This window comes from uncultured Campylobacter sp., from assembly GCF_947255105.1.
Classification (GTDB): domain Bacteria; phylum Campylobacterota; class Campylobacteria; order Campylobacterales; family Campylobacteraceae; genus Campylobacter_B.
In genome coordinates this window covers 1-115,343 of the sequence record NZ_CAMYFP010000002.1, presented here as the reverse complement: position 1 = coordinate 115,343, position 115,343 = coordinate 1, and the positions used below count along the sequence as shown (strand labels likewise).

The 115,343-nt window shown below is 33.5% G+C and carries 118 protein-coding genes and 3 tRNA genes (1 of these 121 running past the window's edge); 53 read left to right on the top strand and 68 right to left on the bottom strand.

What is annotated here, in order from left to right; all coding sequences use genetic code 11:
* The 6 genes in view from Q0X52_RS02215 to pstS are tightly spaced (at most 58 nt apart) and all read right to left on the bottom strand, a layout consistent with a single transcriptional unit that may run on beyond the window.
* Positions 1-562, bottom strand: partial view of a substrate-binding domain-containing protein gene (locus Q0X52_RS02215; RefSeq protein ID WP_297574291.1) — the 5' portion only. Its footprint begins 260 nt before the window's first position; 562 of the gene's 822 nt are visible here — the first part of the coding sequence; the start codon lies at positions 560-562; the stop codon falls past the left edge of the window.
* Complete coding sequence (locus tag Q0X52_RS02210) at positions 543-1,016, bottom strand: nucleotidyltransferase family protein (protein WP_114675346.1); 474 nt, start codon at positions 1,014-1,016, stop codon at positions 543-545. Before Q0X52_RS02210 ends, Q0X52_RS02215 begins: the two co-directional genes overlap by 20 nt.
* Positions 1,000-1,785, bottom strand: coding sequence for a phosphate ABC transporter ATP-binding protein PstB (pstB, locus tag Q0X52_RS02205; RefSeq protein WP_297574280.1), 786 nt, complete (start codon positions 1,783-1,785; stop codon positions 1,000-1,002). The genes Q0X52_RS02210 and pstB overlap by 17 nt, the downstream gene beginning before the upstream one ends.
* Before the next feature lie 3 nt (positions 1,786-1,788).
* The gene (gene pstA, locus Q0X52_RS02200; protein ID WP_297574277.1) at positions 1,789-2,646 is read right to left on the bottom strand and encodes a phosphate ABC transporter permease PstA; all 858 of its coding nucleotides are present in this window, start codon (positions 2,644-2,646) and stop codon (positions 1,789-1,791) included.
* Positions 2,647-2,659: 13 nt separating this feature from the next.
* Positions 2,660-3,541, bottom strand: a complete 882-nt coding sequence (gene pstC, locus Q0X52_RS02195) for a phosphate ABC transporter permease subunit PstC (RefSeq protein ID WP_297574274.1) — start codon at positions 3,539-3,541, stop codon at positions 2,660-2,662.
* A 58-nt stretch (positions 3,542-3,599) separates the two neighbouring features.
* The gene (gene pstS, locus Q0X52_RS02190) at positions 3,600-4,625 is read right to left on the bottom strand and encodes a phosphate ABC transporter substrate-binding protein PstS (RefSeq protein ID WP_297574271.1); all 1,026 of its coding nucleotides are present in this window, start codon (positions 4,623-4,625) and stop codon (positions 3,600-3,602) included.
* Between the two features lie 256 nt (positions 4,626-4,881).
* Between pstS and Q0X52_RS02185 the strand changes: the two genes are divergently transcribed.
* Complete coding sequence (locus tag Q0X52_RS02185; RefSeq protein WP_297574268.1) at positions 4,882-5,547, top strand: response regulator transcription factor; 666 nt, start codon at positions 4,882-4,884, stop codon at positions 5,545-5,547.
* Positions 5,541-6,881 carry a HAMP domain-containing sensor histidine kinase gene (locus Q0X52_RS02180; RefSeq protein ID WP_297574261.1) on the top strand — a complete coding sequence of 447 codons (1,341 nt, stop codon included), beginning with the start codon at positions 5,541-5,543 and terminating at the stop codon, positions 6,879-6,881. Before Q0X52_RS02185 ends, Q0X52_RS02180 begins: the two co-directional genes overlap by 7 nt.
* Before the next feature lie 142 nt (positions 6,882-7,023).
* On the opposite strand, the gene Q0X52_RS02175 is transcribed toward Q0X52_RS02180, so the two are convergent.
* Both Q0X52_RS02175 and Q0X52_RS02170 read right to left on the bottom strand, forming a co-directional pair.
* A complete protein-coding gene (locus Q0X52_RS02175) occupies positions 7,024-7,308 on the bottom strand; it encodes a hypothetical protein (RefSeq protein ID WP_297574257.1) in 285 nt (94 codons plus the stop codon).
* A gap of 12 nt (positions 7,309-7,320) precedes the next feature.
* Positions 7,321-7,719: a hypothetical protein gene (locus Q0X52_RS02170; RefSeq protein WP_297574255.1), complete on the bottom strand. Its 399-nt coding sequence runs from the start codon at positions 7,717-7,719 to the stop codon at positions 7,321-7,323.
* Positions 7,720-8,060: 341 nt separating this feature from the next.
* Here Q0X52_RS02170 and Q0X52_RS02165 point away from each other — a divergent pair, with 341 nt between their 5' ends.
* The 11 genes from Q0X52_RS02165 (at position 8,061) to Q0X52_RS02115 (ending at position 12,623) form a co-directional block, all read left to right on the top strand.
* The gene (locus Q0X52_RS02165) at positions 8,061-8,678 is read left to right on the top strand and encodes a hypothetical protein (protein WP_297574252.1); all 618 of its coding nucleotides are present in this window, start codon (positions 8,061-8,063) and stop codon (positions 8,676-8,678) included.
* Between the two features lie 40 nt (positions 8,679-8,718).
* Complete coding sequence (locus Q0X52_RS02160) at positions 8,719-8,907, top strand: hypothetical protein (RefSeq protein ID WP_297574249.1); 189 nt, start codon at positions 8,719-8,721, stop codon at positions 8,905-8,907.
* Positions 8,908-8,917: 10 nt separating this feature from the next.
* The gene (locus Q0X52_RS02155; RefSeq protein ID WP_154571424.1) at positions 8,918-9,283 is read left to right on the top strand and encodes a hypothetical protein; all 366 of its coding nucleotides are present in this window, start codon (positions 8,918-8,920) and stop codon (positions 9,281-9,283) included.
* A 1-nt stretch (position 9,284) separates the two neighbouring features.
* The gene (locus Q0X52_RS02150; protein WP_297574242.1) at positions 9,285-9,584 is read left to right on the top strand and encodes a hypothetical protein; all 300 of its coding nucleotides are present in this window, start codon (positions 9,285-9,287) and stop codon (positions 9,582-9,584) included.
* A gap of 9 nt (positions 9,585-9,593) precedes the next feature.
* Positions 9,594-9,974 (top strand): hypothetical protein, encoded by a 381-nt coding sequence (locus Q0X52_RS02145; RefSeq protein ID WP_297574240.1) that lies wholly within the window; start codon positions 9,594-9,596, stop codon positions 9,972-9,974.
* Between the two features lie 121 nt (positions 9,975-10,095).
* Positions 10,096-10,776, top strand: a complete 681-nt coding sequence (locus tag Q0X52_RS02140) for a hypothetical protein (RefSeq protein ID WP_297574238.1) — start codon at positions 10,096-10,098, stop codon at positions 10,774-10,776.
* A gap of 40 nt (positions 10,777-10,816) precedes the next feature.
* The gene (locus Q0X52_RS02135) at positions 10,817-10,969 is read left to right on the top strand and encodes a hypothetical protein (RefSeq protein WP_297574235.1); all 153 of its coding nucleotides are present in this window, start codon (positions 10,817-10,819) and stop codon (positions 10,967-10,969) included.
* A gap of 10 nt (positions 10,970-10,979) precedes the next feature.
* Positions 10,980-11,357 (top strand): hypothetical protein, encoded by a 378-nt coding sequence (locus Q0X52_RS02130; protein WP_297574225.1) that lies wholly within the window; start codon positions 10,980-10,982, stop codon positions 11,355-11,357.
* Positions 11,358-11,360: 3 nt separating this feature from the next.
* Complete coding sequence (locus Q0X52_RS02125; protein WP_297574222.1) at positions 11,361-11,567, top strand: hypothetical protein; 207 nt, start codon at positions 11,361-11,363, stop codon at positions 11,565-11,567.
* A gap of 199 nt (positions 11,568-11,766) precedes the next feature.
* Complete coding sequence (locus Q0X52_RS02120) at positions 11,767-12,042, top strand: hypothetical protein (RefSeq protein ID WP_297574220.1); 276 nt, start codon at positions 11,767-11,769, stop codon at positions 12,040-12,042.
* Between the two features lie 134 nt (positions 12,043-12,176).
* Positions 12,177-12,623 carry a hypothetical protein gene (locus tag Q0X52_RS02115; RefSeq protein WP_297574216.1) on the top strand — a complete coding sequence of 149 codons (447 nt, stop codon included), beginning with the start codon at positions 12,177-12,179 and terminating at the stop codon, positions 12,621-12,623.
* Between the two features lie 189 nt (positions 12,624-12,812).
* Here the strand turns inward: Q0X52_RS02115 and Q0X52_RS02110 are convergent.
* A tRNA-Glu gene (locus tag Q0X52_RS02110) sits at positions 12,813-12,887 on the bottom strand.
* A 117-nt stretch (positions 12,888-13,004) separates the two neighbouring features.
* The gene (locus Q0X52_RS02105; protein WP_297574213.1) at positions 13,005-15,032 is read right to left on the bottom strand and encodes an ATP-dependent helicase; all 2,028 of its coding nucleotides are present in this window, start codon (positions 15,030-15,032) and stop codon (positions 13,005-13,007) included.
* Between the two features lie 117 nt (positions 15,033-15,149).
* Here Q0X52_RS02105 and pbpC point away from each other — a divergent pair, with 117 nt between their 5' ends.
* The 13 genes from pbpC (at position 15,150) to gmhA (ending at position 32,092) form a co-directional block, all read left to right on the top strand.
* Positions 15,150-17,300, top strand: a complete 2,151-nt coding sequence (gene pbpC, locus Q0X52_RS02100; protein WP_297574210.1) for a penicillin-binding protein 1C — start codon at positions 15,150-15,152, stop codon at positions 17,298-17,300.
* Positions 17,301-22,397, top strand: coding sequence for an alpha-2-macroglobulin family protein (locus Q0X52_RS02095; RefSeq protein ID WP_297574207.1), 5,097 nt, complete (start codon positions 17,301-17,303; stop codon positions 22,395-22,397).
* Positions 22,398-22,458: 61 nt separating this feature from the next.
* Positions 22,459-25,074 carry a valine--tRNA ligase gene (locus Q0X52_RS02090; RefSeq protein ID WP_297574204.1) on the top strand — a complete coding sequence of 872 codons (2,616 nt, stop codon included), beginning with the start codon at positions 22,459-22,461 and terminating at the stop codon, positions 25,072-25,074.
* A gap of 2 nt (positions 25,075-25,076) precedes the next feature.
* The gene (locus tag Q0X52_RS02085) at positions 25,077-25,898 is read left to right on the top strand and encodes a type II restriction endonuclease (RefSeq protein WP_297574202.1); all 822 of its coding nucleotides are present in this window, start codon (positions 25,077-25,079) and stop codon (positions 25,896-25,898) included.
* Entirely contained in the window at positions 25,891-26,706 is an 816-nt protein-coding gene (locus Q0X52_RS02080; RefSeq protein ID WP_297574200.1) for a DNA methyltransferase, read from the top strand. The genes Q0X52_RS02085 and Q0X52_RS02080 overlap by 8 nt, the downstream gene beginning before the upstream one ends.
* Complete coding sequence (locus tag Q0X52_RS02075; RefSeq protein WP_297574197.1) at positions 26,703-27,071, top strand: DMT family protein; 369 nt, start codon at positions 26,703-26,705, stop codon at positions 27,069-27,071. Before Q0X52_RS02080 ends, Q0X52_RS02075 begins: the two co-directional genes overlap by 4 nt.
* A gap of 37 nt (positions 27,072-27,108) precedes the next feature.
* Positions 27,109-27,945, top strand: a complete 837-nt coding sequence (locus tag Q0X52_RS02070; protein WP_297574194.1) for a tetratricopeptide repeat protein — start codon at positions 27,109-27,111, stop codon at positions 27,943-27,945.
* A 109-nt stretch (positions 27,946-28,054) separates the two neighbouring features.
* The gene (locus Q0X52_RS02065; protein WP_297574192.1) at positions 28,055-28,192 is read left to right on the top strand and encodes a hypothetical protein; all 138 of its coding nucleotides are present in this window, start codon (positions 28,055-28,057) and stop codon (positions 28,190-28,192) included.
* Positions 28,193-28,247: 55 nt separating this feature from the next.
* A complete protein-coding gene (locus Q0X52_RS02060) occupies positions 28,248-28,571 on the top strand; it encodes a tetratricopeptide repeat protein (protein ID WP_297574190.1) in 324 nt (107 codons plus the stop codon).
* Positions 28,572-28,626: 55 nt separating this feature from the next.
* Positions 28,627-29,160, top strand: coding sequence for an HAD family hydrolase (locus Q0X52_RS02055; protein WP_297574187.1), 534 nt, complete (start codon positions 28,627-28,629; stop codon positions 29,158-29,160).
* Positions 29,150-30,130: an ADP-glyceromanno-heptose 6-epimerase gene (rfaD, locus tag Q0X52_RS02050; RefSeq protein ID WP_297574184.1), complete on the top strand. Its 981-nt coding sequence runs from the start codon at positions 29,150-29,152 to the stop codon at positions 30,128-30,130. The genes Q0X52_RS02055 and rfaD overlap by 11 nt, the downstream gene beginning before the upstream one ends.
* On the top strand, positions 30,120-31,517 hold the full coding sequence (gene rfaE1, locus Q0X52_RS02045) for a D-glycero-beta-D-manno-heptose-7-phosphate kinase (protein WP_297574180.1): 1,398 nt from the start codon (positions 30,120-30,122) through the stop codon (positions 31,515-31,517). The genes rfaD and rfaE1 overlap by 11 nt, the downstream gene beginning before the upstream one ends.
* 2 nt (positions 31,518-31,519) lie before the next feature.
* Positions 31,520-32,092, top strand: a complete 573-nt coding sequence (gmhA, locus tag Q0X52_RS02040; protein ID WP_297574178.1) for a D-sedoheptulose 7-phosphate isomerase — start codon at positions 31,520-31,522, stop codon at positions 32,090-32,092.
* Here the strand turns inward: gmhA and Q0X52_RS02035 are convergent.
* The 14 genes from Q0X52_RS02035 to Q0X52_RS01970 all read right to left on the bottom strand — a co-directional run bounded on the left by Q0X52_RS02035 (position 32,078) and on the right by Q0X52_RS01970 (position 45,231).
* Entirely contained in the window at positions 32,078-33,343 is a 1,266-nt protein-coding gene (locus Q0X52_RS02035) for an O-antigen ligase family protein (protein WP_297574175.1), read from the bottom strand. The two genes, gmhA and Q0X52_RS02035, sit on opposite strands and share 15 nt — an antisense overlap.
* Before the next feature lie 45 nt (positions 33,344-33,388).
* Positions 33,389-34,288, bottom strand: a complete 900-nt coding sequence (locus tag Q0X52_RS02030) for a lipid A biosynthesis acyltransferase (RefSeq protein ID WP_297574173.1) — start codon at positions 34,286-34,288, stop codon at positions 33,389-33,391.
* Positions 34,281-35,222, bottom strand: a complete 942-nt coding sequence (gene waaF / locus Q0X52_RS02025; protein ID WP_297574170.1) for a lipopolysaccharide heptosyltransferase II — start codon at positions 35,220-35,222, stop codon at positions 34,281-34,283. Before waaF ends, Q0X52_RS02030 begins: the two co-directional genes overlap by 8 nt.
* Complete coding sequence (locus Q0X52_RS02020; RefSeq protein ID WP_297574168.1) at positions 35,206-36,252, bottom strand: hypothetical protein; 1,047 nt, start codon at positions 36,250-36,252, stop codon at positions 35,206-35,208. The genes waaF and Q0X52_RS02020 overlap by 17 nt, the downstream gene beginning before the upstream one ends.
* On the bottom strand, positions 36,242-37,198 hold the full coding sequence (locus tag Q0X52_RS02015) for a glycosyltransferase family 9 protein (protein WP_297574166.1): 957 nt from the start codon (positions 37,196-37,198) through the stop codon (positions 36,242-36,244). Before Q0X52_RS02015 ends, Q0X52_RS02020 begins: the two co-directional genes overlap by 11 nt.
* Positions 37,179-37,928 (bottom strand): glycosyltransferase family 2 protein, encoded by a 750-nt coding sequence (locus Q0X52_RS02010; RefSeq protein WP_297574164.1) that lies wholly within the window; start codon positions 37,926-37,928, stop codon positions 37,179-37,181. Before Q0X52_RS02010 ends, Q0X52_RS02015 begins: the two co-directional genes overlap by 20 nt.
* On the bottom strand, positions 37,925-38,653 hold the full coding sequence (locus tag Q0X52_RS02005; protein ID WP_297574162.1) for a polysaccharide deacetylase family protein: 729 nt from the start codon (positions 38,651-38,653) through the stop codon (positions 37,925-37,927). The genes Q0X52_RS02010 and Q0X52_RS02005 overlap by 4 nt, the downstream gene beginning before the upstream one ends.
* The gene (locus Q0X52_RS02000; protein WP_297574160.1) at positions 38,644-39,390 is read right to left on the bottom strand and encodes a lipopolysaccharide kinase InaA family protein; all 747 of its coding nucleotides are present in this window, start codon (positions 39,388-39,390) and stop codon (positions 38,644-38,646) included. Before Q0X52_RS02000 ends, Q0X52_RS02005 begins: the two co-directional genes overlap by 10 nt.
* A gap of 314 nt (positions 39,391-39,704) precedes the next feature.
* Positions 39,705-40,466, bottom strand: a complete 762-nt coding sequence (locus tag Q0X52_RS01995) for a glycosyltransferase family 25 protein (protein WP_297574159.1) — start codon at positions 40,464-40,466, stop codon at positions 39,705-39,707.
* Between the two features lie 24 nt (positions 40,467-40,490).
* The gene (locus Q0X52_RS01990) at positions 40,491-40,901 is read right to left on the bottom strand and encodes a glycosyltransferase family 9 protein (RefSeq protein WP_297574157.1); all 411 of its coding nucleotides are present in this window, start codon (positions 40,899-40,901) and stop codon (positions 40,491-40,493) included.
* Positions 40,902-41,001: 100 nt separating this feature from the next.
* Positions 41,002-41,493: a glycosyltransferase family 9 protein gene (locus Q0X52_RS01985; RefSeq protein ID WP_297574156.1), complete on the bottom strand. Its 492-nt coding sequence runs from the start codon at positions 41,491-41,493 to the stop codon at positions 41,002-41,004.
* A complete protein-coding gene (gene waaC, locus Q0X52_RS01980; protein ID WP_297574154.1) occupies positions 41,483-42,448 on the bottom strand; it encodes a lipopolysaccharide heptosyltransferase I in 966 nt (321 codons plus the stop codon). Before waaC ends, Q0X52_RS01985 begins: the two co-directional genes overlap by 11 nt.
* A gap of 66 nt (positions 42,449-42,514) precedes the next feature.
* Entirely contained in the window at positions 42,515-44,461 is a 1,947-nt protein-coding gene (locus Q0X52_RS01975; protein WP_297574152.1) for a BCCT family transporter, read from the bottom strand.
* A 122-nt stretch (positions 44,462-44,583) separates the two neighbouring features.
* Complete coding sequence (locus tag Q0X52_RS01970; RefSeq protein WP_297574149.1) at positions 44,584-45,231, bottom strand: class I SAM-dependent methyltransferase; 648 nt, start codon at positions 45,229-45,231, stop codon at positions 44,584-44,586.
* A 132-nt stretch (positions 45,232-45,363) separates the two neighbouring features.
* Here Q0X52_RS01970 and Q0X52_RS01965 point away from each other — a divergent pair, with 132 nt between their 5' ends.
* The 4 genes from Q0X52_RS01965 (at position 45,364) to Q0X52_RS01950 (ending at position 48,606) form a co-directional block, all read left to right on the top strand.
* Positions 45,364-46,323, top strand: a complete 960-nt coding sequence (locus tag Q0X52_RS01965) for a methionine ABC transporter ATP-binding protein (RefSeq protein WP_297574146.1) — start codon at positions 45,364-45,366, stop codon at positions 46,321-46,323.
* Positions 46,320-46,991 carry a methionine ABC transporter permease gene (locus Q0X52_RS01960; RefSeq protein WP_297574144.1) on the top strand — a complete coding sequence of 224 codons (672 nt, stop codon included), beginning with the start codon at positions 46,320-46,322 and terminating at the stop codon, positions 46,989-46,991. The genes Q0X52_RS01965 and Q0X52_RS01960 overlap by 4 nt, the downstream gene beginning before the upstream one ends.
* Positions 46,992-47,209: 218 nt before the next feature.
* The gene (locus Q0X52_RS01955; RefSeq protein WP_297574143.1) at positions 47,210-47,980 is read left to right on the top strand and encodes a MetQ/NlpA family ABC transporter substrate-binding protein; all 771 of its coding nucleotides are present in this window, start codon (positions 47,210-47,212) and stop codon (positions 47,978-47,980) included.
* A 5-nt stretch (positions 47,981-47,985) separates the two neighbouring features.
* Positions 47,986-48,606 (top strand): DedA family protein, encoded by a 621-nt coding sequence (locus Q0X52_RS01950; protein WP_297574142.1) that lies wholly within the window; start codon positions 47,986-47,988, stop codon positions 48,604-48,606.
* A 526-nt stretch (positions 48,607-49,132) separates the two neighbouring features.
* Here the strand turns inward: Q0X52_RS01950 and Q0X52_RS01945 are convergent.
* Positions 49,133-49,306: a hypothetical protein gene (locus Q0X52_RS01945; protein ID WP_297574140.1), complete on the bottom strand. Its 174-nt coding sequence runs from the start codon at positions 49,304-49,306 to the stop codon at positions 49,133-49,135.
* Positions 49,299-50,762, bottom strand: a complete 1,464-nt coding sequence (locus tag Q0X52_RS01940) for an acetyl-CoA carboxylase subunit A (protein ID WP_297574139.1) — start codon at positions 50,760-50,762, stop codon at positions 49,299-49,301. The genes Q0X52_RS01945 and Q0X52_RS01940 overlap by 8 nt, the downstream gene beginning before the upstream one ends.
* Before the next feature lie 133 nt (positions 50,763-50,895).
* Between Q0X52_RS01940 and Q0X52_RS01935 the strand changes: the two genes are divergently transcribed.
* The 3 genes from Q0X52_RS01935 (at position 50,896) to Q0X52_RS01925 (ending at position 51,512) form a co-directional block, all read left to right on the top strand.
* Positions 50,896-50,972, top strand: a tRNA-Arg gene (locus tag Q0X52_RS01935).
* 133 nt (positions 50,973-51,105) lie between these two features.
* Positions 51,106-51,390, top strand: coding sequence for an HU family DNA-binding protein (locus tag Q0X52_RS01930; RefSeq protein WP_297574138.1), 285 nt, complete (start codon positions 51,106-51,108; stop codon positions 51,388-51,390).
* A 35-nt stretch (positions 51,391-51,425) separates the two neighbouring features.
* Positions 51,426-51,512 (top strand) — tRNA-Leu (locus Q0X52_RS01925).
* Between the two features lie 328 nt (positions 51,513-51,840).
* On the opposite strand, the gene Q0X52_RS01920 is transcribed toward Q0X52_RS01925, so the two are convergent.
* Genes Q0X52_RS01920 through Q0X52_RS01890 form a run of 7 tightly spaced genes read right to left on the bottom strand, consistent with a single transcriptional unit; the run spans position 51,841 to position 58,593 of the window.
* Entirely contained in the window at positions 51,841-52,863 is a 1,023-nt protein-coding gene (locus Q0X52_RS01920; protein ID WP_297574137.1) for an NnrS family protein, read from the bottom strand.
* Positions 52,856-53,554, bottom strand: a complete 699-nt coding sequence (locus Q0X52_RS01915) for an ATP-binding cassette domain-containing protein (RefSeq protein WP_297574135.1) — start codon at positions 53,552-53,554, stop codon at positions 52,856-52,858. The genes Q0X52_RS01920 and Q0X52_RS01915 overlap by 8 nt, the downstream gene beginning before the upstream one ends.
* Positions 53,551-54,357, bottom strand: a complete 807-nt coding sequence (locus Q0X52_RS01910; protein ID WP_297574133.1) for an ABC transporter permease — start codon at positions 54,355-54,357, stop codon at positions 53,551-53,553. Before Q0X52_RS01910 ends, Q0X52_RS01915 begins: the two co-directional genes overlap by 4 nt.
* Positions 54,354-55,316, bottom strand: a complete 963-nt coding sequence (locus tag Q0X52_RS01905; RefSeq protein WP_297574131.1) for an ABC transporter substrate-binding protein — start codon at positions 55,314-55,316, stop codon at positions 54,354-54,356. Before Q0X52_RS01905 ends, Q0X52_RS01910 begins: the two co-directional genes overlap by 4 nt.
* Positions 55,317-55,326: 10 nt before the next feature.
* Positions 55,327-57,192 (bottom strand): TonB-dependent receptor, encoded by a 1,866-nt coding sequence (locus Q0X52_RS01900; protein WP_297574129.1) that lies wholly within the window; start codon positions 57,190-57,192, stop codon positions 55,327-55,329.
* Between the two features lie 15 nt (positions 57,193-57,207).
* A complete protein-coding gene (locus Q0X52_RS01895) occupies positions 57,208-57,846 on the bottom strand; it encodes a cupin domain-containing protein (protein ID WP_297574127.1) in 639 nt (212 codons plus the stop codon).
* A 3-nt stretch (positions 57,847-57,849) separates the two neighbouring features.
* Positions 57,850-58,593: a class I SAM-dependent methyltransferase gene (locus Q0X52_RS01890; RefSeq protein ID WP_297574125.1), complete on the bottom strand. Its 744-nt coding sequence runs from the start codon at positions 58,591-58,593 to the stop codon at positions 57,850-57,852.
* Between the two features lie 84 nt (positions 58,594-58,677).
* Here Q0X52_RS01890 and Q0X52_RS01885 point away from each other — a divergent pair, with 84 nt between their 5' ends.
* Positions 58,678-59,313: a Crp/Fnr family transcriptional regulator gene (locus tag Q0X52_RS01885; RefSeq protein ID WP_297574123.1), complete on the top strand. Its 636-nt coding sequence runs from the start codon at positions 58,678-58,680 to the stop codon at positions 59,311-59,313.
* A 9-nt stretch (positions 59,314-59,322) separates the two neighbouring features.
* Here Q0X52_RS01885 and Q0X52_RS01880 read toward each other — a convergent pair whose 3' ends face one another.
* Entirely contained in the window at positions 59,323-60,513 is a 1,191-nt protein-coding gene (locus tag Q0X52_RS01880; protein ID WP_297574120.1) for an ABC transporter permease, read from the bottom strand.
* Complete coding sequence (gene secA, locus Q0X52_RS01875) at positions 60,510-63,152, bottom strand: preprotein translocase subunit SecA (RefSeq protein ID WP_297574118.1); 2,643 nt, start codon at positions 63,150-63,152, stop codon at positions 60,510-60,512. The genes Q0X52_RS01880 and secA overlap by 4 nt, the downstream gene beginning before the upstream one ends.
* A gap of 79 nt (positions 63,153-63,231) precedes the next feature.
* Between secA and lolA the strand changes: the two genes are divergently transcribed.
* Entirely contained in the window at positions 63,232-63,750 is a 519-nt protein-coding gene (gene lolA / locus Q0X52_RS01870) for a LolA-like outer membrane lipoprotein chaperone (RefSeq protein ID WP_297574116.1), read from the top strand.
* A gap of 21 nt (positions 63,751-63,771) precedes the next feature.
* Here lolA and Q0X52_RS01865 read toward each other — a convergent pair whose 3' ends face one another.
* Positions 63,772-64,641, bottom strand: coding sequence for a D-amino acid aminotransferase (locus Q0X52_RS01865; RefSeq protein ID WP_297574114.1), 870 nt, complete (start codon positions 64,639-64,641; stop codon positions 63,772-63,774).
* A gap of 103 nt (positions 64,642-64,744) precedes the next feature.
* Here Q0X52_RS01865 and Q0X52_RS01860 point away from each other — a divergent pair, with 103 nt between their 5' ends.
* A complete protein-coding gene (locus Q0X52_RS01860; protein ID WP_297574112.1) occupies positions 64,745-65,242 on the top strand; it encodes a hypothetical protein in 498 nt (165 codons plus the stop codon).
* Here Q0X52_RS01860 and rmuC read toward each other — a convergent pair.
* From rmuC to rsmH, 3 genes are read right to left on the bottom strand one after another with little or no spacing between them, the layout of a single operon-like run.
* Complete coding sequence (gene rmuC / locus Q0X52_RS01855) at positions 65,239-66,240, bottom strand: DNA recombination protein RmuC (RefSeq protein ID WP_297574110.1); 1,002 nt, start codon at positions 66,238-66,240, stop codon at positions 65,239-65,241. The genes Q0X52_RS01860 and rmuC overlap by 4 nt on opposite strands.
* Entirely contained in the window at positions 66,233-66,478 is a 246-nt protein-coding gene (locus tag Q0X52_RS01850) for a hypothetical protein (protein ID WP_297574107.1), read from the bottom strand. The genes rmuC and Q0X52_RS01850 overlap by 8 nt, the downstream gene beginning before the upstream one ends.
* 1 nt (position 66,479) lies before the next feature.
* Complete coding sequence (gene rsmH, locus Q0X52_RS01845; protein ID WP_297574105.1) at positions 66,480-67,400, bottom strand: 16S rRNA (cytosine(1402)-N(4))-methyltransferase RsmH; 921 nt, start codon at positions 67,398-67,400, stop codon at positions 66,480-66,482.
* Between the two features lie 72 nt (positions 67,401-67,472).
* Between rsmH and Q0X52_RS01840 the strand changes: the two genes are divergently transcribed.
* From Q0X52_RS01840 to ftsZ, 4 genes are all read left to right on the top strand, one after another.
* Positions 67,473-68,063 carry a class II aldolase and adducin N-terminal domain-containing protein gene (locus tag Q0X52_RS01840; RefSeq protein WP_297574103.1) on the top strand — a complete coding sequence of 197 codons (591 nt, stop codon included), beginning with the start codon at positions 67,473-67,475 and terminating at the stop codon, positions 68,061-68,063.
* Positions 68,064-68,165: 102 nt separating this feature from the next.
* Complete coding sequence (locus Q0X52_RS01835; protein WP_297574101.1) at positions 68,166-69,638, top strand: peptidylprolyl isomerase; 1,473 nt, start codon at positions 68,166-68,168, stop codon at positions 69,636-69,638.
* Entirely contained in the window at positions 69,631-70,980 is a 1,350-nt protein-coding gene (ftsA, locus tag Q0X52_RS01830; protein WP_297574099.1) for a cell division protein FtsA, read from the top strand. The genes Q0X52_RS01835 and ftsA overlap by 8 nt, the downstream gene beginning before the upstream one ends.
* An 11-nt stretch (positions 70,981-70,991) precedes the next feature.
* The gene (gene ftsZ / locus Q0X52_RS01825) at positions 70,992-72,128 is read left to right on the top strand and encodes a cell division protein FtsZ (protein WP_297574097.1); all 1,137 of its coding nucleotides are present in this window, start codon (positions 70,992-70,994) and stop codon (positions 72,126-72,128) included.
* 125 nt (positions 72,129-72,253) lie between these two features.
* On the opposite strand, the gene purH is transcribed toward ftsZ, so the two are convergent.
* From purH to rpmH, 8 genes are all read right to left on the bottom strand, one after another.
* Positions 72,254-73,786, bottom strand: a complete 1,533-nt coding sequence (gene purH, locus Q0X52_RS01820; RefSeq protein WP_297574095.1) for a bifunctional phosphoribosylaminoimidazolecarboxamide formyltransferase/IMP cyclohydrolase — start codon at positions 73,784-73,786, stop codon at positions 72,254-72,256.
* A 27-nt stretch (positions 73,787-73,813) separates the two neighbouring features.
* Complete coding sequence (gene purL, locus Q0X52_RS01815) at positions 73,814-75,991, bottom strand: phosphoribosylformylglycinamidine synthase subunit PurL (protein ID WP_297574093.1); 2,178 nt, start codon at positions 75,989-75,991, stop codon at positions 73,814-73,816.
* A 92-nt stretch (positions 75,992-76,083) separates the two neighbouring features.
* Positions 76,084-77,406, bottom strand: a complete 1,323-nt coding sequence (gene mnmE, locus Q0X52_RS01810; protein WP_297574092.1) for a tRNA uridine-5-carboxymethylaminomethyl(34) synthesis GTPase MnmE — start codon at positions 77,404-77,406, stop codon at positions 76,084-76,086.
* Positions 77,403-78,110: a Jag N-terminal domain-containing protein gene (locus Q0X52_RS01805; RefSeq protein WP_297574090.1), complete on the bottom strand. Its 708-nt coding sequence runs from the start codon at positions 78,108-78,110 to the stop codon at positions 77,403-77,405. Before Q0X52_RS01805 ends, mnmE begins: the two co-directional genes overlap by 4 nt.
* On the bottom strand, positions 78,107-79,750 hold the full coding sequence (gene yidC / locus Q0X52_RS01800; protein WP_297574088.1) for a membrane protein insertase YidC: 1,644 nt from the start codon (positions 79,748-79,750) through the stop codon (positions 78,107-78,109). The genes Q0X52_RS01805 and yidC overlap by 4 nt, the downstream gene beginning before the upstream one ends.
* Entirely contained in the window at positions 79,751-80,080 is a 330-nt protein-coding gene (gene yidD / locus Q0X52_RS01795; protein ID WP_297574417.1) for a membrane protein insertion efficiency factor YidD, read from the bottom strand.
* Positions 80,080-80,409, bottom strand: coding sequence for a ribonuclease P protein component (gene rnpA, locus Q0X52_RS01790; protein ID WP_297574086.1), 330 nt, complete (start codon positions 80,407-80,409; stop codon positions 80,080-80,082). Before rnpA ends, yidD begins: the two co-directional genes overlap by 1 nt.
* 4 nt (positions 80,410-80,413) lie before the next feature.
* Positions 80,414-80,548 (bottom strand): 50S ribosomal protein L34, encoded by a 135-nt coding sequence (gene rpmH, locus Q0X52_RS01785; protein ID WP_297574084.1) that lies wholly within the window; start codon positions 80,546-80,548, stop codon positions 80,414-80,416.
* Between the two features lie 145 nt (positions 80,549-80,693).
* Between rpmH and Q0X52_RS01780 the strand changes: the two genes are divergently transcribed.
* Entirely contained in the window at positions 80,694-81,191 is a 498-nt protein-coding gene (locus Q0X52_RS01780; protein WP_297574082.1) for a DUF4149 domain-containing protein, read from the top strand.
* On the top strand, positions 81,181-81,570 hold the full coding sequence (locus Q0X52_RS01775; RefSeq protein WP_297574080.1) for a YbgC/FadM family acyl-CoA thioesterase: 390 nt from the start codon (positions 81,181-81,183) through the stop codon (positions 81,568-81,570). Before Q0X52_RS01780 ends, Q0X52_RS01775 begins: the two co-directional genes overlap by 11 nt.
* Here the strand turns inward: Q0X52_RS01775 and Q0X52_RS01770 are convergent.
* The 14 genes from Q0X52_RS01770 to Q0X52_RS01705 all read right to left on the bottom strand — a co-directional run bounded on the left by Q0X52_RS01770 (position 81,556) and on the right by Q0X52_RS01705 (position 96,760).
* Positions 81,556-82,188: a uracil-DNA glycosylase family protein gene (locus Q0X52_RS01770; RefSeq protein WP_297574078.1), complete on the bottom strand. Its 633-nt coding sequence runs from the start codon at positions 82,186-82,188 to the stop codon at positions 81,556-81,558. The genes Q0X52_RS01775 and Q0X52_RS01770 overlap by 15 nt on opposite strands.
* Complete coding sequence (gene prmC / locus Q0X52_RS01765; protein ID WP_297574077.1) at positions 82,178-82,975, bottom strand: peptide chain release factor N(5)-glutamine methyltransferase; 798 nt, start codon at positions 82,973-82,975, stop codon at positions 82,178-82,180. Before prmC ends, Q0X52_RS01770 begins: the two co-directional genes overlap by 11 nt.
* Entirely contained in the window at positions 82,962-84,143 is a 1,182-nt protein-coding gene (locus Q0X52_RS01760; protein ID WP_297574075.1) for a M48 family metallopeptidase, read from the bottom strand. Before Q0X52_RS01760 ends, prmC begins: the two co-directional genes overlap by 14 nt.
* A gap of 6 nt (positions 84,144-84,149) precedes the next feature.
* Entirely contained in the window at positions 84,150-85,502 is a 1,353-nt protein-coding gene (locus Q0X52_RS01755) for a sodium-dependent transporter (RefSeq protein ID WP_297574074.1), read from the bottom strand.
* A 10-nt stretch (positions 85,503-85,512) separates the two neighbouring features.
* A complete protein-coding gene (locus Q0X52_RS01750; RefSeq protein WP_297574072.1) occupies positions 85,513-87,444 on the bottom strand; it encodes an ABC-F family ATP-binding cassette domain-containing protein in 1,932 nt (643 codons plus the stop codon).
* 106 nt (positions 87,445-87,550) lie between these two features.
* Positions 87,551-88,372, bottom strand: coding sequence for a transporter substrate-binding domain-containing protein (locus tag Q0X52_RS01745; protein ID WP_297574070.1), 822 nt, complete (start codon positions 88,370-88,372; stop codon positions 87,551-87,553).
* 76 nt (positions 88,373-88,448) lie between these two features.
* The gene (locus Q0X52_RS01740; RefSeq protein WP_297574068.1) at positions 88,449-89,273 is read right to left on the bottom strand and encodes a transporter substrate-binding domain-containing protein; all 825 of its coding nucleotides are present in this window, start codon (positions 89,271-89,273) and stop codon (positions 88,449-88,451) included.
* Between the two features lie 29 nt (positions 89,274-89,302).
* Positions 89,303-90,148: a transporter substrate-binding domain-containing protein gene (locus tag Q0X52_RS01735; protein ID WP_297574066.1), complete on the bottom strand. Its 846-nt coding sequence runs from the start codon at positions 90,146-90,148 to the stop codon at positions 89,303-89,305.
* A gap of 242 nt (positions 90,149-90,390) precedes the next feature.
* Complete coding sequence (gene hisD / locus Q0X52_RS01730) at positions 90,391-91,674, bottom strand: histidinol dehydrogenase (RefSeq protein ID WP_297574064.1); 1,284 nt, start codon at positions 91,672-91,674, stop codon at positions 90,391-90,393.
* Positions 91,671-92,528, bottom strand: a complete 858-nt coding sequence (locus tag Q0X52_RS01725) for a 1-aminocyclopropane-1-carboxylate deaminase (RefSeq protein WP_297574062.1) — start codon at positions 92,526-92,528, stop codon at positions 91,671-91,673. The genes hisD and Q0X52_RS01725 overlap by 4 nt, the downstream gene beginning before the upstream one ends.
* Positions 92,529-92,530: 2 nt before the next feature.
* On the bottom strand, positions 92,531-93,541 hold the full coding sequence (locus Q0X52_RS01720) for an OmpA family protein (protein WP_297574060.1): 1,011 nt from the start codon (positions 93,539-93,541) through the stop codon (positions 92,531-92,533).
* A gap of 1 nt (position 93,542) precedes the next feature.
* Entirely contained in the window at positions 93,543-94,814 is a 1,272-nt protein-coding gene (locus Q0X52_RS01715) for a MotA/TolQ/ExbB proton channel family protein (RefSeq protein ID WP_297574058.1), read from the bottom strand.
* Positions 94,815-94,824: 10 nt separating this feature from the next.
* Positions 94,825-95,889, bottom strand: a complete 1,065-nt coding sequence (fbaA, locus tag Q0X52_RS01710; protein WP_297574056.1) for a class II fructose-bisphosphate aldolase — start codon at positions 95,887-95,889, stop codon at positions 94,825-94,827.
* A gap of 16 nt (positions 95,890-95,905) precedes the next feature.
* Positions 95,906-96,760, bottom strand: a complete 855-nt coding sequence (locus Q0X52_RS01705; protein ID WP_297574054.1) for a peptidylprolyl isomerase — start codon at positions 96,758-96,760, stop codon at positions 95,906-95,908.
* A gap of 79 nt (positions 96,761-96,839) precedes the next feature.
* Between Q0X52_RS01705 and nth the strand changes: the two genes are divergently transcribed.
* On the top strand, positions 96,840-97,478 hold the full coding sequence (gene nth, locus Q0X52_RS01700; protein WP_297574052.1) for an endonuclease III: 639 nt from the start codon (positions 96,840-96,842) through the stop codon (positions 97,476-97,478).
* Here the strand turns inward: nth and Q0X52_RS01695 are convergent.
* Positions 97,465-98,739: a M20/M25/M40 family metallo-hydrolase gene (locus tag Q0X52_RS01695; protein WP_297574051.1), complete on the bottom strand. Its 1,275-nt coding sequence runs from the start codon at positions 98,737-98,739 to the stop codon at positions 97,465-97,467. The two genes, nth and Q0X52_RS01695, sit on opposite strands and share 14 nt — an antisense overlap.
* 59 nt (positions 98,740-98,798) lie before the next feature.
* On the opposite strand from Q0X52_RS01695, the gene cmoB reads away from it, so the two are divergent.
* A complete protein-coding gene (gene cmoB, locus Q0X52_RS01690) occupies positions 98,799-99,683 on the top strand; it encodes a tRNA 5-methoxyuridine(34)/uridine 5-oxyacetic acid(34) synthase CmoB (RefSeq protein WP_297574050.1) in 885 nt (294 codons plus the stop codon).
* Here cmoB and Q0X52_RS01685 read toward each other — a convergent pair.
* Genes Q0X52_RS01685 through Q0X52_RS01675 form a run of 3 tightly spaced genes read right to left on the bottom strand, consistent with a single transcriptional unit; the run spans position 99,680 to position 104,105 of the window.
* Positions 99,680-100,999: a TolC family protein gene (locus Q0X52_RS01685; RefSeq protein ID WP_297574047.1), complete on the bottom strand. Its 1,320-nt coding sequence runs from the start codon at positions 100,997-100,999 to the stop codon at positions 99,680-99,682. The two genes, cmoB and Q0X52_RS01685, sit on opposite strands and share 4 nt — an antisense overlap.
* 2 nt (positions 101,000-101,001) lie before the next feature.
* The gene (locus Q0X52_RS01680) at positions 101,002-102,954 is read right to left on the bottom strand and encodes an ABC transporter permease (protein ID WP_297574044.1); all 1,953 of its coding nucleotides are present in this window, start codon (positions 102,952-102,954) and stop codon (positions 101,002-101,004) included.
* Complete coding sequence (locus Q0X52_RS01675; RefSeq protein WP_297574041.1) at positions 102,954-104,105, bottom strand: efflux RND transporter periplasmic adaptor subunit; 1,152 nt, start codon at positions 104,103-104,105, stop codon at positions 102,954-102,956. The genes Q0X52_RS01680 and Q0X52_RS01675 overlap by 1 nt, the downstream gene beginning before the upstream one ends.
* Positions 104,106-104,249: 144 nt before the next feature.
* Here Q0X52_RS01675 and Q0X52_RS01670 point away from each other — a divergent pair, with 144 nt between their 5' ends.
* From Q0X52_RS01670 to truA, 9 genes are all read left to right on the top strand, one after another.
* Entirely contained in the window at positions 104,250-105,710 is a 1,461-nt protein-coding gene (locus Q0X52_RS01670) for an aldehyde dehydrogenase family protein (protein ID WP_297574038.1), read from the top strand.
* Between the two features lie 30 nt (positions 105,711-105,740).
* Complete coding sequence (locus Q0X52_RS01665) at positions 105,741-106,565, top strand: thiamine-phosphate kinase (protein WP_297574036.1); 825 nt, start codon at positions 105,741-105,743, stop codon at positions 106,563-106,565.
* 60 nt (positions 106,566-106,625) lie between these two features.
* On the top strand, positions 106,626-107,468 hold the full coding sequence (locus Q0X52_RS01660) for a DMT family transporter (RefSeq protein ID WP_297574033.1): 843 nt from the start codon (positions 106,626-106,628) through the stop codon (positions 107,466-107,468).
* 67 nt (positions 107,469-107,535) lie between these two features.
* Positions 107,536-108,840, top strand: a complete 1,305-nt coding sequence (glmU, locus tag Q0X52_RS01655; RefSeq protein ID WP_297574030.1) for a bifunctional UDP-N-acetylglucosamine diphosphorylase/glucosamine-1-phosphate N-acetyltransferase GlmU — start codon at positions 107,536-107,538, stop codon at positions 108,838-108,840.
* Entirely contained in the window at positions 108,834-110,006 is a 1,173-nt protein-coding gene (gene coaBC / locus Q0X52_RS01650) for a bifunctional phosphopantothenoylcysteine decarboxylase/phosphopantothenate--cysteine ligase CoaBC (protein WP_297574026.1), read from the top strand. Before glmU ends, coaBC begins: the two co-directional genes overlap by 7 nt.
* Positions 110,007-110,681: a polyprenyl diphosphate synthase gene (gene uppS / locus Q0X52_RS01645; RefSeq protein WP_297574023.1), complete on the top strand. Its 675-nt coding sequence runs from the start codon at positions 110,007-110,009 to the stop codon at positions 110,679-110,681.
* Positions 110,682-110,701: 20 nt separating this feature from the next.
* Positions 110,702-111,445 carry an A24 family peptidase gene (locus tag Q0X52_RS01640; RefSeq protein ID WP_297574020.1) on the top strand — a complete coding sequence of 248 codons (744 nt, stop codon included), beginning with the start codon at positions 110,702-110,704 and terminating at the stop codon, positions 111,443-111,445.
* Positions 111,438-112,457, top strand: coding sequence for an LptF/LptG family permease (locus tag Q0X52_RS01635; protein WP_297574017.1), 1,020 nt, complete (start codon positions 111,438-111,440; stop codon positions 112,455-112,457). Before Q0X52_RS01640 ends, Q0X52_RS01635 begins: the two co-directional genes overlap by 8 nt.
* Positions 112,454-113,173 carry a tRNA pseudouridine(38-40) synthase TruA gene (truA, locus tag Q0X52_RS01630; RefSeq protein ID WP_297574014.1) on the top strand — a complete coding sequence of 240 codons (720 nt, stop codon included), beginning with the start codon at positions 112,454-112,456 and terminating at the stop codon, positions 113,171-113,173. Before Q0X52_RS01635 ends, truA begins: the two co-directional genes overlap by 4 nt.
* Here truA and Q0X52_RS01625 read toward each other — a convergent pair.
* From Q0X52_RS01625 to Q0X52_RS01615, 3 genes are read right to left on the bottom strand one after another with little or no spacing between them, the layout of a single operon-like run.
* Positions 113,170-113,667, bottom strand: a complete 498-nt coding sequence (locus Q0X52_RS01625) for a hypothetical protein (RefSeq protein WP_297574011.1) — start codon at positions 113,665-113,667, stop codon at positions 113,170-113,172. The two genes, truA and Q0X52_RS01625, sit on opposite strands and share 4 nt — an antisense overlap.
* Entirely contained in the window at positions 113,668-114,879 is a 1,212-nt protein-coding gene (gene ilvA, locus Q0X52_RS01620; RefSeq protein WP_297574008.1) for a threonine ammonia-lyase, read from the bottom strand.
* 56 nt (positions 114,880-114,935) lie between these two features.
* Positions 114,936-115,253 carry a DUF4298 domain-containing protein gene (locus tag Q0X52_RS01615; RefSeq protein WP_297574005.1) on the bottom strand — a complete coding sequence of 106 codons (318 nt, stop codon included), beginning with the start codon at positions 115,251-115,253 and terminating at the stop codon, positions 114,936-114,938.
* Between the last annotated feature and the right edge of the window lie 90 nt (positions 115,254-115,343).

Genomic DNA, 115,343 nt, shown 5'->3' with positions numbered 1-115,343 from the left:
TATTTCCCCTTTTTCCAATTCCTAGCTTAAAATTTATAAACTCACTGTTTTCTAAATTCCAAAAATCACTATTGTTTTTTAAAAAAGATGATATTGTAAATGTAGTACCAGATCCATCATATCTATGAAAAAAGATTATTTTTTCATTCGGTAGATTTAAATTTGGGTTTAAAAGAGCTATTTCTTTATCATTCCAAAACTTAATTTTTCCTATAAAAATTTTAGATATCAAATTTGGAGTTAAAACTAAATTTGATATATTTGGCAAATTATAACTTATGGAAATTGGACTTTTTATAAATGGTATAAACTCTAAACTGTCGTCTTTAAAAGCTATATCAACTATTGCGAAATCAGCTTTATTAAGCAAAACTTGTTTTATTCCGCCACTTGATCCAATTGGAAAATATAAAATTTCATTTTTAGTTTTTAATTTATATAAATTTGAAAGTTCAACCACTTTATCGCCTGCAAATGTTGCACCATATCCTTTAAGCTCATAAGCATTTAATAAATTTATGCATAAAAAAATAAAACTAAATTTAACTATTTTTCGCAGCATTGCTATCCTTAATTCCAAAAAATTTCATAAAAATAATTTTAACTTTTTGCATAATTTTATCAAACCAACTCTTTTTTTGAAGTAAAATCGAAATATTTATCCCATCTTTTTTTGTATAAATTCTACTAGCCCCATCAAAAACAGAAGTATAAAACTCATCTTCATCTAAAAGTTTTTCTTCAACTAAATCTTTTGTATCTATAAAAAGATCTATATCAATACCATATTTTTCTCCTAGCTTATTTAGCTCATTTCTTAAATTTACAATATCTTCGTGAAAATCTTTTTTTATCTTTTTTTTAATCACAAAAAGATCTATATCGCTACTTGGCTTTTGAGTTCCTTTGGCATAGCTTCCAAAAATCCAAATTTCTCTTGGGTTTAAAGATTTTAATTTTTTAATTAACTTATCTTGAATGCCCTTTGGCAAATGAGTATTATCCAAATTTTCCACCTACATACTCTTGTAAAAGTTTTTCTCTTGGGTTTTTAAATATTTGCTCAGTTTTGCCAAATTCTATTAAATCTCCTAAATACATAAATGCTGTATAATCACTAACTCTTAGAGCTTGTTGCATGTTGTGAGTTACAATGACAATTGTGTAGTTTTCTTTTAGTCTATATATAAGCTCTTCAATAGCTATTGTAGAGATTGGATCAAGTGCTGAAGTTGGCTCATCAAAAAGCAAAATATCAGGACTTACTGCAATGGCTCTTGCTATACAAAGTCTTTGTCTTTGACCGCCTGAAAGTCCTGCGGCATCATCATTTAATCTATCCTTTACCTCATCCCAGATATTTGCACCTTTTAAGGCACTTTCAGTGATTTGAGACAGTGTTTTTTTATCTTTTATGCCTTGAAGCTTTAAGCCATATTCAACATTATCTTTTATACTCATTGGAAAAGCAGTAGGTTGTTGAAAAATCATACCGATTTTTATCCTTAAATTTATCAAATCAATATTGCTGTTTAAAATATTTTCATCACAAAAAGAAATTTCACCCTCATAGCGATTTCCTGGATAAAGATCGTGAATTCTGTTAATTGACCTTAAAAGAGTTGATTTACCACATCCTGATGGACCGATTAATGCAGTTACTTTTTTATCAGCCACTGGCATGTTAATTTTATTTAAATTTGGTTTCTTGCTTCCTTGATACCAAAATGAGAAATCTTTTATGTTTAAAGCAAGATTTTCTTTAACTTCTGTTATTGTTGCCATAAATTATCCTTTATTTTTCTTTGTTTTTATTAAAATTCTTCCAATTATATTTACACCCAAAACTACAACCGCTAACAAAAATGCTCCCGCCCATGCAACTGAGTTTAAGTCTGCATCAGGACTTTGGGTAAATTCATAAATTGTATTTGTCAAACTTGGCATTGGAGCAAATGGATTTAAAGTTAAAAAATCCCACGCACCTGAAGTAAATAAAAGCGGCGCAGTTTCACCTGAAACTCTTGCTACAGCCAAAATAACTCCAGTCAAAACTCCATTTTTGGCCGCACGAAATACAATTTGCATTGTAACTTTATATTTTGGTGCACCCAAAGCAAACGCCGCTTCTCTTAGGCTTTGTGGAACCAAAGTTAGCATATCATCAGTTGTTTTTAATACAACTGGTATCATCATAACGGCCAAAGCCAAAGCTCCAGCAAATCCATTATAAGAACCAAATGGCGATACTACAACAGCATAAATAAATGCACCAATTACAATTGATGGCGTACTCATCATAATATCACTCATATTTCTTATAAAGTTTGATTTTCTATCATTAGCTCCGCCATATTCACTTAGATATGTTCCAGCCATTAGTCCAATTGGAATTCCTATAATTGAGGCAATTCCTACTAAAATAGTATGTCCAATAAGAGCATTTCTAAGCCCGCCAAAAACAGTATCATCTATAAAAATAGAACTACTAAATCCAGCTATTCCTTTAACTATCAAAGTTACCATTATCCACACTAAAAAAAACAGTCCCAAAACTGCAAAGAAAATAGAGACATAATTTACTATTTTATTAGTTTTTACTCTTTTTGCAGCGGCTTTTTCTCTTATGGCTATAAATTTTTTCATTTTGATGCCTTTTTCATTTTACTACCCTTTTCTTTCTAAGTAGCGCAAACTTTGCAACTGCAATCGTAATAAAGCTAATTACAAATAAAATAAGCGCTAAATAATACATTGAACTTTCATAAACAGGCATTCCCATTGCCTCGCCAAATTGTAAAGCAAGTGTTACTGGGATACTTGTTGCTGGATCTGAAATATTGCCAGGAATAACAGAAATTCCACCAAGCAAAAACGCAACAGCCATAGTCTCACCAAAAGCTCTACCTAAAGCTAAAATAATTGAACCAATAATTCCTGCTTTTGCATATGGAAAAATAACATTTTTTATAACATCGAATTTAGTAGCACCTAAGGCATAAGCTGATTCTTTTAAAATGGATGGAGTTGTTTCCATACTATCTCTTGTAACTGAGGCAATAAATGGCAGAATCATAATTGATAAAACAAGTCCACCAGTTAAAAGCCCAAGCCCAGTTCCTCCAAAAAGCTTTTGAACAAAAGGAACAAAATATAAAAAACCCCACATTCCATAAACAATAGAGGGAATTGCCGCTAGTAATTCAATATTTACACTAAAAAAAGTCCTAACTCTAAATGGAGCAATTTCTGTTAAAAATATAGCTATACCAATAGCAACAGGCATAGCTAAAAGCATAGCTATAAATGTTGAAACTATCGTTCCAAATATAGCAGCTGCACCACCGAGACGCTTATTTGCCACATCCCAAGTAGAATCAAATAAAAACCCTAACCTAAATTCATTTATAGCAGGGAGTGCTCTATAAAAAAGTGTTAGAAAAATAATAAGTAAAATAATTAAAACTAAAATTGAAGACAATTTTGCAAAAAATGAGAATATTTTTTCATTTCTTAAAGCATGGCGCTGAAAACCTGTCATTATAAACCTTTTTGTGAGCTTATAGCTCTCTGCGAGAATTCACAGAGAGTTTTTAAATTTAGTTATTTGGTTGAATGTTGTATTTTTTCCAATACTCTTCAATCATCTTAACGGTATCATCAGGAAGTGGTAAATATCCTAAATCAGTAGCTGCTTTTTTAGCTTTTTGGCTTGTAAATGCCCATTTAAAAAATTTAGTTACTTTTTTACCATCTTTGGCATTATCACTTGGTAAAACGATAAATGTTGCTGCAACTATCGGATATGATTTCTCACCAGCACTATATGCTAAAACATCATAAAAATGCTCATCAATGCTGAAATTTGAATTTAATGCAGCACGATCAAAGTTTTCTTTTGTTGGCTGGGCCCAGTCACCATTTTTTGTTTTTAGAGTTGCTGCAGCTAAGTTTTCTTGAACTTTATAAGCGTATTCAATATATCCAATTGAGTTTGAAGTTTGTTTTATTGTTTTTGCTACAAGTGGATTTCCTTGAGCTGGAGTTACTTTTGCACCCCAATTAATTGTTTTTGCAGCACCGTAATTTTTAGCCCACTCTTCATCTGCTCTTGCTAAATAGCTCGTAAAGTTAAATGTCGTTCCACTTGATTCACTTCTTACAACTGGGACTATGTCTGCAGCAGGAAGTTTTAAATTTGGATTAAGCTCTTTTAGGTATGCATCATCCCATTTTGTGATTTTTCCGCTAAATATTCCTGCAACTGCTTTGCCATCAAGCTTTAATTCATGATCTTTTATACCATTTATGTTATAAGCTAACACAACACTTCCTGTAACTCCTGGGAATTGTAAAAGTTTTTTCTCTTTTAATTCTTCTTTTGTTAAAGCTGCGTCAGTTCCACCAAAATTTCCATTTCTATCAGTTATAGCACTTACTCCTTTTCCACTTCCACCACCACTATAAGTTACTTGATTTTTTGTATCTTTGTAGTATAGTTTTGCCCACTCTTTATAAACGGGCATTGGAAAAGTTGCACCTTGACCTGAAATTTTGTCATTTGCACTCAAATTTGAAAAAACAAATGCCGAAGCGACTGCTAAAATAGCTAATTTTTTTACCATTTTTTATCCTTTTTCTAAAATTTGAAGCAATTGTAAAAAAACTTTATAACTTTTTGGAAACTTTAATTAAATATCGCTTTTAGCTTAATTTGATGAAATTTAGCTATAATTTGTCTATGAATAATCTTAAGCATTTGGCTTCTTTTAAATTTAAAAATTTTAAAATTTACTGGATTGGTATGAATGTCTCGCTAATTGGCTCTTGGATGCAAAGTATCGCTCAACCTTGACTAGCTACATTTAAAAAGGTTTTGTTTTGGAAAGTTTAATTGTAGTAATTGATGATGAAGAGGATATGCTAGATCTTCTTGAGTATAATCTTACAAAAGCAGGCTATGAAGTACTTGGTTTTTTAAACACTTCTAAAATTGAGCAACTTTTAAATGAAGAAAATGTTGATTTGTTAATAGTAGATAGAAACTTACCAGGCATCGAGGGAAGTGAGTTTATTAAGAATTTAAGACTTAAAGGATACAATAATTCAGTAATTTTTTTAAGTGCTAAAACTTCTATGAATGAGCAGCTTGAGGGTTTTGAAGCAGGAGGCGATGACTATATAACAAAGCCTTTTGAAATGGATAATCTACTTGCAAGAATCAAAGCCGTTCTAAAAAGAACAAATAAAAAAGCAGATATTTATAAATTTAAAGATATTTTTATAAATTTAACAAATGCTGAAGTTTTAATTGGCAACACAAATGTTGAGCTAACTAAATTAGAGACAAATTTACTTGTTGAGTTTATAAAAAATAAAAATATTTTACTCACAAGAGACTATCTTTTAAGTGCGATTTGGAATGATGAAAACTCAAGCGAAAAAACAGTAAATATTGCTATAAAAAGACTTCGTGAAAAAATTGATCCAACAAAAGAAAAAAAATATATAAAATCAATTAGAGGTGAAGGATATATGCTTTGTTAAAAATCTATCAAATTTTTTTTATAAATTTCATAACTATTTTTTTGATTATGTTTTTTAGCTTTTCTTTTTTTACCTATAAGGCTGATAAAGAAAGAAACTATGAAAAAGCAGTAAATAAACTTAATACTATAAAAGAAATTTTAAGCATAACTCCAGGAAATTTATCAGACGATTTTATAAAAGGTCTGGCACTAAAAACAGATACCTATATTGCAGTTTTTGATGAAGATTTAGGTAAATTTACACTAAGCAACAATGAAATAATAAAGCTTGATATTTTTTTAGGACTTAAAAACGTGATAAATAAAACCGATTTTGACTATATAAATAAACAACCAATAATATATGAAGCAAGTAGCGTTAAAATATCAAATAAATCATATGTAATAGTTGTTGCTACAAACCTAGAAAATAGCTATATAAATTTAAAAAATCTTTTTTTAAAACTATTTTTAATTTTCATTATTTTTTTAATTTTAACATATTTAATAAATAGAACTTTTAGCAAAATTATAGGAAAAGAGATAGTAAAGATAAATTTCTTTTTAGATAAAATTTCTAAAAAAGATTACTCCTTTAATATTTCAAATTCATTTATAAAAGAGATTGACTTAATATATAAAAAACTCAATCAAGTTAAAATTGATATAATAAAACTTGATAAAAAATTAAATCAAAAAGCTGCTAAAATTCGTCTTAAAAATACTCAGCTTGAAGGGATATTAAGTGCTATTTCGCATGAGTTTAAAAACCCGGTTGCCATTATAAAAGCTTCATCTGATACTTTAAAAAATGATTCCTTAATGAGTGAAGAGTTTAAAAATAAATTTATAGAAAAAATCATAAAAAACTCACAAAAAATAGTAAATTTAGTTGATAAGATAAAACTCTCCTTCACCCAAAAAGAAATTACTTTAAATATCAATGAGTTTAACTTAAAAGAAATTGTAAAAGATGTTAAAAACGAGCTTTTAGAAAAGTATAAAGATAGAAATATTTTAATAAGCGGCAACGATACTTTAATAAAAGCTGATAAAATTTTAATAAAACAAGTTATATTAAATCTAAGTGAAAATGCTTTGAAATATTCAAATGATGAAGTTATTTTACAGATAAATGAACACTCTTTTTTTGTAAAAGATAGAGGAATAGGAATAGAAGAAGAAAACTTAAATTTAATAACAAAAAGATATTTTAGAGTAAGTAAAAATAACTGGGATAACTCTTTTGGATTGGGACTTTACATAGTAAAGCAAATTTTAAAAATACATAATTTTAATTTTATAATTAAAAGTGAATTTAATAAAGGCTCAAATTTTGGTTTTGAGTTTTAAATTTTTTTATAACAGAGGATACAAATCTAGCTTTAAATTTAGTGGAAAAGTCCTGAGCCATCAAATATGTAGTGCTTCTTTTCCACATAATCAAAAAATACTATCAATTTAATGCCTTATTTTAGAGATAGAGAAAAAAGGCTTAAAGGTTAATAACAATAACTATCGCCACTTGCTTTGCAGTTAAATTTTTTATGACTTCATTTTGCTCTTCTATGGCTTTCTTTATATCATCTTCTGCTTCATCTGTAATACACTTTACATATCTTTGCACATCTTCCAAATAGTTTTCAACCTCACTTTTACAAATATCAAAATTACTATTTGAGTTAAAGCCACCATAATTATCAACACAATTCGGTACCCATGGCTTATAACAACCAAAACTAAAGCTAGTCATAAACATAAGCAAAACCAATTTTTTCACAACAACTTCACTTTAATAACAATCACTTTTTTCTATTTCGATTTTCATAAAAAAAGTTCCATTTTCTAAATAATAATTAAAAACAACTTTGTCCAAAGTATTAAACATTTTTAATGTTTCTGGAGTAGAGCAATAGCTATTTACAATCTGCTCATACATTGATTTATTTAATTCTCCTTTTTCATAGTTGTTCAGTTCACTAAATTTTATACCGTTAGCATCATGAATAGTATATCTATAGTAAAAAGTATTATTGATGCAAGTCAAATTTAAAAGTGTAGTGAGCATATCTATGCCCATTGGCGTTTGCCTATTTATAGTATTGACTACATCTCTCATAGTCTTTTCTTCGCAAACATCATAACTAAAGCCAAAAGTTAAAAACGCCAAAAACAAAACTAACTTTTTCATAGTGATTTCCCTTTAATACTAAAAAATTAAAACTAGTGCTATAACCACAACTATAATAATAGCAAATATTAAAAATCACAACAACCATATAAATTCCAATATCTCAAATAATAACCTAAATTTAAATAGTACTTTAAACAATCAGTCAAATAACTCCAGTATTCCAAATGACAACAAAGCTACTCTTATATCTCGTTTTAAAAGAGATGATAACACTACTTCATTAGTAGCTGATATACTTAAAAGCTGATACTATAAAAAAGATAATAAAGCTTAACCAAATAATAACTAAAAAGATTTATAATTTTAAAAGTTATAAATTTGTAGCGTAAAGGAAAAAGATGCTAAATGAAAAATCTCAAATATCGCTAAATAACAAAAGAATTTTTTTAGTTAAAATACAGGTTATGATATATTTCTTGTGTATTGTTGCTGTTATATTTGGTGCATATTATTTTGGTGATGATTTGGTAATAAAATTTCAATTTTTCAAGATATATTTTTTATTTTTTGCATTGATTTTATTTTGTAAGGCATTTTATTTTGAAAATTATCAAATTTTCAATAGATATCTTTTTATTGTATTTTTAAACATAACATCTACATATGAAATGTATTCAATAGATGATAGCATAAGTCCTAGTTTTATATTTTTTATTATTTGCATTTTATGTTTTTGTTTATCATTATATTTTATTTATATTTTTTTAAATAAACTGCAAGAGCAACATCTGTTTAAAACATTTATATATATAAATGTTACTTCATTTTGCATGTTTGTGCTATATGGACTAAGATTACTAGATGAAGTTAAATTTCCGCATAACTTTGTTATGGGTCTAATGCCTTTATTGATAATTTTTTCAATATTTACATTTTTTGTATTTTTATTATCAATACCACTAAATTTAATAAGTGAATATAGATATTTTAAAAAAGAACTAAAACAAAAAAATTAACTAAATCAATAAAACTAAAATTTAAAACAAAGGATAAATAATGGATTTTCTATCTAAAAAACCAATGGATATGTCACTAGGCAAAGTTAAGGAACAAGCTGCACTATCTGCTAATAGTTACAAAGAACATTATGTAGGCGAAAGAGTTACCATAAATGGAAATACCTATGTGGTAGAAAAATTTGCTATTAATTACGTTTTTAAAAGTATAAAATTGAATTTGTTTTAAGGATTTGGTAATGAAAAAAAATATTATATTGATACTTTTCTCTTTGTTTTTATATGGATGTGAAGGCAGAGAGTGTAGAAATGAGTACAATAAAAAAGCTAATGAAATTATTTTTGAAAAGCTACGGAATTTTGAACATTTAGGTGGAACTTGGAGTTGTGGCACTATTGATAAACATGTTAGTATATCAAATATATATGGTGCTACCGATAATGATATAGAAATTTTATTAAATAATCTCACTAAAGCATCAAAATTAAAAAATGTAAAGAAAGAAATTAATGTATATAAAAATATAAATCATATAGACAAAAATTTAAAACCAAAAGGAAGCCCTGTGCTTGTTTTAAAATTAGATACAACAAAAGGAAAGTAATATGGCAAAGGTTACAATTTATACAGATACTTGGGGAGTGCCCCATACATTTTTAGGAGTCACAGACAATAGTGGAAATACTAGATATTGGGGATTTTCTCCGGATAAAAGAGGTTTGTATGGCAAGGGAAGCGTCAAAGACGAGTATGATTATGATGAAAATAAATTACATGATTATCAAAATGCTTATGAAATAGAAATAAGTGATAAACAACTAGATAAATTACAAAAATCTATAGAGAAAAGCATAGAAGAGAAGCCATACTATGATTTGCCTAGAGGCTCTCAATGCACTGTTTAGGCAATGGATATGCTAAATAGTGCTGACATAATAGATCAAGTAGTGAAACCAAACTATAATGCCAATAAAAATGGCTTCTATGGAATATTGTATGGCTTTTTTCAGACAGTCATATATAACCCTTATATTCAAGTGGATTTATTTTTATTGTTAGATTTTATAAATAATATTAAAAACTTCTTTAACCCAACAGCCGATGCTGAACTTTACGACCCCCTAACCCTTGACCTTAATAATGATGGTAAAATCTCAACTCTAAATTTAAGCAATGGAGTATATTTTGATCACAACAAAGATGGTGTAGCTTTTAAAACAAGTTGGATAGGAAAAGATGATGGTATCAAATCCATATCTTTAAATTTACTAAACCAACAAATAATGTTATCTTAAAAGATAGCTCTAATAGCGTTAAAAGATATAAATTTAAAAAAGATAATAAAACTTAACCAAATAATAACTAAAAAGATTTATAATTTTAGAAGTTGTGAATTTGTGGCGTGAAAGAATAAAAATGATAAATAAAAATCAGATAAATTTAATTAATAAGAGAATATTTTTAGTTAAAGTTCAGGCTGTTATATTTGTGATTGGTATGATTTTGGCTTTATATTTTAGTTGGCTAAAATTTGATTATTTTAGTTATGGTGTAGTACAAATTCTTGCAATTCCGGTAGGGGCTTTAGCTGAACCTATTTTTTACAAAATATATGTCTTGCTTTTATCTTTGATTATATTTTGTAAAATATTTTATTTTACAAATTTTTACAATAAAAAACGGCTTTTTTTACCATACATTTTTAATATTTTTCCACTATACATAGTTTTTTTAGATGCAAACGAAAACAATTTGCAATTTGTATATATTTTATATTTTATCTTTATTTTGATTTATATTGTTTCTATATATCAAATCAAAAAATTTTATAAATTACTGAATGAAAAAATACTATATAAGGCGTTTTATTTTGTAATTTTCCCAGCAATTAGTATGTTTATATATTATAAATATGATTTAATGCATAATGCTAATTACTCTGATAATATGACAGAAGATAATCCTTTTCATATATTTTATGTATTTTTTGCACTTGGCTTTGTTGTATATTTACCATTATCAGTTTGGTTATCAATACCACTAAATTTAATAAGTGAATATAGATATTTTAAAAAAGAACTAAAACAAAAAAATTAACTAAATCAATAAAACTAAAATTTAAAACAAAGGATAAATAATGGATTTTCTATCTAAAAAACCAATGGATATGTCACTAGGCAAAGTTAAAAAACAAGCTGCACTATCTGCTAATAGCTATAAAGAACACTATGTAGGAGAAAAAGTTACTATAAATTATATTTTTAAAAATATAAAATTGAATTTGTTTTAAGGATTTGGTAATGAAAAAAAATATTATATTGATACTTTTTTCTTTGTTTTTATATGGTTGTGAAGGCAGGGAGTGCTTAAGTGCTAGTAATAAAAATGCTATTGCCTTAATGTTAAAAAATTTAGATAAAAATATAACACACTCTTGGGCATGTTTTTTTAATAGATGCGATATAAATATTTATGGGTTAAGTAGAGAAAATGACACTGAATTGTTTTTAAAAAATATTGATAATGTTAAAAAATTAGAAAACATAAATGTAAAAGTAAATGTTTATAAACAAAATCCAAAAACTATATGTAAAAAAAACAATGAAATAAAAAGTTGCAAGATTGAGTTTAAAGAAAAACCTTTTTTAAAAATTACAATTGATAATACAAAGAGATAGGCTATGCCAAAAGTTACAATATATTTTGATGTGGTTGGAATTCCACATACATTTTTAGGAGTCACAGACAAAAATGAAGTAGAGATAAAAAGAGGCTTTGGGCTAGAAAAACTGGAGTTTGGGGTAATGATAAAGTTTTTGATGATGAATCGCACAATTATCAATATTCTTATGAGATGGATATTTCCCAAAAACAATATGACGATTTAATAAATAATATCAATAAATCGTCTCAAAATCCAAATGGATATAATTTATTAAGGGGCTCACAATGTACTATTTGGGCAATGGATATGCTATGTGATTCAGGAATAATTGAACCTTTTGCTAATACTTTTAAGCCTGATGTTAATATGGTTATTGCAATATACCAGCTGGTTTTACACAAACTTTAATATTAAACCCTTATATGCAAACGATTGAAATATTTTTTAAAGATTTATTAAACGACATAATTAATTATTGGAAAAACTTCTTTAGTCCAACAGCTGATGCTGAACTCTACGACCCCCTTACCCTTGACCTTAATAACGATGGTAAAATCTCAACTCTAAATTTAAGTGATGGAGTATATTTTGACCACAACAAAGATGGTGTAGCATTTAAAACAAGTTGGATAGGTAAAGAACACGGCATCAAATCCATGTCTTTAAATTTACTAAACCAACAAATAGTGTTATCTTAAAAGATAGCTCTAATAGTGTTAAAAGATACAAATTTATACAAAATTTAAAAATATTAAAAATAAGTAACCAAAATATAACTAAAAATGTTTATAATTTTAAAAGTTATAAATTTGTGGCGTAAAGGTTGAATGAAATGGAAAATAACACAAATATAAAAGTTACTGAGTTTGTGCTTAAAAAGAAAAATATTTTAGGTGGCTCTAAAATGTTTATTTCGGTGTTGTTTGCAACTTGTTTTTGTTATATTCTGCTTTTTGAAAGTAACAAAAGCTATGCAAAAATAATTGGAATTTTATTTTTTTTACTATTATTTTATGTCTATTATTTATCTTATTTTTTAAGAAAGATAATCCTATACAAAAATAGTTTAACTTTAGATTATTTTATATTTAAAGTTAATATAAAGTTGGAAAATATAAAAGCACTTATAAAGTATAATAATTTATTAAATAATGAAGTTATGTTTATTTTATCAACGAAAAACCTTATAAATTTAACTTTTCATCAAAGCTTCTATAACAAAAATGACATAGATAATTTTATATATAAATTAAAAGAAAAAGGAATAAAATATGAATAATATTACTATTAAAGATATTGCATTATCAAGTTTTAGTGGCTATATGGCTTTTAATGGTGGTTTGTGAAGGAATGAAAACTGTTACAGAAACTGCTAAAGGTGCGGCAAAAGCAACTATTATTGGTAAAGTGTTTTCAATAGTGGATGGAGTTATATCTGGTGTTTTTGATAAACAAGGAAAAATTCGGATGGTGACCCCTACGAGAATCGAACTCGTGTTGCCGGCGTGAGAGGCCGACGTCCTAACCGCTAGACGAAGGGGCCAATTGAAAATATAAGTTGTAATTTTAGCTAGAAAATTATAAAATTTAGCTGAAATTTAAATACTTTTATAAATTTAGCCACAAAAAAGCTGTTTTATATCTGTTTTGGCTAAATTTGCTAAAAACCCTCCTTTATAAAGCCAGCCTCTTGCAAAAAGATGCTTGGCTTATACTCTATCTTTCTAATTTTGTCATTTTTTGCATAGCTCATAACAAGCTCATCCATCGCCCTAGTAACTGCAACATAAAAAAGTCTTCTCTCCTCTTCCAAACTTCCGCCCATTCCCATAAGCTTGATGTTTGGGAAGCGATTTTGTGCAAGATCTACTATGAAAACTTGCCTAAACTCTAGCCCTTTACTTGCATGAACACTTAGCAAATTTACCCCACTGCCCTCTTCTAACTCAGCTCTTGAGATGGTTAAAAAGTTATAAAAATCATAAAGCTCTGAGTGCTTTTTGGCTATCTCAAAAAGAATTTTTGACTTATTGTTTATGCGAATGAGCGCCTCTTTTTGAAGCTCACTATCTATGGTGCCGTTTTTTCTAGTGGCTCTTTTTCTAGCGATATCAAGGGAGATTAGCTGATATAGTTGGGAGTTTAGGATTTGCTCAATAGTTGAGTTGGAGGAACTATTTTTTTTGACATTTTTAGCCAAAAGATAGAGTGAGTTTAGAAATTTAGCGCCATCTTTTGTTAGTTTTTGATATGAAAGCACGGGATTGTTGCTAAACCCACTCTCTAGCCCATCAAATCTATCGGCACTTTCAAGTAGATCTATCTCATCAAAAAGCCCAAGTTGATAGTTGCGCTGTTTTTGCTCAAAGATCCTAGCCTCTCTGTTTGGACTCAAAAGTCCTTTTATGATACTTCCATCGCCAAGTGTTAAAAGTGCCTCATAAAGCTCTTTTGCAGCAGCATTTCCAACACCTGCGGCATATGAGATGGTCGAGATAAAGCCCATTATATCCTTTGGATTGATAAGAATGGAGATGATATCAATTACCGCCTTGATCTCCACACTATCAAAAAAGCTAACTCCGCCTCTTCTTTTGCTTGCAATTCCAAGCTCTCTAAGGCTAGCCTCCATTCCATCGGCACTTGAGTTGTTTCTAAAGATGACTGCGATATCCTCTTTTTTATATTTTGAAGCCTCGATACTCTTTGCGATATTTTTGTATTGTGAAAAAAGTTCATCAAAAACCAAGAGTTTTGGTGCTGAAAAGTTGCCATCTCTATGGACAACTAGCTCTTTTGGATAGAGGCGTGGATTGTTTGCGATGACTCTATTTGCAAGTTTTAAAATGGACGGCGTTGAGCGGTAGTTGATGTTTAGGTTATAGACTCTAGCATCTTTGTATCTATCCTTGAAACTGCCGATAATATCGATGTTTGCACCATTAAAAGCATAAATACTTTGATCAAAATCCCCAACACAAAAAAGACTATTTGTAGTAAAAGCGTCGATAAGTGCCCCTTGCAATGTGTTGGTATCTTGATATTCATCAACCAAAATCTCATCAAAGTAGATAGGTGCGCCCTTTTTTAGCTCTCTTTTCATCCGTATCAAAAGATCGTTAAAATCCACATATCCAAAGCGCTCTTTCTCTCTTTCAAACTCATCAATAACATCACTGTAAATTTCAGCATAGAGTGCCTGTTCATCATAATTTTGACAAAACCACTCATAAAAATTTTTATCTAACTCCTTGTTTTGAAAAAGCGAATAGATATCGTAAAGATAAGCACCTCCATATGGTCTTTGATCACCAAGATGATAAAACTTGCGCCTTTCTAGGAGCGATTTTAAAAGTATTTTAAGCTCACGCGGCGGCTTTAAAGCGATATTTTTATTTAACTTTTTTAATAGCTTGAAACTAACTGAGTGAAAAGTTCCAGCCATAATTGCACTTGTAATATCTTTGTCAAAGTAGCGCTCCAGCCTAGCTATCATCTGTGCAGAAGCTTTGTTTGTAAAGGTAAGCAGCAAAATTTTCCGAGCCTCAACTCCGCTATTTAGAAGATGAGCGATCCTTGCTACTATAGTTGAAGTTTTGCCAGTCCCTGCACTTGCTATAACCAAATTTTTACCAAGTGGCGCAGTAGCCGCTGTTAGCTGTTCTTTGTTTAGTTTTGTTAGTGGCAATTTTTCTCCTTTGAAAAGTAGTTATCATATCAAACTCTGCTTGATGAGAGATTAATTTTCTAAATTTATGGTGGATTTGAAACTTATAAAAGAGATAAATTTTGCTACAATTTTGCCATGAAAAAATTTATCGTTGCCCTACTTCTCATCGTATTTTTTTTATCTTTTTTATTTTTTATCTTAAATTTGGCATTTCCACTTGATAAAACAGAGCTCTTTTTAAAAGAGTCTTACATTTTATATGATAAAAATGGCAAAATAGTCTCACAAAGGGTAAATGATGATGGTCTTTGGTTTTATAAAACAGATGAAATTCCACCTATTTTAAAAAAAAGTATCATAAGCTTTGAAGATAGATACTTCTACTATCATTTTGGTGTAAATCCATTTTCTATCATAAGAGCATTTTCTCACAACCTAACAAGCCCAAACAAAATCGGCGCTTCAACCATAACAATGCAAATTGCAAGGATGATAGAGCCAAAAAAAAGAAGCTATAAAAATAAATTGATAGAAATTTTTAGAGCCCTGCAGATCGAGCTAAACTACACAAAAGATGAAATTTTAACACTCTATTTTAATCTAGCCCCATACGGTGGAAACATCACAGGCATAAAAGCGGCAAGTTATTTTTATTTTAATAAAAACTTAGATGAGTTAAGCATCTCTCAAATAGCACTTTTAACAACAATCCCTAAAAACCCAAACCAAAATCGCCTAGATAAAAACAAAAACCTAACAACCATTAAAAATAGAGTTTTAAAAAATCTTTTAAAAGATAAAATTATAGATGAAAACTCCTACAAAAGAGCTTTAAAAGAGAGTTTTTCGCCCAAAAGATTTAGCGCAAAAAATAGCGCCTTTCACTATTGTAATTTAGCTTTTAAAAACAACTTGAAAAACTCAAATTTGGATTTAAATTTGCAAAATTATATAGAACAAAGTGCTAAAAATCTAATTTTAAATTTACAAAATCACAATATAAACAACGCTTCTATTGTTGTTATTGACAATATTTTGATGGAGGTAGTTGCTTATGTAGGAAGTCATGACCTAAAGGCTCAAAACGGCTTTAATGACGGTGTTTTAGCCAAAAGAAATGTCGGCTCAACACTTAAACCCTTTATCTATGCTCTGTCTTTTGATAGCGGACTGATCACCCCAAAACAGCGTTTAATTGATAGTGAAATTTATATAAATGAGTACAGGCCTACAAATTTCTATGAAGATTACTTAGGTGTTGTTCCTGCTGATTTGGCACTTAATTTTTCTATAAACACAATATCTGTTTTTTTAAATGATAAGCTAGAAAAAAACTCACTTTATGAGCTACTTTTAAAGGCAAATTTAGTTAAAAATAACAAAAACTTTTATGGCTCATCAATCGCACTTGGAGGGCTATCTTTAAGTCTTTTAGACCTAGCTCATCTCTACACCTCTTTTGCAAATGGCGGTGAACTAAAACCACTTAAATTTGCTGGTTTTTTGATAGATAAAAATGAAAAGCTTTTCTCAAAACAGAGCGCTTATTTAGTAAGTGAGATTTTAAGCAATTCACCAAGAAGCTATTTAAATTCGGTTTGGCAAAATACTTTGGATATGCCAAAAATATCCTTTAAAACTGGCACTAGTGCAAACGGTGTTGATCTTTTAGTAGTTGGCTATGATAAAAATTATACCATTGGAATTTGGCTTGGAAACTTTAGTGGCTTGCCAACCAAAAATATGAGTGCCACACAAAGTTCGGCTAAACTTTTATTTGAAATTTATAGCTTCCTAAACAAAAGAGAAAAGCTGGAGTTTTTAAAAGAGCCAAGCGGGATAATAAAAGAAAAAAGATGTGTTGATGAGTTTAAATTTCAAGAGTGCAAAAACTATAAAGATGACTTTTTGATAGAAAATGTTGCTCTTAAAGACATCTGCCAACTCCTTACAAATGAGCAGTTAAATCACCTTTTAATCAACAAAATAATAGATGAAAAAGAGATCTTAAATAGTCCTTGCAAAGAGCTTTTTACAAACAAACCCCCGCTCATAGCCACTCCTTATAACAATGCCGTGATTATGGGAGATATAAGCAAAATTAGTGTAAAATGTATGAGCTTTTTAGGTAAAAGTGTTTTTATAAAAGTTGATGATGAGGATTATAAAAAAGTTGATAGTGCAAGTGATAATTTCGTTGAGCTTAAAAGTGGCAAGCATACCATTTATTGCCTAGATGAAAACTCAAATTTATCCACTTCAAATATAGAGATAAAAGGATTTTAGATGAGATTTGTAGCTGTTTTTTTACTGGTTTTAAATTTTATTTTTGCTAATGCCATAGATGAGATAAAAGTTTATAAAGATAGAGTTGAGTTTTATAGTAAAACGTTTGATAACTCCAAAATTGGTAAAGTTTTTAGGGATGATTTTATAACTTGTGAGCCTAAAATTGATGGTATTTTTCATCAAGAAAGTAATGAGCTTATAACCTTTTACTCAAAAACAATACTGCCAACATCGACTACTTTTAACTGCTCATACAATGACGAAAAAATTAGTTTTAAAAGCGATAAATTTCAAATAGAAAAATTTCAACAAATGGATAAAAATAGATATTTTATCTCTTTTAATGATGAAGTTACAAATTTAAAAGAAAATATAAAAGCTATAACTCTAGATGAAAAAATAGTGCCTTTTAAACTGCATATTTTAAGCTCATCTGAGGCAATAATAGAAGTTTTAAGTAGCAATTCTTACACCTTAAAAATCTCTAAAAATGTAAAAAATCCTAAAAATAGTTCCTTAGAAAATGACGCTATTTTAAATAGTTTTAGCCAAAGTGATGATGAACTTAAAAGCTCTAAAACTTTAGAACTTGATACCACTCTTATCAAGCCACTCTCATATCCAGATAAAATGCTTGGTTTTAGGCTCTATATGGATGATTATCTATGGTTAAATAGCGTTTTGGTAAGTTGCGATGATACGCAAAATTTCAAAGTCATAAATAGTGGATATGAAAACTCCAAAAGTTATTTTGATATCGTAAGTAGCGATTTAAAGGACAATAGCGAGTATGAGATAACTCTTAAAAAAGGTTTTGGCGAGAAAAACTATAAAGTTTTAAAAAAAGATCTGAAATTTAGGCTAAAAACAGCTGATTTTGCCCCTGAAATTTGGTTTTTAGATGACAAACCATATATCTCAAGCAAGGGAAAAATCGCCCTAAAAAGTATAAATTTAAAAGAGATAAAAACTGTTTTAACAAAAATAAGTGATGAAAATTTAAGATATTTTTTAAATTTCGATGATGGCAAAACTACTTTTAGCGATGAAAAAAGTCAAAATTTCCATCTTGATTTTGAGCCAAACAAAGAGATAAAAACTCTTTTGGAGTTTGATTTTGACAAAGATGGAATTTATAATCTTGAGATTTTCTATAAAGACAAAGATGAGAGATTAAAAAGTATAAATAAATTTATCTACTATAGTGATTTAGCACTTCATACAAAGATTTTTAAAGATGAAATTTTTGTTTTTGTAAACAGGCTTTCAAACAATGAAGTGGTAAAAAACGCCAAAATCACCATTTTTTCAAATAAAAATAAAATCATTGCCAAAGGAATAACCGATGAAAAAGGTGTCTTTAAGTTTAGTCAAAAAAACATAATTGATAAAAAACCAAAGTCTATTTTGGCAAATTTAAATAATGAGAGAAATTTCCTTATATTAGATGAGTTTCAAAATACAAATACTACTCAAGAACCAGTAGAAAGCACTTCAAAGGGTGCAGATGTTTTGTTTCAAAATCTAAAGTCTACTCAAAAACCAAAAGCTTATGTCTATTTAACAAGTGATATTATAAGACCTAATAGCGAAATTTCAGGCATCATCGTCCTTAAAGAAAACTTTAAATCTCTTAAAAATTTGCCGATAAAAGTTAGGGTTTATGACGCACAAAACTCTAAAATCTATGAAAAATCTTTTATATTAGATGAGTTTGGAAGCCTAGATTTTAAAATAGAAAAAGGCTTTAAAACAAGTGGAAAACAAAGGCTTGAAGTTATCTTTGAAAATAAAATCTTAGCAAGAAAAGATTTTTTTATCGAGTCTTTTATCCCACAAAATTTAAAAGTAAATGTGAAATTTAGCAAAGAATTTTATACAAAAGATGAAAAACCACTTTTGAATTTGAGTGCAAATTATCTCTTTGGTCAAAATGCCTCAAATTTAAGCGGCGATTTAAGCGTATCTTTTTTAAATAGCACCTTTAAAAATGATAAATTCAAAGATTATACTTTTGATGACAACTCTTTAAATGAAAAAGATTTATATTTTGATGAAAAAACTATATTATTAGATGAAAATGCAAGTTCTAAAATTCTCATCCTACCAACTTTTAACGCCCCGCTAAACTCAGTTATAAACATCAAAGCAAGTTTTTTACTAAATGACAGTGGCAAAAATGTAGCTGGATATTCGCAAAGTAAGCTTTATCCATTTAAAAGCATTGTTGGCATAAATTTAGAGAAAAATATCCTAGATCAAAACCAAGATCTAAAAGCTAGTTTTATAACTATCGACCCTGTAACTCTAAATGAGACAAAAAGCTCTTTAAAAGCTAGCCTATACAAAGAGGAGTGGATTTACACACTCAATGAAAAGGGCTTTTTATCATGGTTTAAAAAAGATAGCAAACTTAAAGATTTTGATATAAAAGATAATTTTTTAACTATAAAAAATCCCGGTTTTGGAAACTATAAACTTGAAGTTTTGGATCTAAACAGCTCTCATAAAAGCGTGGTAAGTTTTGAAGTAAGTGGCTTTGGAAGTGACGAGCTAGTACCTACAAAAAGACTTAGCAAAGCCTCAATAAAAACCGATAAACTCATCTATAATGATGATGAAAATATATCCGTAACTATTAGCTCAGCCCTAAAAGATCCTTTAATGTTAGTAAGCTTTGAGAGTGATAAATTAATCGATTATAAGATAGTAAAACTATCTGGCAAAGCGACAAATTTAAGCTTTAAAGTGCCGCTAAATTTCAAAGGTGGATATATAAAGGCCAAACTTTTAAGACTTAGTGATACTCCTTCAACTTTCTTGCCATTTAAAGCATGGGAACAAATTTACATAGAAAACAACAGCTCCGAATTTAATCTCAGACCACAAATTTTAGCTCCAAATTTAGTAAAATCTGCTCAAAATTTAGAAGTTGAAGTTCGCACCAAACCAAATACCAAAATCGCCCTATTTGGAGTTGAAGAGGGAATTTTAAATCTACTTAATCAAAAAAGTCCAAAAAGCTATGAGTTTTTTAAGACAAAATTAGCAGTTTTAGGAAGTGATTTTGACATTTATGACAAGCTTACAAACTTTATAAATGATGGAAAAGTGCTTAAATTTGGAAGTGGCGAGATGTTAAAAAGTGCTGCTATGAAAAAATATCTAGATCCATTGGAAAATAAAAAAATCGATACTTTTATCTTTATGCAAACAGCAATTGCTGATGAAAATGGCACCGCTAAATTTAGCAAATTTATCCCAGCCAATCTCAACACAAAGATCCGCCTTGACGCCATTGCCATTGATGAAAATCAAATCGGCGAAGAGAGCACTTTTGTAGTGATAAAAGATGATATTTTAGTTAAAGTCCCACTCATTGCCTATCTTTTAAATGGCGATGAAGTAAATTTAGTCTTTAAAATTTTTAACAACACAGACAAAGAGTTAAAACCAAAAATTACTCTATCAAAAAGCCTAAATTTAGAGCTTTCTTATGATAAAAATTTAAGCATTGCACAAAATAGTTTTAAAGATCTTATTGTAAAAACAAAGGCTTTAAGCCTAGGAAAAGGAGATATAAATATCACAATAGATGATAAAACTACAAATTTAAATTTTGAAATTTTAGAGCCAAGCTCATTAAATACCGAGATAAAAAGCGGCATACTTAAAGGTAAAAAAGAGTTTATGCTTGATAAATTAGATAAAGTAAAAGTTCAAATTTCATCAAATTTGCAAACACTTTTTATAGATGAGATGGATAAACTCATAAACTATCCGTATGGCTGCAGCGAACAAAAAAGCTCACAACTTCTAGCACTTATGTTTTTAAACCCAGCAAACAAAGCAGGCAAAACAGACAGAGAAAATTTCATAAATTTGGGCATAAGAGATCTTTTGGCTTTACAAAATGAAAATGGCGACTTTGGATATTGGAGGGCCAACTCAAATGTAGATGAGTTTTCTAGTACCTATGCAACTCACGCGCTTTTACTTCTAAAAGAAAATGGCTTTGAAGTGCCGCAAATTTCACTTAACAAAGCTCTAAAATCCCTAAAACAAAAGGGCATAAACTCAAGTTTAACTAGTATTTACGCCTTGTATATTTTAAGCCAAAATTCAAAAAACAACTTAGATGAAAAGATAAATCTACTTTTAGACAATAAATTTTATAAAGATGACTTGCTTAAGCTTTTCTTAACAGCTGCTATTTTGAAAAATGCTGGACTAAACAAAGAGTTAGAAAGCATAAAAGAGCAGATAAAGGCTTTTGAGATAGATAAAATGCAAAATAAAGAGCTAAATTTCGCCTCAAAAATTAGAGATTTAAGCTTTTCGCTCTATCTAAATTTAAGATATTTGAAAGATGATGAGCTAAGTCAAAAACTTTTAAATGAGATAGTTTTATTGAAAAACAGCATTAAATCAACCCAAGATAGAGCTTTTGTTCTTTTAGCAATAAACGAGTTTGAAAAAGAACAAGTCAAAGACAAAAGCTTAAAAATAAAGGTAAAAAATGGCGATGATCTCTATATGTTTAGCCAAAATGCAAATTTAAACATAGACTTAAAAGATAGAAATTTAACTATCGAGTCAAGCAATAAAGCCTATTATTCGCTAATTAGCTATGACTACAAACCAAAGCCTATTAAAAATAGTTTAGAGATGAAGAGTTTAAACATAAAGAGGGAATTTGTAGATAGTAGTGGAAACTTAGTTGATTTAGCAAATTTAAAAATAAATGATTTGATATTTGCCAAAATTACACTTAAGTTCAATCAAAACTTTAATGACATCTTAGTCTATCAAAAAGTCCCATCTTGCCTTGAGATAGTCAATGAAAGAATTATCCAAAACATAAGAGATAAAAGACTTAAAGATGATATCTTAATGGTTCACAAAGAGATAAAAGATGGCTCTGTAACAGACTTTTTACCACCTGTTTATAGCGGTGAAAGCATAACATTTTATACTCCTTTTAAAGTTGTTTTAAGTGGAACTTGCAAACTTCCACAAGCAAACGCTGAGTCAATGTATGATGAAAAGATAAATGATTATAGCCTTGAAGCTTATGAAATCAAGGTTAAATAAATGAATTTTAAGCCAAATTTAGCTAATATTAAGCTATTTTTATAAGAAAAGGAAGTTTAAAGTGGATTTTTACAACCCAAAAGATATTGAAGAAAAATATTATCAAATTTGTGAAAACAGAGGCTATTTTGAAGTTGATGGCAATAAAAATATCCAAAATGGAAAAAAATTCTGTATTATGATGCCACCACCAAATGTCACAGGAGTGCTTCATATCGGACATTCTTTAACTTTTACCTTGCAAGATATTATGACTCGTTACAAAAGAATGGACGGCTTTAAAACACTCTATCAACCAGGTATGGATCACGCAGGAATAGCAACTCAAAATGTTGTTGAAAAAAAACTTTTAGCAAAAGGTATCACAAAAGAGAGTCTTGGGCGTGAAAAATTCGTTGATGAAATTTGGAAATGGAAAGAAGAAAGTGGCGGCACTATCCTAAAACAGATGAGAAAACTAGGCATTACCCCTGCTTGGTCAAGACTTCGTTTTACAATGGACGATGGGCTTAAAAGTGCTGTTAGAAAGGCATTTGTAAGTCTTTATAACTCAGGTCTTATAATCCGCGGAAATTATATGGTAAATTGGTGCACGCACGACGGAGCACTAAGTGACGTAGAAGTTGAACACAAAGAGCATGTTGGAAAGCTCTATTATTTAAGATATTTTTTAAAAGATAGTGATGAGTTTGTAGTAGTTGCCACAACTCGCCCTGAAACTTACTTTGGTGACACAGCTGTTATGGTAAATCCAAACGATGAAAGATATACTAGCCTAATTGGCAAAAAAGTAGTTTTACCACTAATTGGTCGCGAAATTCAAATAATTGCCGATGAGCATGTTGATATGAGTTTTGGAACTGGCGTGGTAAAGGTAACTCCAGCGCACGATCAAAACGACTATGAAGTTGGCAACCGCCACAACCTTGAGTTTATTACAATTTTTGATGAAAAAGGTATACTAAACGATGAATGTGGTGAGTTTAAAGGACTTGAAAGACTAGACGCAAGAGAAAAAGTTGTAGCAAAACTTCAAGAAATCGGCAATATTGAAAAAACAGAAGACTATACCAATCAAGTTGGATATTGTTATCGCTGCAAAAATATCGTTGAACCATATATCTCAAAGCAGTGGTTTGTAAAAAAAGAGATTGCAACTGATGCCATAAAAGCTGTAAATGATGGCGAAGCTCAGTTTTTCCCAGCTCATTGGATAAATAGTTTTAACGCATGGATGAGAGAATTAAAGGATTGGTGTATCTCAAGACAGCTTTGGTGGGGGCATCAAATTCCTGTATTTTACTGCAATGAGTGTGGTCATGAATGGGCGGATGAAGATGAAAATCCATCATGTTGTCCAAAATGTAAAAGCAAAAATTTCTATCAAGATCATGATGTCCTTGATACTTGGTTTAGTAGCGGACTTTGGCCATTTTCAACACTTGGTTGGGGCAATGATGAAAACTATAAAAACGAAAAATGGTTTGAAAATGACCTAAGAGAGTTTTACCCAAATACAATGTTAATAACTGGCTTTGATATTTTGTTTTTTTGGGTTGCAAGGATGATGTTTCAAAGCGAAAATGCACTAAAAAAACTACCATTTAAGGATATCTATCTTCACGCTCTTGTTAAAACTGCAACAGGCGAAAAAATGAGCAAAAGTAGCGGTAATGTCATTGATCCACTCGTTAAAATTGATGAGTATAGTGCCGATATTTTGCGCTTTACTTTAGCACTTTTATGCATTCAAGGGCGCGATATTAGGCTAAGTGAGGAAAAGTTAGTTCAAGTTAGAAATTTTACAAACAAGCTCTACAACGCTCATAAATTCCTGCTTTTAAATGAAAATAAATTTCCAAATTTAAGCGAGTTAGAGCTTAAAACAGAGCTTGGAACTTATATGTTTTCTCGTTTTCAAAACTGCGTGAGTGAAACTAGAAAAAACCTTGATGAATACCGATTTAACGATGCTGCAAATGAAATTTATAAATTCCTATGGGATGAGTTTTGCGACTGGGGAATTGAGCTAAGCAAGGCCCAAAAAAGTGCAGTTAAAGAACTTGGTGCAATTTTTAAAGAGGCTATGAAACTTTTAAATCCTTTTATGCCTTTTTTGAGTGAGTATTTGTGGCATGAGTTAAGCGGAACAAATTTACAAAACTCAGACTCAATTATGATAATGCCATATCCAAAATCTACTAAGCAAAATGATGACATCGAAGCAAAATTTAGCCTTATTATAGAAAGTATTATAGCAATCCGTCGTGCAAAAGCTACGATTGATTTAGGAAATTCAAAAATTCCACTTGCTTATATCAAACTAAATGAAAGTATAAATTTAGAAAATGAACTCAAATTTATAAAACTTCTTGCAAAATGCGAAGATGTTAAATTTGTAAATGAAAAAGTAACTGACGCAGTAGCTGATGTAAGTCAAAATTTAAGCGTTTTTGTACCTTTAAGCGGAGTTGATTTAAGTGAAATTTTGAAACGCCTTAACGCACAAAAAACAAAGCTTGAAAAAGAGATTTTAAAGCTTGATGGAATGCTTAAAAATGAAAAATTTATCGCTAATGCCCCAGCTGAGGTTGTGCAAACCAACCGCGAAGGACTAGAAAATGCAAAAGATCAACTCAGTAAAGTTGAAAATGAGATAAGAAGTTTGGAAGTTTGAAAATGAAAAACAAAATTTCATTTTATGATTTTTTAAAAACTCTACAAAAAACAAATGCGACACTTGATTATTTTGTAAATTTTAAAAAATGCTCTACAAACATAAAAAAGATCTCTATTCATTTAAACCAATTAAATTATTTGCTAAATAAGCAGGATTTAAAGTCAGAAATTCAGTTTTTATTTAACATAAATAAAGAGTGTTTTTCTGTGTTAAATTTGTTGATTGCTGTGCGAGATAAAAATACAAAACTACTTGATGAATGTGGAAGTTTAGTAGATTTAAAAGCCTATTTTGAAAACCCAAAACAAATTTATGATTTTTTCAAACAAACAGGGCTTGAAGAAATTTTCAAAAACTCAGAAATTAAAAATTTAAATGATTATGTTTTTGGTATAGAGGTAGGCTTAGATACAAATGCTAGGAAAAATAGAGGCGGAACAAATTTTGAAAATTTAATTGCCAAAAAACTAGATAAAGAAAAAATTAATTATGAAAAACAGGTACAAAGCACTAATTTTGTAGATTTGGATTTGGGAAAGGATCTAAAAAGATTTGATTTTGTTATAAAATCTAAAAATTTTGCATATTTAATTGAGACAAATTTCTATAACTCAGGCGGTTCAAAACTAAACGAAGTTGCAAGAGGCTACAACGAACTAAATGCAAAAATTTCTTTAAATAATAAATATAAATTTATTTGGATAACAGACGGACAAGGTTGGTTAAGCGCCAAAAACAAACTTGAAGAAGCCTATAAAAGTGTTGAAATTTACAACTTATTCAACTTAAAAGACTTTATTGACAAGGTAAAAAATGGCTAAATTTATAAGCAATGATAAAAAATTTACACTTTATAATGGTGATACTTTTGAAATTTTGCCGAAATTTAAAAGTAAATTTGACCTTATTTTTGCAGATCCGCCGTATTTTTTATCAAACGATGGGCTTAGCATACAAAGCGGAAAAATCGTAAGCGTAAATAAAGGCGTTTGGGATAAAAGTTTCGGTATTGATGAGATTGATGAGTTTAATTTGAAATGGCTTGATTTAGCAAAAAATGCGTTAAATGATAACGGCTCGATTATGATTAGCGGGACTTATCATAATATTTTTTCGATTGGTAGGGTATTACAAAAGCTTGATTATAAAATTTTAAATATCATCACTTGGCAAAAGACAAATCCACCACCAAATTTCAGTTGTCGTTATCTCACTCACTCAACAGAGCAGATTATCTGGGCTAGAAAAAGTGAAAAACACAAACACATTTTTAACTATGAGCTTATGAAAAAGATAAACGACAATAAACAGATGAAAGATGTTTGGGCTTTTCCTGCCATTGCACCTTGGGAAAAAAGTTGTGGTAAACACCCAACTCAAAAACCTTTAAGGCTTTTAGTTAGGCTTATTTTAATGGCAAGTTATGAAAACTCAACTATCTGTGATCCATTTAGTGGAAGCTCTACAACTGGAATTGCTGCAAATTTACTAGGTCGAAATTTTATAGGAATTGAAAAAGAAAAAGAATTTATTGATATTAGTTTAGCTAGAAAAAAAGAGCTTGATGAAAACAGAGATAAAATTTTTAATAAAATTGATGACTTTAAAATTTTTAAAGAACTAAAATGAAGCCATACTACACGATAATTTTGCTAATTTTATCAAATATATTTATGACAATTGCGTGGTATGGGCATTTAAAACTTAGTAAATTACCAACTTTTAGCTCACTTAGTCTTATTTGGATAATTTTACTTAGTTGGGGAGTTGCATTTTTTGAGTATTGTTTTCAAATTCCTGCAAACAGATATGGCTTTGTGGAAAATGGCGGTGCGTTTAATATATGGCAACTAAAAGTCTTGCAAGAAGTTATTACGCTAGTTGTATTTACGGCATTTACGCTGCTAGTTTTTAGAAATGAAACTTTAAGAATCAATCACATAATAGGTTTTATTTTTCTTATATTGGCAGTCTATTTTATATTTAAAAAATAAAAATGCTAAAATAACCAAATTTAAAAAGGAGTATAAGATGAAAAAGATTATAGTTTTGCTATCTGTTGTCTGCGCTGTTTTGCTTGGCAATGAATTTGAAACTGCCCGCAAGGCTTATGAAGCAGGAGACTATCAAAAAGCTTTTAAATACTATAAATTAGCTTGTGACAATAAAAAATATAGAAGTTGCACCAATCTTGGATTTTTATATGATAGTGGTCAAGGTGTGAGACAGAGCTACACAGAAGCCTCTAAATACTATAAATTAGCTTGTGACAATGGAGAGTATTTAGGTTGCAACAATCTTGGATTTTTATATTATAGTGGTCAAGGTGTGAGACAGAGCTACACAGAAGCCTCTAAACACTATAAATTAGCTTGCGAAAATGGAATGTATTTAGGTTGCAACAATCTTGGAATTTTATATCGCGATGGTCAAGGTATAGAGCAAAACTACAAAGAAGCTTCTAAATACCATAAGTTAGCTTGTGATAATGGAGAGTATTCAGGTTGTAATAATCTTGGATTTTTATATATGAGTGGTCAAGGTGTGAGACAGAGCTACACAGAAGCTTTTAAATACTGTAAATTGGCTTGTGATAATGGAAATTATTTAGGTTGTTACAATCTTGGACTTTTATATCGCAATGGTCAAGGAGTGGAGCAAAATTACAAAGAAGCTTTTAAATACTTTAAATTAGCTTGTGATAATGGAGTGAATTTAGGTTGTGCCAATCTTGGATTTTTATATGAGAGCGGTCGAGGTGTGAGACAGAGCCATAGCATGGCAAAGGAGTATTATGGCAAGGCTTGCGACTTAGGTTCTCAACAAGGTTGTAATGAATTTGCAACACTTGGCAAATATGGCTACTAGCTATATTTTATAGATTATTAATAGGTTTTATTTTTCTTGTATTGGCGGTCTATTTTATATTTAAAAAATAAAAATGCTGAAATAACCAAAATTTAAAAAGGAGTATAAGATGAAAAAGATTATAGTTTTACTATCTGTTGTCTGTGCTGTTTTAGTCGCAGATGAATTTGAAACTGCCCTCAAAGCTTATAAGGCAGGAGATTATCAAAAAGCTTTTAAATACTTTAAAATTGCTTGTGATAATTAATGGAGAGTATTTAGGTTGTCATAATCTTGGATTTTTATATGAGAGTGGACAAGGTGTGAGACAAAGCTACACAGAAGCTTCTAAATACTTTAAAATTGCTTGTGATAATGGAGAGTATTTAGGTTGCACCAATCTTGGATTTTTATATGAGAGTGGACAAGGTGTGAGACAAAGCTATACAGAAGCTTTTAAATACTATAAATTAGCTTGCGATAATGGAGTGAATTTAGGTTGCGCCAATCTTGGGGCTTTATATTATAGTGGTCAAGGTGTAAGACAGAACTATAGCATGGCAAAGGAGTATTTTGGCAAGGCTTGCGACTTAGGTTTTCAACAAGGTTGTGATGCATTTGCAAAGCTCAATAAAGAGGGCTACTAAGCTGGAAAAGTTTAAAAATTAGTGGTGTTTAGCATAAATTTGTATAATGTCTTTCATGAAAACTTATGAAAAAAAGGCACTATTTTTGGATAGAGATGGCGTTATAAATGAAGATTTTGGATATGTTTTTAAAATAGAAGATTTCAAATTTATCGATGGAATTTTCGAGCTTTTAAAAGAGTTTAAAAAAAGAGATTTTTTAATCATCATTATCACTAACCAATCCGGCATCCAAAGAGGCTACTACACTACAAAAGATTTTGAAATTTTAACAGACTATATGAAAGATGAGTTTAAAAAGCGAGATATAGATATCGATAAAGTTTATTTTTGTCCTCATCTAAGTGGTTGTGAGTGCAGGAAACCAAACCCTGGAATGATTTTAGCAGCAAGAGATGAGCTTGGCATAGACCTTTCAAAATCCTACTTAATAGGCGATAAACTAAGCGATATCGAAGCTGGGAAAAATGCCGGAGTTAAAAATTTGTTTTTACTGAACAGAGATGAAAATAGCACAAATGGTGACTTTCATTGCATAAATGAGCTTAAAGAAATGGTTAATTATATAAGGAAAAAAGATGAAAAATAAAAAAATAGTTATAACTGGCGGGGCTGGTTTTATAGGTTCAAATTTGGCAACTTATTTTGAAAATTTAGGCGCTGATGTTTTAGTTGTGGATATTTTTAGAACGGGTGAGAGATTTGATAATGGCAACTTAAAGAGTTTTGGTCACTATAAAAACTTGCTTAAATTTGGCGGCAGGGTTTTAGAGGGCGATATAAATGATGAAAAAACTCTTAAAGGTATCGCGAAATTTAAACCTGATGCAATTTTTCATGAAGCTGCCATCTCTGACACTACGGTAAATGATCAAAGCATAATGATAAAAACAAATTTAAATGCCTTTGCAAAGCTTCTTGATATTTGCAAAGAAATTGATGCAAAGATGATTTATGCAAGTTCAGCGGCAACTTATGGTAACGCCAAAAGTCCGCAAAAGATTTGGCATAGTGAAGAACCTAGAAATGTTTATGGCTTTTCAAAACTCATGATGGATAAACTAGCTTTAAAATATCACGAAAAAATTCATTGTATTGGGCTTAGATATTTTAATGTTTATGGTGAAAATGAGTTTTTCAAAGATAAAACCGCCTCTATGGTTTTGCAGTTTGGACTTCAAATTTTAAATGGGCAAAATCCAAGGCTTTTTGAAGATAGCGATAAGATAAAAAGAGATTTTGTCTATATAAAAGATATTGTTGCAATCAATCATCTGGCATTTTTATCTGATAAAAGTGGAGTTTATAACGCAGCTACTGGAGTTGCAAGGAGCTTTCAAGAAATTGTTGATATCTTACAAAGCGAACTTAATACAAATTTAAAATGTGAATATATCAAAAATCCATTTATCAAACAGTATCAATTCCACACACAAGCTGATATTTCTCTAAGCAAGCAAAATCTCTCTTATGAGCCTAAATTTAGTCTTGAAGATGGAATTAAAAGCTATATTCCTGAGATTAAAAAAATATATGAAAGTATAAAAAATGAAGCCTAAGATTTTAGTTGTTGGCGATTTGATGATAGATCACTATCTGTGGGGCGAGTGTGATAGAATTTCCCCTGAAGCGCCTGTTGCGGTTATTGATATTAGGAGCGAAAACAAGCGTCTAGGCGGAGCTGGAAATGTAATGGCAAATTTAAAAGCTCTTGATTGTGATGTTGGCGTGATGAGTGTCGTTGGTGATGATGAGTCCGGCAAAGAGATAGTTTCAATGCTTGAGAATATGGGTGTAAAGATTGAGAAAATAGCAAAAGAAAAAGAGAGAAAAAGTGCTCATAAAACTCGCATTATGGCAGTTCATCAGCAAGTTATAAGGTTTGATAAGGAGAGTAAAGATGATATTTTAGAAACTTCCAAAAATGAGCTTTTAAGCTCTTTGAAAAATATCATCAAAAACTATGACACTGTTTTGCTCAGTGACTATGCAAAAGGCGTTTTAAGAGACGATTTTTGTAAGCAAATCATAAAAATAGCAAATGAAAACTCTAAATTTATCTTGATAGATCCAAAAGGAAGTGACTACTCCAAATACAAAAATGCAACACTTCTAACACCAAATTTAAAAGAGGCAATGCAAGCTTTAAAGATGAAAATTGATGATGAACCTTCACTAAAATTAGCCTTAAAAAGACTTAAAGATGAATTAAATTTAAAATATTCCATCATAACTCTTTCTGAGCGGGGCATTGCGCTATACAACAACGATGAAGTAAAAATCATACCGGCAATTGCAAAAGAGGTTTTTGATGTAACTGGCGCTGGAGATACGGTGCTTGCGACTTTGGGGTATGCTTTGTCAAATAAAATGGACATAGTTTCTGCTCTTAGTCTTGCAAACAAAGCCGCTGCCGTTGTAGTTGGAAAAGTAGGAAGTGCGACTGCTAGTTTAGATGAGATAGAAAAATACTCCAAATCATCATCAAGCACAAACTTGGAAGAAAAAATAAAAAGCTTAGATGAAATTTGCCAAATTCTAAAAAATAGTGATAAAAAGATAGTTTTTACAAATGGTTGCTTTGATATTTTGCACGCTGGTCACATCAAGTATCTAAACAAGGCAAAAAAACTTGGAGATATTTTGATAGTTGGACTAAATTCTGATAGTTCTGTTAAAAGACTAAAGGGAAAAACTCGCCCTATAAACTCACAAAACTCAAGAGCCCTGCTTTTGAGTGCTTTAGAATTTGTTGATTTTGTGGTTATTTTTGATGAAGATACGCCTTTAAATTTGATTGAAAAAATTCGCCCTGATATTTTGGTAAAAGGGGCTGATTATGCGGGCAAAGAAGTTGTTGGAAGCAACATTGCAAAAGAGGTTGTTTTGGTTGATTTTGAAGATGGTTTTAGCACTACAAATATCATAAATAAAATAAAAGGATAAAAATGAAAGAGATGATTTTAAGGGAGATTGACTCACATTTAAAAACAGCAAATGAGTTTAAAAATAGTTTGATTGATGAGCTAAACAGAGCTTGCGAAATGGTTGTTGAAGCTATAAAAAACGACTCCAAAGTTTTTTTATGTGGCAATGGTGGAAGTGCAGCAGATGCCCAACATATAGCAGCTGAGCTAACAGGGCGATATAAAAGTGAGAGAAATCCCCTTCCTGGTATTGCTTTGACAACTGATACATCGGCTTTAACAGCCATTGGCAATGACTATGGGTTTGACTATATCTTTGCAAGACAGCTTGCAGGGCTTGGGCGAAAAGGTGATATTTTAATTGCGATTTCTACAAGTGGCAATAGCAAAAATGTCATAAATGCTTTGGAATATGCAAAAAAAAATGGTATAAAAACTATTGGATTTAGTGGAAAAGGCGGTGGAGAGATGAATGGATGTTGTGATTTAAACTTAGTCGTTCCATCAAATGATACTGCAAGAATTCAAGAGATGCATATTTTTATGGGACATACTATTTGTCAAGCAATTGATGATGCACTAAAAACTATCTAGCTTTTTATTGCTAACTAACATCAACGAAGTTAGCAATATCCAGATAGTCACGCTAAATTGCGCTCCCCAAAAGGTATCAGAGAAACTTCCAATGGTATAAATCACCATAAAAAGCAGATAAATATCTCTTAGCTCTCTATCTTTAGTGCAAATTGCCGTTTTAAAAGCCAAAAAGTAAAGCGTGATACAAACAAATAGCCCTATAAGCCCCATTCCAACGCTACATTGTAAAAATTGGTTGTGAAAGTTATTTGTGCTTATAAACTCTTTTACATAAGGGTGAAAGCTATGAAATTTATCTTTTGTTAGCACATTTGCAGCCTCTTTTTGAAAATCGCCGATGCCTACACCAAAAATTGGATGTTCTTTTACTATCTCATAAGCCACTGGCCAAAAAGCAAGTCTTATCCCCCAGGAGGTATTTAACTCGCCACTTTGTATGGTGGTAATCTCTTCTATGGTTTGATGAACCCTCTTGTTAAAATTATGGCTGATATTGTATGCACTCAAGTAGATGACTGTTGCTGATAAAAAAATACCTATAAAGGCTTTGAGACTAAATTTATAGTGCAAAAAAAACATAACCACAAGAGCTGCCACATAGGCAACTTGCCCAGTTCTTCCAGTTTGTAAAAAAAGGTTGCCTGTTGTGCTTAGGAAAAAGAGCGTGAAAAAAAGTTTTTGAGGCAAAGAGTAATTTTTTGATAAAACTCTATTGAAAAGTAATATCGAAGTAAAGGCTAGATAGACGCTATATTCGATATGTATCATAAATGGGCTAGGATTTGCTTTTGTGATATTTTTCCACTGCCACAGTTCAAAAAATACTCCATAAGCTATAACTTCGCTTACTATCATTCCGCATAAAAATGCGCTCAATATCGTCCTTATCCACTCTTTTTTAAGTGATGTTGCTAGGACAAATATAGAGGACCAATATAAATAAAGCCTTATATATCTAAAGGCAAGCTTGCCATCATCAGAGAAAAAAAGTCCGCTTATGATGACAAGTATTAAAAAGACTATAAAAACAACTAGAAATTTAGACTCTTTGATTTCACTCCATTTTCTTTTAAAATCCCCCTCTATTATCCAAATAAGTGGAAAAAGTATAAGAAAAAAGCTTATAGCTGCCCTTGATAGTGGCATCATAAAGGCAAAAAGTAAAGTTAGATAGTAATAAATCATCTGAAACTTTTCATCTCTTCGTAAAGCCTTATAACTTGCTATCTGACTATAAATTGCATTCATTTTGCTTCCTGTCTATCTTTATCTTTTTATCAACGACTTTTGAGCCTATCTATAAATATCACTATGATTGGTTCTAAATCTCTTATGTTGCCAAAGCCAAGGATCTGGGTCTTTAAAAATCTGAGCCGATATTATATCATTTTGCAACTTTGTCATTGTGCAAATTTTATCTTCATCCTCTATTTTGGCTGGATCTATTGGCTCATAAACTGTTATTTCGTATTTTCTAAACTCATTTTTGGTTGTTAGGACTGGGATAATTAGTGCATTTGTCTTATTTGCAAGTCTAGCCACTCCATTGGTTGCAACCTCTTCTATCCCCAAAAACTGGACTTTACAGCCATCATCGCTATATTGATCTATCACAACAGCAACTTGATCGCCATCTTTTAAGCACTTCAATATCTCCTTTGCTGCACTATGTTTGTAGATTGGCGTGATATTGTTTTTTCGCCTACTCTCTTCATAAACCTTTTGAATGTAGGGATTTTGCATCTTTTTATTGACAACAGCAACATTTATATCATAATAGAGTGCCATAGCAGGCAAAGTTAACTCCCAACCGCCATAATGAGCTGTTATAAAGATGATTTTTCGCCCGTTTTTGAGAGCATTTGGGACTATTTCTGGATTGATTATGGTCATTTTTTGACAAATTTCATCTTTTGAAAGGCGCTGATTTTCCAAAAGCTCATACATGTTATATCCAAGCGTTTTATATGAGTTTAAAATGATACTCTCTTTCTCTTCTTGACTCTTTTTATCTCCATAGACTAAGTTTAAATTTGCCAATGAGATTTTGTAATATCTTTTATAAAATTTAAAGACCAAAAAGGCAAGTAAATCGATAATCTTTTTTGACAGAGCCGCTGGAACCATCCTAAAGATAGCATAAAAGAGCAGATAAAGCAGATAAAGCACCCTATTTTTGATAGTTTTAGACATATTTTTTCCTTTTTATCAAGCTAAGCACATCGCTAGCAGTTATCTCTCTCATGCAGTTGTGATGTCGAAGCGGACAAACTCTTTTCATACAGGGACTACAAGAAAGATTTTTGGAGATGATATGAGAGGCGCTATTTTGCCACGGACTTGTCTCTTTAAAGTCAGTTGGACCAAAAATGGCTATAGTTGGCACTTTAAAAGCAGCGGCGATATGCATAGGACCACTATCATTGGTAATAAACAGACTAAGACCGCCAATAAAACCAATAAGCTCATCTACAGCTGTTTTGCCGGCTAAATTTCTGTAGTTTGTAACACCATTTTCTATCAAAACCTTTTCAATATCACCTGCCATATCAACCTCATTTGGACCACCAAAGATGATGATATCATACTCTTTTGAAAGAGCTAAAGCAACTTTTGCAAACTCATCTGGATACCATCTTTTGGCACTTCCATAGGTTGCGCCTGGATTTATCCCAAGAGTTTTGTTTGGAAAAAAATATGGCTTATAAAAAAGCTTCAAGCCCTTTGGAGTGCTATTTAAATTTAAAGAGTTGTTTATAAAATCGCTATATCTTAGCACCAAATGCCTCTCTTCGTGGGCAACTCTACTATATGAAAATTTCTTTTTGGCTCTTATAAATTTCATCATAGATTTAGATGAAAAACTTCTTCTAAAGGAGATAGCTAAGTCAAACTCACCTAAATTTCTAGCAAATTTCATAAGATACAAAAATCTAAATTTATGTTTTTTACTATCGTTTGTCACAAATTTGAGCGCATTTGGATAGCCCTTAAAAACGTAGTTTGAAACAGCTGAACCAAGAAAGGTTATAGAGGAGTTTGGAAAGTGTTCTATGACGTTATTTACTGCTGGAGTTGCCATAACAGCGTCGCCTAACCAGTTTGGAATCTCAATTAGTATCTTCATCTATCATCTTTTTATATTCGTAAAATTGTGGCATTTTTACTATTTTGCCATCTCTATTATCGACTAGTCCATATCCTGGTGCGATTAGTTGGTGCCAATAAACTCTTTGTATTTTGCCACTTTCTTTAGCAATTTTGTGATAAAGTCGCATAAATTTGAGATAGTCATCTATACTAACGCACTCTTTTTGGCTAGTTGGTGCATATCTGCCCGTGCCACTTATTGGGTAGTTTGTCTCTGTTATGTAAATTTCATCGCTACTTTTAAAAGAGAGTTTTGCTAGAGCAAAGAGTAAATTTATCTTATTTTTAAAGTCAAAAATCCCATATTGAGGGTTGTTTGGACTGCCTCTTCTATCTACATAAAGAAGTGCTGCAATCTTTTCAAACTTGATATTTTTGAAGTTAAACATAGTTGCTACGTTGTAGTAGTATTCAAAGTCTATGACGCAAGGTCCAAGCAAAGTGATATTTTGAAATTTATTCATTTTAAGCTTGTAAGCAACCCCGTAAAAATCCATATACTCCTTTGGTGCTGCAAACTCCCATTTTAGGCGATTTATGGCATTGCCTATCTGAAACTGGGTGCAAATATCGCTAAATTTATCAAAAATAAGCTCTAAGTTTTTCTCTAAAAGTTGTAAATTTTCGATGTTTTTTCTATCTTGGATGATACAAATAAGTAAATTTTTGTCACCAAAACTCTTTGCAAATTGGTAGTAACTCTCCAAATTGTCAATATCATTTAAAAAAACTCTTATTGATAAATTTTTTACTCCAAGCTCATCTACTAAACTTGGCTGTATATCGCCTTTGTCTAAATTGACGCAAAGTCCATAAAACTCATCTTTTGATGGCTTTTTGTTGCTTTTAAAAAACTTCATAATCAAAGTAGCAAAAGGTAGTATCAGAAGCGATTTTAAAAACATTAATATAAAATCATAAAGATATCGCCTTCTCATCGCTTTTTTAAAATCTCTATCTTTTATAACTTCAGGCTGATCTGAAAAACTATCCCATTTAAAGCTCATCTACAAACTCTCTTAGTCTCTTTTCTATCGTTTTTAGCTGCTCTTTTGAGCCATTTAGCATAAAATTTATCTGCTTATTGTTGATGGTTTTCCATCTTTTTTCACTTGCAAACAAGGAGCTGCCAAAAAAAGAAAATGTAGGAGTATCAACACAACCAGCTAGGTGCATTGTGCCAGTAGAAGTGCTTACAAAAAGCGAGAAACTTGAAAGCAAGGCACAAAAGTCATATAGAGATAAATTTGATTTGAAAATCACAGCTTTAAAATCTAAATTTTCTCTAAAAAAATCAAGTGCTTTTTCATCATCTGGACCAAATGTAAAGACAATAGTAATATTTTTATCTTTTATGCTTTTAGCTAGAGCTAGATACTCATCAAGGCTTAAATTTGCATCGCTACTTCCGCCAAAACCCGGATGAAAGGCAACAATCTTTTTATCATCAAGACCAAATTTAGCTTTAAATTTAGAAAAAATTTCCTCTTTTTTAAGTTGTGGTATCTCTAGAACAGGTTTTTTAAAATTTAGATTTATGTCAGGAAAAATACTCCTTAAAAGATCAATGTTATACTCAAATTCGCTCTTTTGAACTCTGCTTCGTCTTTGCAAAACTCTTTTGTTAAAAAAGATTTGTGCTATTTTTGTAGCTGGAGCAACTCTTTTTTTAATTCCACTTAAAAAAAGCGCAACTCCTAAATTTGTATCTATAAAAGCACTGATCGATAGATCAAATTTATATTTTTTTAAAACTTTAGAAAGTTTAATGGGATTTTTATCATAAACAATAGCTTCATCGATAAAATCAATTTCTTTTGCAAAATTATAATTAACTTTAGAGACCAAAACAGCTATAAAAGAGTTTGGAAAATTATTTTTGACTATTTTTATCATCGGCAATGTCAAAACAAAATCCCCAATTTTATCGTGTCTAGTTATGAGAATCTTCACTGTTTAGCTCATAAAGTTTTATATATTTGTAAAAGTTGGTAACCGCGTGAGAGACAGCAATTACTAAGCCAACATAGCCATCTAAAAAGCCTCTTTTAAAAAAATATGTTTTAATAAAAGAGTAGGCTGCATTTAAAAATGCCTTGAGTGGACTTGAGTTTTTGATATGCTGGTTACTCTTGGCAAAAAGAGTTGAGTAAAGATCTGCTTTTTGGATAAATTGCGAGATAGAGTGATAACTATAATGCTCCACATTTCCCTCTAAAACTTCAGTATGATGGGCTGATGAGATGATATCTTCATGAACGCCGCTATTGTTATATGAGGTTGTTGTTTTGTTGTAGAGCCGTTTTATAAGTTGGTTGCTCCAACCGCAATGTTTAACTTCGATATCTTTATAAAAAGCTTTGAAATTTAGCTTATAAATGCAATTTTTATCTAGCTGTTTTGTAAGTAGGCAATTTTTAAGCTCATCATCTACAACCTCATCACTATCTATCATCAAAATCCAATCATTTTTAGCAAAAGTTGCCGCTATGTTTTTCGTCCAGCCAAAGCCTCTAAATTCGCCTTGAACCAAATTTACATTTGCAAAACTCTTTGCTATTTGCATAGTTTTGTCGCTTGAGCCGTTGTCATAAACAACAACATCGTCTAAAAACTTCAAACTCTCCAATGTTTTTGCTATAGTTTTTTCACTATTTTTTGCCAAAATAACTGCACTTATCATCTCTTAAACACCCTTTTTATAAGACCTTTGAGCCAATATTTAAAAAGTCTAGTGCCTCTAAAAATCTCATCAAAAGATTTTAGACCATCGCCCTTTACTCTATAAATAACCCCATTTATGCCATCAAAGTCCTTTTGCAAAGCATTGCCTATCCTAAAGATGTATTTATAGTGCTTTTTAGCCTCTTTTAAAACATCTTTGTTGTATTTTCCAAAAGGAAAGAAAAAGCTATCAACATCTATCTTTAGTTTCTTTTCTAAAATCTCCTTTGAAAGTAGCAGCTCTTCATCTAAATTTATATTTTCATCGCTTAAAACCACGTGAGAATGGGAGTGTGAGGCAATCTTTACTAAGCCACTTTTTATCATCTCATCCATCTCTTTAAAGGTGCAAAATGGCGCTTTTTGATAGTTTTTAAAGATATCATTGTGTTTAAAACTCATTCGCTCTTTTGGCGCTATCTTTGTATCATCTAATATAAATTTGGTAGGCACTGCAAGAGTGGCTTTGAGACCATATTTCTTAAGTAGTGGAAAAATCAAAAAATAAAAGTCAGCATAACCATCATCAAATGTAAGACAGATGGAGTTTTTTGTCACCTCTTCGCCTGGAAAGATGGCTTTGTAATTTTTAGAGATATACTCCAAATGCCTGTTTAAAATTTCAATATCATTTGAGCAAAGGTCGCTGTTTGCGTGATGATACATAACAGAGATTAAAGACATAGCAGCCTCTTTAGTTTTTTCTTAAAGTTTTTTCTAAATTTCAAATTTCTTGAGTATTTAAGAGCTTTTTTCAGACAAATAGCTTCATCTTCCCCACATAACTTTGCATAAAAACTTGCAATCTTACTCATATCCTCATCGCTTGCCCAAAGCATAGCAAAGCTTTTAAGCCGCTCATCTAAATTTAGCGTTTTAAATTTCATTCTGTTTATATCGACTATCTTAAACTCATAACTATCGCCATTTTGCCTTACTAAGATGTTGCCAGCACTATAGTCAAGATGAAGAATGCCTCTTTGGTGAAGCTCAAAACTAAACTTCGCAAACTGCCTCAACACTTCATCTTTGTTTGGAAAATCTCTATTTATAAGCGCCTCTCGTATGACAAAATCATAACTAAACTCATAACTTAAATAGTAACTATTGTTTATAAAAAAATTATCATAAAAAAGTATATAGCCTACGGGCTTTGGAGTAATATCGCCGATTTGGAGTGCGTTTTGGTATGATTTGCTAGCTTTTGGAGATTTGTAAAGTAGATATAAAATTTGATTGATGAAATTTGGCTTTTTAAAGGACTTAACAACCAAATTTGTGCCACTAAAACTCATCGTTTTTACTTCGTTTCTTGCTTTGTGAATGGTTTTGCCATCAGTTGCAAACTGCTTTTTGATATCTAGCAAAAAATCTTTAAATTTTATACAGTTTGTATTAAGTTTGTACTTATATATACTCAAAAATATAATCCCTTATAGTTTATAAATTCGTATTTTATCTAAAAAGTGCTTAACTGACAAATTAAATTATTTTAAATTTATTAGAAATTTAATTAACTCAAATAAATATTTCACATCGCTTCCAACCTTTTTTAATAAATTCTTTTTCATAAAGCCATAGTAAGAATCAAAGCCTTTTACTTAATTTTATAAGTTTTGTTTTAAACTAGAAATTTGATGAAAGTTCTAAATATCTATTTATTATGCTTTCATAGTCTATCTCAAAACTAAGTTCTTTCATCTTTAAAAAAAGAGAGCAAAAAAGTAAAAAATCCCTAATTGCCTATAGAACGATTAAATACTTTATAGACTAATCTATAATACAAGCCATTTATTAGATATTTTATTCCACCAAATTTCCTAAGCCTTTTCTTTCTTGCTCTTGATTTTTGTTTGCCTAGTGTATGTCTTTGCTGTCCTATGGATGAGTTTATTCCAAATGGGTCGTTTGTTTCAATTATATTTTTATCCAAGCAGTAAATTTTAAGCCTATCCATCTTAAAAAACTGAACCCAGCAATCAGCCTCTAAAATAAGTGGTGTGTTTATTTTGATTAGTTTTTTAGCTGCTTCTTTGGTGATGATATATCCATAAGCTCCTGTGCCTTTTGCAAATTTATATATATTTATATTATCACTTATTTTTATGGTTAAATTTTTAAAATACTCATCCGTTTTATACATCATACAAACTAGCTCATAGTCTTTTTTAGTTTTTAAAAACTGTTCAATTTGATTTAGATATTTTAAAAACTCATCAGAGCATAGTGCATCATCTTCTAGTATTAGTGCATATTTGATATCTTCATTTATCATTTTTTGATAAATTTTTAAATGACTTAAAGCACAGCCTACCTCACCAAGAGTTATAAAGCTATTTTTGTAATCATATACAAGTTTATCTAATTCATATTCACTTAGTCCTTTTCCATAAACAGCTTTTATAAATTCATAATCAAGATTAAATTTATTAAAATTTTTAATAAAAGCTTCTTTTTTAAGACTATCTTTCTCTAAATTTATAACAAAAATTTTCATTTGGTTTTCCTTAAGTATTTTTAATTATATTTGATTTTGTGTTTTAAAATTTTCATAAAACTTATTAAAATCATTTTTTATAGCGTTAAATTCAATATCTTTTGTGCAGTTTAAAATGCCATTATCATCAAGCTCTTTTGGCTCTTTTATCTTATAGCTATATCCAAAAATATAGTCTTTATCTTCTGGTAAAACATAGACTGGATTTGTATGAGTAAAGACACAAAACGCCGGAGTTCTCATAGCAAAAGAGAGGTGTAAAAGTCCAGTATCAGGAACGATGATAAATTTAGCACTTTTTAATAAATTTGCCAACTCGTCAATACTTTTTTTATTGAGTGCGATATAGGGGATATTGTTTGGCGCTAAAAAACTATCTATTAAATCTTGTTGTAAAAATTCCTGACCTGGGTTTTGAACTATGACTGGAATCAAGCCGTAATTTTCATAAATATGTTTGATTAATTTATATGTTTTATCAAAGCTTAAAATTTTTCTTAAATCACCTGAACCAAGTGAAAGGAGATAGCTGCTTTTACTCTCTCTCTCGTGCAGTATGATTTTCAGCTAAGTAATACTGCGGCATAGTATTTAAATTTGTAAATTGAATCTCAGAAATCATCTCATAAAGTGTATTTGTCATATTGGATATATTTTTAAAGTTGTAAATGTTGCTATTTTTTCTATTTTTAACCTTTCTTTTGGCAAATGATAAATTTGTCATAGCTCTTGAAGAGCTACCATTATAAAGGTCTATAATCAAATCAAATCTTTTAGCAATTATTTTAAACTGTGTTTTAATTTTTTCCAAAATATAGTTAAAAAGTGAATCTCTTTTTCTATTTATAGAAAATATCTCATCTACATAAGGGTTGTTTTCCAAAATCTCTTTGCCTATTGGATCTGCAATAGCTGTTATAGTTGAGTTTGGATACCTCTCCTTTAAACTTTGTAAAATCGGTGTTCTAGCCAAAACATCGCCAAAAAGCCCAAGCATAATAACGCATATTTTCATATCATTTTTCATCTATTTTCCTTAAAAGTTCATTTGCCATCTTAGCTACCAAATTTGGATCAATCTCATTTATGCAAAAGTCGCTCTTATCTATCTTAAAAGCGTCGATCTTTTTGCCAGTATCGATAGTGAGATTAAATGGTGTTAAAAAGGAGTTTCTTTTGCTAGGGCGATTGCCAAAAAGCGTTATAGAAGCCCTATTTTGTGCCCAAGCAAGATGAGTTATGGCGCTGTCATTACCTATCGTCAAAGCGCAACTAGAAACAAACTCCACAAGCCCATCAAGGCTCATCTTCTCAAGCAACTTAGCCTTTGTAGTCTTTGTGATGGCTAGTGCCCTTTGCTTCTCATCGTCGTTGCCATAGCAGATATAAATTTCATCCGTATCAATCTCATCAATAACTAGGTTAAATTTAGTATAAATTTTGCTTGCTTCACTTGCAAAAGGGGCTATCAAAACGCGGTTTTTAACTATCTTTTCTTTTGTGCTAAAACACTGCGCTTTGTTTAAAATCTCATCTTTATCAACTTTAAAATCAAGCGCAAATGCCACAAGAAAGAGATTTCTAATGATAATATTTTCATTATAATCAATCATAAATTTTTTACTATAAAAAAGCGAGCTAAGTCCCTCTCTTGAGCTAAATTTATCAAAGCCAACAACATTTTTGCAAACTATCCTTGCAACGAGTGCTGACTTAATCAAACCTTGCAGATCTATAGCCAAGTCATAGCCCCTTTTTCTAGCCTTTAGAAGAGTTTTGATACTTTTTAGATAATTTTTATCTTTTAAGTTTAGCTTAATCGTCTCATTTATAAGCGGATGATTTTTAAGAACTCTACTAAATCGCTCTTCACAAATCCACTCTATCGTAGCGTCTGGATAGTGCTTTTTGATAAACTGCAATACAATCGTAGCTTGAATGATATCGCCAAGAGCTGAGAGCCTAATTATCGCTATTTTCATATCTTATCTCTTATCAATTTTTGAGTTATTCTACCAAAATAAAATTAAAAAATAAATTTTAAACTACTATCTTTTTGTTTTGTATAAAAAATACATATGTTTGTGATATTGATCTATCACATCGTTTATTAAAGCTTCTTTGCTCCAACCAATTACATCATAGTCTTGACCGCCTTCAAAGAGATAAACTTCAGCTCTATAGTAGTTATCGCTCATAGCATAATCAGGAGTTTGAGTTTTTATAATTTTTACACCATAGATAAAGTCTGTGTCTTCACCCATTCCAACATGGATATTAATTTTTCCATTTATGCCTATTTTTTCCACTCTTGCTTTTAGTCCATTTTTTATAAACTCATCGCAAATTTCATTAAACGCAGGCTCTGCAACTTCAAGTAAAAAATCTCTTGCATCATCTTTATTAGGCGTATCAATAATATTTTTAAGTCTATCTTGCCATCTTTTTGAGCTAGTAAGTCCTGTTGGGAGATTGAAAATGCTTCTTGTGTAACTTTTCTCATAATCAACTCTTAAAGCTTTAAAAAGCCCATACATACAGCCAAGTAGTGCTATAGAAAGTGGAAGTGCTGAGATGATAGTCATAGTTTGAAGTGCATCAAGTCCGCCAGTATAGAGTAAAACAGCTGCGATAATACCTATTAAAACACACCAAAATATCTTTTGCCAAACAGGGGTTCTATCTTTCCCGCGTGAGCAAAGCATATCTATAACCATAGCAGATGAATCAGCCGAAGTTATAAAAAATAGACATATCATTAAAACTGAAATACCAGATAGCACACTTGTTAATGGAAATTTTTCTAAAAATACAAATAAAGCTAGTGAGACATCCCCATTTGTTACATCTGCAAGTCTAGCAAAGCCCTCATTCACAAGCTCTATTGCGCTATTTCCAAAAGCAGTCATCCATAAAAATGTAAATCCAGATGGAACTAAAAGCACTCCAACAACGAATTCTCTTATAGTCCTTCCGCGTGAAATTTTAGCTATAAATAGTCCTACAAATGGCGACCAAGAAAGCCACCAAGTCCAGTATAAAAGCGTCCAACCACCAAGCCAATTTTCATTTTTTTTCTCATAAGCAAAAAGGTTGAAGTTATCACCTATGAAAGATGTTAGATAGTTTCCTGTATTTTCGACTAGTGATTTTAAAAGCCCAGTTGTATTTCCCAAAATAAATATAAAAGCTACAAATAAAAATGCTAAAAATATATTTGAAAGACTTAAAATTTTTATGCCTTTATCAACACCACTTGTTGCAGAGATTGTTACGAAAATTGTTATTATTAGTATTGTTATAATTTGAATATTTGTAGTCATTTCTATGCCAAAAAGATAGTTAAAACCAGCATTTATTTGTAAAACTCCATATCCAAGAGAAGTTGTAACACCAAAAAGTGTAGCAAGTACAGCTAAAATATCAATTACATCCCCAAATCTTCCATAAATTTTATCTCCAACTATTGGATAAAAAGCAGATCTTAATGTAAGTGGAAGATTGTGCCTGTAAGCAAAATAAGCTAGTATTATAGCAACTATGCCATAAACTGCCCAAGCGTTAAATCCCCAGTGAAAAAATGTAAGTTTCATAGCTTGTTTTGCAGCTTCTATGGTTTGAGGATCTGCCGATGGTGGAGCAAGATAGTGCATTAGTGGCTCACCAACTCCAAAAAACATAAGTCCAATTCCCATTCCTGCTGCAAAAAGCATAGCAAACCATGCTAAATTTGAATACTCAGGTTTTGAGTGATCGCTTCCAAGTTTTATATTTCCAAATCTAGATATCATTAAAAATAGCATTGAAAAGAAAATTAAAGCAACACTTAAAACATAAAACCATCCAAAATTAGTTGTTAGATAGCTTTGGATTGCTTTAAGGTTTTTTAAAGTAGATGCAGGAAAGACCAAACATATACTTAAAACTATAAAAAGCACTATAATCGATGGATAAAAAACCGCTGGATTATAGGCTTTTTTAAACTTAAAATTCATATATTTCTCCTTTGTTAAAGGATATACTCTATAAAAGTTAAGTAAATATTTATAAAATATTAATAAAATACTCTTTTTTTAAAAATAGCTTAAAAGACCATATATCGTGACTTTTAGCAAATTTACACTTTTGCTATAAAACAAGTTTTTTCACTTTTATCTTTTTGGTAAATTTCAACATTTAAAAAGCCATTTTTATTTAAAATTTCCTTAACCTCAGTTGGATTTAATTTATTTTTAAGTTTAATCCCCTCGCCTAAATTTTCCCATTTTTCAAGTGTTTGTTTTGTAGTGCCTTCTAAAAATATCATAAATTTGCCATCTTTTTTAAGAACTCTTTTTATCTCATTAAATGCAATGTCTAAATTTTCCCAAAAATAAAGCGTTTCAAAAGCAGTTACTAAATCAAATTTGCTGTCACTAAAACTCATTTTATGAACATCTGAAATATTCAAACAAAGTCTTTTATTAACCACTAAATTTTTGCAAATTTCAGCACTTAAATTTATACTAGTTGGCGAATAATCAATGCCAAAAAGCGTTGAGTTTTTAAATTTAATGCTTAAATTTAGTAAATTTTGTCCGCCGCCACAACCAATATCTAAAATATTTAATTGTTTATTTTCATCTAAATTTATTTTAGAAATAGCCCACAAAGCACCCTCGTTATGAACTTCATTCATTCTTTTTAAGGTTTTTATTCCTTCATCTCCATCTGGAAATTTAACTTGACTTCTGTTTTGCAAAACTTCGCTATCTCCAATTTGCATCGTTAGTTCCTTTAAAAATTGTTTAAAATTATTTATCAAATTCAGCTATGATTATAGCCATTTTATAAACAATTTATCTACACAAAGCATTTGGAGGAAGAGTTTGATAAATTTAACAAAAGTATCTGCTAGATGATAGAAGTTAAGAATTTAAGCAAAAGTTACGGCAAAACGGAGGTTTTGAAAGATATCAACTTTGATATTAAAAAAGGTGAGATCTTTAGCCTTGTTGGACATAGTGGCGCTGGCAAAAGCACCCTACTTCGTTGTATAAACGGACTTGAAGAGTATCAAGATGGAAGCCTAAAAGTTGGTGGCGTAGAGATAAAAGAGCTAAAAGGCAAGGATTTAAGAGAGCTTAGAAAAAATATCGGTATGATTTTCCAAAATTTTGCCTTGATGAGTAGAAAAACTGTCTTTGAAAATGTCGCAACACCACTAAATTTCTGGGGTTATGACAAAACTTATAGCAAAAAAAGAGTTGATGAGCTCTTAGAGATTGTTGGGCTTAGTGATAAAAAAGAGTTCTATCCTATGGCACTTTCTGGCGGACAAAAACAGCGCGTTGCAATAGCTAGAGCCTTAGCACTAAATCCCAAAATTTTACTTTCAGATGAGGCAACTTCAGCGCTTGATCCAAGCATTACAAAGCAAATTTTAGAGCTTTTAAAGACAGTAAACAAAGAATTTGGCATAACGATAGTCTTGGTAACTCATGAGATGGAAGTTGTCAAAAACATTGCAAATAGAGCTGTTCTTTTAAAAAATGGCGTCATTACAAATAGCGGTGAGATTAGTGAGCTTTTTTTAAAGCCGGATGAAAATATGCGTGAGTTTTTGGGCGAAGAGGAGATTTTGCCAACTACTGGCACAAATATAAGGCTCTATTTTCCAAAAAAGGTAGCTTTTGACACTGTCATCACTACAATGGCAAGGACGCTTGATAGGGACTTTAACATAGTTTGGGGACGAATCGAGAAGCTTGGGGAAGATGTGCTTGGAATTTTGGTTATAAATATAAAAGAGAGCGACAAAGAAGAGGTGTGCGGATTTTTGCAAAAAAGTGGGGTTATTTGGGAGGTTGTAAGATGAGAGAATTTGCAGTAAGAATTTATGATAAATTTCTAGATCAATTTCCATATGCTATTTTTGAGACACTTTATATGTGCTTTGTCTCTACCTTTATAGCCTTTGCTTTTGGACTTTTGCTTGCAATTTTGCTTATCGTTAGTGCAAAAGATGGGCTCTATCCAAACAAAAAGCTCTACAGAGTTTTGGATATCTTTACAAACACTTTGAGATCTTTTCCATTTATCATACTAATCATCGCTATAGCGCCGCTTACTAAATTAATCATTGGCACCAATCTTGGCACAACCGCAACTATAGTTCCACTAACAATAGGTGCAATGCCCTTTATCGCAAGGCTTATAGAGAGCTCTTTTAAAGAGGTCGATCCTGGTATAATCGAGGCTGCGAAGAGCTTTGGCGCAAGCGATATGCAAATCATCTTTAAAGTAATGTTTGTAGAAGCACTTCCTAGTATCATCTCAGATATTACCATGACACTTATTGTTATAGTTGGCTTTTCTGCTATGGCTGGAGTTGTTGGAGGAGGCGGTGTTGGTGCAGTTGCCATAAACAGAGGATATAACGGCTTTGATAGCGAGATACTCTATATCGCTGTTGTAGTTTTGCTTATAATAGTTCAGATCATCCAAAGTAGCGGGGATTTTCTCTACAAAATAACAAAAAAATAGCTCTAAATTTGGCAAGTTTTTACAAATTTAAAACTTTTTGTAAAGTTTCATTTACTTTGCATTTATTTTCTTTTTGCTAAAATCTCAACTCCACAGAGAGTTTGGCTCTTTGTGGATAAATTTGCCACTCTAAATTTATCCACCATATCAAATTTTCCACACAAAGAGGATATGAGTAGATAAATTTAGAAGATGGTTAAGCTTAAAAAGGAGAAAGTATGAAAAGCTTATTTAGATTGATATTGGCTTTTAGTTTAGCTGTAACCTTAAATGCTGCAGAAAAGATTGTAGTAGGTGCTTCACCTATCCCACATGCAGAGATTTTGGAGGCTGCAAAACCTCTATTGAAAGAGAAAGGTTATGAGCTTGAGATTCGAGTTTTTAATGACTACATCATACCAAACAAGGCTTTGCAAGATGGACAACTTGATGCAAACTACTATCAACACATTCCATATCTTGAAGAGTTTAACGCTAGAGAAAAGACTGATTTGGTTGCAACAGTAAAGGTTCATATAGAACCGATGGGAGTTTATTCTAAAAAGATAAAAAATGTAAGTGAGCTTAAAGATGGCGATAAAGTTGCCATTCCAAACGACCCAACCAACGAAAGTAGAGCTTTGGAGCTTTTGGCGGCTATAAAGATAATTTCACTAAACAACAATAGCCTAAAAACACCAAAAGATATCACAGACAATCCTAAAAATCTCAAATTTATAGAGATAGAGGCAGCTCAGCTCCCTAGAACTTTGGGCGATACTACGCTTTCAGTTATCAACACAAACTTTGCAATAAATGCAGGACTAAACCCTCTAAAAGACGCACTTGCTATAGAAAGTGGCGAAAGTCCATATAGCAACATCATAGCTGTAAAAAGAGGAAATGAAGAGAGTGCAAAGATAAAGGCGTTAAATGAGGCAATGACAAGCCAAACTGTGAAGAAGTTTATCGAGACAAAATACAACGGAACTATAATTCCAGTATTTTAAGCAAAATGAGTGAGATAATAAATTTTATAGTCGATCTGGTCCATGGCTGGGGCTATATCGGCATATTTATTATGATGTTTTTGGAAAGCTCATTTTTTCCATTTCCAAGCGAAGTAGCAATGATACCATCTGGGTATCTTGCTCATCAAGGCAAAATGAATATCTATCTTGCTTTTTTTGCAGGGACACTAGGATCGCTTTTTGGAGCACTTTTTAACTACTTTTTATGCTATTTTTTTGGACGAGCGCTTATAGAAAAATATGGCAGATATGTCGGCATAACGCCCGCTAAAATGGCTAAATTTGAAGAGTTTTTTTACAGACATGGCGAAATTTCTACATTTAATTGCAGGCTAATACCTGGCATACGTCAATACATAAGTCTTCCTGCAGGACTTGCTAGGATGAATATCTTGAGATTTTCACTCTTTACAACTCTTGGAGCTGGCATATGGGTGGCTATACTTCTTGGACTTGGCTACTTTATAGGCGACAATAAAGAGCTCATAAAAGAAAACATTATCTACATAACACTGCTTCTTTTTGTTTTTATCATCATAATCTCTCTTATATATCTCTACTACATAAGAAAAAGAGCTAAAATTAAAAAGCCACCAAGGCTTTAAACTTATAAAAGCCTATTTAAATTTCAAAAGATAATTTATCTTATCTGCAAAGCCACAAAAGTTTCAAATGTATAAAAAACTATTTAAATTTCAAACTCTTAAATTTGAGTTATAATTGAATTTATAGTCAAAACTGATTAAATTTAGAGAGCTGTCAAAGTTAAGCATATAAACACAACATCTAAATTTAGATAAAACTGGCTAAATTTCAAAAGGCAGTAAGACTTTAAATTTATAAAAATCTATTTAAATTTCAAAAGCCAATCTCTCTTATTACAGAGTCAAGAAAGTTTCAAATGTATAAAAAACTATTTAAATCTCAAACTCTTAAATTTGAGCTATCGGTTGAATTTACGAAGCCACTAAAAATTTAAATATATAAACTCACATTGAAATTTAAAAAGATAAAAGCTAAATTTACGTAGTTATAAAAAGCTTAAATATATAAAAAACTATTTAAATTTCAAAAGATAATCATCTCTTAAATTTACAGAGCCGCAAAAGCTTCAAATTTAACAGCTGCAACTCACTTGCCAAATCTTTTCATATACTCGATAAACTCACTCTTTAACCGCTCTTCCCTTTGGTATTTGCTCTCTGTTTGATTGGAGCTCTCTTTGGCCTCTTTTTTTGCCAGATTTGACTCTTTTTTCTCAAGCTCTTTTTTTATCTCTTTTAAGTCATTGAAAAAATCATTCATCTTTGCCTGCCTCTTTTTGTGCTCTTTGCTCTTTTAGTCTTCTAATGGCGGCCGCTATGGCAGCTATCGTCTCATCTGGGTTGGTGATGTCTTCATCTTTGGTATTGGCTAGAAGTGAGGTCATATTTTTTTCTATATAGGAGGTATCAAAAAAGCCTCTTCTAAAGTCCCTTCCCCTGCTAATCGCCAACAAAAATGGTATCGTAGTTCTAATACCCTCAATGGTAAATTCCTCCAAAGCCCTCTCAAGCTTGCTAATGACTAGATCATAGCTAGTTCCTCTTACAATGAGTTTTGCCAAAAGTGAGTCATAAAATGGCGGCACAGTGTAATCTTTGTAGATGTGACTATCGACTCTAACGCTTGGTCCAAGCGCTGGATAATACTCTGTGATAGTTCCTGGCGCTGGTGCGAAGTTTTTCCAAACATTTTCAGCTGTTATTCTAGCCTCTATTGCAAAGCCTTGAGGCTTAACGTCGCTTTGCTCAATATCAAGTATCTCGCCACCAGCTATGCGGATTTGGCGGACTATAAGGTCAATTCCTGTGATCTCTTCAGTTACGCCATGCTCTACTTGAATTCTTGTATTCATCTCCATAAAATAAAAATTGTTATAGTCATCAAGCAAAAACTCAATCGTTCCAGCATTGGTATATCCAACAGCCTTAGCTGCGGCAACTGCAGTAACTCCCATTGTTTTTCGTAGGTTCTCGCTGATGGTTGGGCAAGGGGCGATTTCGATGATTTTTTGGTGTCTTCTTTGTATGGAGCAATCTCTCTCTGCAAGATGGATAATGTTGCCATAGTTGTCGCCAATGATTTGAAACTCAACGTGTCTTGGATTTTCTACAAGCTTTTCCATAAAAACTTCATCATTGTTAAAGAAAGCCACCGCCTCTCTTTTGCAAGACTCTAAAGATTTTTCAAGATCCTCTTCTTTCCAAACTTCTCGTATGCCTCTGCCGCCACCGCCACCACTTGCCTTTAGTATGACTGGATAGCCAATTTGTTGTGCATATTTTTTAACGGTTTCGATATCTTCGTGATTTAGCTTCTCTGTTCCTGGGACTATCGGTATGCCATTTCGCTTCATAAGATACCTTGCTATGTTTTTGTTGCCCATCTTTCTTATGACGTCGGACTTTGGACCTATAAAGATAAGTCCCGCATCTTCAACCTCTTTTGCAAACTCATAATTCTCACTCAAAAAGCCATAGCCTGGATGTATCGCATCTGCTCCACACGCCTTTGCAACCTCTACTATCCGCTTTGAGTCCAAATATCCACGAATTGGATCAACTCCTATCTCATATGCTTCATCGGCTATTTTTACATGCAGACAATCAACATCAGGCTTTGTATAGATAGCAACGCTTTTTAGATGCAAATCCCTGCACGCTCTTACTATCCTTACAGCAATCTCGCCTCTATTTGCAATTAGTATTTTATGGATCATATCTCTACCTTTTCTTTAGCTAGTGTAAGATGATATTATAATATAGTTTATGAAAAGTTTAATTGGCTTTAAATTTTAGTTTTTGGAAATCTTAAGTTATATTTAGCTACAATCACTCTTTCAATTTAATCGTGCGCCCTTAGCTCAGCTGGATAGAGCATTTGATTGCGGTTCAAAAGGTCAGAGATTCGAATTCTCTAGGGCGTACCACCTTTAAATTTGTCTGTTTTATTACAAAATAGCTCAAAAAGTAGCACAAACAGCTTATTTTAGTAAAAAAAGTATTGTATTTTTAAAAAAAGTATTGTAAAATACCACCACAAACCAATTTAAAGGATTATTTATGAAAAAAGCTGAATTCGTTCAAGTCGTTGCTCAAAAAGCTGGTCTTTCAAAGAAAGATACACTAAGCGTTATTGATGCGACATTAGAGGCCATAACTGAGGCTTTGATTGAGAAAAAAACAGTTAGCTTTATAGGCTTTGGCTCATTTTCAACTGCAAAAAGAGCTGCTAGAGAAGGTAAAGTTCCAGGAACAAATAGAACTTACAAATCACCAGCTACAAATGTAGTGAAATTTAAAGTTGGTAAGCAACTTAAAGACGCTGTTGCAGCCTCAAAAAAATAATAACTTCTAAAACAGAGGGATTTTCCCTCTGCTATGCCCAGGTGGTGAAATTGGTAGACGCACCAGACTCAAAATCTGGCGGAGGCAACTCCGTGCCGGTTCGATTCCGGCTCTGGGCACCATCACAGATTTCTTAATCAATTCTTTTTAATTCTTTTCAGCCGCTAGAATGGGTATTTTAACCATTATTTTTATTTACTGCTATTCTTTTTATATTGCTTCATATTTACAATAAAATTGTATAACTAAAACCACTAAAGTATAAAAGCAAATAAAATGGCAACGCTAACATTTACTCAAGTTAAAAAGCTTAAATGTCTTAATGATAAGAAATTTAAATCTTTTAGTATAGATAGTAACTGTGGCTTACATTTAGTATGTTTTAACACTGGCACCAAGTTATACAGTTTTGATTTAATAAAGCCGCTCTTGCCAATCCAACTTCTGCTTTCATTTGATATTTTTAAGATTTGTTATACAGATAAGTAAGCTTGTGATAAGCAAGAGAGCTTGTAAGTATAAAAAGTTTCCCAAAATAGCGCTCAAAAAGAGAGCTAAAAAGCTAAATTTAGTTGAGTTTGTAAAACTTAACTCTTCTTTACTATGCAAAAGAGAGGTGACATTGAAGATAAAAAGAAACATAGCCACAACTGATGAGAGATATAAAAAATCTATCATCCACACTCTAAAGTTAGCTAAAAATAGCTCACAAACTCCAAGCCCAAAGTAACCTATCGCCATAAAAAGTGTTATTAAAAAATAGATAAAAACATATGCCTTCTTAAGTAAAATGAGATAAAAAAGCTCACGCAGTTTAGCAAAAAGAACCAGTCCAACCGCTATGGCAAAATAGCCTGAAACACTTTTATCATATAAAAAAGCTATCATATATAAAAAAATAAAAAAGATAGCTAGGTTTTTATCGATAAAGTTTGGTATAAAAACTGCATCTTTTATCTCTTTTAATGCCTTGTTTGCGATGACTAAGCTAATTTTAAAGCCAACAATCAAAAGTAAAATTAAGTTTAAATGTAAAAAAAGCTCACTAAATTTCTCATCATAGTTTAAAAAGAGCAAAACTTCAACCAAAAAAAAGCTAAAAAGGCTAAAAGTTATGCTAATGTTTGCTAAATTGCCATCTCTTATCATCAAAAATAGTGCAACAATGGCAAAACTAAGCCAAAAGACTCCAAGCAACAAATATGATAAATTTAGTGCAAAAAAAGATAAAATCAAAGCTAACAAAATGGCAAAATAAAAGGTTATTTTCACTAAAAATAGGGATTTTGTGTAGTTATGCCACGACTTTAGGGCAGTTAGCAAAAAGCCGCTATATGCAAAAGCTGGTGCAATATGCAAAAAGATAAATTTATAGATATCCATCTTTGCCAAGGCAAAACAGACCCCTAGCATCATAGCAACGCAAGATGAGATATAAAATAGTTTCATTGAGTTATCAAAATATCTAGTCATAGTAGATTGTTTCCTTAAATTCGTTATTTATAACGTTTTGTATAAAAGCCATATCTCTGTTTTTAAGACTTTGCTCAATCTCTAAAATTTTATAAACTTTCATTCCTTTTTTGGTCAAAAAGTTGATTTTATGGCTAAGCAAAACAGCTTCAAATCTATCATGAGTTACCAAAATACAAGATAGCTCTTTTTTCTCTACTTTTTGGATTATTAAATTTACTAGCAAATTTTTTAAGTCCATATCAAGTCCGCTAAATGGCTCATCAAGAAGCATTAAATCGGGCTTTGATAGATATGCTCTCATAAAAGCAACTCTTTTTGCCATGCCGCCACTTAACTCATTTGGATATTTATATAGATCTCTTTTTTGAAAACCGACCATTTTTAAGTGATAATATATCTCATCATCGCCAACATCGCTTGCACACAATCTGATATTTTCTAAAACATTTAAGTTGTTTAAGAGGCGATTTTCTTGAAAAAGATAGGTAGTTTTTTCAAATTGGTTTATTATCTCACCTTTTTTAGGCTTTTCTAACTGGCTAATTAGCCTTAAAAGCGTCGTCTTTCCACAACCTGAGGCTCCAAATAGAGTATAAATTTCTCCACTTTTCATTTGAAAATTAAAATCTTTTATAATTGTTTCATTTAAAATATCATATCTTAAATTTCTAACTTCAATCATTTTCATTTTAGCTCTTTTTGCCACGGTATTAGGATTATTGAGAGTGGCTTAATAACTAGATACTCGATAAAGGCGCTAAAGAGTAGGATTATTAGGACAAATGCCATTGTATCGACACTATCTAACATAACTCTTGCATCGGCTATCTTCGCCCCTATGCCGCTATTTGAGCCCAAAAGTTCTGCCATAATTGTTATCTTAACAGCAACAGCAACAGCTAGGCTTAAACTAGACAAAATATATGGCAAAAGATGTGGCACATAGAGAAACTTAAGCTTTTTTAAAAAGCCCAATTTATAAGCCTTAAAGACTTCAGCGCTCTCTTTGCTTATGCTAACAACGCCCAAAAGTGTGTTTGCAAATGTTAGTGGCGTTGTTACCAAAATAGTGGTAAAAAGCGTGCTAACATCGCCAAACCCAAACCAAAAAAGTGCCATTACTATCCAAACAATCGGCGGCATTGATAGTAAAATAGAGATTATTGGTCTTAAAAAGACTCTCATAGTTTTAAAGCAACCTGCAATTAAACCAAGAGTTATGCCAATTATCGATGAGATAAAAAATCCAAAGAAAAAACGATAAAATGTCACATCTATCTCATTTTCTTTGAAATTTAAGATAAGAAAATAGGCTCTTTTAAATGCCTTTTCGGGACTTGGAAGTAAAAATTCATTTAAATTTAAGCTAACAAACTTCCAAACCCCTATCAAGACAAAAATAACTCCGATACTTAAAAATCCGCTATAAAGATAGTCAAATACCCTTATAATTGGATGGCGATCTTTTGCTATGCCATCTATTTTTATCATATAAAAAAGCTCTTATCTGGCAGTTTTGAGCCGATTAGCTTTGGATTGAACTCCATAATGATTTCAAAAAATTTCATCGCCTCGTCTTTGATATCTCTTGCTCTAGTTACACTTAAATTTGGACTTTCTAAGCTTTGAGCAATCGCTGGAACAGGCGCTGGTAGGTAACTTGAGCCAATGTTTGCAGCGCTTTGTTTGTTATTCATAATCCACTTTAGCGCATCTTCCAAATCGCTTTGCAAGATATCAAACAGAGCTCTGTTTTTATCATAATAATCCACATCTACAATAATGCCTGCTTGCGGAATTAGCGGCTTTGTCTTAAAGGCTTCAACCCAAAAATCCAAAAAATCAAATGCTTTGTAGATGGAAAGACCTCTTTGTTTGCCTCTAAGAATAGTTACACTTGCCATTGGTTCTGGCAAAAAAGTCGCATCATAATCTTTTGTCAAAAAGTGCGTAACAGCCTCTGGTGGCGTCGCTGCATAGGAGATATCTATCTTGGAGATATCAATATTTAGCTTTCTAAAAAGCGCCCTAAAGACAATATCTGGCATATCGTTTTTAAAGGGCATTATGAGCTTTTTGCCAATTAGATCCTCTGGAGCTTTTATACTCTTGTCCTTTACCATAAGCCTATTTATGCCATTTGTTAGGTTGTTAAACATCGCGATATTTTGCCCTTGATTTCTTAAATTTACAGCTACATTTGAAGGGCTCATCATCACTTTAAATTTACCGCTTGCAACGCCTGCTCTAAGCTGATCTGGGTTTTTCCAAATTTCTAAGCTTGTGCTAACTTCCCTATTTATCTTGCCTTGCAAAAGTGCAACCGCTATTACTATGCTTGGAAGTGCAGGTGCACCATAAATAGTAAAATTCTCTTTGGCAAATAAATTTGGTGCAAACATAGTTGCCATCAAAGCCGAACTAGTGGTCAAAAACTCTCTTCTTTTCATAAAATATCCTTTAAAAACTTGCGTGAAAACTCATATAAAAGACTCTCCCTGGAGCATTTATAGTCGCACTATCCAAAGCCTCAACATGCTCACCTGTAATAAACTCAGCATACTCTCTATCAAAAATATTATTCACACCCAACCTAAGGCCAAATTTATCTCTGACATTAACTCCGGCGTAGAGATCAAGAGTGGTAAAATCACTATTTTTGTTATCAATCCCAAGCCCTGTTTTTTTATCAAAATCGCCTCTATTTTGCTTTGTAACATATCTAATGGCAGAGCCTATATTATAGCTACCAAAAGTGGCATAATCCATATAATCCAAATTTAAAAGCGCTTCAAATGGGCGGATTTGATAGAGCGCTCTTTTGTCATCGTCGTTTTGTCCATATTTGTAGGAAAGATTTAGTGAAGTGGCAAAATTTGGAGTGAAATTTAACTTTGTATATAAGTTTGTGCTATATATGGTCGCATCAACATTTCTAGTAACTATTCCGCCATTTTTGGCAACAACTCCGCTCTGACCTCTTGCTCTATCAAAAATAATCAAGTCCTTTACCTTGTCTGCCATAACGTATCCGCCAAAGTTTAGTCCAACTCTATTTAATGAGTCTAAATAACTTTTGTAAAATTTACTTTTGACATCGAAGCTAAATTTGATGAAGTTGTGAATCTCAGGCTCTAAGTGCGGATTGCTAATCTTGGAGTTTTGTGGTATTGCTGGAGCAAAAAGCGCTGAAAATCTCTCTGGATTGCTAGGAAGTCTTGAAATCCTAGCTAACTCAACACTATAGCTTTCCAAATTCAAAGGCCTAAAATCATATTTAAATTTCACGTTAAAGAGATTTTGTTTTATGCTACCATCAAAATCAACTCCATAAGTTTGTCTCCATAAAGCCTTTGGGCTTGGAAAAAAAGTGCCACTAACTCTGGGATTTGGTATCATTGCGTCAAATTTCTTCGCCTTAGCGTCGTTGTGGATATATTCAAAACCTAAAGAAAACTTATGATTTTGGCTTGGCTCATAGCTTGTAGAGTTGTAAATTTTATATGTTTTTTGCACAATATCTGGAAAGCGATATCCATTTAAAATATCCCTATTTGGTGCCTTTAGATATCTTTTTGCGATGTGATCATCATAGGCAAAGCTGCCTCCAAAGCTGTTGTGAAAACTATCTAAATCTCTCTCATAGCTAAGTAAAAATTCATAAATATCGCGTCCTACATCAACAAAAACTTTATTTTTAGCTGCCTTTCTTAAAGAAAAGTTGTTGGACTCTCTTTTTAGGTGAATATGGCTTAAGTCAAAAAGCACTGTATTGCTTAAATCCTGCTCGCCAACTCTTGTCTTAAATTTGGTGATATATCTTTCTGTTTTGATGGCGTCTGCTGGGTTGTGCGGCTGTTTGTCATCATCAATATTATCATGTATAAAAACCAACCTATGCTCCAAAAACTCATTTGGTAGATAGCCCAAAACAACAGCTTGATTAAATCTCTCATATCCAAACCAAACTCTGTTGCCGCCGCCATCTTTGTAGCTATTTGCCTTTGTATGGTTGATGTTTAGATTTGTATAGAAGTTGCCACCGCGGTATTTAAAAAGCGCTGAATTGTAAAAACTTTTTCCATAAACTCCCGAACTTATATGAAACTTATCTAAATTTCTATAAACCAAACTTGAAGTGGAAAAATAGTCTTGGCGATTTGGACGATCAAATTGATTTTCCACCATATAACCTTGCGCTATATTTGGCGCTATGGGCTTTGGCGGTGCAAAGCTCTTTAACGGGCCAACTTGAGTTGTGCTGGCTAAATTCTCAGCCATCAAAATAGAACTAAGCGTTAGTGATAGTAAAACTGCTCTTTTCATAGTTAAACTCATAATTTAGTCTATAACCAAAACTAACATCATCTTAAATTTCGTTATGGCTGTTACATTGTGCTTGATGTTTTTAGGAAACACAATTTGCTCTTGCTCTCCTATCTCAAACTCCTCATCCCCAACCATAACTTTGGCTCTACCCTCCAAAGGCACAACCAATGCATCTCCTGGCGCAGAGTGAGGCTTTAGTCCCTCATTGGCGTCAAAAGCCATAAGCATCATTTTCATATTTTTTGTGCTAGCAATATCCAAATTTGAGATGGCACCATCTACATAATCAATCATATTTTTAAGTTCAATGACTCTACCTTTTTCTAAGTTTTTCATCTTTTCCTCCGTTAAATTTATTGTAATTTCTAAAAAAATAGTCTCTTTAATAGCCTCTATACAAAATGGCTCCATAGGAAGACAGACCAAACTATCGCCAACTTTAAGGCGCTTTTTTGCTATCAAAACCTCGCCCTTTAAGATGAGATAAAATTTATACTCACAATAAAGCTCTGTGCTAATATCTGTCTTTTCATCCATATAAAAAAGAGAGATGTCAAATTTGGAGCTAAGCCTTTTAGAGATAGTTTGGTGCCTTACATGAGGCAGCTCTTTTGTTAGGCAAAACTTTTTGCCAATAACTAAATTTCTCATATTTTATATTTTTTTTGAAACAATTGCTATGTAGTTTATGCTTTTGTTGCTTGTGGCTTTTAGCATTTTAGCAAATTGCTCTTTGTTCTCCTCTTTTTGTGCATTTTTATAAAACTTAGCAGCATTTATGGCGCCCTCATCTTTGATAATTGTCTCTTTATCTAGTAAAAGAAACCTACCCATTTTAAAACTTTGCACCTTAAAACCATTTGATTCAAACAACGAAAACCAATCCTCTTTTGTAAGTGGATAGGTGTTCATATTGACAGATTGTGAGAGCTCTTTTTTTATAGAGCTATCTACTATTGCGATGTCGTGAGTTAGTAAAAGTCCGTCTTGCTTTAAAACTCTGTGATATTCTAAAACAGCTCTTTTTTTGTCGTTTGGATTTAACATAGTAAGCATTGCTTCATTGATGACGATATCAAAAGTCGCATCTGGAAATTTTAGATCTTTAGCGTCCATATTAAAAACTTCAATCTCCTTTTCAAAGCCTAATAAATTTAAGTTTTGTCTGCACTCCTGCAACGCTTCATCATCCAAATCTATGGCCTTTACATCGCACTTATACTCATTATATATGCCAATTATATTGTCTGCGTGGTTGCAGCCTACTTCTAAAATTTTGCTGCTTGGCTGAATGTTTGCCTCATTTAAAAGCCACTTTGTAGTAACTCCACCACCTGGTCTAAGTTTGGTTCTGCCTAAATTTTTCATAAAAGTATGACCCAAAATTCTACTGCTCATATCTATCCTTTCAAATTAAATTTGGTATAATTATAATAAATTTGATAACAATTATTAGTTGCTACAGCAACAAAAGGTTAAAAGATGATAGAATTTTTTAAAAATTCCTCTCTGTTTGCTGGAATTGATGAAAATGAGATCAAAAAAATCCTAAATTGCATAGAGTATAGAGTTTTTACTTTTGATAAAAATATCTATTTGTATGATCTAAGCCAAGACTTTAAGGCACTGCTTCTAAAAGATGGCGTTGTTGATATCATCTCTTTGGAAAAAAGGGAGATAATTGACGATAGACTTATGGCTGGGGATAGTTTGGTCTATGACTTTGGCAAAAGTGATAAGCGGTTTTTAAGGACAAAGAGAAAATCTACTTTGATCTCTATGGATATTGGGACAATTTTTGATGACAATAAAAGAAACTGCCAACACAAAACTATCTTTATGCAAAACCTAATAAAAGATCTAAATAAATTTATGAGTCATCTCTCATTTAAGCTAAATATCTACTCGAAAACACATCTTAGAGATAGGATTTTACTCTTTTTAAACAGCGAAAGGGAGAAAACTGGTTCAAATTTGATAAAACCCATTTTCAATCAAGAAGACCTAGCAAAATACCTATCTTGCAATAGATCTGCACTTTCAAGAGAGTTTTATCTCATGGAAAAAGAGGGTATTATAAAGATAAAAAATAGAGAAATTTGGCTTAATGAGAGTTAAATTTCAAAGCTATTCATTTCTTAAAGTGTCAAGCACATCTATTTTTGTTGCTTTATATGCTGGATAATAGGACGAGATAAAGACTATAACAATAGCTCCAAAAACTATCATAAAGAGATCTTTTAGTGAAAGCTCCAATGGAAGTCTTGAGCTGCCATAGACATCGGCTGGAAGATCGATGATATCAAAACTTCCAAGAAGAAAAACAGCCAAAAGTCCCAAAATCAGTCCAAAGACAATACCGCCACCTCCTATGATGGAACCAAGTGCGAAAAAGACCTTTTTTATCTCTTTTTTAGATGCGCCAAGCGAAAGAAGAAGTGCAATCTCTTGTCGTCTGTTCATAATATTCATCAAAAGCGAGCTAATTATATTTAGGCTTGCAACCAATATTATCAACATCAAAACTATAAAAAGCGCCCTTTTTTCAAGTGCCAAAGCTTCAAAAAAATTGCCATTTTGCTCCCACCAACCAACTACTTTTAAATTATCTGGCAAAAACTCTCTTATCTTTGTAATATCATCAAATGGCTTAGAAGAATAAACATGCAGCCCATCATAAAAACCTTCCTTATATCCAAGAACCTTTGCGAGATCTTTTATATCAACATAAAGATAGCTCTTATCATAAGCAATAAGTCCAGAAGAAAAACTAGCCCTTACATCAAATCTCTTCATCTTTGGAATAAGCGAAAAACCACTTGGATCGGCGCTTGTAAAGATGAGTGTTAGTTTATCGCCATTACCAAGCAAAAACTCATCCATCAAACCTTTGCCTATCAAAATGCCAAAGTTGTCTAAATTTGCCCTCTCTATACCATCTTTTACGACGCTATTTATCTCTATCTCATCTTTTATATTGACACCAAAAACAAGTCCGCCCTCCAAATGGCTGCCACTTCTTGAGATGGCTTGCGAGCTAATATAGGGGCTAAATTTCAAAGTGGTAAATTTCTCTCTTGCCTTTAGTAAAAAATCGTCATTTAGCCCACCTTTATAAACACTATAGATGGTCAAAGGATAGTTCATAGTAAAAAGTTTGTGCTCAAACTCTTTGTCAAAGCCATTCATAATAGCCATCGCCACTATCAAGACAGTTAGCCCAACTCCAACACCTAAAAACGCCAAAATGGCACAAAGTGTAATAAATGGCTGAGTTTTATCGAAGCGCAAATATTTAAACAAAAGATATCTAATCAAACATTTTCCTTAGCAAAAACGCCCTTTCTTGGGCCACTTTTACCGTGACACTCTTTGTATTTTTTGCCACTTCCGCAAGGGCAAGGTTCATTTCTACCAATCTTTTTCTCAACTCTTATAGGCTTTGTAACGCTCTCATCGCCGCCACTTATCTTCTCTTTGGCAGCCATCTCTTGACGTTTTTGCTCCTCTTTAAGAAGTGCAACTCTCTCTTGATAGGCTCTCTCTTCTGCCTCAATCTCCTCTTTTGTCTTAAATCTTATAGCATATATTGTTCTTATGCTGTCGCATTTGAGCCTATTTACCAGTTCCATAAAGAGATTGTAACTCTCTTTTTTATACTCAACTAATGGATCTTTTTGGTTGTAGCCTCTAAGTCCGATACCTGTTTTTAGGATATCCATCTGATAGAGATGTTCTCTCCAGTCCTTATCAACTACTTGCAAATAGAGCATCTTTTCTACATTTTTTCTCTGCTCGCCATCTAAAATAGACATCTTCTCATCATATCTTTGTTTTAGAGTCTTTGCGATATTTAAGACAAGTTCATTGTAATCTTTTATATTTTTTAACTCATCTATGTTAAGTGTTTCGCCCAAATCAGTCTCAAAAGCCTTTATGATAGCCTTATAGTCAAACTCCTCTTTTAAACCATCATCATCTATATCAATGCTAGATAAAGTAGTTTTTATATAGTCGAGTCTATTTTGATCTATCTTTTCACTAAGATCAAATTTAGGATCTAAAAGCTCATTTCTATATCGATAAATTGTCTTTCTCTGCTCATTTGCAACATCATCATACTCAAGGATATATTTTCTTGACTCAAAATGTAGGCTCTCAACCTTTTTTTGAGCATTTTCAACAGATCTTGTAACCATTTTGGACTCGATACTCTCGCCCTCTTTTATGCCAAGTCTCTCCATGATAGAAACTATCCTATCACTTCCAAAAATCCTAAGCAAAGCATCTTCCAAACTTAGATAAAATCTACTAACTCCAGGATCGCCCTGTCTGCCAGATCTTCCTCTTAATTGGTTGTCAATACGCCTACTTTCGTGTCTTTCAGTGCCTATGATATAAAGTCCGCCAAGTTTTCGCACCTCATCATCTATCTTGATATCAACTCCACGTCCAGCCATATTTGTAGCTACTGTAACAGCGCCCTTTGCACCGGCTCCTGCGATGATCTGTGCCTCTTTTTCGTGGTTTTTAGCATTTAGCACAGAGTGGGGAATTTTGGCCTCTGTAAGAAGCTTGTGCAACATCTCACTTTTTTCTATAGAGGCCGTTCCAACGAGCACTGGCTGACCAATAGCATGAACTCTTTTTATCTCCTCTATAACGGCATTGTATTTCTCTCTTTCGCTTTTATAGATAAGATCGTTTTTATCCGCTCTTACAACAGGGACATTTGTCGGAATAGAGATAACTTCAAGGTTATAAATTTGAGAAAACTCTGTTGCCTCTGTTTGAGCAGTTCCAGTCATGCCTGCAAGTTTGTCATAGAGTCTAAAATAGTTTTGGAATGTAATATCGGCTAAAGTTTGGCTCTCTTCTTGAATTCTAACGCCCTCTTTTGCCTCTAAAGCTTGATGAAGTCCCTCACTAAAACGTCTTCCTTCGCTTAGTCGTCCAGTAAATTCATCAACTATTACTATCTCGCCATCTCTTACAACATAATCAACATCTCTTACAAAAAGATAGTTTGCTTTCAAAGCTTGGTCTAAATAGTGGCTAAGAATGGCATTATCAAGGCTATAGAGGTTATCCACGCCAAAGAGCTCTTCAGCCTTTTGAATACCGGCTTCTGTTAGCATAGCGGTTTTGTTCTTTTCATCTATGGTAAAATCGCCCGTAGCTTTGTCTTGTGGGGTTTTGGCAGGCTCGCCTTTGATGAGCTTTTTGGCAACTTCATTTGCCTTAACATAGCCATCTAATGTCCTATTGGTCGGACCTGAGATTATCAAAGGAGTTCTTGCCTCATCTATCAAGATACTATCAACCTCATCGACTATTACAAAGTTATGTTCTCTTTGGACCTTATCTTCTATGCTAAATTTCATATTGTCACGAAGATAGTCAAATCCAAACTCATTGTTTGTTCCATATGTAACATCACAGTCATAGGCAGCTTTTCGTTTGGCATCATCATACTCTCCGCCAACTATAACTCCAGTGCTAAGTCCTAAAAAGCTATAAATTTCGCCCATCTGTTTGGCATCTCTTTTGGCTAGATAGTCATTTACTGTAACAACATGCACCCCTTTACCAGTTATGGCGTTTAGGACTACAGGCAGTGAAGCAACAAGTGTCTTTCCCTCGCCAGTCTTCATCTCTGCAATATTGCCATCGTGAAGTACCATACCGCCTATTAGCTGCACATCAAAATGTCTCATATCAAGCACTCTAACGCTTGTCTCTCTAACTATTGCAAAGACGTCATAAAGCACATCATCTAAAGTTTTTTTGCCAGATTTTACTTCATCTTTTATGGTTGCAAAAGCCTCTTTTAGCTCATCATCACTCAACTTCTTATATTTTGGCTCTAAAGCATTGATACTAGCAACTTTAGTTGCATATTTTTTAACAATCCTGTCGTTTTTAGTTCCAAAAATTGCTTTAAATATATTAAACATATAACACCTTATAAATTTTTTTAATTAATGATTTTAACATATAATAGACAATAGTGTTATGAAATTTAAAGGATTTAAGATGAAAAAAATTGTTTTGTTGATGGCGGTAATGGCTTTTTCTTTTGCAAGCAATCTTGAGTTTAAAACTCTAAGAGCCAACTTTATACAAAATGTAAACACAAAAGAGTCCTCTTTGAGCTATGAAGGGAGCTTTATCATAGATGTAAATCACGCCTTTTGGCACTACAAAAGTCCATATCTAAAAAAGTTTTATTTTCAGCAAAATACAATTACTATAATAGAGCCAGAGTTAGAGCAAGTAATCATCACAAAGATGAATAAAATGCCAAATTTGATTGAAATCTTACATAGTGCAAAGCAAGATAGAGATGATAGCTCACTTTATAGCGCCACCTATGAGGGAGTGACTTATAAGGTAAAGATGAGTGCAAATTTGCCAGTTAAAATTTGGTATAGAGACTCTCTTGATAATGATGTTGTTATAAATTTAAAAGATGTTATAAAAGATAGAGCCATAACCGACTTTGAAATTTTTACTCCAAAAATCCCAAATGGCTATGACATAATATATCAGTAAATTTAGAGGCAAGAAGTTGGATTATAAAAGTCCAACCTCTTTTTTAAGCCTATTTGCATAAATTTCTCTTATTTGCTTTGTATATTTTCCAATCTTTGCACCATTTATTGTCTTCCCGTCTGCTTTGATTACTGGAAGTAGGATAAGAGTTGCTGCACTTATAAAGCACTCATCTGCACTATAAACTTCTTGCATGCTAAAAGCTCTCTCTTCTATTTTTAAGCCACTCTCTTTTGCAATATTTAAGATAACCTTTCGCCTAATGCCTGGTAAAATTTCATTTGATAGCGCTCTGGTTATGAGAGTGTCATCTTTTATGATAAAGGCACTTGAGCTGCTTCCCTCTGTTACAAAACCATCTTCAACCATAAAAGACTCATAAGCACCGGCTTTGTGGGCTTTTGTTTTGGCATAACACTGTGCCAATAAAGAGATAGACTTTATATCTCTTCTCTTCCATCTAATATCTTCAGTGCTAACTACCTCAATACCGCTATTTGCCAAAGGATTGTTTAAAATATCCTTTTGATAGACAAAGGCAAAACAGGTAGGCTTTAGTCCCTCCAAAAAACAAAACTCTCTAGGTGCCACTCCTCTAGTTATCTCTATATAAGCACCGCCTTCTTTTATGTTGTTTTTTGCTATAAGAGTATAAAGCATCTCTTCTATCTCATCGTTTGACATAGGAAGTTTTAGCTCTATCTTTTTTAGGCTTGCCTCAAATCTTTGCCAAAAATTGTCTCTATCGGCAAGTTTGCCATTTAATATCGGCACAACTTCATAAATACCATCGCCAAAGATAAAACCTCTATCAAAAGCGCTCACTTTTGCTCTCTTTGCCTCGCAGTAGTCACCATTTAAAAAAACTATACCGTCCAATACATCTTCCATATTTTGTCCTTATTTAAATTTGTAAAATTGTATCAAAAATTATAAAATTCAGTCCAGTTAAAAAAATATTTGATAGAATAAAAGACAAAAAAAGAAGCAAAATATGGATAAAAAAACCTTAAAAGATAAAATTGTCAGCAGTATGTTTGTAATCTCTAAAAAACCTGTGCTTTTTAGAGATTTGTTAGAGGCAAATGCTATGTTTAACGAGGGTATGCTTGTAGATCCTAGCAAACTTAACTTCCGCTTTTTATATGGCAAGTCATATGTGATTTTTGGCTTTTTCTGCCTCTCTGTTTTGGCGCCATTTTTTCTCATAACTCACCGCTATTTTACTAAGATAAATGTCCATTTTTCTATCATCCTTACCATACTTATCACATCTTTCATCTTTATATTTTTTGATGTTTTTAAGGCGTGGGCTAGAAAAGAGCTTACAAAAAGGCTTATAAAAGAGGCTTGGAAGCTTCATTTTCCATACTTTCCATATGAAAAATACTCAAGCAAGGTAGAGCTAATCTACAATGAAGCTTTACAAAAAAAGATTCAAAGAACAAATTTGGAGCAGTATGTTTTGGATAGGATTGTAAAGGAAGATTAGAGCTTTTCTATCTTTTCAAAACTCTCTTTTATCTTTGTTGCACTCTTTTGTTGCAAAACTATGGCATCGTTTAGTCTTGTTGCGTAACGTGCTATCTCGTTGCTATTTTTTATAAAACCATCAAACAAAACAGAGAGATTGTGTAGCTGTCCCTTTACCTCTTTTATGTTTTTTGCCATAAGCTCTGTCCCTCTTACTGACTTTTGTGTGTAGATGATGTTTGAAAAGGTCATTGGCGAGGCTAAAAAAACTCTATGCCTAAAGCAGTAATTATAAATCTCCTCATCTTGGGAACAAATATAGCTATATATCGCCTCACTTGGTATAAAAATCAAGGCATAATTTAGCGTAACGCCCTCTATGATGTATTTGTCTGAAACATCTTTTATCTGTTTTCTTATGGTTGCAAAGAGCGCTTTTTTGGCATCTTCTTGCTCTTTTTTATCATCTGTATTTAAAATCTTGCTATAGGCAATAAGTGAAAACTTTGAATCAATACAAAGAAGCTTCTCTTTGCTTACAATAAGTGCAAAATCAGCAATAGTTCCATTTGGAAGTCTTTGCTGAGTGCTATAAAAACGTCTATCATCACCATAGATGAAATTTAAAATCTTTTGGCACTCAAACTCACCTATTGTCCCAAAGTGCTTTGGGTTGGAAAAGAGTTTATTTAGCCTAACTAGCTCATCTTTTAGTGATAAATTTAGCTCTGAGAGGGCGTCTAGTCTTGAAATCTTTTCAGCCATAAGAGTGAAATTTGAGTTGATATTTTTCAAATTTGAGTTGAGTTTTAAATCTATATTTGAGTTTGAGGTCAAAAAATCCCTGCTAAAATCTACAAATTTATCTGATATATTTTCATTTATTGCTCTAAGTAGCTCTTGATTGCGCCAAATTTGCTCATCTAACTTTTTTCTACTTTGCCAACTAAACAGACCAAAAAGCAAAATAACGATAGAAAAAACTGCCACCAAACTAACAAAAACTAACTCACTCATACTCATCAACCTTAAGCTGATCTAAAATATCTTGCTTATATCTTATTAACTCAATTTTATGCTTTAACTCCCTATTTTCCTCTATCAAAACCTCTTTTTGAGTGCGTAGTTCAAAGATACTTCTGCTCAAAAGATAGATCTCATTTTTGATTGAAATAACTGGTATTGTAAAGATAAAGATAGAGCCAACGATAAGATAGGCAATAGCTAGATCTCTGATAGTCAAGTTCTCATTCAAACTAGCCCCTTTTTATATGAAAAACTCTAAGCTTTGAAGAGCTGCTTCTTGGGTTGGACGCCAACTCTGCAGGTGATGGTCTAAGTGGTTTTTTGGTAACTGCTTCGCCGATAGAATGGTTATTCCCGCACTCACACCTAATGGCAAACTCTGGACAGATACAACTTGTTTGCCACTTTTTAAATTTATTTTTTACAACTCTATCTTCAAGAGAGTGAAAAGTTATGATAGCAACTATGGCGTTGTTGATACTCGAGTTTTCTATACCATCAAGAAGGGCATTTAACTCATCAAGTTCTCTATTTACCTCTATTCTTATGGCTTGAAATACTAAAGTTTGCATCTTTAATTTTCTATTTTGTATCTTTATGCCATTTACAATATCTGCTAACTCTTTTGAACTAACAATCTCTTTGTTAGCTCGGTATTTAACTATCCTATCTGCCACTATATGGGCATTTGGTATCTCACCATACTCACAAAATATCCTAACTAACTCATCTTTGTTATAGCCATTTACAACCTCTTTTGCACTAAGAGAGTCACTTTGATCCATTCTCATATCAAGCTTACTGCTGCCAAAACCAAAGCCTCTGCCGTCTTTGTCTATTTGCAAAGATGAAAGCCCAATATCTGCCAATACTCCACTAACTCTGCCAAAATCAAGCTCTTTAAAAATTTGTGAATATCTTTGATGATGAAAGGTTATCCTATCTTGATAGTTAGCCACTCTTTTTTTAGTGAAATTTATAGCTTCAATATCTCTATCAAAGGCGGCTATTTTCATATTGGGATAGCTATTCAAAAGTGCCAAAGTATGTCCGCCATATCCAAGAGTACAATCAACAACAAGACCATCTTTGACAGGCAAAAACGCCTTAACAACTTCATCTAATAAAACTGGCGTGTGAGGTATTTGCAAAATTTATCCTATATTATCCTAATTTGACTGATTTTTGTATAATAGCAAAATATTACTAAAAAGGTTAAACTTATGGAGTCAATTTCTGATTTTCAAAGCTCTTTGGTTGAGATGAAAAATGTCTCATTATCTATGTTTAGAAAGGGATTTTTTGGTATTTTTCATGGCTCAATTTCAAGAAAAATAGATAGCAATAAATTTATAATCAACAAAAAAGATGCTATATTTGACAGCCTTAGCGTTGAAGATATGATACTTCTTTATACAAAAAAAGATTATAGATGGAATGATGCAAGTTCTGATAGCGATATTCATCTAAATATCTACAAAAACATTCCAGAAGCTAAATTTGTCTGCTATGCAATGCCCGCTAACACCATAGCCTACTCTTTAGTCTCATCTAAAATTTATCCGCAAGACTATTTTGGTTATTTAAATTTCAAAAAGATTAAAATTTACGATATGAAACAGATTGATGATTGGTATGAAAGAGCCCCATTTGAAATATATAAATATATGATTGAAAATCAAACAAACATAATAGTTATTAGAGGTTATGGCGTCTATGCCTATGCAAGAACTCTCTATGAGTTGGCTAAAAACGTTGCTTTGCTTGAAAATAGTTGCAAGTTGCTGCTGCTTAAAAACCTGATAAACAACTAACTAACGTTAGTAAAAAAATTTAGAGATAGCACTCCCACTTTAAGCTATTTTAAGATAGTTTTATATACAATTTAGTAAATTTTTGTTAGCAAAAGGTGATTGATGATTAATTGGATGCAAAAAAGAAAAAATTATCTCATACCAACTATATGGATAAGTGCTATAGCCTTTATTGGTGCTGGATTGGTTGGTTGGGGTTCATATGATTTTAACAAAGCAAGAGCAACATCTGTTGCAAAGATAGGAAAACTAACAGTTAGTGGCGCTGAACTAAACCAACGATATAGCCAGCTTTTTAACAGCTATCAAGAGATGAGTGATGGCAAATTTAACAAAGAGTTAGCTCAAGAGATGGGACTAGATCAAATCGCTCTAAATGAACTTATAAGAGAGGCGTTACTTTTAAATCTTGCCAAAGATTTGGGTATAGAGGTAAGCGATGATGAAGTTGTTAAATTTATCGCCGCACAACCTGCATTTACCAAAAATGGCAAGTTTGACCTAGACAGTTATCACTATTTTCTTAGAATGAGTGGCCAAAAAGCAAAGGAATTTGAAGCTTCTCAAGCAAAAGCTGTCGCTCTAATGAAGCTTTATAACGCCATTATGACTCCACCTACCAATGAAGAGTTAGAGCTCTTTAACTCTGTCTTTTTTATGCAAGATAGAGTTGAGATAAAAGAGATAGATATTAATGCAAATGAGATCTCTTTTGGCGAAGATGAGATAAAAAAATTTTGGGATGAGCATAAAAACAACTACCTAACAACAAAAAGTTATGAGATAGCAGCTTATGAGCTTGAGCCACAAGAGCTAAATGCAACCAAAGATGAGTTGGAAAATTTCTACTCTAGCAACAAAAATCTCTATATAGATAAAACAAGTGATGAGATATTGCCTTTTGAGAAGGTAAAAGAGAGAGTGCTAGAGGACTTTAGACTAAATGCTAGCAAAAGCGATGCACTAAAACTCTATTTAGATCTTAAAAATGAAAAATTAACTTTCAACAAAGAGATGAAAATCTATGTAGATGATAAGAACTTTCCAATAGACGAGCTAACAAACAGCAAAGTTGGCGAGCTCAAAAAACCAATTATCTACAACGACAAATACCTTATCTTTGAAGTTAAAAAGATAAATGAGCCTATGGTTAAAGAGTTTGATAGTGCAAAAGAGCAGGCAAAGCAAGATTTGCAAAATACTCTTTTATTGCAACATCTCCAAGCTACTGCTCTAAAGACTCTAAAAGAGGGTTTTGTAGGCAAGGACTTAGGGTTTGTTGATGTTGAGAGCAGTGTAGATGGACTAAGCAGCGATGAGTCATATCACTTTTTAGCAACAGTTTTTAATGGCGACAAGATGGAGGGCTTTGTTCCGCTTAGCAACACTAAAGCAATCGTATATAAAATAACAGATCAAAAGCTTGGTAATGAGGAGAAATTTAACAAATACAAAAATGAGATGATTGGCAAAGTTAGCTCTGTTAAGGATAGTGAGCTACTAGGCGAGCTTTTGGACTCTTTACAAAAAAGATATCCTATAGAAAGATATTATAAAGGTGGTAAAGTTGAGTGATTTTGTACTTGGGCTAGATATTGGCTCATATGAGATAAAGGCTAATATAGCCAAATTTGAAGATGATAACTTTACAATATGTGGCATTGGTAAAGCAAAGACTACTGGCATTAAAAAGGGTGTTATTACAAATATTGAGCAAGCTTCAAAAGCGATAAAAAAAGCTGTAAAAGAGGCTACAAAAAGCTCAGGCACTAGATATGATAAGGCAATTGTTTCTATATCTGGCGCCTATACCAAATATACAAAATCAGCAGGCGTTATAAACGTTCCAAACGAAGAGATTGGTTTGGCTGAGATTAGACGTGCTATACAGATGGCTGAACACAATGCTAGCATACCAAATGACTATGCAAAACTCCATATTTTGCCTTATAAATTTAAAGTTGATGAGCAAGATCACATAGAAGATCCACTTGGAATGAGTGGCTCTAGACTTGAAGTTGGAGTTCATATAGTAACAGCGCCCAAAAGCTCAATCAAAAATCTTGAAAAGTCCGTTCAAATGGCTGGAGTTGAGATAGACAATATTGTGCTATCTGGCTATGCATCAGCTATTGCAACTCTTACAAAAGAGGAAAAAGAGCTTGGAGTTTGCGTCATTGATATGGGTGCTTCAACTTGTGATATGGTGGTGCATATTGGCAATTCGCTTGTACATAATGATGTGTTGCTTATCGGTTCATCAAACATAACAAATGACCTATCAAAAGCCCTTCATACACCTTTGGCGCAAGCTGAAAATGTCAAAACTAGCTACTCAAAACTCATCGATGCCAACTGCAAAAATGTCGAGCTATCAACTCTTGGCAACGAAAACAAAAAGACAAATGTTAGTATGGATATCATCACAAATATCATCTATGCTAGGATTGAAGAGACTTTGATGATACTTTTAGCTCAGCTTGAAAAGAGCAAATTTATAGATAAGCTTGGTGCAGGTATCGTTCTAACAGGTGGAATGGCAAAACTAGATGATATAAGAGCGCTAACCGCTGCTATCTTTAACAATCTACCTGTAAGAGTGGCTACACCGCGTCAAGCAGATGGACTTTATGAGATCTCTAGTAATCCTGCAAATAGTTGTGTTATAGGTCTTTGCCTTTATGGGGCTGGCGAATTTACGCCATATGAGATAGATTCAAATGCAGAGCTTAGATATAAAAATGAAGTTAGAAAGTTAGATTGTGAAAACGAACTTCTAGCAGATAAAGAAAATAGTCAAAATGAGCAAAACTATAACAACTTAGTAATAGAAGAAAATAACGATCAAAAAAGTGGTGGTAATTTTATAACAAAAATTATCAATTCAATAATAAACAAAATAAAAGAATCTTTTTAGAGGGGTAAATTATGAGTGGATTTAGTGTAGAAGACAACAAAGGCGTATATGGAGCCAAAATAAAGGTCATTGGCGTTGGAGGCGGTGGTGGAAATATGGTAAACCACACCATAAGAGAGGGTTTTGACAAAGTTGAGATGGTAGTTGCAAATACAGATGCACAAGCACTTGATAGATCTCTTGCAAAAACCAAAATCCAACTAGGTGCTATGAAAACCAAAGGTCTTGGCGCAGGTATGAATCCTGATCTTGGCAAAGAGGCGGCTGAAGAGAGCTACGACATAATAAAAGATGCTTTAGAATACTCTGATATTGTCTTTATTGCATCTGGATTTGGTGGTGGAACTGGAACTGGAGCTGCTCCTGTAGTGGCAAGAGCTGCCAAAGAAAACAAAGCATTGGCAATTGGAGTTGTAACTACGCCTTTTGATTTTGAGGGCAAAAAGAGAATGAGGTTGGCACTTGAGGGAATTGAGGAGCTCAAAAAAGAGTGTGACTCCATCATCATAGTTTCAAACCAAAAACTCATCTCTTTGATAGATAGAAAAGGTGGCATCAAAGACTGCTTTAAAACAGTAGATAATGTCTTATCTAGAGCAGTAATTGGAATGAGCTCTATCATACTTGACTCAGGCGATGACAATATCAACCTTGACTTTGCAGATGTAAAAAAGGTTATGTCACATAGAGGACTAGCGCTTATGGGTCTTGGCGTGAGTGAGGGCGATGAAGCACCACAAGAGGCGCTAAAAGATGCTATTGACTCTCCACTTCTAAATGAGATGAATATAGAGGGTGCTTTGGGACTACTTATACACTTTAAATTTCACCCTGACTGCCCATTTTATGATATAACTGAGGCAATGACAATGGCTAGGGATTTAGTTCATGAAGAGGCTGATATTATATTTGGAACAACTTATGATGAAACTCTTAAAAACAATAGAGTTGAAGTAACTCTCATAGCAACAGGTTTTGAAGAAAAAAAAGCATTAGAAGACAATGCAAAGCCTGAGCCGACCAATGAAGATATTAGAAAAGAGCATTTTGAAAGAAGACTTAAAAAAATAAGCGGAGAAAACTTCAATAGTGATGATATCTATGATGAGTTGGAGAAGCCAAGCTATTATAGAAATCGTATGGACTAATTCAAATTTACCCACTCAAATTTGGTCTAAATTTCACATTTAGACCAAATGCCTAAAATTTACTACCATTTAAATATCTAAATTTCAAATAGCTAGAAGAATAAATCTCTTCTAGCTCCAAAATCTTAATGTAAAAAGTGCCTAATGCCTGTAAAATACATACTCATATTGTGCTTATCGCACTCATCTATGACTTCGCTATCTCTTATGGAACCGCCTGGTTGGATAATGTTTTTAACGCCAGCTTTTGCAGCAATCTCTATGCTATCACTAAAAGGGAAAAAAGCCTCACTAGCCAAAGATGAGCCACAAAGATCAATTCCTAAATCTTTTGCTTTGGTAACTGCCGCTCTTGCAGCATCTACTCTACTTGTCATTCCCATACCAATGGCGACCATCGCTCTATCTTTGACATAGACAACACAGTTGGATTTGGTAAGTGCAGCTATCTGCCACGCCATCTTTAAGTCCTCAAACTCGTCTTTACTCGCTGCTCTTTTGCTAACTTGCTTTGAGTTTTTGACTTCATCTTTTTTAACATAATCTCTTTGTTGATAGACAAATCCGCCATCTACAAACTTAAAGTCATATTTATCATTTTCACGCACCAAGTAGTCACTCTCTTGACTAAAAATCTTAGTTCGCTTTTTGTCACTATAGACTTCAAGTGCCTCATCTGTTACATTTGCAGCAATAATTACCTCAATAAATATCTCTTTCATCTTAAGAGCTAGCTCTTTGTCTAACGTGCCATTTATTGCTACAACTCCGCCATATGCTGAGATTGGATCGCACCTAAGTGCTGCTTCATAGCTTTTTAAAAGTGTATCTCTTATGGCAAATCCGCATGGATTGGCATGTTTGCAAATGCTTACTGCCTTTTCTTTTCCAAAGCTGCTAGCAAGCATTAAAGCACCGTGAATATCAGTCATATTGTTAAAACTTGCTTCGCCTTTAAGTGTCTTAAAGTGCTTGCTAAAAAAGTCTTCAAACTGATAAAGCGCACCTTTTTGATGAGGATTTTCGCCATATCTTGTATCAAAAACCTTACTACCATAGATAAATTTAACAGCACCAAAACCACCATTAAATCGCTCATTCATATAGTTTGCTATCATGCTATCATAACTTGCTGTATGCTCAAATGCCTTTATCATAAGCTCTTTTCTAAACTCATAATCATCACTCTCATTTTTCAAAGCCTCAATAACTCTATCATAGTCTTTTACATCTGTAACTATCAAAACATCTTTAAAATTTTTAGCGGCACTTCTAACCATTGTTGGTCCGCCAATATCAATATTTTCTATAATCTCGCCAAAATCATCGGTTCTTTTTGTAGCAGCCTTGAAAGGATATAAATTTACGCAAACTAGGTCAATACCTTCAATACCAAACTCTTTTGCCTCTTTTTGATGGATGGGATTGTCCCTTTTGTATAAAATGCCGCCATGCACCTTTGGATGGAGAGTTTTTACTCTTCCCTCAAACATCTCAGGGCTTTTTGTCCATTTACTAACTTCGATAGTATTTATACCACTATCTGTCAAAAGTCTATAGGTCCCTCCAGTAGAAAGTATCTCAAATCCAAGTTCATCAAGCTCTTTTGCAAACTCAACCACCCCATTTTTATCACTAACACTTATTAAAGCTCTCATAACAATCCTTTCAATCTAATCTGCTTTTTATATAAGATCTTTTGTGACTATCTTTTTAAACTCATTAAAATAGAGCTCTTTTAACTTAGATAGCTCTATCTCTACATCATTTAGCACAAATTTGGACTCTTTTTTACAACTTCCCAAAACTTGCCAAGATAGTCCATATTTTTTCATAAGTTTTTGAAATTTATCCATCTCTTTCACGCCAACAATGGCTCTTGAAAAGCTCTCATCAAATATATCTATCTCCTCTTTACAATCCATCTTAAATTCCCCACCGACATCGCCAACTGCCGCCATCTTTGCAAGAGTTATAGCAACTCCGCCAACTCCAACAGAGTTTGCAAAGCCAAGTAGATTTTCGCTGTTTGCCTCTATTGCAAAGTCCCAAAGTGCTTTCTCTTTTTCATAGTCTATCTTTGGTAATACACCAAAAATCTCACCATAGACCTTTTGTTGATAAAGTGATCCTGCAAAAACTCCCTTAGTATCGCCTATAAGGACAACTTCAAAGCCTTCTTTTAAGGTAGATGGTAAATTTTTACCTTCATTTATACCAACACAAGCTATCGCAGGAGTTGGCTGAATGCTTTTTAAATCAGTCTCGTTATACAGACTCACATTTCCGCTAACTACTGGCGTATTTAACTTTGTGCAAGCCTCTTTTATACCATCACATCCCATCATAAATTGCCACATAACTTCTGGATTTTCAGGGTTGCCGTAGTTTAGACAATCAGTTATCGCAAGTGGTTTTGCGCCACTCATCGCCACTTTTCTACCAGCTGTTGCAACAGCCAAAGCAGCTCCAACAAATGGATCGATATAGTTCATTTTGGTATTGCACTCCATTCCCATGGATAAGAGCTTGCCATTTTCTTTGATTCTTAAAACTGATGCACCAAGAGAGCCGGGAGCTTTTACTGTATTTGTCCCAACAAATGCGTCATATTTATCGTAGATGTAGGATTTATTTAGAATATTTGGATCTTTTAAAAGTTTTAAAAATAGCTCTTGGTTGTTAATGGCTACTTTTTTGCCTTTGTGATTGGCAATTTCATCTAAATATGCAGGTTTTTTGGTAGGTCTATTTAAAACAGGAGCAGCTTTACTAAGTGGATCTATAGGAATCTCTCCAACTAACTCATCATGCCAGAAAAGCTCCATCTTGCCACTATCTGTAACCTCTCCAATGATTTTAGCTTCAAGCTCCCACTTCTCAAATATCTCTTTAACTCTCTTTTGGCTGCCCTTTTTTATGCAGATAAGCATTCTCTCTTGAGATTCACTAAGCATGAGCTCATAAGGTGTCATTGCCCTTTCTCTTTGCGGAACTTTATCCAAGTAGAGCTTCATTCCGCTTCCACTTCTACCAGCCATCTCAAAGCTACTTGATGTAAGTCCTGCAGCGCCCATATCTTGGATACCAACCACACAATCACTCTTAAAAAGCTCTAAGCAAGCCTCCATAAGAAGCTTTTCAACAAATGGATCTCCAACTTGAACAGTAGGTCTAAGTGAGTTGTTTTCTTCGCTAAAGCTATCGCTTGCCATAACAGCGCCACCAAGACCATCTCGTCCAGTTTTGCTACCTGCATACAAAACAAGGTTTCCAACGCCCTCTGCCTTGCCATAGAAAAGTTCATCACTTTTACAAATGCCAAGCCCAAAGGCATTGACTAAAATATTGCCATTAAAGCTCTCATCAAATGTTGTCTCGCCGCCAATTGTTGGCACACCAAGAGAGTTGCCATAGCTAGATATTCCATCACTTACACCTTTTACAAGGTATCTTTGGTATCTGTTGTTTTCTATATCGCCAAAACGAAGTGAGTTCATACTTGCCTCAACTCTAGCACCCATTGTAAAGATATCTCGGCAAATACCTCCAACACCAGTCGCTGCCCCTTGAAATGGCTCTATAAAACTTGGGTGGTTGTGACTTTCCATTTTAAAAACAGCTGCAACTCCATCGCCACAATCAATAACACCAGCATTCTCGCCAGGACCTTGCAACACCCAAGGTGCTTTTGTAGGGAAGTTAAGAAGATATTTTTTGCTTGATTTGTAAGAGCAGTGCTCGCTCCACATAGCAGAAAAGATTCCAAGCTCAAGTAAATTTGGCTCACGCCCCAAAATCTCAACTATTTTTTTATACTCATCATCACTAATTTTATGTGCATCGATAACCTCTTTTTCCATTGTCGCCTCTCTTATGAAATTTCTATTATTTTAGTTAAATTTAGTTTAAAAAATTATATAAAGAACAATAACCAAATTTAGACAAACAGCCGCTATTTTCCAAGACAAAAATTGCCAAACATCTCATCTAAAATCTCATCTCTTTGATATGGTCTTGTGATAGAAGAGATACTATCGATGGATAAATTTATCTCAGTTGCAAAAAGCTCTAAATTCTCATCATCTAGCCACTCTTTGGCTTTTTGTAAATGCTCCTTTGCATCTATGCAAGAGTCTATTTGATAGCTAGCAGTTAGCAAAAGTCCATCATAATTTTTGCTATCTAGCACCTCTTTTAGTCTCTCTAAAAGCGGGTCTGTGTTGGTTTTGGCAGATATTTGCAGAGGATTGGTTAGTTTTTTGTCAAATTTAAACTCTAAATCGGCCTTATTTAAAAGATAGATTATCTCTTTGCCACTCTTTTTAAGTAGCTCTAAAATCTTCTCATCTTTGCTATCAGCTACCCTACTTCCATCAAAAACAGCCACAATAATATCTGCCTCATCTATCGCTTTGATAGAGTTTTCAATGCCTAGCTTTTCAATAAGACCTTTTGCCTCTCTAATGCCCGCTGTATCTATAATGCGAACAAGATGAGTGCCAACTTTAAGGCTTTCTTCTATCCTATCGGTTGTTGTCCCTTCAATATCTGTTATGATTGCGCGATTTAGTTTTAATAAAGAGTTTAAAATAGAGCTTTTGCCAACATTTGGCTTGCCAACGATAGCTATCTTAAAGCCATCAATAAGCCCTCTTCTTTGCATGCTTATCTTAACAATTTGCTCCAATTTTTCTATATTTTCTCTAAGCATCAAGCTAGCATCTTTTAAAAGCGTTTCTGGAAGATCTTCATCAGCATAATCAATGCAAACCTCCACAAATGCCAAAGTTTTTACAAGCTCAGCTCTAAGAGTATCAACAAACTCTTTAAGCTCTCCGCTCATTACTCGCATTAAAATTTTAATAGCATCTTCATTTCTTGCATTGATGATAGAGGCTATTGCACTTGCCTTTGCAAGATCCATTTTGTTGTTTAGATAGGCTCTTTTGCTAAATTCGCCAGCCCTTGCAAGTCTAGCGCCCAAATTTATGACTCTTTGTTCGATAAGGTTGGCAATCATATATCCGCCATGAGTCTGAAACTCTATAACATCCTCCCCTGTGAAGCTAAAAGGGGCTTTAAAATAGATAACTATGCACTCATCCAAAAGTTCTCCATTTTCAAAGTAGAGATTGCAAAGAGTTGCATAGCGCGGTTTGAAAGATCTTTTTGTAATCTTTGTAGCAAACTCCAACGCCCTACTTCCACTAACTCGTATTATGCTAATAGAGCCAATTCCGTCGGCTGTTGCATTTGCTACTATTGTTTCATTCATTTTCTAAAGTCATTAACTATGATAAATTTACCATCTTTTCCATTTCTAACGGCAACATATTTATCTGGAAACTTCTCCCTTAGTTGCTTTAGTGCAATATCTACAAGTATTCCATCAAGAGGTTTTGTAGCTGCCTTGCCGCTAGTATTTATGCGTTCAATAATACCCTCTAAATATTTTGCAATCATCTCCTCTTGAGTTTGCAAAAATTTAGATAACTCAAGTCTTAAATTTAGCCCATACTTTAAATTTAGCCAATTTTGCAACATATAAAGAAGTGCTTTATAGCGTCTGCCATCTTTGCCAATAACCAAAGCTGCATCTTCTCCGTCAAGCTTGATAGTAAGCTCATTCTCATCGCTTTTAAAAATATCAATAAGTTCTATCTTAAAACAACTTGCCTCCAACAATCTCTTAAGAGAAGTATAAATCTCATCTATAATCTTTTCATTTATCTCCATTTTTGGAGCTTTTGTTCTCTTTATCTTTTTTGGCTTTGGTTCTTTTGGCTTCTCAAAACTCTTTGTTAAAGCTCCCTTTTTGCCGCCATTTTTTATCTCAATAATGGCGTTTTTTTGAAAAAAACCTAAAAAGCCGCTACTTGGAAACTGAATAACTTCATACTCAAGCTCTGTAACAGAACACTCAAGCTCATGAGCCGCTTTTGAAAAAGCCTCTTGTAAAGTTTTTGCCTCTATTTTCATTTCTTTGCCCTTTGCTGTGCTTTTTCTATCTCTTTTTGTTCCTTTTGCTGAGCTTTTTCTAGCTCTTTTTCCTCTTTCTGTTTTGCAAAGATCTTATTTACAAAAACTTGCTGTATAACAGAAAATGTGTTATTTACGCACCAATAAAGTGTAAGTCCTGCCGGAAATCCCATAAAGAAAAAGACAAAGATAAATGGCAGAAACTTCATAATTTTTTCTTGAGTTGGATCTGTAAATGTTGTCGGTGTAAGGCGCTGCTGTAAAAACATCATAAGTCCCATGAAAATTGGCAAAACATACCATGGATCTTTGCTAGCAAGATCTGTTATCCAAAGTATCCACTCTGCACCTTTTAGCTCTATTGCATTTAACAAAACCCTATATATAGCAAAAAAGATCGGTATTTGAATGAGTATCGGAAGACATCCGCCCATTGGATTGGCGCCATGTTTTTTATATAGTTCCATCACATTTGCCTGCATTTTTTGCGGGTCGCCCTTATATTTTTCTTGAATCTCTTTTAGTTTTGGCGCAAGATCTTTCATCTTATTCATTGAGATCATGCCCTTATAAGTAGGATAGAATAGAAGCACTCTTATAAAAATAGTCAAAACTACAATAGACCAGCCCCAATTTCCTACAAATCCATAAAAAAAGCTAAGCAAGGCAAACATAGGCTTTGCAATAAAGGTAAACCAACCATACTCAATGACATCGACCAAAATACTATCTATGCTTTTTAAAAGCTTTTGATTTTTTGGTCCTATAAATCCACCAGCTTTAAAATCTTGCCTACCTTTGATAAAGACTTGAGTGTTTTTCTCGCTATCCAGCGCAATAACAGCGTCAAGTCCCTTGCCATTTATATCATACATTAGTGCAGTGTAGTAGCGATCAGATGATGCAACAATCTGTGATGCCAAAAAGCTCTCTGAGGCTTTGCCCTTTTTATCCTTGATGACCTCTAGCTTATCATCGCTCTTTTTTATAAGAACACCATGGACAGTAAAGCCATCAACTGCTATATTTGGTCTAAAGCCTGGAGTTATAAAGTATGGAACATCTTTGTTTAAATTTAGAGTTATTTCATAGCTACCATCTGCTTTAAATTTCACTCTTTTTGTAACTATAACTTCGCCTAAATCTTGAGTAAGAACTAGCTCTTGCGAACCACTTGAGGTATCTAGCGAGCTAATATTTGCTCTATATGGCGTATCAAAAGCTCTTTTATTTAAATCACTGTTAGTAAATCTAATCTCAAGCGGAAGCGGAGAGTATGACTCATCTACCAAGTCTATTTGCGCGCCATCATCGTTGTTATAGACAGCGTCATCAAGAATAAAAGAGTTTATTCTTCCAAGAGAGTCTATTGTCGCGTGAAAATGAGGGGACTTTATCTTTACTAAAGGCTCACTCTGCAAACTTTGGTTTTGCTTTGTAATCTCTCTTTTATCGATAGTTGGCTCTTTTATAGCTTGATTTTCTATAGGAGCTGCTTTTTGCTCGCTAGCAATGGTTTGGTTTTGATCGATCTGTGCTCTTATTTTTGATTGATAAAAAAAATCATAACCTATAAAAAATGCAAATGCAAGCACAGTCGCTATGATCATTCTTTGTTGAAGTGAAAGTTTTTCTAGCACTTATTGTCCTTTATAAATAGCTTTTATAACATAATAACAGCCGTTTTTATCTGTTGGAATTAGCCAAAATTTTGGCTCTTGTAGATAAAAAAACGGACTTTTTTTCTTGCTGATAAATTTAACCTTTGGGTAGTCAATGCCACCTTTAAATAGCTGATTACATCTTAAAATTCTAAATAATGTTGAGTAAAATGCCCTCAATATACCTTGATGTGAAAAAGACCAGATGGCATATTCAGAGCAGCTTGGATAGTATCTACACGAGTTTGGAAGCAGTTTTGAAATGTAATTTTGATAAAACTTAATAAGACAAAGTAGAAAAGCTCTCATCATAAAAGACCAAGCCTTTTAAATGACCATCTTAAGTTGCCAACAATCTGACTAAACTCAACATTTGCAGCTTCATTTCTTGCAACTACTATGTAATTTCCAATTTTTAACTCATTTTGTATCTGCGTAAATGCCACTTTTAATCTTCTTTTAACTCTATTTCGTATGACTGCTTTGCCAACTTTTTTGCTAGCAACAACTGCAAATCTACTTTTTGTATCTGCTAAAAAATAGACCACTGCAACTCTACTATGCCATTTTGTGCCATTTTGATAGATAAATTTAAACTCTGGTGTTTTGCTTATCTTTTCAAATTTGGTCAAATTCACCTACTCAAACTGAAAGTCTTTTTCTGCCTTTTGCTCTTCTAGCATTGATGACTTTGCGACCATTTTTGCTCTTCATTCTAACTCTAAAACCGTGAGTTCTCTTTCTTGGTGTGTTGTGCGGTTGATATGTTCTTTTCATCTATTTTCCTTATAAATTTAAAATAATCAAACCGTAATCCTATCTTAAATTTGCTTAAAAGCTATTTAAATAGAGCTAGTAGCCTTTTTAGATTTATTTAACAAATTATTGTAAGATTGACTATAAATTTATATTAGGATTGATTATGCAAAGAATACAACAAATTTATCTTTTTTTAATTGCGGCAGTTGTTGGCGCTGAACTTTTAATGGGAATTATCGTAGCACCGACGCTATTTTTTCCAAAGGAGATTTTGGGCGATGGCGTGCTTAGCCATTTTCAAAGCGGACAGCTAATGACTGCTATATTTATAAGTTACAATAAAGCCCTGTTAGCCCTTAGTGTCATTATACTTGTCTATGAGATGGTAAATTTCAATAACAACAGAGCTGAGAGTTTCAATCTTAGATTTTCTACACTTATGATAGCACTTATTCACCTTTGTTTAGCACTTGTTTTTATACTATATTTCACAGACTATATAGTAGAAGCTCAAAAATCTGGAGCCAAAGCCACGACAACAGAGACATTTCATGCTATCCATAGTGCTAGTGAGTGGTGCATGAAAATCATGGTTATTTTGCAAGCGCTGCTCTATTTTTTGAGATTTCCAAAGAGAGTAAAGGTTAAAAGTGAAAATTAGAGTCTATTATAAAGATACCGACGCTGGCGCAATAGTCTATCATGCAAACTATATCTCATTTTGCGAGATGGCAAGAAGTGAGTTTTTCTTTGAAAACAAAATAAAGGCCTTTGGCGAAAATGAACTTTTTGTTGTTACAAAACTAGAGGCTAAATATCACAAACCATCATATTTAGGCGATATATTGGAGATAAAGACCAGCTTAAAAGAGCTTAAAAAGACCAATATGACGCTACATCAAGAAATTTACAGAGTAGAGGATGAAAGTGGTGCTAGTTTAAACGAGCTTGCCTTTAGTGCCGATATTCAAGTTGCCTTCTTAAAGGAGAGAAAGCTTAGCAAAATTCCACAAAATATCGTTGAGCTACTTAGTAGATAGTTTTTTATAAAGAGTGATAGCTTTTTTCAAATCATCGTAGAAAAGCTCACTCTTACTTGGATTTTGTCTGATATAGTGCAGATCAAAAAGCGGGATAACGTGACCAAAACTTAGGTTAAATAGCGAGCCATGAATCACCTCCAGTGATGGCAACTTGGCATTTTGCAATAAAAAATTAGCTACATTTTGCCCAAATGTAATGACTAAAGAGGGCTTTAAAAGCCAAATTTCATCATAGATATATGGATAGCACTTTTTATAAGAGAGCACACTTTGAGTTTTGTTGTAGCACTTAAGCAAAAATGTTGTATAAAAGTCAAAAATCCCCTCTTTGTTTAGAAAGTCGCCTATCTCATCTTTTTGCAAAAATTTAGCGCTACTATCTTCAAGCTTGGTTGGAGAGTCAAAAATTAGCATTATATCTGCCTTGCTCTTTGTAGGTGCAAAGATCGTGCTTCTACTTTTTGCATTTTGACAAAGCTGACAACTTTGAATCTCTTTTATAAATTGGTCAAACTCTTTTTTATAACTGCCACCCTCTTTTGATGGGTTTATAAATTTATACCCAAATGCTTTATAGTAAAGCAGTTGTTTTAAAAACTCATCTTTATATTGCAAATTTATTCCTTGCAACAAAACCTCTATCAAAGCCTTGCAAATCTTTGTAAAATGTGGAGGAAAAGCCGCTTTTTTCTAGATATTCCAAAAGTTGGGGCTTTTGATCATATCCTATCTCACATATTAAAAATTTAGCCCTTGTTTTTGCTATATCGATGATATTTTTTAAAATCTCATCTCCATTAACTCCGCCAAAAAGCGCCTCTTTTGGCTCATTTAAAACATATTCGTCAAGCTTGTAGCTATTTTTTATATATGGTGGATTGGAGATGATAAGATCTACATTGCCACAAAAATTTGCCAAATACTCTCCCTCAAAAAGCAAAATATCTGTTTGAAATTTATCTTGATTTATCTTGCTAACCTTTAGTGCAGTTTTGCTAATATCACTTGCAAAGAGCGATAAATTAGCATTTTCAAGCTTTAAAGAGATACTCAAGACTCCACTTCCAATCCCTATCTCAAAAACTGAGTTAAGACTCTCTTTTTTTATGAGTTCCAAGCTCTTTTTTACCAAAATTTCACTCTCAAAACGTGGAATTAAAACGCCCTTTTCAACATAAAACTCTCTATCCAAAAACTCCGCTCTACCCGTTATATACTCAAGTGGTTCGTAGTTTTTATAGCGATTCAAAAGTGCAAAAAGAGCTTCTTTATTGTTTAGCTCTTTGTCTAAATTTAAAAGAAGCTCCTCTTTGGAAAATCCTGTATGAAAACTTAAAAGCTCTCTTGTAACATAGTCATTGCTCTGTTTTTTTATAAATTTCAGCCCTTCAAATAGCGTCATCTTTAAGCTTTGTAATTCGCTCATACAGAGTTGGATGAGTAAAGTAGATAGCTGCATAGAGCGGATGTGCCTTTGGAAAGGCCTTGTTTTCAAGAGCTAGTTTTTTAAGAGCGCTTATCATATCCTCTTTGTTTTGATTTATGGCACTAAACTCATCTGCTCCAAACTCATTTTCTCGGCTCAAGTAAGAGAGAAGCGGCTCTATCAAAATGTTAAATAGAGGCGAAAAGAGCAGAAAAAAGATGAGATAAGACGAAGCGCCTTCTCTTAGCCCAATAACTTCAAAAAATGATGTCGGAATATGCGCAACTATAAAAAACATAGCAAACAAAACAGCTCCCATCAAAGCGATATTTTTATAGATATCGCCATGTCTAAAATGCCCAAGCTCATGGGCTAAAACTGCTAAAATTTCATTTATAGTAAGTTTTTTTATCAAGGTATCAAACAATACAACTCTTTTGCTACTACCAAGACCGCCAAAATATGCATTGAGTCTGCTATCTCTTTTACTTGCATCCATAATAAAAAGCCCATTGCTTTTAAATCCGCACTTTTGCATAAGCTGCTCTATCTGCTCTTTAAGTTCCCCATCTTCTAGCGGTGTCATCTTGTTAAACAGCGGTGCGATGATGGTTGGATAGATGATATTTATAACTATGATGATAGAAAAACTAACTACAAATGCCCAAAGCCACCACAAAGCGCCAAGTTTTTCTATACAAAATAGCAAAGTCCATATGATAGCACTACCAAAAACAATAAGTAGTGCAAATGTCTTTATGGTATCTAGGATATAGGTTTTTGCGTCTATGTTTGAAAAACCAAATTTCTTGTCTTTGACAAATCTTTCATAGATGGAAAATGGGATATTTAGCAAAGCACCAATTATCAAAAATGCGAGCACAAAAAATGTTCCATCGCCAAAAAAGTAGAGCAATTTAAGACCAAAAAGAACCCAACAAAGAGCAATCAAAAGCGAGTAAATAAGTTGTACTATGCTAAATTTGGAGTTAGTTATAGCTATCAAAGCTGCCTCTTTATACTCTTTTTCATCGAGTATAACAGGGCTGTTTTTCTCTTTTTTGATGTAGTTTAGCTCTAAGAGCTCCAAAAAAACCTTAATAGCCGTGTATGCAACAAAAAGCCCAATAACAAAATAGATCATCTGCCCCTACTTTAAAAAGTTGTCATAAAAACTACTTACAAAGACTGCAAGTATTACAAAAGGTATTATAAATTTGACATAAAAATACCAAATTTCTACAATTTTATTACTTCCATCAAAGCCAAATTTAAGCTCTTGCTTTGCATCATCTCTCATCACCCAGCCAACATAGATGGCACAAAATAGAGAGGTCATTATAAAAAATATGGTAGCGCTTATACTATCAAATGCATCAAAGATACTTTTACCAAATATAGTTACATCGCTTAAAATATTGCTAGAAAGTGCTGATGGGATGTTGCCTAAGACAAAAATAACTCCAAGGGTTAGGATGATTGCACTATTTCTAGACATCTTGCTCTTTTCACAAATAACTGTAATTATCACCTCATAGATAGGAAGCGAAGTGGTAAGTGCTGCAAGCATTAAGAGCAAAAAGAAGAGTATCGCTATGATATTTCCAAGAAAGATTTTGGAAAATACTAATGGCAAAGTCTTAAAGACCAAGCTAGGACCAGACGCAGGTTCAAGTCCAAAGCTAAAAAGTGATGGAAAGATCATAAAGCCAGCAAGAACTGCTATAAAGGTATTTAAAACTCCTGTTATAACAGAAATTTTTACAAGATTTGTTTTTTTGTCAAGATAGCTAGACATTGTTATCATTACACCAAAACCAAGTGAAAGTGCGAAAAATACCTGCCCTAAAACATCTATGAAGAGCTTTGTATTAATCTTTGTAAAGTCAGGTATGAGATAAAACTCAACTCCCTTCATGGCATCATCAAGAGTTAAATTTCTAATTACCATAATAATCATTAGTAAAAAAAGCAGCGGCATAAGCACTTTTGCGGCATTTTCTATCCCTTTGACTGCACCTTTTTTTAAGATGATGTAGTTTATAAGAACAAATAAAAAGGTCATCAAAATCACTTTAAAAGGGGAGTTATCAATGCTATCTGCATAGACTTGAGTGCTTAATTCTTTTGTTATCTCTCCGCTTGAGAGGTCCAATTTAGAGGTAAGAATATTGTAGATATACTCTAAAACCCAGCCGCCAATAACCATATAGTAAGACATTATTCCAAAAGCGCCAATTAGCCCCATATAGCCAACTATCTTCCATGGGCCAGCACCAAAAGCATCTACGGCATTTTTTTGATAGCGTCTGCCAATAACATTTTCAACCAAAATCATCGGAATTCCAATAACAATCATCGCTAGGCAAAAGATAAGCACATAGGCTCCGCCGCCATTTTCTCCAACCAAATATGGAAATCTCCAAGTACAGCCAAAGCCAATAGTAGCTCCAGCCACTGCCAATATATAAGTTAGTTGAGAACTCCAAGTCTGCCTTTTCATCTCTCTCCTTTTATTTTAAACTCTCGTGGATTGTTAAAACTTCAAAATACTCATTTTCCATACGATTTAGGTCGCCTTTTTTCTCTTCAAGCTCCTCAAAAAGCTCTTGAATGCCTACTTTTTGATAAATTTCAGGAGTTGAAAGAGCGTAATCTAGCTCTTTTATGCGATTTTCAATCTCCTCTATCATAGATGGATACTCTTCTAAGATTTTATTTTGTCTATAGCTAAGTTTTTGGCTGCTAACTCGCTCTTTTTGTATAGTTTTACTCTCTTTTACCTCTTGGAAAATCTCTTCAAGCTCTTTTACTTCATCTTCATATTCAAGGTATTCAGTGTAGCTAATGTGAGACTCAGTTATCTTTTCATTTTCAAAGATAAAGAGCTTATTTGCAATCTTATCAACAAAGTATCGATCGTGGCTAACAATGAGTATAGCACCATCAAAATCCATAAAATACTCTTCTAATATATTGATAGTTGAGATATCAAGGTCATTTGTTGGCTCGTCTAGTATCAAACAGTCAAAATCTTGCGTAAAGAGTTTGGCAAGTGCTAAGCGGTTTTTCTCGCCGCCGCTAAGTGTGGTAACAGGCTTATCCAAAAACTCCTTTGGAAAGAGAAAGTTTTTAAGATAGCCATAAACATGCATATAGCTACCTCTAACCATAATATGATCGCCACCATTTGGGCAAAAATTTTCTATCAAGCTTTTTGTTTCGTCAATATTTTCTCTTCTTTGATCAAAGTAGCCTATCTTTACATTGCCTCTCTTTATAACTCCACTATCTGGCTCAAGCTCGCCTAAAAAAAGTTTTAAAAGTGTTGTTTTTCCCATTCCGTTGGCACCAACTATACCAATCCTCTCACCTTGCAAAATCCTTGTTGAGAAATTTTTAAATAGCAGTTTATCACCCAAAGTTTTACTTATATTTATGCACTCAAAGAGCATTTTACGTCTATTTTGAGTTATGGTGGTATTATTAAAACTCATTGTAGCTCTTTTTAGCTCTAGCTTAACCTTTTTTAAAACTCCAGGATTTCTTTTGGCCTGCTCTCTCATATCATAAACACGCTGTTTTCGTCCCTCATTGCGCTTAAGCCTTGCTTTGACTCCCTTTCTTAGCCACTCCTCTTCAGCTCTTAGCTGTTTTAATAAAGTTTCGTGTGACTTGGTAAGTGAGGCTAGAAGCTCTTGTTTTTTTATGAGATAGTTTTCATAACCGCCATCAAATGAGTTAATTGCACCATTTTCTACTTCAACCGTTCGTGTTGCAATTTTTTCTATAAAGTAGCGATCGTGTGAGATAAAGACTATTGATTTGCCAGAAAGTAGCAACATCTCCTCAAGAAATTTAACCATATAGACATCAAGATGGTTTGTTGGCTCATCCAAAAGCAAAATATCTGGATTTTTCAGTATAAGCCCACCAAGTGCAACTCGCCTTATCTCTCCACCACTAAGCGAGCAAACTAGCCTATCTTCATACTCTTTTAAGCGGAAATTCTCCATAACACGTTCAATTTTGTTTTCGATATTCCAAGCATCAAGACTTTCTATCTGTTTAACAAGCTCGTCTTGCCTTTTGAGCAGCTCTTTGTTTTCATGATCTTTTTGTGTAAGCGAAAGAACTTCATGATACTCTTTTAAAATTGAAAAAATATCATCAAGTTCTTTGCGAATCGCCTCTTTGACAGTTATTGTGCTATTAAACTCAGGCGTTTGCATAAGCATCTCAACTTTTAAGTTGTTTTGCCTTATAACTCTTCCATCATCAGGAATATAAAGACCACAAATAATCTTCATAAGAGTTGATTTACCACCACCATTTTGTCCGATGATGGCAACTCTCTCGCCCTCTTTGATGGATAAATTTATTCCATCTAAAACTGTTTTGGAGCCAAATTTTTTGGTTATATCTATTAAATCTATTAGTGCCAAAATCTCTCCCCGTTCAAATACATTTAACCCGCAATTATAGCTAAATTTACTAAAATATTTTTGAAAAAGAAGCTACAAAACCACAAAGCAAAAGAGAGAACTCTGCTTAATTTATTGTAAAAACATTGTAGATATCATCAAGCAAGAAATATTTTCTATCTAGCGTTCCTTTGTAGTAAATATTAAATGTCTGATCATATGCCTTTTTGAAAAAGCCCTCTTTACTAAGCGAAAGTATTGCTTTATCTACAGCTCTTAAAAGTTTTGTGTTGCCCTTGCTTAGACCAACAGCTATAAAATTTGGACTGCCTACTGTATTTACAGCTATTTTGTATTGAGGATCTATGATAGGAACGATAGCTACAGACAAAGAGCTATGAAAATATCCATCTGCTGCACCACTTTTTAGCTTCATAAAACACTCTTGCATATCTTCACACTCTATAGTTTGGATATCAGAAAACTCGTTTGGATTGCTATTGATATACTCCTCTGCAGCAGTTCCTGGAACAAAAAGCAATCTTTTATATCTAAAATCACTCAATCTTTTAATCTTCTCACTCTTTTTGGCAACTATTGCTAATTGCTCAGAAAAATATGGCATAGAAAAATCAATGAGTTTTTTTCTCTCGTTAGTTACAGAGAGAGTTGCAACAACTAAATCAAGCTTATTTTCCATAAGCATCGGAATTTGCTCTTTTACATTAAGAGGTGAAAAAACAATACTAATATCATTGCCAAATATTCTTTGAGCAATCTCTTTAGCAAACTCAACCTCAAAACCGCCAAATCTGCCATCTTCATAGGTGCTAAATGGTGGATATGACTTGTTTATACCAATCCTTATCTCATTTTTATCTTTAATCTGCTCTATTGTGTTACCAAAAGAGAGTATGGCTAAAAAGAGAATGATAAATAAATTTTTCATTTAAATTTGTTCCTTTATCTATATCTTAAATAGCCATTATTCTAACTAAAAATTGTTAAAGATAAATAAAAAAAATCTAATTTAACATAAATTGTCTATAAACATCATCAAGTAAGAAATATTTTTTGTCCAATGTACCTTTATAATAGACTGTAAAAGTTGATTCATAAGCTTTTTTGAAAAAACCTTCACTTGATAGTTTGAAAATTGAGTCATTGACTGCATCTAGCAGTTTATTGTTTCCTTTAGAAACTGCTGCAGCAACAAAGTCGTGATTACCTACTATTGGAACTGTTATTGTATATCTTGAGTCAAGTATAGGAATGGCTCCCAAAGAGAGAATAACGTGGAATATTCCATCGGCTTTTCCTGCTTTTAGATTGTTAAAGCAGTCATTTAAATTTTCGCAAGTAATAAGGTTCATTGATGAAAACATAACTGGATTTTCCTGGATATAAGTATCATTTGTAGTTCCCTTTATATAGAGCAATCTTTTACCCTTAAAGTCTGAGAGCTGTTTTAAACTGCCACTATCTTTGGATAATACAGACATATTTGTAGTAAGATATGGTATAGAAAAATCAACTTTAGCCCTTCTTTGGTTATTGACTGCAAAGGCTGCCATAACTAAATCAACCTGATTTTTTTCAAGCATTGGAATTCTGTCTTTTGCATCCATTCCAATGAAAGTAATCTTAATATTATCGCCAAATACTTTCTTTGATATGCTTTTGGCAAGTTCTACCTCAAAACCTACAAAATTGCTACCATCATAACTACCAAGTGGCGCAAAAGCCTTTCTTACGCCTATTCTTATCTCATTTTTGGATTTAATCTGATCAAATGTGTTAGCAAATGAGATCACAGAAAAAATAGATAAGATTAGAAATAATCTTCTCATCACTACTCCTTTTAAAAATATATTGAAATTTATTTATTTGTCATTGTAAAAATATTGTATATATCATCTAGTAAAAAATACTTTCTATCTAGTGTGCCTTTATAATAGGTGTTAAATGTTTCATCATACGCTCTTTTAAAAAAGCCATCTCTACTAAGCTCTAATATCGCTCTATCTACCTGCTTTAGTAGCTTTTTGTTGTCTTTGGCAACTGCTACACTCATAAAACTTGGTTTTCCAATAGCTGGTATTGAGATGATAAAGTCATTATCCAAAATTGGGATTACTCCCAAAGCAAAAATTGTGTGAAAATAGCCATCTATCTCACCATTTTTTAAAAGTTGAAAACACTGATATGAGTTTTCACAAGCAACGGTTTCTATATTGGCAAAATCTTTTGGATTGTCTTCTATATACTCTTGCGAAGTAGTTCCAACAAGATAACCAATCTTTTTAAAATTCATATCTGAGAGTTTTTTTACGCCAAGTTTTTTAGGTGTAACTATCGCCATATTGTCAGAAAAATATGGAATAGAGACATCGACATACTTTTTCCTCTCTTCGGTTACTGAGAAGTTTGCAACAATCAAATCAACAATATTGTCATTTAACTTAGGAATCCTATCTTTTACATCAACACCTACAAGAGTAACTTTTCCAGTTGGTCCTAAAATACTCTTGCCTATCTCTTTTGCAAGTTCAACCTCAAAGCCATGAAAACTGTCATCCTTAAGCTCACTAAATGGAGGAAAAGCATTTCTAACACCAATTCTTATCTCATTTTTAGCCTTAATTTCACTTAGTGTATTTGCATAAAGAGAAAAATTTGAGATAAAAAATATTAAAAAGATATATAAAAGTCTGTTACTTTTCATAAATAACCTTAAATTAATAAAATATACTAACCACAGCTGCTGCTAACAAAAAAACCAACCTGACACTGTCACCTAAATGACAACCTTGCAAAATTATACAGAGATATTCTTTAAGTAGTGTTAAAAATAGCTAGATAAAATTACCAAATAGCTTAATGCCAATTCATAAATCTAACTAAATTTTTCTAAATTTAAATAATATATTTTAAAAAAGATAAGAGAGCCTACAAAGAGGCTCAAATTTATTTTTTTCTTTTTTTAACTGAAAGTTTGTGTGCCTCTAGCCCCTCAATGTCTGCCAAGCTCATGCACGCAGCTGACAACTCATCAAAACCTCTATCGCTAATATGAATAATTGAGCTTCTTTTTATAAAGTTATAAACTCCAAGCGGTGAGAAAAACTTAGCACTTCCACCTGTTGGCAAAGTGTGATTTGGTCCTGCAACATAGTCTCCCATCGCCTCTGGTGTGTTTTTGCCAAGAAAGATAGCTCCGGCATTTTTGATAAGTGGTAGATAGCTCATAGCATCATCAAAACAAATTTCAAGATGTTCAACTGCAAGCTTATTCATGAGCTCTATTGCTTCAAATTTATCCTTTGCAACTACTATGGCGCCTCTATTTTCTATGCTTTTTCTAGCTATTGGCTCTCGTTTTAAAGTCTCTAGCTCTTTATAGATCATCTCTTTTACTGAGTTTGCAAATGTTTTGTCGTCTGTTATTAAAAAGCTACTTGCCATCTCGTCATGCTCTGCTTGAGAAAGTAGGTCAATAGCGGTTATTTTAGGATCCATGCTACTATCGGCTAAGATACCTATCTCGCTAGGTCCTGCAATCATATCAATATTTACATCGCCAAAAACAAGTTTTTTTGCTGTTGCTACAAAGATGTTGCCAGGTCCTGTTATGACATCTACCTTTGAGATGGTCTTAGTGCCATAAGCCATAGCTGCAATTGCACTTGCACCGCCTACTTTATAAGCTTTCTTAACACCCAAAAGATGGAGTGCTGCAAGAAGGAGTGAGTTTATCTCGCCATTTACAGCAGGCGTGCAAACTGTTATCTCTTTTACGCCGGCAACTTTTGCTGGTATGTAGTTCATCAAAAGTGAGCTTGGGTAGGCTGCCTTGCCACCTGGCACATAAAGTCCAGCACTAGAAAGTGGAGTTATTTTTTGTCCTAAGATGTTGCCATTTGACTCAAACTCAATCCAACTTTTCTCAAGCTGTTTTTGGTGAAATGCCTCTATCCTTGAGGCTGCTAAATTTATAGCGTCAAGTAGCTTTTTGTCGCATCTATCATAGGCCTTTTTCATCTCCTCTTTCGATATCAAAAAACCCTCTTTTGCATCCCAGTGATCAAACTTTGAAATTTGCTCTTTTAAAGCTATATCGCCTCTTTGCTTTACATCTTTTATGATACTCATAACAGACGGTGTAACGCTATCTACATCTAAATTTGATCTATTTATCAATTTGTCAAACTCAACTTTAAAATTTGCATTACTACTTTCTAAAATCTTCATATTTGCTCCTTAAATTTGTATCTATATCTTTCTATCTGGCTAATATTACCCAAAATTCCACCTTGATGAATATAGAGAATTGGATTTTTAAATCTGTCTTGATGTTTTAAAAGCGTCAAAAAACCAACCATATCATATATAAGCTCAAACTCAACCCCACACTCTTCCAAAAGCTCTTTGTAGAGGCTATATAGCTCGGTACATGGCTTGGCAAAATGGTATTTTTTAGGCGGTGGCAAGATAGTTACGGCTGAGTTTTTATCAAGAGATAAAATCTCTTTTTTAAGATACTCTTCATCGCCAACGCAAGGTGTTGTAAAGACTTTGAATTTGCTAAATTTAGATAGATAGGCAGCACTTGCTCCAGTTCCACTTGGCAAAAATATATCAAAACAGAGATTTAAATTTCGTGCATGAAGCTCAATCTCTCTAGCCTGTTTTTCAAAACCAAAGGCAGCCTCACTTTGTGCAACACCCTCTTTTATAAAAAGAGTTTTGCTATCTACCAAACTTCTTGCAAAAAGCTCTCTGTTTTGTGCTACAAAGAGCTTCATGCCATTTTCTAGGCTAAATTTGAGATTGCCAATGGGATCAGTTTTTAGAGTTTTGTTTAGATGTGATACAACATACGAAAACTCCAAAGAGTTCTCTTTAGCAAAAAGAGAGAGCGCATACATTGCATTTGACTGCGATGAGCCATAACTTACAATCTTGTTATAATTATCTAAATTTGAGTTTAAAAAATAGGCAAGTTTTCGTGCTTTGTTGCCGTTAATCTTGCCTATAAGATCATCTCTTAGTAGATAAAACTCAACTCCTCTAAAGCTTTTTTTCTCAATTGGTGCGATTTTCATCATTATTGAAGAAACTTTTTAATCTCCTCTATACTCTGTCTATTTGAGATGAGAAACTTTATCTCGATACGCCTACTAGCACCCTTATCTTCAACTCCATTTACAACAATTGGCTCCATATAGCTTCTTCCACTTGCGGTTAGATATTGTTTTAGTCGCTCATCTTTATTCCATGAGTTAATAAACTCCATCACAGCAAAAGCTCTTTGTTGTGAAAGCTCAAGGTTAAACATATACTCGCCATCACTATCGGTGTGACCCTCAATTATGATAGCATCAAGGTTTTTTCTAATGTAATCACTTTGCATTAAGATAGCAAAATAGTTCTCGAGAGTCTGTTTTAAACTCTCTTTTATATCATCCCTTAGTTTATATGAACCTTTATCAAAAAGAATGGCAGAAGAGAGAGTAAGTGCACCAGTTTGCTGGTCTATCTCAACTTGATTGCCAAGCTTTTCTTTTATTTCAGATATCAAATTTACCTGAATACCGGTTAGATTTTTAATGCGATTTTTAGTAATATTTAAGTCGTTTAATATGCGGTTCAAATCTCTATCTTTTTGAGTTATTTGCTCCAAAAAGTAGGCAATTTTAACTTCATTTTCAGAAATCTTTTCATCTTTTTGCTTGTTTTGCTCAAGTAAATTTTTTATGTAGCTATCAAGATCTACATTTTTACTCTCCAAATCACTTGCTAGTTTTTTAAGCTCTTCTATTTGGATAACATAGACTGAATTTGAGCTTTTTAAATTTTTAACTTCGATATTTAGCTGATTTAACTTATCGCTAAATATCTTATTTATCGCTTCTAACTCAGAGTTTTTATCCTTTTCATTTTGTAAAAGTGCCATAGTTGATAGGTAGTCACTCTCTTTTTGATGAAGGGAGCTTTGAGTTAAAAAATACTTCACAATTACTCCACCAACAAGTAGTATAAATACAAACAAAAGCCCAGCCATAAGGTCGGCATAGGCTATCCAAAAATTATCGTTTTCTTCTTTTCTAAATTTCATTTTAACTATCCCTCTTTTCTTCTTCAACACTTGCTAAAGATCTTTTTAGATCCTCAATAACATCGCTATTGTCAAAGGTAATAACACTCTGTTTTAACTCATCTTTAAATTCATCTAACTCATCTTTTATCTCTATTGCACCTTTCGAATAGATAGCTGAAAGGTCATCTTTATTTTTTTCGATAATATCAATAAGTTCTCTAAATTTATCCTCCAAAGAGCTAACGGCATCTTCTAAATTTTGTGTTTTTTGTGAGTTGAAGCTCATGATAAATTTAAACTCTTTTGCAATATCATTTTGAAGCTTTAAAATATTTTTTGAGAGATTTTCAACACTTAAAATCGTCTTATCATAGCCCTCAAAAATAGCGCTTTGTATAGCAATAGTTTCGTCTATCTGCTCTTTGGCTCTGTTTAATTGCTCTTTTAAAGTAGCTATACTTTCCTCTTCCAAAGACAAAATTTCATCAAATCTTGCCTGTTTTTCTCTAAGAGATTTGGTTAAGTTTTTGCTAAAGTCATCGCTTGTAGCATTTGCCATTATTTGGTTTAGTCTCTCATTTTTAAAGATAAGCTCTTGAATGTAGCCTTGAGTAATCTCTTGCTGTTGCCAAAAGAAATTTCTAGTGGCATTTTGATACTTAAAGATAACTCTTTGAAATCTACTAAGCCCTCTTTTTTCAAAATATATCCACCAAAGTGCCAAAAATATACCATATATTGAGACATAAAAAGCTGTTCCAACACCGCCTAAAAGCTGAGCAATCTCGCCTTCTAGGGCATTTATGTTGGTGGATGAAAAAGCTGGCATTGAGATGGCAATACTTATGAAAGTTCCCAAAATTCCAAGCATTGGAAAGATACCGGATGCAACGCTTGAGTAGTTTTCATTTCTTACATCTCTAACAAAATCATCGGTAAAGTCTTCAAAACTTGCATTTGACTTCTTGCGGTTGCCAATGATGACAAGATGTGACATTATGTAGTCTTTAAGCTCTTTTTTGAAAAGATCAATTCTATCTTCAAAAAGCCTGCAACCATAATCAGCATTGTGTCTTGCAAAAATAAGTGCAATTATTAACAAAAAACTCATCATAATGATGGTGTGAAGCCCAACCTTAAAGGAAAGAACATCTAAAAATCCAAGTAAAAATACCAAGAAAAAGACAACCGGTGCAAAAATAATCTTTAGATAAACTCCTATCAAAGAGCCGCCGCTCTGTTCAGGTAGCGGAATATCTAGTATCACATCACTTTTATTTTCTCTCTCCATCTTTGCTCCTTTAGTTTCTATCTATGCAATTTAGGTCTTTAAAAGCTTGAAGCAATCTATCTCTCATACTCTCTTCACCCTTTCTTAGCCATTTACGAGGATCGTAATATTGCTTATTTGGGCTATGTTCGCCAGTTGGATTGCCTATTTGCCCTTGCATATACTCTCTAAATTTCGCTTCATACTCTCTTACGCCGTCCCAAAATGCCCACTGAGTATCTGTGTCAATATTCATCTTAATAACTCCATAGCTCACAGCATCTCTTATATCTTTTAAGCTACTTCCACTTCCACCATGAAAGACAAAGTTTATTGGACGATCATCTTTTAGATCAAATTTATCTTTAATATATTGTTGAGAATTTTTTAATATCTCTGGTCTTAAGACTACATTGCCTGGTTTATAAACTCCATGCACATTGCCAAAACTTGCAGCTATGCTAAATTTATCACTGATTTTCTTGAGTCTTTCATAGGCATATGCCACATCTTTAGGTTGAGTATATAAAAGAGCATTATCAACATTGGTATTGTCGATTCCATCCTCTTCGCCACCCGTTACTCCTAGCTCTATCTCCAAATTTATACCAAGTTCACTCATGCTTTTTAGATATTTCTCGCAAGTTGAGATGTTGTCATTTAGTGACTCAACGCTTAAATCAATCATATGAGAGCTAAAAAGTGGTATGCCATTTTTTGCCTTAAACTCTTTGCTTGCCTCTATCAAACTATCAATCCAAGGAAGCAAGGCTCTATTTGCATGGTCAGTATGAAGAATAACTGCCACACCATACTCTTTTGCCAAAGTATGAACATGCTTTGCACCAGCAATTGCACCCATAACAGCAGCATTTGGGCAAGTTTTACCTGCATAAAAGCTCGCCCCACCATTTGAAAACTGTATGATTATAGGTGAATTAGCCTTTTTTGCACTCTCTAGTGCCGCATTTAATGAGTGACTGCCCACAACATTGACTGCAGGAATTGCAAAGTTGTTTTCTTTTGCAAATTTATAAAGAGTATTTAACTCATCACCGCTTAAAACGCCTGTTTTTACTAGATCCAATACACCCATTGCACTATCCTCTTATCTATTTAGTAGTTGGCTCTTTTTTAAGATCTATCTTATACTCAATTTTTGCTTTGCTAGTAAGATCTTTTGCCATATTTTGTAATTTAACTCTATATTTATCCTCTTTTAGAAGTGCTGAAATATAGTCTCTTACACCCTCATCTTTAAGAGTTATCTGTTTTTTAGGAATGTAGTTGGTCTTTAGTATGACATGGTAGCCAAACTGTGTTTTTACAGGATCTTTTGTAAGTTCATTGACCTTGAGTCCCGCAACCGCATCACTAAACTCTTTTACCATTGTATCGGCAACAAAAAGTCCAAGATCTCCGCCATTTTGTTTTGCAGATGGATCTATTGATTTCTCTTTTGCAATCTTTTCAAAACTCTTTGCAAGATCTGCTGCTTTTGCTTTTTTAAGTTCTGCAATGATGTTTTTTGCCTCTTTTTCATCCTTTACAAGGATATGTTTTGCGCCAAATTTCTCTGGCTCTACAAATTTATCTTTATTTCTCTCATAAAACTCTGCAATCTCAACATCATTTACCTTAATCTTCTCAAACTCTCTTAACTGCCAGGTGCGGAATGCCAATGTATCTTTGATGGAATTTAACTCATCAATATAGGCCTTATCTTTCTCAATACCGCTTTTTTTGGCAACATCAGTAAGAAGTTCTATCTCTATAGCTCTATCTACAATGTCTTTTATGGTTTGAGGTGGAAGTTGATCTAGATTAACTCCTGCTGGAAGCCCTTGAAGCATAGGAGCTAGCTCTTTTTGAGTAATCTCTTTGCCATTTACTGTCGCATAAACTGTAGCAGCTTGAAGTGATGCTGCAACTACTAAACTCATTGTGCCTAACAAAAATTTGTTCATTTTATAACCCTTTGTAATAAATATTCGTTGATTATATCTTAAATTTATAAATTCATAAATCTATAGTAAAATTGTTTTTATGAGAACTAAAAAAGAGATAGAAAAAATCAAAGAGCTTTTTTTAAGCCACTATGACAAACCGGCTACTGAGTTAAATTTTAAGAATTTATATGAGCTTTTAGTAAGTGTGATGCTCTCAGCACAATGCACTGACAAAAGAGTAAATCTAATCACTCCGTCGCTATTTAGCGCTTATCCAGATATAGAAACTCTTTCAAAAGCTAAGTTAAACTCGCTAAAACTTATCATAAACTCCTGTAGTTTTTATAACAATAAAGCCATAAATTTGATAGAAATGGCAAAAAAAGTTAGAGATGATTTTGGTGGCAAAATCCCACTTACTCAAAAAGAGCTAATGAGCCTTGCCGGTGTCGGTCAAAAGACGGCAAATGTCGTGCTTATAGAGTATGCAAATGCCAACTTAATGGCTGTAGATACTCATGTCTTTAGAGTTTCGCATAGGCTTGATTTAAGCAAAGCAAAAACTCCAGAGCTTACTGAAATCGACCTAGTAAAAGCTTTTAAAACTGAGCTTAACTACCTTCATCAAGCAATGGTGTTATTTGGAAGATATACTTGTAAAGCAGTTAAGCCAAATTGCAAAGAGTGCTTTTTATACAATCTTTGCAACTCAAAAGACAAAGTTAAACTCTCTTAATAATTGCTCTTACAACATCGGTTATAAGGGCAACAGAGGCTAACTCTACCTTTTCGTTGATACTGTGCGGTCCATAGATATTTGGTCCAATGGAGCAAGAGTGAAGTTCTTTATCTTTTTCCATCAAAATCCCACACTCAAGCCCTGCATGAACCGCCTCAAATTTGACATCTTTTTTTATCTTTGCAAACTCATCTAAAACAATATGGCTAAAGTCGTTTAAAATAGGTTGCCAAGGCGGAGTCTGGTTGGCAAATGTAGTCTTAAAGCCAAAAGTTTCTGCCAAAAGCTCTGTTTCAAATTTGGTATTTTCTAACCCCTCTTTGCTCATAGATCTTGGAAAAAGTTGTATTGAAACCTCTTTGGTAGTTGCATTTAGAACAGATAAATTTATACTATCTTGCGCACTTCCAACACTTTCATCATAGCTTCTAACGCCCTGTGCAAAGGTGCAGATAAATTTCAAAAGTCTAAAATCATCATCCAAAACTTCATCATCTTTTAATCCCAAAGCTTTGATTTGATATTTGCTATTTTCTTTCAACTCTTTTTCAAAACCAACTATCGCAACAGCTCCTACTGGAATGGAATTTCTGCGCTCACCACCGCTAAATTTGGCAACATAACCTCTATTTTGATAGATAAATTTAGCCAACTCTTTTATGGCATTTGGTCTGTTTTTGGTGATATCTAGTCCGCTATGACCACCAGGCAAGCCACTTAGCGAAATTTCATAGAAAAATAGCTTTTCTTTTTTGCTTTTGAAATTTGCATGAAGCATTATATCAACGCCACCAGCGCACCCAACAATGACACTATCATCGCTCTCACTATCCAAATTTAAAAGTTTTTTGCTCTTAGTTTTGAAGTTGCAATTACTAGCGCCCATCAAACCAACCTCTTCGTTGTTTGTAAAAATAACCTCCAAGTCACCAAACTCTCTTAACATCTCCAAAGCAATCGCAACGCCTATGCCATCATCAGCCCCTAGAGTTGAGTTTTTGGCAAAGAGAAAGCCATCTTTTTCTACAACATCTATCTTTGGTGCATCGCCAACACAAACCATATCATAATGTGCTTGCAAACAGAGTTTTGGCCTGCCTTTATAGGCGTAGATATTTCTCTCTTCATCGACACTTACCTCACAACCAAGCTCTTTTAGAAGAGCTATCAAAAAGTCTCCCAACTTCTCTGTATGATAGCTACAATGCGGAATTTGACAAATCTGCTTAAATGTTTTAATTACATTTTGATTTTGCATTTCAATCCTTTTGTTTTTGTGTTATAGTGTATCGAAAAATTAAAAAAATGGATAAATCTATGGATATAAAAGAGATAGAAAATAGAAATTTAAAAGCCTTAGAGTTAAATCTCTACAAAAATATTTATGAGATGATTTTAAATTTGAAAGTTGAAGCTAAAAATGTAGAGCTTGGAGATGTTATCAGACTTAAATATAGTGGCGATGAAAAAGAGGTTTTATCAATCGCAAAGGCTCTCAAACCTTGGCGAAAAGGTCCATTTGAGCTGAATTCACTATTTATAGATAGTGAGTGGCAAAGTTTTATAAAATATAACATTTTACAGCCACACTTAAATTTGAAAGATAAAATTGTTGGTGATATTGGCTGCAATAATGGCTACTATCTCTTTAGAATGCTAGAGCAAAAACCAAAGAGAGTGGTTGGCTTTGACCCTTGTATAAGACCCTATTTGCAATTTTTGTTTTTGGATAAATTTATAAAAAGTGGCATTGATTTTAGGCTACTTGGAGTTTCACAACTGCCTGATATGAAGCTTAAATTTGACACTCTTTTTTGCCTTGGTGTGATCTATCATAGAGGTGATCCTGTAGCAATGCTAAAAGAGCTTAAAAGCTCGCTAGCTCCCGGTGGTGAGCTTTTTTTAGATAGTATCTATTTGGATATGGAGGGCGAGTTTGCACTAACTCCCAAAAACAGCTATGCAAAAATGTCAAATGTCTATTTTATCCCAACTATCAAAGCTTTGCAAAATTGGTGTGAGCGGGCGAAATTTAGAGAGTTTGAAGTCCTTGCTACAAATAAAACAAAGAGCAGTGAGCAGAGAAAAACTGAGTGGATAGAGGGGGAGAGCTTGGGGGATTTTTTAGATCCAAATGATAGCACAAAGACAATTGAGGGCTATCCAGCGCCAAAAAGAGTCTATATAAGAGTGGAGCTCTAATCCAACTTACCGCTAGCTTTTATAAGCAAAATCTCATATCCCAAAGCATTCATCTTGGCACTAAGAGTTGATAATTTGTCTAAAGAGTTTTTATTTAGTGCCTCCAAATACTCCACTGGCTGGGACTTTCCACTCTCATGTCTTCTTTTGTACCCATTGAGCTCTTTGTTGCTGTTTTGCAAAGATATAAGAGAGTTTTTATAGAGTTTTTTACCAACTTCATCTTGAGATTTTAAAAACTTCATCTCAATTAAGGCTTCAAAAAGTGCCTTTTCATACCCATTTTTTGCCTGCTTAAAGGCAACTTCGCCAACTTTTACTCTATTTTTTACCCTTTTGTAGTCAAGAAATGGCAAATTTAGCCTAAAAACTCCACTTAAAAAATCCAACCCAAAACTATCTTTAAACTCATCGCTATTTGAATTAAGTGCGCCCATTATGGTGATATTTGGAAAAAACTCACCCTTAGATGCCCTATATCCATAAAAGCTTGAGTTTAGACGCTCAATGACGGCTTTGATGTCGGCTCTATTTTGCAAAGATGATAAATTTATAGATAAATTTGGCTCCAAAAAATGGACACTTTCCAAATTTAAACTCAAATCCAACTCCACCTCTTCGCCAATTAGCTTAAAAAGTGCCTCTTTGCTTTTGGCAATCTCGTTTTTGTTGGCAAGTAGCTCATTTTGTAGTGCCAAAAGCTTTTGATGGCTTGCAAGTAGCGCTAAGTTGTCTATATTGCCCTCGCTAAACTTAAGAGTTTGAATTCTCTCTATCTTCTCATAGTTTTGTAAGTTTTGTCTAAGCACTTTATCTTTGTAGTTTAAAAAAACAAGGCTTAAGTAACTTTGCGTAACTTTTGAAACTATAAAAGCTCTTAAATCTTGCAGATCAAAAATGGTAGCTTTTAGCTCACTTGAAGCGGAGGCGGTTTGGTTTTTTATCTTTGCAAAGAGATCTATCTCGTAGCTCAAATTTAAGCTAAAAGAGTAATTTTCCTTAAAGTTGCCACTTTTAGTAATATCTCTACTAGTTTGCGCACTATAATTTGCACTTAGAGTTGGAAGTTTGTTTGCACTCTCAATGCCAACTTTTGCATAGGAGCTCTCTATATTGAAAAGGGCCTTTTTTATCTCATTATTGTTAAGAAGTGCCTTTTCTACTAAGCTATTAAGCTCGCTACTGCCTAGCTTTTCATACCACGTTATCTTTGAGCTGCTCTCTTTGGTAGAAAGCGGTTTGTAGCTATCAACATCGCCTTTGTTGGCACATCCAATTAAGAAAATCAGAGTTAAAAAAAGAGCTATTTTTTTCATCGTCACTCCTGAATAAGCGCTTCTATTGGGTTTAGGTTGCTTGCATTTCTTGCAGGCAGAAAACCAAAAATTATACCTATAAAACTAGAGGCAAAAAGTGCCAAAATCATCGGTGGAATGGTAAGTATCATCGAAAAATCGCTGCTTATTGAATTAAAGATAAAAAAGATTATAAAACTGACCAAAAGCCCAAAAATACAGCCTATTAGACATAAAAGTATCGCCTCTAACAAAAATTGCAATAAAATATCTCTTTTTTTGGCGCCAATTGCCATTCTAATGCCTATCTCTTTGGTTCTTTCAGTAACAGTTACAAGCATAATATTCATAACGCCAATTCCACCAACCAAAAGTGAGATGATAGCAATTGATGAGATAAAGAGCTGCATAGTGCCTATGGTGCTTTCAACAGCCTGTTTTATGGTGTCGCTATTTCTAGTAAAAAAGTCTTTTTTGCCATGAAGTGCCGTTAGTTGCTCTGTTAGTTTGATCTCTGCAAGTTGGGCATTGACCTCATCTTTGACCTTTACAGTAATTGAGCGTATCTGCCTATCGCCTGTAATTTTGTTGATAACTGTTGAGTAGGGAGCATATAAATTTAAAAGCTCTGCACCAAAACCGCCAAACTCACTTTTTTTCAAAACTCCAACTACAACCATCGCTCGTTTATTAAAAAAGACTATCTTGCCGATTGGATCTTGCTCTTTAAAAAGCTCGTTTTTTGTGTTGTCGTCGATAACTACAACTGAGCTTGAGTTTTTGATATCATCTTCATTAAAGCTTCGCCCCACCGCTATCTCTTCTCCATTAATCTTTAAGCTATGTATCCCGCCACCTCTTAAATAGGCATTTAAAGTTTTGTTGGCATAGGTTATAGTGCCGCTTGTTTGGGTGTTGGGCGTAGAGTAGTCAAGATAGCTTTGAGTCGATAGAAAAAGTGCATCATCAAGTCTAAGTGAATTTACTCTACCAGATCTCATATCGCCAAAACCACGCCCTGGAAAGATAGTGATGGTGTTGCTGCCAATTGCTCTAATAGAAGAGATAATTTCCTCTTGCGCCCCCTTGCCAATAGCAACGACACAGATAACTGAGGCAATTCCTATGATGATACCAAGCATAGTTAAGGCAGAGCGAAGTTTGTGCGAGATAATTGAGCTAATAGACATCTTAAAAGACTCCATAAAGCGGTCTTTTAGAAGTGACGATCTTTTAGGCTCTCTAGTAACTTCTATCTCATTGCTCTTTGTTATCTCTCTTTTTGTAAAGGGCTTGGTATTTGGGCTATCTTTAAGTATTTCTCCATCCTTTATCTCAACAATTCTTTCTGCATAGGAGGCAATTTTGGGATCGTGCGTTACTAAGATGATTGTGCGACCCAAAGAGTGTAGCTCTTTTAAAATCTCCATAACCATCTCTCCGCTTGCACTATCAAGCGCTCCTGTTGGCTCATCTGCTAAAATTATCTTGGCACCATTTATCAAAGCTCTTGCGATACTTACACGTTGTTGCTGTCCACCACTTAGTGTGTTTGGGTAGTTTAGTAACTTATCTTTTAGTCCCAAATTTGTTAGGATTTTGGTAGCATTTTTTTGGCGAGTCTCTCTGTCATCGCCTTTGTAAATGGAGGCTAATGTTACATTTTGTAAGATGTTGAGTGATGATATGAGATTGTAGCGTTGAAAAACAAAGCCAAATGTTTTGTTTCTAAGCTCAGCCTTTTTATCGCTATCATAGGTGCCAACCTCCTTGCCATCTATAAAATACTCTCCACTACTTGGGCTATCTAGTGAGCCAATGATATTCATAAGTGTTGATTTGCCAGAGCCAGACTGCCCGATAATTGCTACAAACTCGCCTTTTTGTATGGTTAAATTTATATCTTTTAAAACATGAATCTCATTTGAAGAGATGTTAAATTTCTTGTTGATATCTCTTAGCTCAAGTAGTGCCATCAGATATCACTTATTATCAATTTTGATGGAGAACTGCTAGTGATTATGACCTCATCATCACTACTTAATCCCTGCAATATCTCACTATTTATCGAATTTGCAATGCCAACTTTGACCTCTTTTTTGGTGGCTTTTCCATTTTTCAAAACCTTTACAAAAGTAGAGTTGCCCTCCTTAAAAATAGCGCTAGTTGGGATGTAGAGTGTGTTTTTGGATTGATTGATGATGATACTATTTTCAGTTGTCATACCAATCTTTAAAAGCCCATCGCTATTATCAACTTTGGCCTTTGCATAGTAATAAACTGCACTATTTGAGCCTCTATTTTGACTTGAATAGACTCCATTGCTAAGTGTAGAAAGTGCTGGATCGATACTTGAAATAGAGCTTTTTTTGCTCTCATCATTAAATGCCAATATCTTATAGACAACCTCCATTCCAAGTGCTATCTTTGGAATATCTGCCTCTGAGATCTCCAAATTTATCTCCATTTTCGAGAGATCTGCAACTTCTGCAATCTTTGGCGCTATCTGCATTGCATTTAGAGTCTGTCCCTCTTTTACTGGAAGTGAAACTATGACACCATCAAGCGGAGAGACAATATTTGTATAGCTTAAATTTTTCTTAGCGATATCTAAATCAATGTTTGCCTGCTCAATCCTAGCCTCAATCTCAGTTAAATTTGCCATACTTAAACTAAGTGCATTTTTGCTATCTTCCAAACTTTGAAGTGATGTTGCCTTTGCCTTATAGAGCTTCTCTTCACGTTCAAATCTTTTTTTTGCTATCTCAAAAGCTATCTTTTTTTGCTCTAAATTTGCTCTGTAAATTTTAAGTTGCATCAAAACTTTATCTAGCTCATTTTGCTGTTTTTCTGAGTCAATTTTTGCTATCAAATCGCCCTTTTTGACACTATCTCCCAAAGAGACATAGAGCTTTTCTATCTGTCCGCTAACTTCAGCTCCAACAGTAACTAAGTCTTGTGCCATAACCTCGCCTGATGCAATAACTGTAACACTCAAATCACCATTTATTGGCTTTGCTGTTATGTAAATATCCTTTTGATCTTTGTTAAAAAAGTAAAAAATACAACAGGCCAAAACCAAAATAACCAAAATGGACAGAACTATAATCACTCTTTTTTTCTTCATCTACTCTCTTTTTGTGGGCATAATGGTCGAGATTGTATAGTAAATTTGCAAATGTAGTGTTAATGTGGATCAATAAGAGATGTTTTTAAATGTTTAAAATTGTTCTGTAAAATTTGAGAATCATTTTAAACTAAAGGAGAATATATGTTAAAAGAAAAATACCGTCTTTTCATAGATGGGGAGTTTATAGACTCTAGCGATGGCGCAACGATAGATGTCTTTAACCCAGCAACTGGCAAAAAGCTCTCAACCATAGCCGACGCTACAAAAGAAGATGTTGATAGAGCTGTAAAAGCCGCAAGAGTTGCATTTAACAAATTCAGGCACTCAACAGTCTCTACTCGCTCACAACTACTTTTAAAAATAGCAGATGTTATAGAGCAAAACAGCAAACACCTTGCCAAGGTAGAGACAATGGACAATGGCAAACCAATAAGAGAGACTCTAAACATAGATATTCCCTATGCAGTGGAACATTTTAGGTATTTTGCAGGCGTTATTCAAGCTGAAGAGGGAAGCGCAAATGTCTTAAATGAAGCACAACTTAGCATAGTTTTAAAAGAGCCAATAGGTGTTGTAGGACAAATTGTCCCTTGGAACTTTCCATTTTTGATGGCAGCTTGGAAACTAGCGCCAGTTATTGCAGCAGGTGATACAACTGTTTTTAAGCCATCAAGCGAGACTAGTTTAAGCGTGTTAGAGCTTATGCGTCTTATAAAAGACTTTCTTCCAAAGGGAATTATCAATGTCGTAACAGGCAGAGGAAGCAAGGCAGGAGAGTGGATAATCAACCACGATGGCATTGACAAGCTTGCATTTACAGGCTCTACTGAGATTGGGCGAGATGTTGGTATTGCAGCAGCCAAAAGAATCATTCCATCAACGTTGGAGCTAGGCGGAAAGAGTGCAAATATCATCTATGCTGATGCATGCCTAGATAAGGCTATAGATGGCGTTCAGCTTGGCATTTTGTTCAATCAAGGGCAAGTTTGTTGCGCAGGAAGCAGAATCTTTGTAGAGGAGAGCATTTATGATAAATTTATGGAGAAAATTGTAGCTAAATTTCAAAAGATCAAAGTTGGCGATCCGCTAGATCCAACAACTCAAATGGGTGCCCAAATCAACAAAAAACAGGCAGACAAGATCTTAGAATATGTAGAGATTGGCAAAAAAGAGGGAGCAAAAGTGGCAGTTGGTGGCAAAAGAGCAAGTTGTGGCGAGAGCTTTATAGAGCCAACTTTACTAAGCGATGTAACAAATGATATGAGAGTTGCACAAGAGGAGATTTTTGGTCCAGTTGGTGTTGTTATTAAGTTTAAAAACGAAGATGAGCTTATAAAGATGGTAAATGATAGCGAATATGGACTAGGAGGTGGAGTATTTACCAAAGATATCACAAAGGCACTTCGCACAGCAAGAGCTATGGAGACTGGAAGAGTTTGGATAAATACCTACAACCAAATTCCTGCTGGCTCTCCTTTTGGTGGCTATAAAAACTCAGGTCTTGGACGTGAAACTCACAAAATCATACTTGAGCACTACACTCAGTTAAAAAATATTATGATAGATCTAACAGGCAAAACTAGTGGATTTTATGAGCAATAATTTAAGGGGTGAGATTCCCCTTTTTGTAAAATGAACAGAGAAAAAAAGATCTACTCTTCGTTTGCAAATAGCCTAAATGGCGATGATGGTGCATATTATAAAGGCTATGTCTATTGTAAAGATCTCTTTGTTGAAAAGATACATTTTAAAAGAGAGTGGCTTAACCTAAAACAAATCGTACAAAAAAGCCTGCTAGTTAATATCTCAGATGCCATCTCTATGAATGCAAAGCCCAAATTTGCACTTCTTGGACTAGAACTTCCCAAAGATATAACTAACAAAGAGATAAAAGAGCTTACTTTGGCTTTTAAAAAAGAGGCCAAAAAATGGGGAATCTCAATTATTGGCGGCGATACAGTTAGCGGCGATAGGATTGCAATAAGCATAACTCTTATCTCAAAGTCCAAAAAACCACTCTTTAGAAGCGGCGCAAAGGTTGGTGACTTGGTGGCCTTTAGTGGGGATTTGGGCAGCGTTAAAAAAGATCTCCAATCACTCCAAAAGAACAAAAAGATATCGCCTACTTCTAAGTTTATAAGACCAAAAATTAGAGCTAAATTTATGCAAAAAGCAGCACCTTTTCTAAACTCTGCCATGGATATAAGCGACTCTTTGGGAAGCGATTTAAAGATATTGTTAAAAAAGAGTAAAGTTGGAGTTAAATTTCTAAAAAAGCCAACAAAAGAGCAGTTTTTAAGCGCTGAAGAGTATGAGTTGCTATTTAGTTTTTGCCCAAAAAATCTAAAAAAAGTCAAAAAAATTGCCAAAAAAACCAAGACTAAACTTACAATATTTGCAAAGATAACAGAAAAGAAAAAAAGAGAGTTTATCTCACCAAAACCGCACCATTTTTAGGATTGTTGCTTTGAAGTAAAAATTTGATAAAATTATCCAACTTTTAATGAGGCGGTAGCTTTGAGTTATAGAAAAAGATTTAGAAAACTTGGACTTTTGCTTGTCTTTGTTGGCGTTTTGATTATGAGCTTTGAATCAAGCGTTATCAAATTTAGCACAATTGGCGGCTGGGAGTTTTTGTTTTGGCTTGGAATTACACTCTTTATCTCTTCGCTTTTTATGATAGCAATTAGTTCCAAAAAAATAACATTTACCCACCCAAAAGCACTTTTTGCCTCTTCACTTTCTATGGCATTAAGTAACATCTGCTTTGTCTTTGCTGTAAAATTAACAGGTATCTCAACAACAGTCCTAATTCTAGCAACAGCACCAATAATATCGGCTCTTTTAGATCTTGCAATCACAAAAAAACGAACTCCAAATTTACTTTTTGTAGCAAGTATTTTTGTCTTTATAGGACTTTTTATCATCTTAAAAGATAGCCAAAAGGAGATAAATTTAGTTGGTGTAGTTTTGGCATTTTTGGTAGTTTTCTTTTTTGCGCTTATGTATGTAATACTTTCAAACTATCCACGTATACAAAGAGAGAGTCAAATAGCACTTTCGGCACTTCTAATAACTTTTATTAGTCTTTGGTTTGTGGATTATGATTTTAAACTATCAACACTTTATCCTATCTTTCTTATGGGATTTTTCATCATGCCAGTATCAAGACTTCTCATAGGAAATGGCTCTAAGTTTATCTTAAGTGCTGAAGTTGGACTTTTGGTCATTCTTGAAAGTATCTTAGCGCCAATCTGGGGAGTTCTTTTTTTAAAAGAACCTCTTACCACCAACACCATCATCGGCGGTCTAATTATAATCATTTCAATACTCTTTTATACAATTTATAGCAAAAAATAGCCGCTGTTATTTTGTATAGATTAAACTTAACTATGTTAAAATGTCAAATTAATTTTAAGGAAAAGCAGTGAGCAAAGATACCTCTATAATAATCTTAGCTGCCGGTTTTGGCACGAGAATGAAGTCTAGCAAAGCAAAGGTCTTGCATGAACTTTGCGGAATCCCAATGATAGTCCATATCCTAAAGAGTGCTTATGAAGTAAGCGATGATGTAGCCGTAGTTTTGTCTCATCAACTTGAAGAGATAAGCGCTGTTATAAAAAAACTCTATCCAAAAACCAAAATTTACAGACAAGATATCACAAACTATCCTGGCACAGCGGGCGCGCTTCGAGATATTGAGTTTAGTGGCAAAAAAACTTTGGTAATTTGTGGCGATATGCCTCTTATCACCGCTAAAGAGATAAGCTCTTTGGCAAAAGAGGATGGCGATATCGCACTTAGTGTCTTTAAGGCAAAGGAGCCATCAAACTATGGAAGAGTTGTGATGAGCGGGTCTGCTATCAAAAAGATAGTTGAACAAAAAGATGCAAGCGATGAAGAGAGAAAGATAGAGCTTGTAAATGGCGGCTGCTATGCCTTTAAAACAGATGTTTTAAAAAGACTTTTACCACTTATCTCAAACAACAACAACCAAAAAGAGTATTATCTAACAGATACGATAGAGTTAGCCACAAAAAATGGTCTAGTCTGCAAAGCTGTGATTGTTGATGAGTTAAATTTTATGGGGATAAATGACAAATTTAGCCTTAGTGTTGCAGAGGAGATTTTAGGTAACCGCATAAAAAAAGAGCTTATGCTAAATGGCGTGAAATTTAGACTACCTGCTACTACTTATATTGACGTAAGAGCTAAATTTAGCGGTGAGTGCGTAGTTGAAGAAAATGTTACTATCATCGGTGAGTGCGAGTTAGACAATGTAACTATCAAGTCAGGAACTATCATCGAAAACTCTAAAATTTCAAACTCAAAAATTGGTCCGCTTGCTCACATTCGCCCAAATTGCGATATCAAAAATAGTGCCATTGGCAACTTTGTAGAGCTAAAAAATGCAAAGCTAAATGGCGTCAAAGCCGGTCATTTAAGCTATCTTGGCGATTGTTTTATAGATGAGGGGACAAATGTCGGATGTGGAGTCATTACTTGTAACTATGATGGCAAAGCCAAATACCAAACAAAAGTTGGTAAAAATGTCTTTATAGGAAGCGACTCTCAACTAATAGCTCCTGTTACTGTAGAAGATGATGTCATCATAGCAGCAGGAAGCACCATAACTTCAGATATCACAAAAGGCTCTTTAGCTATTAGCCGTGTCAAACAGACCAACAAAGAGGACTTTTTCTATAAATTTTTCAAGGCAAAAGAATGTTAAAAAACAAAAAAATACTATTGGCCGTTTCAGGAAGTATCAGTTTTTACAAAGCTTATGAGCTTTTATCACTCTTTAAAAAGGCGGAAGCCAAAGTTTATGTAGCACTTAGCAACGGCGTGCTTGAGTTTTGTAGTCCTGTTGGCTTTGAGGCACTTAGCGGGAATAAAGTTCTTTGCGAAAAGACCAAGGATTGGACTAGCGGTCTTAATCACATAGATTATTCAAAGGTGGATTTGGTAGTCATAGCGCCAGCTAGCGTCAATACCATAAACAAACTTGCAAATGGAATTTGTGACAGTGTCTTTATGGAAACTCTAATCGCCTCAAAGGCTCCACTAGTTATCGCTCCTGCTGCCAACACAAATATGCTAGACAATCCCGCAACCAAAAGGGCTTTGGAGCAGTTAAGAGAAGATGGCGCCTATATAGTAAAGCCTGTAAGCAAACGCCTTGCATGTGGTGACTTTGGCAATGGCGCTTTGGCTAGTGTTGAAAATATCTTTTTGGCAGCTTGCAGAGCTATAAAGCGAGATGAATTTTATCATGATAAAAAGGTTGTAGTAACCGCTGGTCCAACTATAGAAAAGCTAGATGATGTAAGAGCGATAACCAACCTCTCAAGTGGCAAAATGGGAAGAGCTTTGGCAGACGCTTTCTATCTACTTGGTGCAGATGTCACACTCATAAGCAGCGTAACTACAGAAGCACCCTATAAGATAGTCAAATTTGAAAGCTCAGTCGGACTAGAGTCAGCCCTAACAAACCAAAAACTAAAAAAGGGCGATATCATAGTAATGGCAGCGGCGGTTAGCGACTTTATACCTGTAAGAGTAAGAGGCAAAATAAGCAAAGATGAAGTAGGTTCTCTTATCTCTTTAAATTTCAAACAAAACAAAGATATCATCTCAACACTTAAATTTGATGGTGTAAAAAAGATAGGTTTCAAGCTAGAAACTGACAAAAAAGAGGGACTAAAAAGAGCTAAAAATATGCTAAAAGATAAAAACCTTGACGCAGTCTGTCTAAATGTGCTTGATGAGATTGTGCAATTTGGAAGCAGTCAAACTAGAGTAGTCTTTATTGCAAATAACAAAGAAGAGGAGCTAGCTCTTGATAGCAAGGCAAATATCGCCTTTAAAATCGCTGAGCTTATAAAGAGTTTGTAGATGAATGAGTTAAAACATCTTGCTATCATCATGGACGGCAATAGACGCTGGGCAAAACAAAAGGGCTTTATCCAGTCAAAAGGGCATGAGATGGGAGCAAATGTTGTAGAAGATGTTGTGAGATTTTGTCTAGATAAAAAGGTAGAGACTCTAACACTTTATGCCTTTAGCATAGAAAATTGGAACCGCCCAAAGCAAGAGGTCAAAACTTTACTTTTACTACTTAATAAATTTCTGGATACCAAAAAAGAGCTATTTTTAAAAGAAAATATCAAATTTAAGCCAATTGGCGATATAGAAGAGCTTGATGAAAAGCTAAAAGAGAAGCTTTATGACTTGCAAAGCTCTACAAAAAACAACTCAAAGTTAAATTTCAACTTAGCCATAAACTACAGCGCCAAAAATGAGATAGTAAGAGCTTGCAACAAAGTGCTACAAAAAGGACTTGCTATAAATGAGCAAAATATCTCTTCGCACCTTGATACTGCGGAGTTTGGAGATGTGGATCTGCTTGTTAGAACTGGTGGTGAACAAAGAATTTCCAACTTCTTACTTTGGCAATCAAGCTACGCTGAGTTTGAATTTACTCCCACTCTTTGGCCAGATTTTGGCTATGAGGAGCTTGATAGGTTGGTAAAAGTTTATGAGAAAAAGAGCCGTAGATTTGGGCGATAGAGAAGAGTAAAGGAGATAATTTGAGCGAGCAGCATTTATATTGGTTATTTTTTATACTATTTGGGCTTTGTTTTGGCTCTTTTAGCAATGTTCTCATCTACAGACTTCCTGAGGGCAAAAGTATAAATTTCCCGCCCTCTTCTTGTATGAATTGCAAAAAAAGACTTAAGTGGTATCACAATATCCCGCTCTTTTCTTGGATAGCACTTCGTGGAAGATGTGCTTACTGCAAATGCCATATAAGCTTTCAATATCCTTTAGTTGAGTTAATAGGCGGCCTATTGATGTTTTGCGCCTATTTTTATGAAAACTCCATTATCAAGGGACTTTTACTTGGAATTTGCTTTATAAATTTACTCAGCCTTAGCATAATTGACCTAAGATACAAAGCTGTTCCATCGTCGCTACTTTATCTAAATTTAGCCATTGCCCTACTTTATGGCTGGAGCATAGACTTAATCCTATCGGCTGCTCTTTTTGCAGCACTGTTTTTCTCGCTTAGAGTAGTTGTTAGTTTTGTCATAAAACAAGAGGCCATGGGAAGTGCAGATATCGACATAGCTGCGATAATCGGTGCAATTTTAGGCATAAAACTTGGCTTTTTTGCTATATATCTAGCAGCACTCTTAACTCTTCCTGCCTATTTGATAGTTAGAAAAAGAGGCTATGAGCTGCCTTTTGTGCCATTTTTAGCCGCTGGACTTCTTCTTAGTTATCTATTTAGCAGTGAGATTTTACTACTTTTTGAGAAGTTGTATGGCTAGCATAAATAGATATCTCTTAAGCAATTTTTTATATAGTTTCATACCGCTTTTTGGCACCCTTTTTCTTATCGTTTCTATAATCTTTTTCATGCTGATAGCTAGAGTTACGGCCTTTATCGAGATAGATTTTTATGAGCTTTTGCAACTCTATCTTTTTTATATGCCGCGAGTTTTTATCTTTACTATGCCAATTTCGTTTTTTATAGCTGTTGGAATTTCTTTGTTTAAACTCTCAAAAGAGAGCGAGATTATTGTGCTTTTTACACTTGGTTACAACCCAAGTAAGATAAAAAATCTCTTTTTGTCTATCGCCTTTTTTATCTCTTTATTCCTGCTATTTTGTGGAATGATAATAGTACCAATCGCCCAAAACCTCAAAGAAAACTTCTTTGACTACAAAAAAACAAAGGCTGTCATCAACATAAAAACTGGCGAATTTGGGCAAAAATTTGCAAACTGGCTAGTCTATATCGAGAGCGAAAAAGATGATATTTACAAAGATATCTTTATGTATTCCCCAAAAGATAGCAACAAAGATGAGCGAATAATTACCGCTAGAGAGGGAAGCGTTACGAACAGGGCTGGATATTTTGTCCTTGAGCTAAAAAGTGGTAAAATTTACACCAATCAAAAAAACTCATGGCATATAACGAAATTTAGCAAGCTAAGCATTAGTTCCACTTCAAATGTAGAGATAAAAAACCCACTTAGTATCAAAGAGTATTGGCAAAATGTACTTAACTCCAAAAATGGCAAGCAGGAATTTACCATCTATGTTTTGGCCTCTTTATTCCCGCTAGCTGGGACTTTGTTTGCTATAGGGCTTGGAATTGTTGTCTATAGATATCAACAAAATGGAATTTATCTTGGACTTTTTGCAGTGCTGTTTAGCTACTATGCTATCTTGATGCTCTTAGCAAACAAGCCATTTATCGCGCTGCCTACCATATTTTTTGGATTTGGGCTACTTTCAATGCTCTTTTATCACTTTAGAATTGTTAAAAAGTTTTGATGAAGATAGTTCTAACATATGCCTATAACGGCGCCAAATTTAACGGGCTGCAAACCCAACCTCACAAAAATACAGTTGAAGATGCTTTAAATTTAGCACTTGGTCATGTTGGTATCTATGAGAGCGTTATCTCTAGCTCAAGAACCGATAAAGGCGTTCATGCACTTAGACAAAAAAGCACCACTCATTGCGGTGAGTTTTGGGATTTAGACAAATTAAAAAATATGTTAAATCGCCACGCCACGCCAAACATCTACATAAGAGAGATAAAACAGGTAGATGAGAGTTTTCAAGTGCGATTTGACGCAAAGGCTAGACTTTATAGCTATATTTTGAGTCACGATAAATTTAGCCCTTTTTTGGCGGATTTTGTCCTTTTTCATCCTAAGGTTGATATGTTGAGATTAAATGATTGTTTATCGGTATTTAAAGGTGAGCATGACTTTAGCGCCTACAAAAAAAATGGCACACCAAACAGCTCCACCATTCGCACCATCTACTTTGCAAAGGCATATAGATATAAAAACTACACCATCATAAGCATAAAAGCAAATGGATTTTTAAGAGCTCAAATTCGTTTTATGGTAGCCAATGTTTTAAAGGCACTAAACGATGACAAAATCAAGCTTTTTAAAGAGCTTTTTAAAGAGGGCAAAACACTTACAAAGATCCCGATAGCTCCAAACGGTCTCTATCTAAGAGAGGTTTTTTACTAAAACTTGCCTCTATACTCTAGATAAAAACTTCCCTCTTTTGTCTGATGAAGTGTCAAATTTGGATCTTTTAATGCCTCATTTAAAAAGATAGTCAAAAATGGGCTAATCAACAAAACATTGTCCTTATTCTCTTTGTTATAGCTCTCAAACAGATAGAGACTATAGGGCAAAAAAGCGCTCCCTAGTCCATATTGCTTGTGAAGATATGAAGCGCCATAAAGCATATCTATCTCATGCGGATTAAAAAGAGGCTCATTTACGTCTTTTTGTCTAAGCTCAGACGCTGGAATGTTGATGTCGTTTGGCGTTGCGATCTGGCTTTGTTTTTGAAGCAAAAATGGATCTAACTTACTTTTGTTGATATCCTTTTGCATCAAAAGCTCATATCCGATAGTATAAAGCGGTATGCCATAGCCTACAAACTCATCTTTTTTAGGCTCATCAGCCCCAAAAAGTAAGCCTTGCAAAAGGACAAATAAAACAAAAGCTCTCAACTACAAAATCTCTCTAAACTCATAGCCATTTTTCTTAAGCGCCCAAGCAATCTCTTCTTGATGACTTCTGCCCTTTGTCTCAAGCGTGATAGTAATAGCCGCGTCCCCATACTCAAGCTCTGTAGAGAAGCGATCATAGTCTATCTTTACTATGTTGGCATTGACACTTCTTAAAACATCAGTTAGCCCCATCAAAGCGCCAGGTTTATCGACCAAAGTCACATTTATAGTCATTTTGCGATAAGACTTTATAAGGCCCTTTTCGATGATGATATTAAGCATTTGAACATCGATATTGCCGCCACTTAGGACAATTCCTACATTTGAGTCTTTGTTGTGGTTTAGCTTGCCACTCATAAGTGCTGCAACTCCAACCGCACCAGCGCCCTCAACTATGATCTTTTGCTCTTCCAAAAGATAGAGTATGGCGTTGGCTATCTCTTCGTCATCAACCTGCACAAACTCATCTACATTTTCCAAGATATGACCCAAAGTTATAGGGCTTGTGTCTCGCACAGAGATACCATCTGCTATAGTGCGAACGCTTTTTGAGTTTATCTGTTTTTTGGCGTTGAAGCTCTCAAACATAGCCGGCGCACCTTTTGCACCAACTCCTATGATCTTGATGGCGGGATTTATCTGTTTGGCACAGCTTGCAATGCCGCTTATTAGCCCACCGCCGCCAACAGGCACAACTATATAGTCAAGATCTGGCACCTCTTCCAACATCTCAAGGACAATAGTTCCCTGCCCTGCTTGCACAAACTCATCATCAAAAGGATGGACAAAAACCATATTATGCTCTTTGGTATATTCTAGTGCATAAGCATATGCTTCATCAAAGTTATCGCCCTTTAGGATAACTTCCGCGCCCAAAGCTTTGGTGCCACTAACCTTCAAAAGTGGCGTTGCCTCTGGCATAACAATAACAGCTCTTATCCCAAAATGAGCCGCACTTATGGCAACGCCTTGGGCGTGATTACCAGCACTTGCTGCAACTACTCCTCTTTCTTGCTCTTCTTTGGTTAAGTTAGCAAGCTTGTTGTAAGCACCGCGAATCTTATAAGCGCCTGTTTTTTGTAAATTTTCACTCTTTAAGTAGATATTTGCGCCAAATTTAAGACTTAATCTTGTAGATCTTGCAAATGTAGTTTTGACGACAAAGTTGGCTATAGTCCTTTTGGCTTGGATGATTTTGTTAAGGTCGACCATGAGTTTCCTTTTGTAAATTTAAAACTTTATTGTAGCGAAATTTAAACTTCAAGTTTCTAGGCTCTTAACATTTTTGTTGCTATCTCTATCATCTCAATGGCGCTCTCTCTATAGTCAATCATCATATTGTAAATTTCATCTTCGCTTAAAACTGCTCTTTTTAGATCAACTGGAATCTCCCCTTTTCTATCGGCTTCTAGGTCATCGTTTCTTTGCTTGCCGTAGTAATAATCCATAAGCTTTTGATACTCTTTTAAAGATTTTTTTAAGGTTTTTAAAAGCTTGTTTAATTTCTCTAAAGTATCTATTTGAAACTCTAAATTTTTCTCAAACACAGTTATATGAGCGAATTTTTCTTCATTTAAATTTTTCATTTTTTATCCTTTATATTTTTTAAGTATAACTATACTCTCAACCCCTATGGTTATGGGGAACATATCCACGCTCGTAGATGGAAACATATC

Coding starts and splice junctions, on each gene's coding strand:
- Q0X52_RS01905 (WP_297574131.1), bottom strand. CDS start 55,316: ATGAAAAGAAGAGAGTTTTTGACCACTAGTTCGGCTTTGATGGCAACT.
- mnmE (WP_297574092.1), bottom strand. CDS start 77,406: ATGAATGAAACAATAGTAGCAAATGCAACAGCCGACGGAATTGGCTCT.
- gmhA (WP_297574178.1), top strand. CDS start 31,520: ATGAAAGAGATGATTTTAAGGGAGATTGACTCACATTTAAAAACAGCA.
- Q0X52_RS02130 (WP_297574225.1), top strand. CDS start 10,980: ATGAAAAAAAATATTATATTGATACTTTTTTCTTTGTTTTTATATGGT.
- Q0X52_RS01745 (WP_297574070.1), bottom strand. CDS start 88,372: ATGAAAAATTTATTTATCATTCTCTTTTTAGCCATACTCTCTTTTGGT.
- Q0X52_RS01635 (WP_297574017.1), top strand. CDS start 111,438: ATGGCTAGCATAAATAGATATCTCTTAAGCAATTTTTTATATAGTTTC.
- Q0X52_RS01675 (WP_297574041.1), bottom strand. CDS start 104,105: ATGAAGAAAAAAAGAGTGATTATAGTTCTGTCCATTTTGGTTATTTTG.
- Q0X52_RS02095 (WP_297574207.1), top strand. CDS start 17,301: ATGAGATTTGTAGCTGTTTTTTTACTGGTTTTAAATTTTATTTTTGCT.
- Q0X52_RS01760 (WP_297574075.1), bottom strand. CDS start 84,143: ATGATCTATTTTGTTATTGGGCTTTTTGTTGCATACACGGCTATTAAG.
- Q0X52_RS02170 (WP_297574255.1), bottom strand. CDS start 7,719: ATGAAAAAGTTAGTTTTGTTTTTGGCGTTTTTAACTTTTGGCTTTAGT.
- coaBC (WP_297574026.1), top strand. CDS start 108,834: ATGTTAAAAAACAAAAAAATACTATTGGCCGTTTCAGGAAGTATCAGT.
- Q0X52_RS01975 (WP_297574152.1), bottom strand. CDS start 44,461: ATGAATTTTAAGTTTAAAAAAGCCTATAATCCAGCGGTTTTTTATCCA.
- Q0X52_RS02150 (WP_297574242.1), top strand. CDS start 9,285: ATGGCAAAGGTTACAATTTATACAGATACTTGGGGAGTGCCCCATACA.
- Q0X52_RS02125 (WP_297574222.1), top strand. CDS start 11,361: ATGCCAAAAGTTACAATATATTTTGATGTGGTTGGAATTCCACATACA.
- purH (WP_297574095.1), bottom strand. CDS start 73,786: ATGAGAGCTTTAATAAGTGTTAGTGATAAAAATGGGGTGGTTGAGTTT.
- Q0X52_RS02035 (WP_297574175.1), bottom strand. CDS start 33,343: ATGAATGCAATTTATAGTCAGATAGCAAGTTATAAGGCTTTACGAAGA.
- rfaD (WP_297574184.1), top strand. CDS start 29,150: ATGAAAAATAAAAAAATAGTTATAACTGGCGGGGCTGGTTTTATAGGT.
- pbpC (WP_297574210.1), top strand. CDS start 15,150: ATGAAAAAATTTATCGTTGCCCTACTTCTCATCGTATTTTTTTTATCT.
- Q0X52_RS02005 (WP_297574162.1), bottom strand. CDS start 38,653: ATGTCTTTAATCTCTGTTATGTATCATCACGCAAACAGCGACCTTTGC.
- nth (WP_297574052.1), top strand. CDS start 96,840: ATGAGAACTAAAAAAGAGATAGAAAAAATCAAAGAGCTTTTTTTAAGC.
- pstA (WP_297574277.1), bottom strand. CDS start 2,646: ATGAAAAAATTTATAGCCATAAGAGAAAAAGCCGCTGCAAAAAGAGTA.
- Q0X52_RS01720 (WP_297574060.1), bottom strand. CDS start 93,541: ATGAAATTTAGAAAAGAAGAAAACGATAATTTTTGGATAGCCTATGCC.
- Q0X52_RS01805 (WP_297574090.1), bottom strand. CDS start 78,110: ATGAAAATAGAGGCAAAAACTTTACAAGAGGCTTTTTCAAAAGCGGCT.
- Q0X52_RS02010 (WP_297574164.1), bottom strand. CDS start 37,928: ATGATAAGTGCAGTTATTTTGGCAAAAAATAGTGAAAAAACTATAGCA.
- Q0X52_RS02120 (WP_297574220.1), top strand. CDS start 11,767: ATGCAAACGATTGAAATATTTTTTAAAGATTTATTAAACGACATAATT.
- Q0X52_RS01950 (WP_297574142.1), top strand. CDS start 47,986: ATGAGTGAGATAATAAATTTTATAGTCGATCTGGTCCATGGCTGGGGC.
- Q0X52_RS02145 (WP_297574240.1), top strand. CDS start 9,594: ATGCTAAATAGTGCTGACATAATAGATCAAGTAGTGAAACCAAACTAT.
- Q0X52_RS02085 (WP_297574202.1), top strand. CDS start 25,077: ATGAAAAACAAAATTTCATTTTATGATTTTTTAAAAACTCTACAAAAA.
- waaF (WP_297574170.1), bottom strand. CDS start 35,222: ATGAAGATACTAATTGAGATTCCAAACTGGTTAGGCGACGCTGTTATG.
- Q0X52_RS01685 (WP_297574047.1), bottom strand. CDS start 100,999: ATGAAAAAAATAGCTCTTTTTTTAACTCTGATTTTCTTAATTGGATGT.
- Q0X52_RS01670 (WP_297574038.1), top strand. CDS start 104,250: ATGTTAAAAGAAAAATACCGTCTTTTCATAGATGGGGAGTTTATAGAC.
- Q0X52_RS02065 (WP_297574192.1), top strand. CDS start 28,055: ATGAAAAAGATTATAGTTTTACTATCTGTTGTCTGTGCTGTTTTAGTC.
- Q0X52_RS02055 (WP_297574187.1), top strand. CDS start 28,627: ATGAAAACTTATGAAAAAAAGGCACTATTTTTGGATAGAGATGGCGTT.
- waaC (WP_297574154.1), bottom strand. CDS start 42,448: ATGAAAATAGCGATAATTAGGCTCTCAGCTCTTGGCGATATCATTCAA.
- Q0X52_RS01615 (WP_297574005.1), bottom strand. CDS start 115,253: ATGAAAAATTTAAATGAAGAAAAATTCGCTCATATAACTGTGTTTGAG.
- purL (WP_297574093.1), bottom strand. CDS start 75,991: ATGGAAAAAGAGGTTATCGATGCACATAAAATTAGTGATGATGAGTAT.
- Q0X52_RS01780 (WP_297574082.1), top strand. CDS start 80,694: ATGCAAAGAATACAACAAATTTATCTTTTTTTAATTGCGGCAGTTGTT.
- Q0X52_RS01695 (WP_297574051.1), bottom strand. CDS start 98,739: ATGCAAAATCAAAATGTAATTAAAACATTTAAGCAGATTTGTCAAATT.
- Q0X52_RS01900 (WP_297574129.1), bottom strand. CDS start 57,192: ATGAAAAGAGCAGTTTTACTATCACTAACGCTTAGTTCTATTTTGATG.
- Q0X52_RS01860 (WP_297574112.1), top strand. CDS start 64,745: ATGGATAAAAAAACCTTAAAAGATAAAATTGTCAGCAGTATGTTTGTA.
- Q0X52_RS01970 (WP_297574149.1), bottom strand. CDS start 45,231: ATGCAAATTGGAGATAGCGAAGTTTTGCAAAACAGAAGTCAAGTTAAA.
- fbaA (WP_297574056.1), bottom strand. CDS start 95,889: ATGGGTGTATTGGATCTAGTAAAAACAGGCGTTTTAAGCGGTGATGAG.
- Q0X52_RS02080 (WP_297574200.1), top strand. CDS start 25,891: ATGGCTAAATTTATAAGCAATGATAAAAAATTTACACTTTATAATGGT.
- Q0X52_RS01835 (WP_297574101.1), top strand. CDS start 68,166: ATGATTAATTGGATGCAAAAAAGAAAAAATTATCTCATACCAACTATA.
- Q0X52_RS02115 (WP_297574216.1), top strand. CDS start 12,177: ATGGAAAATAACACAAATATAAAAGTTACTGAGTTTGTGCTTAAAAAG.
- Q0X52_RS01715 (WP_297574058.1), bottom strand. CDS start 94,814: ATGGAGAGAGAAAATAAAAGTGATGTGATACTAGATATTCCGCTACCT.
- Q0X52_RS01725 (WP_297574062.1), bottom strand. CDS start 92,528: ATGAAAATCGCACCAATTGAGAAAAAAAGCTTTAGAGGAGTTGAGTTT.
- Q0X52_RS02160 (WP_297574249.1), top strand. CDS start 8,719: ATGGATTTTCTATCTAAAAAACCAATGGATATGTCACTAGGCAAAGTT.
- rfaE1 (WP_297574180.1), top strand. CDS start 30,120: ATGAAGCCTAAGATTTTAGTTGTTGGCGATTTGATGATAGATCACTAT.
- Q0X52_RS01910 (WP_297574133.1), bottom strand. CDS start 54,357: ATGATAAAAATAGATGGCATAGCAAAAGATCGCCATCCAATTATAAGG.
- Q0X52_RS01985 (WP_297574156.1), bottom strand. CDS start 41,493: ATGAAAAATGATATGAAAATATGCGTTATTATGCTTGGGCTTTTTGGC.
- Q0X52_RS01995 (WP_297574159.1), bottom strand. CDS start 40,466: ATGAAAATTTTTGTTATAAATTTAGAGAAAGATAGTCTTAAAAAAGAA.
- Q0X52_RS01735 (WP_297574066.1), bottom strand. CDS start 90,148: ATGAAAAGTAACAGACTTTTATATATCTTTTTAATATTTTTTATCTCA.
- Q0X52_RS01965 (WP_297574146.1), top strand. CDS start 45,364: ATGATAGAAGTTAAGAATTTAAGCAAAAGTTACGGCAAAACGGAGGTT.
- lolA (WP_297574116.1), top strand. CDS start 63,232: ATGAAAAAAATTGTTTTGTTGATGGCGGTAATGGCTTTTTCTTTTGCA.
- Q0X52_RS02020 (WP_297574168.1), bottom strand. CDS start 36,252: ATGAGCTTTAAATGGGATAGTTTTTCAGATCAGCCTGAAGTTATAAAA.
- ilvA (WP_297574008.1), bottom strand. CDS start 114,879: ATGGTCGACCTTAACAAAATCATCCAAGCCAAAAGGACTATAGCCAAC.
- uppS (WP_297574023.1), top strand. CDS start 110,007: ATGAATGAGTTAAAACATCTTGCTATCATCATGGACGGCAATAGACGC.
- Q0X52_RS01680 (WP_297574044.1), bottom strand. CDS start 102,954: ATGGCACTACTTGAGCTAAGAGATATCAACAAGAAATTTAACATCTCT.
- Q0X52_RS01945 (WP_297574140.1), bottom strand. CDS start 49,306: ATGAATGATTTTTTCAATGACTTAAAAGAGATAAAAAAAGAGCTTGAG.
- prmC (WP_297574077.1), bottom strand. CDS start 82,975: ATGACGCTATTTGAAGGGCTGAAATTTATAAAAAAACAGAGCAATGAC.
- Q0X52_RS01665 (WP_297574036.1), top strand. CDS start 105,741: ATGAACAGAGAAAAAAAGATCTACTCTTCGTTTGCAAATAGCCTAAAT.
- Q0X52_RS01740 (WP_297574068.1), bottom strand. CDS start 89,273: ATGAGAAGATTATTTCTAATCTTATCTATTTTTTCTGTGATCTCATTT.
- Q0X52_RS02135 (WP_297574235.1), top strand. CDS start 10,817: ATGGATTTTCTATCTAAAAAACCAATGGATATGTCACTAGGCAAAGTT.
- Q0X52_RS01930 (WP_297574138.1), top strand. CDS start 51,106: ATGAAAAAAGCTGAATTCGTTCAAGTCGTTGCTCAAAAAGCTGGTCTT.
- Q0X52_RS01755 (WP_297574074.1), bottom strand. CDS start 85,502: ATGAAAAGGCAGACTTGGAGTTCTCAACTAACTTATATATTGGCAGTG.
- pstS (WP_297574271.1), bottom strand. CDS start 4,625: ATGGTAAAAAAATTAGCTATTTTAGCAGTCGCTTCGGCATTTGTTTTT.
- pstC (WP_297574274.1), bottom strand. CDS start 3,541: ATGACAGGTTTTCAGCGCCATGCTTTAAGAAATGAAAAAATATTCTCA.
- Q0X52_RS02030 (WP_297574173.1), bottom strand. CDS start 34,288: ATGTCTAAAACTATCAAAAATAGGGTGCTTTATCTGCTTTATCTGCTC.
- Q0X52_RS01705 (WP_297574054.1), bottom strand. CDS start 96,760: ATGAACAAATTTTTGTTAGGCACAATGAGTTTAGTAGTTGCAGCATCA.
- Q0X52_RS02165 (WP_297574252.1), top strand. CDS start 8,061: ATGCTAAATGAAAAATCTCAAATATCGCTAAATAACAAAAGAATTTTT.
- cmoB (WP_297574050.1), top strand. CDS start 98,799: ATGGATATAAAAGAGATAGAAAATAGAAATTTAAAAGCCTTAGAGTTA.
- Q0X52_RS02155 (WP_154571424.1), top strand. CDS start 8,918: ATGAAAAAAAATATTATATTGATACTTTTCTCTTTGTTTTTATATGGA.
- Q0X52_RS01890 (WP_297574125.1), bottom strand. CDS start 58,593: ATGAGCAGTAGAATTTTGGGTCATACTTTTATGAAAAATTTAGGCAGA.
- Q0X52_RS02140 (WP_297574238.1), top strand. CDS start 10,096: ATGATAAATAAAAATCAGATAAATTTAATTAATAAGAGAATATTTTTA.
- Q0X52_RS01940 (WP_297574139.1), bottom strand. CDS start 50,762: ATGATCCATAAAATACTAATTGCAAATAGAGGCGAGATTGCTGTAAGG.
- secA (WP_297574118.1), bottom strand. CDS start 63,152: ATGTTTAATATATTTAAAGCAATTTTTGGAACTAAAAACGACAGGATT.
- Q0X52_RS01960 (WP_297574144.1), top strand. CDS start 46,320: ATGAGAGAATTTGCAGTAAGAATTTATGATAAATTTCTAGATCAATTT.
- ftsZ (WP_297574097.1), top strand. CDS start 70,992: ATGAGTGGATTTAGTGTAGAAGACAACAAAGGCGTATATGGAGCCAAA.
- hisD (WP_297574064.1), bottom strand. CDS start 91,674: ATGAAGATTTTAGAAAGTAGTAATGCAAATTTTAAAGTTGAGTTTGAC.
- Q0X52_RS01955 (WP_297574143.1), top strand. CDS start 47,210: ATGAAAAGCTTATTTAGATTGATATTGGCTTTTAGTTTAGCTGTAACC.
- rpmH (WP_297574084.1), bottom strand. CDS start 80,548: ATGAAAAGAACATATCAACCGCACAACACACCAAGAAAGAGAACTCAC.
- Q0X52_RS01895 (WP_297574127.1), bottom strand. CDS start 57,846: ATGAGAAATTTAGTTATTGGCAAAAAGTTTTGCCTAACAAAAGAGCTG.
- pstB (WP_297574280.1), bottom strand. CDS start 1,785: ATGGCAACAATAACAGAAGTTAAAGAAAATCTTGCTTTAAACATAAAA.
- Q0X52_RS01920 (WP_297574137.1), bottom strand. CDS start 52,863: ATGACTAGATATTTTGATAACTCAATGAAACTATTTTATATCTCATCT.
- Q0X52_RS01840 (WP_297574103.1), top strand. CDS start 67,473: ATGGAGTCAATTTCTGATTTTCAAAGCTCTTTGGTTGAGATGAAAAAT.
- Q0X52_RS01885 (WP_297574123.1), top strand. CDS start 58,678: ATGATAGAATTTTTTAAAAATTCCTCTCTGTTTGCTGGAATTGATGAA.
- Q0X52_RS02075 (WP_297574197.1), top strand. CDS start 26,703: ATGAAGCCATACTACACGATAATTTTGCTAATTTTATCAAATATATTT.
- rmuC (WP_297574110.1), bottom strand. CDS start 66,240: ATGAGTGAGTTAGTTTTTGTTAGTTTGGTGGCAGTTTTTTCTATCGTT.
- Q0X52_RS01915 (WP_297574135.1), bottom strand. CDS start 53,554: ATGAAAATGATTGAAGTTAGAAATTTAAGATATGATATTTTAAATGAA.
- yidD (WP_297574417.1), bottom strand. CDS start 80,080: ATGAGAGCTTTTCTACTTTGTCTTATTAAGTTTTATCAAAATTACATT.
- Q0X52_RS02070 (WP_297574194.1), top strand. CDS start 27,109: ATGAAAAAGATTATAGTTTTGCTATCTGTTGTCTGCGCTGTTTTGCTT.
- Q0X52_RS01865 (WP_297574114.1), bottom strand. CDS start 64,641: ATGGAAGATGTATTGGACGGTATAGTTTTTTTAAATGGTGACTACTGC.